Origin of the sequence: Mesorhizobium amorphae CCNWGS0123 (genome assembly GCF_001686985.1) — a bacterium.
Taxonomy (GTDB): Bacteria; Pseudomonadota; Alphaproteobacteria; order Rhizobiales; family Rhizobiaceae; genus Mesorhizobium; species Mesorhizobium amorphae.
Genome location: NZ_CP015318.1, coordinates 3,330,929 through 3,440,905 on the forward strand (window position 1 = coordinate 3,330,929; position 109,977 = coordinate 3,440,905).

Below are 109,977 nucleotides of genomic sequence, written 5' to 3' on the forward strand. Positions count from 1 at the left end.
GGCCTGAAGGATCCCGAGTTGCTCGAAATCGGTCACGGTGTCGTTGCGGAGGCAGACAAGGGCTTCACGGCTATCTTCGATTGCTTCCTTGAGCGCATGCAGCCCCTTGGTTCCACGGTCGGCTTGCACATGCGCCGATCGGGAGAAGATATCCCCCTCGATGCCGGCGCTGTGCACATCTTCGGAGTCGGACATGGTGAGCAACAGGCACGGCGGCACATGCGAGGCGCTGCGTCGCAGGTAGAAATCCGACGCCGGTGGCCCGATCGGATATTCCTCGATCGAAAGCAAATCCGCATAGTCGCCAAGCCTGATCGCGTCGAGGCAGCCTTTGACCGAGCGGACGGAACCATCGAAAAGACTGCCGCTGTTCGAGAGCGAAGACTGGTGGTGACGCCAGTGATACAAGACTTCGGGGATATGTCCCGGTTCATGTCCGGCTCGAACAAATCGAATCAGCAGGTCCCAGTCCTGGGCATATTCGGTCTGTGCGTTTGTGTAGACGTCCAGTTCGAGCGCCGTCGCGCGGTGGAAGAGGATGCAGTGCCAAATGTAGGAATGTGAGAAGAAATGGACCGGGTCGAAGGCCGGCCGATAGAAAGGATGAACTGGCACATCATCGACGAGGATATCTTCGTCGCTATAGAAAGCGAGAGTCTCCGGCGAGACCGCAGCCGCGTCGGAAAGCAGCGCAATGGCATCCGGCGTCAGCAGGTCGTCGGCGTCGAGGCTGAGGACGAATTCACCGGTTGCCTGCTCCAGGCAATATCTCAGTCCGCCCTGGATGCCGAGATTCTCGTCCAGCGTCAGCCATCTGAGAACACCCTCATCCCTTAGCCGCTCCAACGCGGTCGAAAGGTCATCGGAAATCGCGCCGTGGGATAGGACGAGCCATTCGTGCGGCGTAACGGTCTGCGCTTTAATCGACTTCGCCGTCTCCAGGAACAGAGCCACATTCGTTTTAGTATAGACCGTCGTGATCACCGAAATCGGCGTGTTTCGGTCAGTCGGTGCTTTCGCCAATCGACCTTCCAGATGTCGCTCAAAGTAGGACGCGTAGGGAATTGCGCTTTGAGGGGAGTTCGTCATTACTTATTTTCGCTTCTGAAAAGCACCAGATGTTCATCCAATCGAGGCGCCTTGGCAGGATCGCCAAGGATGCGCTTCACCGCGAGTTCTGGATCAAATGAGTCCAGATCGATGCCTGATGAAAGAAGAGCCCGTCGGTCAATAACAACGATGGGGTCCGACAGACCATGCAGTGTCCCTCTGTTGTCATAGGGCTTGCCCGTGACGATGAGTATCTCGGGAAGCCCCGATTGTTCCAGGGCTGCCTCAATGATCCTTGTAGCATCGGGAAGGAGTTCGCAGGCGCTTTGGACCCAGACGACATACTGCTTTCGGCTTCTTTCCAGGGTATCTCGAAGAGCGCTGTCGACATGCTGCACATGGACTATGCCATGTGAAATGTCGCCGAGTGCGCGACTGTCAGCGGTCTTCACGATCCATTCCGGCGCATGTTTGGAATCTTGCGCCAAAAGAGAGCGTTCGAAAGCCTTCAACTCAACACGGCTCTTGCCGGCTCCAAGATAAGCAATCAGGTCGTCATCGGCAGCGTCTCGATAAAAAGCTTTGCGCCGCTCGATGGCCAGCTCGACTTCCCCCGGGAGTATTCGGCGATGAAGCTGTTTGACCGACCGGGGCAAGGGTGGTTCGGTCCGCGGCGTGATCCCATCCTTTTTCAATTCACCCAGCAACTGAGGCAATATCAGCGACAGGCTCGATTTCCAACTTGTCGGGAAAGCCTGGAGATGATCGGTCAGCCCCGGTATCGGGCGGTCCCGCCTGAGAAGCGCGCGCGAGATGCCGTATGCGATCTCATCGATGGTCGGCTCTACACCAACAATATATGGCGAAACCTGCGCCAGACGTTCGCGTGTTTTTACACCATAGCAAGTTGTAATGACCGGCTTCCCGCAAGCTGCCATCTCGAGAGGCGGATAGCTGGGATGGGGAGAAAACATCAGCGACAAAAGCATGTCCGACGTTCTCATCAGTTCCGCATATTTCGGGAAATCAAGCCACGGGGCAGGTTTGAGCATATGTTTGCCGCCCAAGGCTACAGGCTGGATATCCTCGCCCATTGCGATGAATTCCCAGGCGCCTTCGTCGAAAATGCCATTGGATGCGGCGGCTCTTAGGGCTGCCAGACCCAGGCCGAAGAGATTTCGCTCCGCCATGGTCGGACGCGCATAAAACAGCAGGCGATGTGGCGCGTTCGCGGCGCGCTGCTGCGGATAGAAATAACTCCTGTCGACAGCAGGTTCGAACACGATCGCCGAGGCGGCAAAAGCCTGATCGGCATATCGACCGATCCGCTCGGTCGCCAATTGGTCGCGCAGAAATGTGGTGTTGATGACCGGGAGATGGTCGAAGCTATAAGTTTGTTGCGCGACAGAATGGGTGTCGTTGCCGCCATAGAATTTGGACTCGAAATCCTGGATCAGATAGTAGATACGGCGATTCCTGAGCATTGCGGCGGCGGCTTTGGCGGGTTGGGCCGTCCACCACGCCGTTGCGAACAGGATGTCGTTATACCCGAGTTTGAATGGCCGCTGCCGATTGCTGGCGTCGAGAAACTGGACACCGTATTTGTCGCAATCGACGCCGGTCAGTTGGCGGATATGGCTCTTCAGCGGACCGATGTCCGTATCTGGAGGAGCATCGACCGAGACGAAGCTGAGCGGAACGCCGGCCTCCGCGAGAAGCGCGCCGAGGATGTATGCGGTGTTCGGACCGCCGGTTGCGTGTCGCCGATTGAGCCCCGGCAGCAGGATCAGCACCCGAGGATCAGCCGAAAGCGTGGGATCCACTTCGACGTTCAGGGGCCGAAACAGGAAGTTTTGTCGGACGGAAAGCAATTCTGGTTCTTGGAGACCGGAAACGGCGCCGGCTGAGAGCTCGCCAAGTGAAAAGTAGCGACGAGGCACTGTGAGACCGCGATCGCTCGGAAAGGACTGCAGCCCGTTTTGGCGGCCCTGCGTCAGATAATGGACAAGCGCATTCGCCTTTTCGGTGCGCAGCGCCGGGTGTTGGTCCAGATATTTTCGGGTCGAAAACTTCGGCCCTGGATCACGTTCCTCTGCCGCGCCGAATTCGACGAAGTGTGAAAGTGGGTCTTGTCCCAAATCCTCGGCATCGCGATAGGTATCCACGTACCATCCGGCATCGAAATATGCATTTGGATTGCGGAGTTCGGATCCGCCGTAACGGAGGAAGTGATCGCCCGCATTGGCACCGGCCGCGGCGACATCGGGGTAAAGGCTTAGATACCAGGGGCCATCGATTGCCGGAGACGGCATCCGGCCTTCGCGGATGCCAAAAAGAATCCAATGAAGAAGCGGATTGATTCCCGCTTTTTTAACATCGGGATTTTTGCTGAGATACCATTTGGTATCGAAGAGAGGATGAGGATTCAAACCCATGCGCCAGCCCTTTTTAAGATAGTGCTGGACGGCGCCCCCGGGTGATACCCCGCTGCCTTGGCGAACATAGTAGCGGGTCGAAAAATAAGGGCTCGGATCTCTGCCCTCCGCCGCTCCGAAGCGGACGTAATGCGCAAAAGCGCCGCCTCTGAAGCCGATTACATCCGGGTAGCGGGAAGCGTACCAATGGCGATCGAAGAGCGTGAGCAATGGAAAGTATTGTGTCTGCCTAAGCCGCCTTATGATCGGTGTTGCCAGGCTTCGATAGCTGGATCGCGTACTGGCGTGGAAAAATGAGGACATAACGCTCATGTTGTTGGCGGTTGGGCTCTCGACAAGCATCGCCTTTAACCGGGACTCAATGCTCAGGGGGGCATCGAGTTCTTAGAACATCGACAAATCCCTCACAACCTCAAAGCGGTTCTCATTACCGCATCTCTTGCGGCTGATCTCGCGCGGCGATCCCCGTGCGCGTCAAAGGCCATCATCAAACCGCATTGCGGACAACGGACGCCAAGAGGCTCCCACGGCCTCACGCGCTGCTTGCGCTCGTCGTCAAATCCAAAGGCTGGCTCCGAAGCCCCGATCCACCGGAATCCGCTAAGCAAGCTGGGCGCTGCAGGGCCGAACTCCCCGCTGAAATGTGCTTGATGCCGGAAGGATGAACGGGTAACTCCGACGGCCATGGAGCCCCGGCAGACATTCCCGATGACAGACATGCCGCGAGCCTTCGCCGCGGTCTGTCATGCCATCGCGCAGCGTGTGGGCTTGCCGACCGCTGGACAGCTGTCTGGCGTCCGGCGTGGCGATTTCGGCCGCGGACTCTGAGATGCCGGCCGACGCCACAGAGCCGCTGATCCTTTTCTACACGACGCTTTTCGGCAAGCCCGTCGACATCGCCTCCATCCAGTGCGACCTTCCCGGGCGCTGGACACTGGACAAGCGTCGCATTGCCGAGGCGGCGGCGGTGGTTTTCCACATTCCGGACTATCGCGAGATCGGCGATGCCTGGAAATATCCCGGCCAGTACTGGATCGGCTGGACGATGGAGAGCCGGCAGAACTACAAGCGCTTCGCCGACCCGGACTACATGCGCCATTTCGACTTCACCATGACGCATGAGCGCCGATCGGATATCTGGACGCCCTATCTTCCTCGCGCATGCTGGTGGGATGAGGTTTTGGCAAAACCGGTCGCGGCCAAGACCGAAGCGGCTCCGCTCGTGCTTTTCCAATCGGCGCCGCTGAACCATAGCAGGCGCGTCGACCTGGTGAGCGAGCTTGCCCGCCACATCGGCGTCGATTCCTACGGGCGGCATTTCCGCAACCGGACGATCGAAGGCCCCGATCTCGGGCGGACGACGAAGATCGAGACCGTTTCGCGCTACAGGTTCTGCCTGGCGCTGGAGAACTCGAGCGAGACGGACTACGTCACCGAAAAGATCTTCGATGCCTTCGAGGCCGGCACGGTGCCGGTCTATCTGGGTGCGCCGAATGTCGACGAATACGTGCCGCCGAATTCCTACATCAACGCGGCCGACTTCAGCGATGCGGCCGATCTGGCGGCATATCTGCGCCATCTGGTCGAAACGCCGGACGCCTTCGAGGCCTATTTCGCCTGGCGCTCGCTGCCGCTGCCCGAGCGCCTTGTCGCGCGCATGGAAGAAGTGGAAGCATCCGGATTCTGCCGGCTGATGAAGCTCGTGCATCAACAGATGCAGCGCCGCCCCGCCCCACAAGCGGGACGGGCCCGGCTTCCCTTCGGCTTGCGGTCCTATCTCAGGACGCGGCTGCGCAAATGGAGAAAGAAGGTTTCAGCCTGAAGGCGGCGAAAGTATCGGCGCAAGGGTTCCGCCTTGCCGGTGACTTGTCCGCTAGAGCGCGTCGCGGCTGAAGGGATTGAGGCGGCGCGCTTCAAGCGGCTGCCTGCGGGCCGTGTCGCCGGTGCCCGTGCATTCCGAGCAGTGGACAGTCGTACCGGGGCATATGTGGCGATGCGTGCCTGCGGGACAGCAATGTCCGTTCGAGGCGCGCCATCGCGGACACTCGAAAATCCTGCCGGTGCCGCCACAGCCTTGGCACTCGCCCGCTTCGGAAAACAACAAACTCATCTCGCCCAAACCCGGCGCTGTCTCCCAAGCGCCAATCCCCAAGCCGATAGTGCGACGAGCCCCACTCGCCGTTCGTCAAGCTTAGGCAAGGGTAATTAAGGTTTCTCTAAAACACCAATTCTTTTCCGAGGCCCCGGCCGGAAATCCACTGCCTGGCGCGGCGCGGCGTATCGAACAGCGCGTTTGCCGACAATTTTCGGCCACCACTGCGCGACCATTTCTTCCCCCACAACCTCAAGAGGTTTCCATGGACCGCAACTTTGCGCGGGCGCTTGCGCTCGTCTTGAAATCCGAAGGCGGCTGGTCGGACAATCCGGCCGATCCGGGTGGCGCCACCATGAAGGGCGTCACGCTTGCCAATTTCCGCCGCTATGTGAAAGCGGATGCCACCAGGGCCGACCTCAGGAAGATCAGCGATGAACAGGTCGGCACCGTCTATCGACGCTTCTACTGGGATGCCGTTGCCGGTGCCGAGCTTCCGGGTGGCCTCGACTACGCGGTGTTCGACTTTGCCGTGAACAGCGGGCCGGGCAGGGCGGCGAAATACCTGCAGGCGATCGTCGGAGCCAACCAGGACGGCAGAATCGGTCCGGCGACGCTGAGCGCCGTGAAGGCGAGACCCGCCGGCGCTGTCATCGACGCGCTCTGCGATGCCCGGCTGGCCTTCCTGAAGCGGCTGCCGACCTGGCCGACCTTCGGCAGGGGCTGGAGCGAGCGGGTCGGCTCGGTTCGCACGCAGGCGCTGTTGCTTTCGGCGGCCGCGCCGCCTCCAGATGATCCGTCTCTTGCACCCCGGCGGGCCCAGTCATCGGACGCTTCGCCGGCGCCTGCTGCTGCTCCGGCCGTTCCGGGCGCGGCTGTCGGGCGCAATGCGTTCTGGCGCCTGGTTTCGGCGATTTTCAAATTCATCCTTGGAGGCAAGCCAGCATGATTGCCGTCATCATCCGCATTGCGCTGCGCTACGGCGCCGGCATCCTCGTCGCACGCGGCCTGATTGGCGCCGGCGATGCCGCCGTCCTGTCCGCCGATCCCGAGATCCAGATGGCGCTCGAGACCGGCGTCGGCCTGGCGCTCAGCGCCGCCACCGAAGCCTGGTACGTGCTGGCGCGAAAATTCCACTGGTTGAAGTGAGGAGACGCGAAATGGTCGAGATCTTCACCGAGCTCATCCGCCAGGCGTTGCCCTGGGCTATCGGCGCGTTGCTCGTCGCCGGCGCGATCGTCGTGTGGTGGCTGTCATGACGGCATTGCTCTCCTTCTTCCTCGGCAACCCGACGATATCCGCTCTGCTGGCGTCGGTGGTTGCCGCACTTGGCTGGGGTCTCCACCAGCGGCTGGCCGGCGCCAGTGCGGAGCGCGCCAGGCAGGCGGCCAAGGAGGCTGCGGCGCGCGACATCGCCGACCATGTCGACAACGATATCGGCGCGCTAAGCGCCGACACAGTCCGAAAGGAGCTGAAATCATGGGCAAGGGACTGATCCTCGCACTACTGGTGCTTGTCGCGTTTGTCGTCGCCGGCTGCACGTCCGCCTTGGGCGGCTTCTGCGCAGTCTCTTCGCCGCTGCGCCTGTCGGCCAAGGCCGTCGACGCGTTGTCCGGCCAGGAGGCGAGGGCGTTGCTTTCGCACAATCGCAAGGGCCAAAAGCTCTGCGGCTGGAGGCCGTGATGCACGATCTGTTCGATCTCCTCGGCATCAAGGGGCCGGTGGTGGCCGCCGGCCTTGCCGGCGGCGTGCTCAGGGCGCTGTCGCGCCATCGCTACAAGCTGCGCGAGATGGTCGCCTCGCCGATCTGCGGCGCGCTGGCGGCAGCCTATCTCACGCTGCCGGTCGTATCGTATTTCAAGGCAACCGGCCTGCCGATCCCCGATCCGGCCGACGACACCACCACGCTCGCCGCCGCCTTCCTCGTCGGCGTCTCGGCGATGTGGATCTCCGACATCCTCTTCGAGGTCATCGTGCGAAGGTTCAAGGCGGCGGCCAGGGAGGAGTGACACGCGCGTCGATGGCACCCGGACATTCGCGACTGGACGAAAGCCGCGACAATGCCCACCTTAGGGGAAATCCTAAGGAGACATGCTATGGCGACTTCCACCGAACGCGCAGTCCTTGCCGGCGGCTGCTTCTGGGGCATGCAGGACCTGATAAGGCGCTATCCCGGCGTGATCTCGACCCGCGTCGGCTACAGCGGCGGCGACGTGCCCAACGCCACTTACCGCAACCACGGCACCCATGCCGAAGCGATCGAGATCATTTTCGATCCCGCCCGGATCGACTTCCGGACCCTGCTCGAATTCTTCTTCCAGATCCATGATCCGACAACCAGGAACCGCCAAGGCAATGATGTCGGCATGAGCTACCGTTCGGCGATCTTCTACACCAGTCACGAACAGCGGCGCATTGCCGAAGACACCATCGCCGACGTCGATGCCTCGGGGCTGTGGCCGGGCAAGGTCGCCACCGAAGTCGCGCCTGTGGGTGACTTCTGGGAGGCCGAGCCAGAGCATCAGGACTATCTGGAGAAATATCCCAACGGCTATACCTGCCATTTCGTCAGACCGGGCTGGAAGCTTCCGGTTCGCGAAAAGGCTGCTTCATAGGCCCGATCGGCGCGCGGCGAATTTCCCTGCCATCGCCGGAACATTAGACGACGCTAAGAGTTCTTTTTCCGGCAGCGCGCAACGGGTATGCTGCCTGATCGGGACCGGCATCCCGGTCGGCCCGCGTCTTCTGCGAGAGGCGCGGGCTTGCTTGTGTCGACGATCAGATTCCGACCGCCGATACCACCAGGATCCCGCCCGTCGTGCTGAAAGGCACGGCGGGCTTTTTGCGTTTCAGGGGTTCGGCAACGCTCCGCGTCCGCACCGGACTGCTCGCCCGGATACTCGGTCGGCCTCAGCCTTTGGCTCGGCGGCTTTCGGTCTCGTGGCTGCCGATCCAGTGCGCGCGGATGCGGTCGCTGGTTTCAAGGTAAGCCATGTCGATCAGATAGGTCAGCAGCTTCTCGCCATCGGCCTCGGCCTTCTGGCGCAATTCCCGCAATATTCCCTGCGCGAACTGCAGGTTTTCCATTTTGCTAGGCTGGTCCATCGGTGCCCCCAAAGTCTGCAAATGAATTCTGTCTGACTGTGCTTGCATGAAGATTGTAGTGGAACTCACGGCGAAGCTGTACTCGGTTGCAACAGCGGCTGATCAGCGAAGCTGTTGGACATTTTTCGGAAATGTCGATATTTTGCGCGACCAATCGGACCGCGACCATGCACGAAGACGAGGGCAGCACTCCCGACAAGTTGCAGGCCATGCTGGATGTGATCGCCAGAAGCGGTAACTCGACTCAGAGTGCGCGGGCCGATGTCGGCAAGCTGAAGGCGGATGCCGCTACGGCAGCCGCGGTGTTGGTCGAATTTTACGGCGACAGGGCCCTGGAACGTGCCAGGCTGCTGGAGAGCCGCTCGCCCCAGTCCCATTTCGCTCGCATGGTGACCGCCGAAGTCAGCAGGCACGGCAAGGTCCCGCCCAGAAGCTAGCAAGGTTTGCGCTAGGACGATTTGCGCCTCCTTGATCCGCCGCCGCCAAGGCGTTGCTGCACTTCGTCCTGGGCATTGTCCAGAAGATAGCCGAGCAGATCCTGCCCGATAGATTGCGAAATTTCCTTGGCCTGCTCGATAAGGCTGTGGATCTCGCACAGCGAGGCCTCCTCGCTATCGGCTTCCCGCGTGAGGTCGACGAACCAGCCGGGATACAGAGCCGCTTCCCCGAGATTGTCGACATAGCACTGGCCAACGGACAGGATCTTGCGAAGCCCCATCTTTTCCGAGCGCACCATGTAGACCTCGCGGAAGCTCGATCTCCGCTCCACCGCCCTGCGGATCGCCGTATGGACCCTCAGGCGATCCTTGGCCTCGATGCTTTGCATGCATCTTTCGAGCGATGCGCCGTGGGAAAATTCTTCAAGCGTCAGCCCGAAATAGTCGGAAAGATTGGCGTCACCGTAGACCCGGTCACGCTTGATATCCCAGGTCCAGAACCCATCGATCGGTGGATATCGCCGATGAACTCCGCGACCACGTTCAAGTGCCGACTCCATGAAAACCGCCCCGTTCGGTTTCAAGATTCGCAACACTATGTAGCAAAAGCCTAAAGAAACAAAGGTGGCCTTTTGTACAAGCCCAGCAAGACTCTCCACGCCAACTCGACCACGTACTTGAGTAGGATAGTTGACATATCCAGGAGATATGAACCCGGGGGAATTTTCTTTCATTAAAAGAATATATGATCTGGTAGCGCAACCACAACTTGGTAATTCACCAGATAACCAAACCGCTTGAGTCGCAAAATAATACTAAAAGTTGTACGAATCGCCGGTCAAGAATAGGTTTAGGCATTCTTAAAGTTTTGCGAGGCCGACGCGGCAATGCTGGAAGTGTTGCCTGAGCCGCGCCGGCCAAAGCGGGTTCCAAAGGTCCACCGCAAGATGATTCTTAGCTGACCATCACCACCTCGGCAAAGCGACCGCCGGTTGCAAAATGCGGCATCGGCCTGCCGTGCTGGGTTAGAGGGGGCCGCTGCTGCATGCTAGGCCGACTTGAGCAACTGGCGGATGCCGGCTGACAGCGGCTCGCCGGCGTCCGGCCTGCCTGTCGGGCCGTCAACGCCGCTCTCGTCGTCGAAGCGGTCATGCTCGAACTGCGGGGCCTCGGGCAGGGGCTGCAACCAGTGCTCGCGCCGGCTGATCCAGAGTTCGTAGCCCGGCTGCAGTTCGGTCGGCGCCACGTCGAGACTGCCGATCATCACTTCGACCTCGTCCTCGCCGACCGAGGTGACGCGCCCGCCGCAAGTCGGACAAAAGCTCCTGCCGCCGTAGGTGCTGACGATCCCGGCCGTCTCGAACGCTTCGAGCGGCCACACAGCGAAAGCCGAATAGGCCGATCCGCTGGTCTTGCGGCAATCCTTGCAATGGCAAAGCCCGACGCGAAGCGGTTCGCCGATCACCGAGAACTGGACACCGCCGCACAGGCAGCTGCCGCTTCGCCTGAAATCGCTGGACATGGCTGTTCCTCCTGCCGGCGCCCTCCTCAAGCCTGCTGCGACATCGCGCCGGAATGTCTGCCCGAATCAATTCGCACGAGGCGTAACGGTTCCACGCCTACATGCGGGCAGGGGGCGAGCGCGCATCAATTCGGGAAATCGAAAACCGGCTCCTGGCGGCGATAGAGGCGGCACTGCCGTCGCGTGCCGGCACGGCGGCGCCGGGTCGGCACCTTCGGCCAGTCGCATTCGTTGCCGAACTGGCGCGCGTGGTCCGGCACTGGCGCGTCAAAGTTTCAAGGGCGCAAAGCGCGCCCGGCGCTTTCGCTTTGCCGGATGCTTGCTAAAGATGAAGCGAAATGTCTGCCGGGCCGAGTCTGTCGAGGCAGGGACTGACGAGCTTGGACGGAACTTCTGCCAATGACATTGACGGGCGTGGCCGCACTTCTGATCCTGGTCCTGACCTATGCCGGCGTCGCCGTCGGCCGCATCCCCGGACTGCGCCTCGACCGGGCAGGGATCGCGCTGCTCGGCGGCGCGGCGATGATCGCCGTCGGCGCGCTCAGCATGGAGGACGCCTATCGCGCCATCAATTTCGACACCATCACATTGTTGCTCGGCATGATGATCGTAGTGGCGCATCTGAAGGTCTCGGGTGCCTTTCGCGCTCTCGGCGGCTTCGCCATCGAGCACGCGCACGCGCCGTTCATGCTCCTGGTGATCTTGACGCTTCTGACCGGTGTGCTCTCGGCGTTCCTGGTCAATGACGCGATCTGCCTGGTGATGGCGCCGATCGTCGTCCACGTCACCCGCGTCATCAACCGCAATCCGATCCCCTATTTGATCGCCACCGCCACGGCCTCCAACTGCGGCAGCGTCGCCACCATCACCGGCAATCCACAGAACATGGTCATCGGTGCGCTGTCGGGCATTTCCTACCCGGCCTTTTCGGCCGCACTGGCGCCGGTTGCGTTGTTCGGCCTTGTCGTCGTCATCGTCATCGTGCGCATGGTCTACCGGGCCGAATTCGCGCGCACGGCCGAGCTAACACCCGAAGTCTATCGTGGCCGCATGCTGCCGGGGCAGGTGCTGAAGGCCGTGGTCGTCTGCATCGGCCTGGCGATCGCCTTCTTCGCCGGCGTGCCCGTCGCCAAAGCGGCGCTGATCGGCGGCGCCATCCTGCTGCTCACCCGCGCCATCAAGCCTGCCCGCATCTACCGTGAGATCGACGGGCCGCTGCTGTTCATGTTCGCCGGCCTGTTCATCGTCGTTGCCGGTGCCGAAAAGACGCTGCTGACATCAGACATGATCGCCTCGGCAAAGGACCTCGGCCTGGATCACGTCTGGCGGCTCTCCGGCTTCACCGCGGTGTTGTCCAACATCATGAGCAATGTGCCGGCCGTGCTGGCGCTGCGGCCGTTCATCCCGGGCTTGGAAAACCCCGAGCGCGCCTGGCTGGTCGTGGCCATGAGCTCGACGCTGGCCGGCAATTTCACGCTGCTTGGCTCGGTCGCCAATCTGATCGTCGCCGAGCAGGCGCGGCGCGCCGGCACGCCTTTGTCTTTCGGGGCGTTCTTCAAGGTCGGCCTGCCGCTGACGCTGGTCACCCTTCTCGCCGGCACGGCCTGGCTGGCGCTTTAGGCAAGGGGCGTCAAGCGCCCGAGCCTGCGCGATCAGTCCTTGTGCCGGGATCGTGCCCGGACGAGCGTCGCTGCGGCGCGTCCGGCTGCCTCGACATAGTCGGGGTTGCGGTGGATCAGCATGATCGAGAAGGCGCCGTCCATCAGCAGGACGATTTCGCGCGCCAGCACTTGCGGCTCGCCGACGCCATGGCCCGAGAGTTCGCCGGCCAGCCAGGTTTCGAAATTCTTCTTGTGCCGCGATCCAGCCTTGACTGCCGGGTGCCCGGGCATTGCGGCCAGTTCCGCCGCCGTTCGCAGGAAACCGCAGCCTTTCCATTTCGGGTGCCGGGCCACGCGCGCCAGATTGGTGAAGATCGCTTCGACCTTGCGCTCAATGCTACCTTCCGCCGCCTCGAACCAGCCGGCCATCTGCTTGATGTTCGGCTGGTCGCGGCTATCGAGATAGGCGGCGATCAGATCGTCCTTGCTCTTGAAGTGATAGTAGAGCGTGCGTTTGGTAAGGCCGGCTTTTTCAGCCACGGCGTCGACGCTGACGCGGCCGATTCCTTCAGCATAGAAGAGCTTCGTCGCAGCATCGACGATGCGTTTGCGGGTAGGGCTGGCGAGGTCGGTCATGCCGCTATGTATACCGACTAGTGAATATACAGACAATCCGAAAGCTGATCCCCTGCGGCCCTTCCATGCAGGAGGTGAAAGACATGACCGAGCTTGTGCTTTGCGAAACCCGCGACCGCGTCGCGGTGCTGACGCTCAATCGCCCCGAGAAACTCAACGCCTTGAATTATGCTTTGATCGACCGCCTGCTTGAAATCCTCGATGCGATCGAGACCGACGATGCCATCGGCGCCGTCATTCTCACAGGAGCAGGAGAGCGCGCCTTCTCCGCCGGTGGCGACATTTCCGAATTCTCGGCCAGCGTGGCGCTTGGCGCCGATGTCGCCTTGCGCGACTTCGTCATGCGCGGCCAGCGGCTGACGGCGCGGCTGGAAGCCTTCCGCAAGCCCGTCATCGCCGCCGTCAACGGCCTCGCCTTCGGTGGCGGCTGCGAAATCACCGAAGCCGTGCCACTTGCCATTGCCAGCGAGCGAGCCCTGTTCGCCAAGCCCGAGATCAGGCTTGCCATGCCACCGACCTTCGGCGGCACGCAGCGCCTGCCGAGGCTCGCCGGTCGCAAGCGAGCACTCGAACTGCTGTTGACCGGCGAGACGTTTTCGCCGCAGCGCGCGCTCGAACTCGGCCTCGTCAACCAGGTGGTGCCGCACGCGGAACTGATGTCGGCCGCACTTGATCTCGCCCGTCGCATTGTCAGGCACTCGCCAGCGGCGGTGGCGAGCATACTCACCGCGGTGGCCCGCGGCCTCAACCAGAGCATTGCCGAAGGTCTGCTGGTCGAGGCCGAGCAATTCGCCCGCATGGCCGCGACTGCCGACCTGCGCGAAGGGCTGGATGCCTGGATCGGGCGGCGCAAGCCGGGCTTTGGCGGCTCGTGGACGCACGTCACGCGGCCGGACGAGGCGAGGCGAGCCTCATTGGCGCTGGATGAGCCTGGCGCACAGGATCAGGGCGCCGCCGCGACACGACCTTTCATGTCGGTGTGGAAGCGGCAGAAATAGTCCACCTCCGATAGGCGCTGGGCGGGTAGACCTAATTTTCCTAAGCCTAGGCGCTAGAACTACTCGCTTGCGCATTGGCGACCGGCGGCTCCACCTTAGGCTCCATTCGCAGCCGCATTGTCGGCGGTTGGCAAAGGAGGCATCGATGGTCGCTCTCGCTCGCAGGCCCTGGGTTCCATCGCTCTGCGACGAATTTGCCCAGCAGCTGGCGCAGAAGACGAGCGGTCAGAAGACCGACGCCGTCATGGCGGCGATCAACAGCGGGATCGAGCTGAACCGGTCGATCCACGATGCGGACTGCATCAACCTCAACCCGGCGACCAATGTGATGAACCCGAAGGCCGAAGCGGCACTGGCTTCCGGCCTGGGATCGCGCCCGTCGCTGGGCTATCCCGGCGACAAATATGAAATGGGATTGGAGGGTGTCGAGCAGATCGAGGTGATCGCCGCCGAGTTGGCGGCCGAAGTTTTCGGCGCCAGCTATGCCGAGATCAGGGTGCCGTCCGGCGCCATCGCCAACCTCTATGCGTTCATGGTTGCGGCTCGGCCGGGCGACGGGATCATCGTCCCGTCGCCGGCGATCGGCGGCCATGTAACCCACCATATGGCCGGCTGCGCCGGGCTTTACGGGCTCGACATCCACACCGCACCGGTTGATGCCGACGGCTACACTGTCGACGTCGGCAAGCTGCGCGACATGGCCAGATCGGTAAGGCCGAAGATGATAACCATCGGCAGCAGCCTCAATCTTTTGCCGCATCCCATTCGCGAGATCCGGGGGATCGCCGACGAGGTCGGCGCGCTGGTTCTCTTCGATGCGGCGCATCTGTGCGGGATGATTGCCGGACACGCCTGGCAGCAACCCCTCCAGGAAGGCGCCCATCTGATGACGATGAGCACCTACAAGAGCCTTGGCGGACCGCCTTCGGGCCTGATTGTCACCAATGACGCCGCAGTCGCCGAAAAGCTCGACAGGATCGCCTTTCCCGGCATGACCGCCAACTTCGATGCCGCCAAGTCGGCCGCTCTGGCGATCACGCTTCTGGACTGGAAGGACCACGGCAGGGCCTACGCCGCGACGATGGCACGAACCGCAAGGGCGCTGGCGGATGGTCTTGCCGATCGCGGCCTGCCGGTGTTTTCGACCGGCAAGGGCTACACGACATCGCATCAGTTCGCCATCGAGGCGGCCGGGTTCGGCGGCGGCCAGGCGGCAGCGAAGAAGCTGCGGCAGGCCAACATCCTGACTTGCGGCATCGGCCTGCCCATCGACTCTGTCGACGGCGACATGAACGGGTTGCGCCTCGGCACACCCGAGATCGTCCGCTGGGGCATGACCGAAGACGACATGCCGGAACTTGCGGCTCTCATCGCCAGGGCGCTGCGCGGCAATGACGCCAGCGAACAGGTCGCGGCGGATGTCACGGCATTCCGGCGTCGGTTCAACAAGCTTCATTTTGTGAACTGACGCCTGAAGCGGCGGGAAAAAGCCCGCCTTTCTCTAAAAAACAGGGGAATGAAAATGCGCATGATCGTGCAGATGATGACTGCTGCCCTATTGACTGCCGCGACTGTCGGTGCCGCGAGGGCGGATATCGTGTTCGGCGTCGCCGGACCGATGTCGGGACCGAATGCCGCTTATGGAGAACAGTATCGCGTCGGTGTCGAAACGGCTGTCGAGCGCATCAACGCCAATGGCGGCGTCCTCGGCCAGAAGCTCGCTGTCTCTGTTGGCGATGATGTCTCCGACCCGAAGCAGGGCGTTTCGGTCGCCAACAAATTCGTCGCCGACGGCGTACGCTATGTCGTCGGGCACTATAACTCGGGCGTAACCATTCCGGCTTCCGAGGTCTACGCCGAGAATGGGGTTCTGTTCGTCACGCCGACGGCCACCAACCCGATGGTGACCGAGCGCGGCCTGTGGAATGCCTTCCGCGCCTGCGGCCGCGACGACCAGCAAGGCATCATTGCCGCCAAATTCATCCTCACCCGCTTCAAGGACAAGAAGATCGCGATCGTCGACGACAAGTCGACGGCGGGCAAGGGCCTCGCCGACGAGATGGCCAAGGCCTACAATGCAGGCGGCGGCAAGGAAGTGCTGCACGAGGAGATCAACCCCGGCGAGAAGGACTACAGCCCGCTCGTCGCCAAGATCAAGCAGTCGGGCGCCGACCTCGTCTACTACGGCGGCCAGCACACCGAGGCCGGCCTGATCGTGCGGCAGATGCACGACCAGGGCGTCACCACGATCCTGATGGGTGGCGACGGCATCTCCAACAGCGAATTCGGCGCCATCGGCGGTGACGGTGCCGCCGGAACCCTGATGACGTCGTTCCCCGACCCGGCAACATTCACGGAAGCCAAGGATGCCGTCGCCGACCTGAAGGCCAAGAATGTGCCGACCGAGGCGGTGACCCTCTATGCCTACGCAGCAACGCAGATACTTGCCGAGGCCATCGCCAAGGCCAAGGCCGACGATCCCAAGGCGGCGTCCGATTACCTCCATTCCGGTGCCGGCATCTCGACTGTGCTCGGTTCGATTTCCTATGACGACAAGGGGGATATCAAGCAGCCGGGGTTCGTCGTATTTGAGTGGCAGAAGGTCGACGGCAGGCTGACCCCGGTGGCCCTCAAATAGAAACACCACGTCGGCGGCCGCACATCGGCCGCCGACGTTTTCCGGGAACGGACGATGGCCGTCAATCCGCCGCGACCTCGAATGCCGCCGCTCAATGCCTTGCGGGCCTTCGAGGCGGCCGCCCGCCACCAAAGCTTCGCCAAGGCGGCGGACGAGCTTGGCGTGACACCGGCGGCGGTGTCGCATCAGGTCAAGGCGCTGGAGGCATGGCTGGGCTCGTCGTTGTTCGTCCGCCACCCCCAAGGGCTGCATCTGACCGAAGCCGGCCGTGCCGCCCTGCCGGCCTTCTCCACAGCCTTCGACGCCATGGGCCTTGCCGTCCAGGAACTGCGCATCTCGGCGCCGAGGCCCCAGGTCAGCATCGCCGCATTGCCGTCGATCGCCCAGCTTTGGCTGGCGCCGCGCCTGCCGGCGCTACGCGCCGCGCATCCAGCGCTGCGCCCATCCATCCATGCGCTGGAGGAGGCGCCGGATTTCAGGCGCGAGCCCTTCGACCTCGCCATCTTCCTGACCAGGCATGCCCCAGCCGGCAGCCGCGCCTTCAAGCTTTGCGACGATGTCATCTTTCCGGTCTGCGCACCGGCATTGGCCGGGCTGCTGAAAACACCAGTCGATCTCTCATCACAGCTTCTGCTGTGGGACACCACCTGGACCGGCGACTGGAGCCTGTGGTTCGAGGCTGCCGGGCTGAAAAGTCCGTCGATCGAGTCCGGCTCCGAGTTTTCGCTCTACAGCATGGCGCTGCAGGCGGCCATCGACGGTGCCGGCGTGTTGATGGGGCATGAAGCCTTGGTGTCGCGCGCGCTTTCTGCAGGTTCGCTGGTTGCGCCGTTCCCGGAGCGGCGCGTGCCCACCGGCCTCAGCCTCTCGATCCTTGCGCCGGACCGCCCGCCCGCCCAGGCCGCGCAGATGATCGACTGGCTGCTTGCGCAGAGCGCAGCGAGCCAGGGCTGATTTGATGGCAACCGGCGGCAACAAGCGATGGCTTCGCCGCCGGTCTCAAACGCATCACGGCGCCACGTCCAGATGGCCCTTCATGTTGGGGTGGAAGCGGCAGAAATAGTCGACAGCTCCCGCCTTCTCGAGCGTCATCCGCCCTTTCGACTCAGGCGGGATCATCACCTCCCAGTCGCCTTTCACCGTGGCCGTGTGGGCAAACGCATCCTTGTTCACCCATTCGATCGTGTCGCCGACCTTCGCCTCAATGCTTGCCGGCGTGAAGACGAGCTTGTCGATCGTCACCTCGATCGTGGCGGCCAGCGCCGGGCTGGCGACGAGCGCCAGCGCCAGAGCGCCCGCGAGCGAGCATATCGGCATGCCGGCTTTCATTTCAGCATGCCGGCGACATGCTCGGCATGCTGCTGATGGCCCTGGAAAATCTTCAGACCGGTTTCGAGCAGGCTTTTCAGTTCGGCATTCTCCGCCGAGGGGATCAGCAGCGTTTCGAGCGCGCCGTTGACCTGCTTGTGGTAGGCAACCTCGTTGGCGACATAGGCCTTGTCGAAGGCTGCACCCTCGAGCTTGGCGAGCTTGGCGCGTTCCTCTTCCGCCGCCTTGCTCAGCGCCTGGCTGGTGGCGTTGTCTTCGGGGGTGACCTTCAGCTTCTTGACCAGGTCGAGCGCCTGCACGTTCACCGCTTCATGGTCGCGCACCATGTCGTTGGCGAAATCGACGACCTCCTTGGTCTTCGATTTCTCGATCGCCAGCTTGGCCGCCTCGACGTCGATCACGCCTGCCGTGTAGGCGATGTGGGCGATCTGCGGGTCGGTCGGCTTGTCGGCTGCCTGTGCGAAAGGGGTTGCGGAAACCAGAAGCAGCGCGACCAGCGCGGCCAGGGAAGCAGTGTGTTTGATAGACATGGCATCTCCTTTGCCCGGGATGCGCAATCGCACCGGACTTCGTTTTCGGTTGACGATGATTGGATGCGGGCCGACGGCAAACGTTCCCGAGAAACGGCGAAGCTCAGCCTTCCAGGCCGAGCCTTCTCATCACCGCCTCGGTGAGCCGCTCGCAGCGTCGGCCGGCGAAGGGGAAGGCATCGAGCAGCACCGGGCCGATCTCGTCGTCCAGCGCCTTGCGCACCAAAGCACGCGCCCGGTGCAGCCTGGTCTTCACAGTCTCGGGCCGCACGCCGAGCAGGTCGGCGGTTTCCTCGATGCTCAGGCCCTCGATGACGCGGGCGACGAAGACGGTTCGGTAGACGTCTGGCAGGCTGTCGGTCGCCCGTTCGACCAGCCCGAGGATCTGCCGCTGCGCCATCGTCCGCTCCGGATCGTCGCTTGGGTTAAGGGGAAACCGGATGATCTGCGCTTCCGGGTTTTCAGGCATCGCCACGGTACGCCGCCGCTTGCGCAGGCGCCCGAGCGCCTCGTTGATGACGATGCGCGACAGCCAGGTGGTTAAAGAGGCATCGCCACGAAAGGTGCCGAGATTGGCAAAGGCGCTGACATAGGCCTCCTGTACGATGTCCTCCGCCTCGGCGTCGTTGCGCACGACGCCGCGCGCGATGCGGTAGAGCTTCTGGTTATGCGTCTTGATGATGGCGCGGAAGGCATCCGGTTCTCGGGCCAGTGCGCGGCGCACCAGTTGCATGTCGCTGGACAGGACGTCAGGTGCAGAAACTGCGACCGCTGGCATTGCGAGTTTTCCCATAGCGACCCGATCTCCAACGCTTGATCGGGACATTGGATGCGCCTGCAGGCAAAAGGTTCCCGACCTTTTCCACGCGCGGAAGGCTATCCTACAGCCATGGCCAGCGCCTTGTCTGTGGTCTGCACCCGCGCGGCCGCCGCCAGCAGGTCGGTCTGGGTGATCAGGCCGAGAATATGCCGCTCGCCGTCGACGATGACCACGGCATGGCTGCGCCCGTCGGTCAGCACGGGAAGCAGGCTCATCGCCGGCGTATCGGGCGAAGCCGTACCGGCCTTGGACATCACGCCCTTCACCGTATCGGTGGCCCTTGTCAGCTCGCGCAGCCCGACAGCGCCGACCAGCCTTGCCTCGGTGTCGATGACAGGCAAGGTGCGGATGTTGTGGTCGAGGAGCAGCCGGCGCGCCTGATCGGCGGTGTCATCCTCATGCACCGAGACCACGTCGCGCGACATGATGTCCTCGCACAGCAAGGTCCGGTGCGTACGCACCATCGCCTGCAATTCGACCTGCCGCAGCAGCCTTTCGAGGTCGTTGCGGTCGATGTCGAAGGTCTCGTGCAGCGCGCCCAGCGCGGCATCGATGTCTTCGGGCCGAAAGCCGACACGCTCCTGGGGCGGCGGATCGATTGTCCCATGCGGGCTTTTCGGGGCAGGGGCCGGGACATGCGGATAGCTGCGCCGCGATAGCCTGTGGAAGCCGTAGCCGAGCGCGACCAGCACGATCGAGTTCAGCGCCACCGGAACGAAAGGAAACAGGAAACCGGCCGCGGTAACCGCCGGTCCACCGAACACGGCCGTCAGCGCGGCGGCCCCACCCGGCGGATGCAGGCAGCGCGCGAACGACATGGCGGCGATGGCCAGTGCCACCGCAATGCCGGTGGCAAGCGCCGGTTCATGGATGAAATGCGCCACGATCACACCGACCAGTGCCGAAATGGTATTGCCGCCGATGATCGACCACGGCTGCGCCAGCGGGCTTGCCGGCACGGCGAACAACAGCACGGCGGAAGCGCCCATCGGCGCCACCAGCAGTGGCACATGCGGGCCGTTGCCAAGCACCAGGCCGCCGATCGCGCCCGTCAGCGCAATGCCGATCGTCGCGCCGATACAGGCGATGAGGCGTTCGCGCAGCGTCGCGCCGGCGAGAATGGGAACGAAGAGGCGAAAGGCCATGGCAAGCTCTGGAAAGGGTGCGGCACTGCTCGAAGCGCCCGCAATGGTGCCGGACGGGCCAAGTTGGAAGCCAAATCAATCCGAAAAATCGCGGATTACGGAAATAACATTGCGCAAGGTCCGCCAACCCCGGCTTTGCGACATGGGCCGTCTCGCGACGGCCTTCCGGCCGTTCCTTTCAGGATGTTGCACCGGTTTTCCGATTCACCGTGGCAAGTGTCGGAATCAGATGGCGGCGGCCGCCTCCAGCCCGCGCTTAATATCGGCCTTGAGATCCTCGACATCCTCGAGCCCGATCTGCAGGCGGATCAGCGGCCCGTCATAAGGACCCTTGGCAATCTTGCGGTCGCCGAGGAAGACCGGCACTGCAAGGCTCTCATAACCGCCCCAGGAATAGCCGAGGCCGAAGATTTTCAGCGCGTCGAGGAAGGCGTGCTGCTGCCTCTGTCCGCCGCCTTTGAGCACGACGGAGAAGATGCCGCTCGAACCGCAGAAGTCGCGCTTCCACACAGCGTAGTCGGGATGGCTGGGCAGCGCCGGATGCAGCACGCGCGCTACGCCTGGTTGGCCCTCCAGCCAGGCGGCGATGGCAAGCGCGCTTTTCTGGTGATGCTCCAGCCTGACCCCCATGGTGCGCAGGCCGCGCAGCACCTGATAGACGTCGTCCGGTCCGGAACAGCAGCCCAGCGTGCAGAAACCTTCATAGAGCTGTTTCCAGCACGCTTCGTTGGCCGAGACGGTACCGAGCAGCACGTCGGAATGACCGGCCGGATACTTGGTCGCGGCGTGGATCGAGATGTCGACGCCATGGTCGAGCGGCTTGAAATACAGCGGCGTCGCCCAGGTATTGTCCATCATGACAATGGCGCCGGCCGCACGCGCCGCCTTGGCGATGGCCGGTATGTCCTGCACCTCGAACGTGTTGGAGGCAGGCGATTCCGTGAACACCACTTTTGTGTTTGGCTTGACCAGCGCGGCGATGCCGGCGCCGACATGCGGATCGTAATACTCGACCTCGACACCCAGCCGCTTCAGCATCGTGTCGGCGAAATTGCGCGTCGGATGATAGACGGAATCGACGATCAACAGGTGATCGCCCGCCGAAACAAAGGTGAGCAGCGGTATCGTCACGGCCGCCAGTCCCGACGGCACGACGATCGTGCCGGCCGAGCCTTCCAGCGCGTCGACGGCCAGAGCCAGCGCGTCGGTGGTCGGCGTGCCGCGCGTGCCATAGGTGTATTTCTGGCTGCGCGCCGCCATCGAGGCCGCATCGGGATAAAGCACCGTCGAGGCATGCACGACAGGCGGATTGACGAAGCCGAAATAGTCGCGCGGGTTGTTGCCCGAATGGGCAAGCCGCGTGTTGATGCCCATTTCGCTGCCGTCTTTCGCCATTGTTCTTGTCGTCCTTGGTCACGTGGGGAGGGCGCTAGCCATAGTGCGGCGGCACCGGCGGCGCAACCGGCCGAGACCCGCCAGCCGGCAGTCTTCGGATATGCCAATTCACGGCGGCAAAAGCGGTGAGGTCTCGCGTGGGATTCCGGCAGCGTGTCGGTCAGTGCCTCGCCGGCTGCTATCCGGTCTCCGCCGATCGGCCTATTGTCGGTGGCCGCGAAAGGCATATACTTGAATTCTAATATTTATCGCCGGATTGCCCGATCAGAACGGCCGGACGTAGCCGGTTACATTCCTGGTCCCTAATCCGGATATCGCGCTCACAGAGCATGAGCGCGGCAACAGGGGAGCAATGTCATGGCTGACGTCAAATGGATGATCAAGGCGCGCGAATTCGTCAACTGCAACTGCGCCTATGGCTGCCCCTGCCAGTTCAACGCCCTGCCGACGCACGGGTCCTGCCGGGCTGTGGTCGGCGTGGAAATCGAAAGCGGCTATCACGGCGACACCAAGCTGGATGGCTTGCGCTTTGCCGGGGTCTTCCGCTGGCCTGGCGCGATCCACCACGGCAAGGGCGAGGCGGCGGTGGTCATCGACGAGCGGGCGACCGAGGCTCAGCGCACAGCGCTGCTTCGCATTCTCAGCGGTGAGGACACCGAACCCGGTGCGACCATATTCCAGGTCTTTTCGACCACGCTGGAGACGGTCCACGATCCGATCTTCGCGGCCATAGACTTCGAGGTCGACATCGATGCCCGAACGGCTCGTCTGGACGTGCCCGGCGTGACCAAGGGCCATGGCGAACCGATCAAGAATCCCGTCACCGGCAACGAGCATCGGGCGCGCATCGATCTCACGCACGGTTTCGAATATGCGCTCGCCGAGGTCGGGCGCGGCTGGACCAAGACTTCCGGCCCGATCAAATTCGAACTGGCTGATTCGCACAGCCATTTTGCCAATTTGCATCTCTCGCAAAGCGGCATCGTGCATTGATCTGACCCGATGAGCGACACAGCCCTGGAGGCGGTGCTGCGGCGCGACCGTGCGGTCGTGGCGGTCGCGCTCATCCTGATCGCCGGGCTCGCCTGGGCCTATGTCTTGTGGCTTGCTGCCGACATGGCCATGCCTGCCGCGACTGCTCCGGTCGCGGGCGGCGACATGGCCGGCATGGATATGTCCGGTATGGACATGTCGGGCATGGATATGGGCACCACGGCAGCACCGGGTTTCCGCGCCTGGGCGCCGGCCGACTTCGCCTTCATCTTCACCATGTGGGCCGTGATGATGGTCGGCATGATGACGCCGTCGGTTGCTCCGATGCTGCTGCTCTACGCCGGCGTCGGCCGCAAGGCCAAGGCCGGCGGCCGCCCGATCGCCTCGACGGCATGGTTCTTTACCGGCTACCTCCTCGTCTGGATTGCCTTCAGCGTTGCCGCGACCGGCGCGCAGTGGCTGCTTGCTCGCCTCGCATTGCTCAGCCCGATGATGGCCGCCAACAGTGCGGTTTTCGGCGGCGTGATTCTGATCGCTGCCGGCCTCTATCAATGGACCCCGATCAAGGGCGTCTGCCTGCGGCAATGCCAGGCGCCGATCGCGTTTTTGAGCAGCCATGGCGGTTTCCGCTCCTATCCGCTTGGCGCGCTTCGGCTCGGCGTCGAGCACGGCGCCTATTGCCTCGGCTGCTGCTGGGCGCTGATGGCGCTCCTCTTCGTCGGCGGTGTCATGAACGTCCTGTGGATTGCCGGCATCGCAATCCTCGTTCTTCTCGAAAAGACCATGCCCACCGGGCAATTGATTCCGCGCATCTCCGGCGCGCTGATGGCGGTAATCGGTGCGTGGCTGCTCGTACGGGCGCTTTGAACAGGCGTTTCCCGTCCTCCGGTTCATCGCGTGATCAAGCCAGCGACGCAAAGCAAATCCAGATCTCGGATTTCGCCGCTGCGGCGAGGATTTGCGATGATCGGACTTTGCCGGCTTTGTATGCGGTGCTGACCAATTTGCGGGCGGCCTTGTATGCAATTCAGGCATTTGCGGCAATTGGTTTTCAAACGCATTCGAATTCGGTCATTTCCCTTGACCTCACAGGAATAATCGCCTTCGATGCAGTTCGTGAATGGGAGGCAGCGCGTCGGTTGCGATGCGGGGTTCCGGTAGTGGGCCGGAATGGGAGCTGTATTCACGCACGGGAAAAGATCAGGTTTTGCCTGAGAAACAGGGGCACCTGTAAAACAGAAAAGGGTCTGTGGGTTATGAAACACATTGCAATCGGCATTCTCGGCGCCGCCGCGCTTGGATTGACGGCTACGGCCGCTTCGGCCGGCACGCTCGACACCGTCAAACAGAAGGGCTTCATTCAGTGCGGCGTGTCGACCGGCCTGGCCGGCTTCTCGGCGCCCGACGACAAGGGTGACTGGCAAGGCATCGACGCGGACTTCTGCCGCGCAGTCGCCGGGGCTGTCTTCGGTGATGGCACCAAGGTCAAGTTCACGCCGCTCAGCGCCAAGGAACGCTTCACTGCGCTGCAGTCGGGCGAAGTCGACATCCTGTCGCGCAACACCACCTGGACCATCAATCGCGATACCGCGCTCGGCCTGAACTTCATCGGCGTCACCTATTATGACGGCCAGGGTTTCATGATCAACGCCAAGAAGCTGCCGGGCGTGAATTCGGCACTGCAGCTTTCGGGCGCCGCCGTCTGCGTGCAGAGCGGCACCACCACCGAACTCAACCTTGCCGACTATTTCAAGTCGAACAAGATGGAGTACAACCCGGTCGTCTTCGAGAAGCTGGAAGAGGTCAACGCCGCCTATGACGCCGGCCGTTGCGACGTCTACACCACCGACCAGTCGGGCCTCTATGGCATCCGCCTGACGCTCGGCGCACCCGCCGACCATGTCGTGCTGCCCGAGATCATCTCCAAGGAGCCGCTCGGACCGGCCGTGCGCCAGGGAGACGATCAGTGGTACCACATCGTCAAGTGGACCTATTTCGCGCTCCTGCAGGCAGAGGAACTCGGCATCACCAAGGCCAATGTCGAGGAGATGAAGACCTCCGACAATCCCGAGATCAAGCGTGTCCTTGGCCAGGAAGCAGACACCAAGATCGGTACCGATCTCGGCGTCTCCAACGACTGGGTCGTGAACATCGTCAAGGCAGTGGGAAATTACGGCGAAATGTTCGAGCGCAATGTCGGCTCGGGCAGCCCGCTCAAGATCGCGCGCGGCATCAACGCGCTGTGGACCAAGGGCGGCCTGCAATACGCTCCGCCGATCCGCTGATCGAAATGTGATCCGGAAGGCAGATCCTCTGCCTTCCGGTTTCTCTTTCCAGGGGACGGGTCGCATGGCATCGCAGGAAATTCTTCGCGAGGAGCCAAGTCGGGCTTCCTTCATCAATGATCCGAAAGTGCGCAGTCTTGTCTTCCAGGCTGTGGTGGTCGTCGTACTGGGTGCCCTAGTCTGGTGGATCGTCCAGAATACCATCGACAATCTGCAGCGCCTGCACATTGCATCCGGCTTTGGCTTCCTCAGGGGACGCGCCGGCTTCGACATCTCAGACAGCGCCATCGCTTACACATCGGATTCGACCTATGGCCGGGCGATCGTCGTCGGCTTCATAAACACGCTTATCGTGGCCGCAGCAGGCATCGTCACGGCAACCATCATCGGTTTCATCGTCGGTGTCGGCCGGCTGTCGCGCAATTGGCTGATCCGTAAGATCTGCATGGTCTACGTCGAGGTGTTCCGCAACATCCCGCCACTGCTGGTCATCTTCTTCTGGTATTCCGGCGTGCTGTCGGTGCTGCCGGCGCCGCGTGACAGCTACCACCTGCCGTTCGGCTCCTTCCTCAACCAGCGCGGCTTCTATTTTCCGCGCGCCATGTGGGGCGAAGGCTCCTGGCTGATCCTGGTTGCGTTCCTTGTCGGCATCGCCATGGCGTGGTTCGTCGCCCGCAAGGCGCATCAGCGGCAGATGGCGACCGGCCAGCAATTCCCGGTGTTCTGGACATCGCTGGCGCTGGTCGTCGGCCTGCCGGTGCTCGCCTATGCGCTGAGCGGCTTTCCGCTGAGCTTTGATTTTCCCAAGCAATCGACCTTCAACTTGACCGGTGGCTTCCAGGTCAAGCCCGAGTTCCTGTCGCTCTATCTGGCGCTGTCCTGCTACACGGCAGCCTTCATTGCCGAGATCGTGCGCGCCGGCATCATGGGCGTCAGCAAGGGCCAGACAGAGGCGGCCGGCGCGCTGGGCGTAAGGCCAGGGTCGATCCTGCGGCTCGTCGTCGTTCCGCAAGCCATGCGCATCGTCATCCCGCCGCTGACCAGCCAGTATCTCAACCTGACCAAGAACTCCTCGCTGGCCATCGCCATCGGCTATCCCGATTTGACGGCGACAGCCGGCACCGTGCTGAACCAGACCGGCCAGGCGATCGAATGCGTGCTGATCATGATGGTGGTTTACCTCGTGCTCAGCCTGGTGACCTCGGCGGTCATGAACGTGGTCAACGCCAGAATGGCGCTGGTGGAGAGGTAGGGCCATGCAGGAACACGACACATCCTGGGTGCGCACCGAAATGGCGCTGGCGCAACCGGCCCCGGCCGGGGTGCGCGGGCTTGGCGCTTGGGTGCGCACAAACCTGGTCGGTTCGGTTGGCGACACCATCCTGACCGTCATCGGCATTGCGCTTGTCGTGATGATCGTACCGCAGGTCGTCAGCTGGGCCTTCCTCAACGCCCAGTGGACGGGACCGGACCGCACCGTTTGCGCCACTGTGGCGCAGGGCGGCATCCAGCCGGATGGCTGGAGCGGCGCCTGCTGGGCCTTCGTCAACGCCAAGTTCGGCCAATTCATGTTCGGCCGCTATCCGATCGAAGAGCGTTGGCGGCCGATCCTCGTCGCCATCCTGTTCGTGGCGCTGTTGGTGCCGCTGCTCATTCCGCGTGTACCGCGCAAGGGGCTGAACGCCATTCTATTCTTCGGTGCGTTGCCGGTCGTGGCTTTCATCCTGCTCATCGGCGGCATGTTCGGCCTGCCGCATGTCGAGACCTCGCTGTGGGGTGGGCTGCTGGTGACGCTCAGCCTGTCCTTCGTCGGCATCGCCGTCTCGCTGCCGCTCGGCATCGTACTGGCGCTTGGCCGGCGCTCGAAAATGCCGATCATCAAGACGCTGTGCGTGATCTTCATCGAGACGGTGCGCGGTATTCCCCTGATCACCGTCCTGTTCATGGCCAGCGTCATGCTGCCGCTGTTCCTGCCGGAGGGTGTCACCTTCGACAAATTCCTGAGGGCGCTGATCGGCGTGTCGCTGTTTGCCGCAGCCTACATGGCCGAAGTGGTGCGCGGCGGACTGCAGGCAATCCCGAAGGGCCAGTATGAAGGCGCCGATTCACTCGGCCTCGGCTACTGGCAGAAGATGAACCTGATCGTGCTGCCGCAGGCGCTGAAGCTGGTCATTCCGGGCATCGTCAACACCTTCATCGGAATGTTCAAGGACACCAGCCTGGTTTCGATCATCTCGATGTTCGACCTGCTCGGCGTGGTGAAGCAGAATTTCTCGGACGCCAACTGGGCGACACCGCAGACGGCTCGGTCCGGCCTGATCTTCGCCGCCTTCGTCTTCTGGCTGTTCTGCTTCGGCATGTCGCGCTATTCAATGTTCACGGAACGCCGGCTCGACACCGGCCACAAACGCTAAGAACAAAAAAGGGAACCTGCCATGACCACTGAAAACGCCGTCAGTGCGGAAGAGATCAAGGTCAACGCCGCCAAGATGCATATCTCCACCACCGATGTCGCCATCGACATCATCGGCATGCACAAATGGTATGGCGAGTTCCATGTGCTGAAGGACATCAACCTCAAGGTGATGCGCGGCGAGCGCATCGTCATCTGCGGTCCGTCCGGCTCCGGCAAGTCGACCATGATCCGCTGCATCAACCGGCTGGAGGAGCACCAGAAGGGCAAGATCATCGTCGACGGCAAGGAACTCACCAACGATCTCAAGAAGATCGACGAGGTGCGTCGCGAGGTCGGCATGGTGTTCCAGCACTTCAACCTGTTCCCGCACCTGACCATCCTTGAGAACTGCACGCTGGCGCCGATCTGGGTGCGCAAGACGCCGAAGAAGCAGGCCGAGGAAATCGCCATGCACTTCCTCAAGCGCGTCAAGATCCCGGAACAGGCCAACAAATATCCGGGCCAGCTGTCCGGCGGCCAGCAGCAGCGCGTCGCGATCGCGCGTTCGCTGTGCATGAACCCGCGCATCATGCTGTTCGACGAGCCGACCTCGGCGCTCGATCCCGAGATGATCAAGGAAGTGCTGGAGACGATGGTGGGCCTCGCCGAAGAAGGCATGACCATGCTGTGCGTCACCCACGAAATGGGCTTTGCCCGCAAGGTCGCCAACCGGGTGATCTTCATGGACCAGGGCCAGATCGTCGAGCAGAACACGCCGGCCGAGTTCTTCGACCACCCGCGCCATGAGCGCACGAAACTGTTCCTGTCGCAGATACTGCACTGACCGATCCGACACAGATCGAGAAGCCCGGCCGCATCGCGGCCGGGCTTTTTGCGTTTTTGGCGGTCAGGTAATGATCGCCTGCGTTGAAACGCGATGGGACCGCAGAGCCTGATGAGAAAACTCCTGCGCTTTCTGGCCTTGCTGGTCGTCGCGGTTGCGCTTGCCGCAGCACTTGGCACGCTGGTGCCGCGGCCGCTGTGGAGAGCGGCGGCCGCGGCGCCCGCCGGCACGCGTCACATCCTGGTGCTGAACAATCCGATCCACACCGATATCGCCATTCCGGTCGACGACGATGTGCGCCAGCGCTTCCGTTTCCTGGCCGATGCCGGCATTCCGGCCGACGCTCCGGAGGTGCGCTACATCGTCTTCGGCTGGGGCGGCCGCGCCTTCTACCTGGAGACGCCGACCTGGTCTGAACTGAAGGCCATGCCGGTGCTCAAGGCGCTGACGCGTGACGCCTCGGTGATGCATGTCGATATCGCCGGCGCCATCACCGAGCCGCATCCTGACGTCGCCGGCTTCGACGTCGGCGAGGAGCGTTTTGCAGCCTTGCTCGACTTCATCGCCACGAGCTTCCAGCAGGGGCCGAACGGCCCGGTCGTCATCGAGAATGCCGCCTATTCCCGCTTCGATCGATTCTACGAGGCCAACGGACATTTCAACGCGCTGGTCGGCTGCAACACCTGGACGGCGGCAGCCTTGCGCACCGCCGGCTTGCGCACCGGCTGGTGGAACCCGCTGCCGGTGTCGCTGGGATTTTCGATGCGGCTTTATAATTGAAAGGGCCTTGGGCCTTACGCCAGCGCCTCATTCCTTCGCGCCCCCCCGTCGAGCTTTTCATTGCCGTTCGCCAGCCTCCGGCGCTTGCCACCCATAAAGCCAGTCCAAATCCGCCGCGAGCTTCTCCGGCGCCCGCATTTTCAGGAACAGGTTGCGCGCCAACGCCACCGGGCCAGCAGCGTGCCAGGCAAGGCGGTTGACGGCGCCGCGGCGTGCTGCCTTGGCGACACGCGACCGTCGCAGGCCTTCCCAGATTTGAAGACTTCCGGCCAGGTCGGCAGGGGCGGCGGCCATGAAGTCGGCCAGTGTCGCGGCGTCCTCGATCGCCATCGCCGCGCCCTGCGCCGCGAAGGGCGTCATCGCATGCGCGGCGTCGCCGATCAGCGCGATGCCGTCCGGCGCTGTCCAAGGCTGCTTCGGGTCGACCGTATGGATCGGCCAGGCCATCCACGGGCCGGCTTCCTCGGCCAGCCGGGCAAGTGCGGGCGCGGTGCCGCGCATGGCCTCGGTGAGGAGGCCGGGATCGGCAAGGCCCGACCAGGCCTCGGCGATGCGCTCGCCTTTGGTGAAGGCGGCGAGGTTGAAGGCAGTACCCCGGCTGACCGGATAGGCGACTAGGTGGAAACCGGGATGCAGGAAGGTGGTGACCGAGTTCGTTGCGCCCACTGCGGCAAAGGCCCTTCCGGCGACACTGTCGGCCGGCACCGTGGCGCGCCAGGCCAGTTCGCCCGAAAACCGGCTTTTACCGGAAATCGCCTTGTGATCCGGGAACCGCTCCCGAACCTGCGACCAGACGCCGTCGGCGCCGACCAGCAGCGATCCTTCGGCGTCGACGGTCTTGCCGTCGGCTAGAGCCGTCACGGCGATGCCTTGCGGTCCGGTGGCGACGTCGCTGACGCGGGCGCCGGTGACGAGTTCGATCCCCGGCCGTTCCGCCACCTGCGCCATCAGCGCGGCTTGCAGGTCGGCGCGGTGGGCGACGAGATAGGGCGCGCCCCAGCGGCTTTCGGCTGTCTGCCCGAGCGGTACGCGGGCAAGTTCGTGTAGCGTCGCGGCATCCTTCAGCACGACCGCTTCCGGCCGCACCGCGTGCGGCGAGAGCCGGTCAAGCACGCCGAGTTGGCGCAGGATGCGTGTTGCGTTGGGGGAAAGCTGGATGCCGGCGCCGGTCGCTTCGAGCTGTTTGGCCTGTTCGAACAGCTTGACCGGATAGCCGCGTGCGGCAAAGGCAAGGGCTGCGCTCAGCCCGGCGATGCCAGCCCCGGCTATGACGACCTGCCGGGACCGCGGGTCGCTCATGGTGTCGAGGGAATCAGGCGGCCTGGTCGATGTAGAGACAGCCGGCGGGCTGCGTTTCCGTTGCCTTCAGCTTTGGCGAATAGCGATAGAGCGTCGAGCAATAGGGGCAGACCTTTTCATTGTCGTCGCCCATGTCGAGGAACACATGCGGATGGTCGAAGGGCGGGTTGGCGCCGGTGCACATGAATTCCCGGACCCCGATGTCGATCGCCGGATGACCCGCATCGTTCTGGAAATGGGGAATGGAACCGCCTGCCATCGTCGTCTCCTTAACTCGGTCTCGTCTGCATCTGGATCATAACCCGTCTGTTTGCAAGATCGATGAAATGAAACTGTCGTAAAAGCCTGTCAGAGGATAAGTTAAGCCGGTTAACCGGCTTGAGCATTTTGCGACCAGGCGGAACCTGGCACGGAAGAGCAGGAACAATGAACGAACTGAAGCCGGTACAGAGCGAATTCACCACCGTGGAAAAGGCCAGCCCCCAGGGCGGCAACCCGGATCGTTTCGTCAACCGCGAGTTCTCCTGGCTGCAGTTCAACCGGCGCGTCCTTGAGGAATCGCTGAACGCGCATCATCCGCTGCTCGAGCGGGTCCGCTTCCTGTCGATCTCGGCCGCCAATCTCGACGAGTTCTTCATGGTCCGCGTCGCCGGCCTTGCCGGCCAGGTGCGCGAGGGCATTGCGCTGAAGAGCCCTGACGGCCGCACGCCTGAGCAGCAGCTGGAACAACTGCTGCGCGAGGTCGAGCGCCTGCAGGAGGACCAGCAGAAGAGCCTTTCGGCGCTGATGCTCTTGCTCAACAAGGAAGGCATCGAGAGCATCACCCGCGATGGGCTGACCAGGGACGAGAAGACCTGGCTGGAAGAGCATTTCCAGGACCAGGTGTTTCCGGTGCTCACCCCGCTGTCGATCGACCCGGCGCACCCGTTCCCGTTCATCCCCAATCTCGGCTTCTCGATGGCGCTACAATTGCGCCACCGCAAGAATGGTGAGGAGATGAGCGCGCTCTTGCGCCTGCCGGTGGCGCTGAAGCGCTTCATCCGCCTGCCGGACCGCAAGAACCATGTCCGTTTCATCCCGCTGGAAGAGGCGGTCGGCCTCTATATCGGCAAGCTGTTCCCCGGCTACGAGGTCAAGGGCTCAGGCACGTTCCGCATCATCCGAGACAGCGATATCGAGGTCGAGGAGGAGTCCGAGGATCTGGTGCGCCTGTTCGAGACGGCGCTGAAGCGCCGCCGCCGCGGCTCGGTCATCCGCATCGAGTTCGACAAGCTGATGCCGCCGGAGTTGCGCGACTTTGTCGCCGGCGAGCTTGGCGTCTCCTCGAGCCGCATCAGCGTCTTGACCGGTCCGCTGGCGCTCAGCCAGATTTCGGAGATCGTCGCCGTCGCCCGCGATGACCTCAAATTCATGCCCTACAATCCGCGCTTTCCCGAGCGCATCCGCGAACATGGCGGCGACTGTTTCGCCGCCATCCGAGAGAAGGATATCGTCGTCCACCACCCTTACGAATCCTTCGACGTGGTGGTGCAGTTCCTGCGCCAGGCGATGGCCGATCCGGAAGTGGTGGCGATCAAGCAGACGCTCTACCGCACCTCCAACGACAGCCCGATCGTGCGCGCGCTGGTCGATGCCGCCGAGGCCGGCAAGTCGGTGACCGCACTTGTCGAGCTCAAGGCGCGCTTCGACGAGGAAGCCAATATCCGCTGGGCCCGCGATCTCGAGCGCGCCGGCGTCCAGGTGGTGTTCGGCTTCCTCGAGCTGAAAACCCACGCGAAAATGTCGCTGGTGGTGCGGCGCGAGGACGGCAAGCTGCGCAACTACGTGCATCTCGGCACCGGCAACTACCACCCGGTCACCGCGCGCATCTACACCGACCTGTCCTTCTTCACCACCGACCCGACGATCGCCCGCGACGTCGCTCAGCTGTTCAATTTCATCACCGGCTATGCCGAACCCGCCGAGGAGATGCGGCTGGCGATCTCGCCCTTCACTCTGCGCAAGCGCATCCTGAAACACATCTCGGACGAGGTTCAGCATGCGCTGGAGGGCCGTCCGGCCCGCATCTGGATGAAGATGAATTCGCTCGTCGACCCGATCATCATCGACGCGCTCTACGACGCCAGCCGTGCCGGCGTGGAGATCGATCTGGTCGTGCGCGGCATCTGCTGCCTGCGGCCGCAGGTGCCCGGCCTGTCCGAGAACATCAGGGTAAAATCGATCGTCGGCCGCTTCCTCGAACACAGCCGCATCTACTGCTTCGGCAACGGCCATGGCCTGCCCTCGGACGGGGCAATTCTCTACATCTCCTCGGCCGACCTGATGCCGCGTAATCTCGACCGCCGCGTCGAGACCATGGTGCCGATCACCAATCCAACTGTGCATGAACAGGTGCTTGGCCAGATCATGCTGGGCAACATTATGGACAACCAGCAAAGTTTCGACGTATTGGCTGACGGAACCTCCCGGCGCGTCGTGCTAGAGGAGGGCGAGGAACCGTTCAACGCGCAGGAATATTTCATGACCAATCCGAGCCTTTCCGGACGGGGTGACGCGCTGAAGTCGCACGCGCCCAAGCGCATCGCACAGTTCAAGCGCCGCAAGAAGAACGCAGCGACCGGCGGATGATTTCAACATCCCAGGGCCGGCTCCAGGATCGCCGACCGCTGTCCATCATCGACATCGGATCGAACTCGATCCGTCTTGTCGTTTATGAAGGACTGGCGCGCTCGCCGACCTTGCTGTTCAACGAAAAGATGCTGGCTGGCCTCGGCCGCGGCATCGTTTCGACGGGCAAGCTCGACCCCGAAGCGGTCACCCGCTCGATGGAGGAGTTCCGCCGCTTTCGCGCGCTGTCGAACCAGGCCGGCGCCGAGCACATGTATGTGCTGGCGACCGCCGCCGCCCGCGAGGCGGTGAACGGCCCCGACTTCATCCACCGCGCCGAGGACGTGCTGAAGACCGAGATCCGCGTGCTCTCCGGCCGCCAGGAGGCGCATTATTCCGCACTTGGCGTCATCTGCGGCTTCCATCCGGCCAATGGCGTTGCCGGCGACCTTGGCGGCGGCAGCCTGGAGCTGATCGACATCAATGGCGAGGCGATCGGCGACGGCATCACGCTGCCGCTCGGCGGCCTGCGCCTGCAGGACATGGCGAAGAACTCGCTTGCCCAGGCAGCAAGGATCGCGCGCGAGCACCTGGCACGGGCAAAGCTGCTCAAGGGTGGGCAGGGCAGGGCCTTCTATGCCGTCGGCGGCACCTGGCGAAACCTGGCCCGCCTGCACATGGAGATGACCAACTATCCGCTCGGCGTCATGCATCATTACGAGATCAGCGCCGACAGTGCCCAGAACTTCCTCAAGCAGGTGACGAAAGCCGAGATCGAGAAGGTCAGGGGCATCGAGGGCGTCTCCAAGAACCGCCGCTCGCTGCTGCCCTATGGTGCCGTCGTGCTGCAGGAGATCATGGCGGCGATGCAGCCCTCGAAGATCGTCGTCTCGGCGCTCGGCGTGCGCGAGGGGTTTCTTTATTCGCTGCTGGACGAGGCCGAGAAGAAAGCCGATCCGCTGATCTCGGCGGCAGAGGAACTTGCCCGGCTGCGCTCGCGCTCGGTCACCCACGCGCACGAGCTGGTCGAATGGACCGGCAAGGCCTTCGCTGCCTTCGGCATCGACGAAACCGAGGACGAGGCGCGCTATCGCCAGGCCGCCTGCCTGCTGGCCGATATCGGCTGGCGCGCTCACCCCGAATATCGCGGCAAGCAGTCGCTCAACATCATTGCCCACGCCTCCTTCATCGGCGTCGATCATCCCGGTCGCGCCTTTCTGGCGCTGGTCGGCCTGTTCCGCCACGAGGGCGTGTTCAACGAGGCCGTGCCGGAAATCCGCGGGCTGGCGACGCCGCGCTATCTCGAGCGCGCTCGCACCCTGGCGGCGATGCTGCGTGTCGTCTATTTGCTGACGGCGGCGATGCCGGGCGTCATGCCCAGGCTGAAATGGGAGCCCCGCCCCAATGGTGGGCTGGCGCTGGTGTTGCCGGCCGCGCTGGCCGATCTCTACGGCGAGCGGCCGGCCGGACGCCTGGCGCAACTGGCAAGGGTCACCGGACGCCGGCTGGTGCTGGCGGTTGAGGGCGGGCCGAGCGTTTCGGTGAAATAGGTCGTCAGCCAGAATCAGGTGGCGTCAGCGCCGATCCCGAAGCTCCTTCCGTCGATCGCCCAGGCGCCGGCGCCGGCTATCGCCAGCGCCAGGAAGCCGCCGGCAATCGCAATGTCCTTCATCAGCATCTGCTGGTGCAGGAAGGCGAGCGTCGCATCGTCGGCGCCCTGGCCGTAATGACCGATGAAGGCGGCGGCGATGCAGAAGGCGGCGAGCAGCAGCGCCGCGATCCGCGTCTGGAAGCCGACCAGGATCAAAAGCCCGGCGATCAGTTCGAACAGGCCGGTGCCCCAGGCGGCGAGCATCGGCAGCGGCAGGCCGAGACCGGCGAAATAGTCTGTCGTGCCGGAAATGTTGACCAGCGCCTGGAAGCCGGACGGCACGAACAAAGCGGCGAGCAACAGCCGGGACAAGAGAAGCAACGCGTTGCGGGGCATGGAGACCTCCGTCGTCGTCGGCCGACTATCCCGACTTCCCGATCCTAGCAGGAATCGGCAATCCGGGCTCCTGGATCGACAACGAAAAAGCGGCGCGGAAAATTCCGCGCCGCCTTTCTCAAGGTATCCAGAAATGGCTCAGCCGCGCTTGGCGTCGATCGAATAGGCGCCGGCACCGGAGGAAGCCAGCACAAGGAAGCCGCCGGCAATCGCCAGATTCTTAAGGAAGCTGATCATCTGCATCTGATCGGCCCAATTCATGTGTGCAACCAGCCCGGTGGCGACCGTGAAGATCGCCAGCACCCAGGCGACGATCCGGGTCTGGAAGCCGACGAGGATGGCAAGGCCGCCGAGCAGTTCGATGAGGCCGACGACAATGGCGGTCACGGTCGGCAGCGGCAGGCCGAGGCTGCCGAAATAGCCGGCGGTGCCGGCGATCGCGGTCAACTTGCCGAAACCGGACAGGAGGAAGATTACCGCGAGCAGAACGCGGCCAAGGAGGATGGAGGTAGAGGCATTTGAAGCAGCGCCGGAACCGGCGGCGGAAGTGTTGATCGACATGGTGACTCTCCAGGGGCTTGAGATGATGCCCCTCCAGATAGAGCAGCCCGACTGTTCACCAAAGATGTCGATCTGGCGACAGATCGTTCACAAGGTTACATCGGTGATACTAACTTACCCCGGATGCGTCATGTCCTCCGGCCGCACCAGCCGGTCGTAGTCGGCCTCGCTGACCAGCCCGGTGGCCAGGGCTTCCTCGCGCAGCGTGGTGCCCTTCTTGTGCGCGGTCTTGGCGATCTTGGCCGCATTGTCGTAGCCGATGGTGGGGGCGAGCGCCGTCACCAGCATCAGCGAGCGGTCGAGCGCCGCCTTGATGTTGTCCTCGCGCGCCTCGATACCGACGACACAATTGTCGGTGAAGGAGACCGAGGCGTCGGCCAGCAGCTGCACCGATTGCAGGAAGTTGTAGGCCATCAGCGGATTGTAGACGTTGAGCTCGAAATGGCCCTGGCTGCCGGCGAAGGTGAGTGCGACATTGTTGCCGAACACCTGCACGCAGACCTGCGTCAGCGCCTCGCACTGGGTCGGGTTGACCTTGCCAGGCATGATCGAGGAGCCCGGCTCGTTTTCCGGCAGCGACAGTTCGCCGAGGCCCGAACGCGGGCCGGAGCCGAGGAAGCGGATGTCGTTGGCGATCTTGAACAGCGCCGCCGCCGCCGCGTTGATGGCACCGTGCGAGAACACCATGGAATCGTGGGCGGCGAGTGCCTCGAACTTGTTCGGCGCGGTGACGAAGCCGATGCCGGTGATGGCGGCGATGCGCTCCGCCACCTTCTCGGCGAAGCCGACCGGGGCGTTGAGGCCGGTGCCGACGGCGGTGCCGCCTTGCGCCAGTTCCTGCAGGCCAGGCAGCGTCAACTCGATGCGCTTGATCGACGAGGCGACCTGCGCCGCATAGCCCGAGAATTCCTGGCCCAGCGTCAGCGGCGTCGCGTCCTGCGTGTGCGTGCGGCCGATCTTGATGATGTGGGAGAACGCCTTGGTCTTGGCCTCGAGCGCTGCATGCAGGTGCTTCAGCGCCGGCAGCAGATCGTGGACGATGCGCTCGGCGCAGGCGATATGCATGGCCGTCGGATAGGTGTCGTTCGACGACTGGCTCATATTGACGTGGTCGTTGGGATGCACAGGCTTCTTCGAGCCCATGACGCCGCCCAGAAGTTCGATCGCCCGGTTGGAGATCACCTCATTGGCGTTCATGTTGGACTGCGTGCCCGAACCGGTCTGCCACACCACCAGCGGGAAGTGGTCGTTGAGCTTGCCGTCGATAACCTCTTGCGTCGCTTCGATGATCGCCTTGCCGATCGCCGGGTCGAGCCGCTTCAAATCCATGTTGGCTTCGGCCGCCGCCCGCTTGACGATGCCCAAGGCGCGGACGATCGAAGCCGGCTGCTTTTCCCAACCGATCTTGAAATTACCAAGCGAACGCTGCGCCTGCGCGCCCCAGTAACGGTCTGCGGCGACCTCGATGGGACCGAACGTGTCGGTTTCGGTTCTGGTCTTCTCAGCGCTCACTGGAGGTCTCCGGTTTTCGAAATTCGGCAACGGCGTATCGCGTTGCACAAATCGCTTCAAGCGGAGATTGCAGGCAGTGGCGATGCGAATCGGTTGAAGGATGCAGGTAATCTCCCCCTCGAGGGGGAGATGTCGCCGAAGGCGACAGAGGGGGTCGGTACGTCCTGGCGCGACCGCCTACCGCCGCCAAGAGGCTGGAGTTCCACGCGAGACGACCCCCTCTGGCCTGCCGGCCATCTCCCCCCCCCGAGGGGCCCCGAGGGGGGAGATCTCACCCCGCCGTATAACCGCCGTCGATCGCGAAAATCCCGCCGCTGGTCCACGCCGCCTCGTCGCAGGCCAGATAGACGGCGATGCCGGCGAGATCGCTGGTCTGGCCGATGCGGCCGAGCGGATAGCTGCGCTCGACATAGGCTTTCAGCTCCGCCTGCGCTTCCGCCGGCAGGTTGACGATCGATTTACGTCGCATGGCGGTATCGACCGTGCCCGGCGCGATCGCATTGACCCGGATGCCGCGCGGGCCGAGCTCGAAGGCCAGCGACTTGGTCAGTGAGTTCAGCGCGCCCTTGGACAGCGAGTACAGGCTCGACGGCCGCTTCGGGATCATCTTGCTGGCGAAGTAGGACGAGATGTTGATGACGGAGGCGGCAGCAGTGAGATGCGGCAATAGCCGCTGTGTCAGGAAGAACGCCGCCGTCACATTGAGTGCGAAGGATTGCTGGAATTGCTCTTCTGTAACGCTCTCGAAGGGCACCAGGAAGGCGACGCCGGCATTGTTGACGAGGACGTCGAGCGGCCGCCCCTGTTTCACATGCGCGGCCACCGCATCGATGCCGGCCGAGGTCGAAAGGTCGGCCGACAGGGTTTCGACCGTCGAGCCGTCCTTGCTTGATGCAATCAGCGTCCGGCGCGCCGCCTCAAGCTTGCCGGCGTCGCGGCCGACGATCAGCACATCGGCGCCCTCGCGTGCGAAGGCCTCTGATATCGCCAGGCCGATCCCGTCCGAACCGCCGGTGACTAGAGCCCGCTTGCCGTGAAGTCTCATGGGATCCTCGCGCGTTCCCGCCTGTCATCAGTCGGCGAGGGCAACGCCGATCGGCGGGAGCGTCAAGGCGTGCGCCTATCGCGCAGTATGAAACTTGGACGGCAGGCCAGCCGCGCCCGGCTACGCGCCGGCGGTCACAGGCTCCCGCATGGCCAACCGCGCGGTCACATGACCCTTGACCTGGCGGATCGCCTGTTCGCGCGACATACTTCCCGGCCGCAGGGCGAGCCGCAGCCATAGCCCGTCAATCAGCGCGGTGACGCCAAGCGCGATGTCCTCGGCCTCGCTGGGCGAAGCAAGGCCACGCAGGCCGGACAGCAGATTTGAGCGCATGCGCGCGTGGATCACCCTCTGGATACGCGCCAGCTTCTCGTCGCGCGGCACCTCGGCGCAGAGCGAAAGCCAAGCATGGCAGAGTGGAGGCTGGAACAGATGCGGCTCGAAATTACCCTCGACCACCGCATCCAGACGCTCCATCGGCGTCCGTGCCCAGCGAAGCCGCGCGATCACCGCATCGCGCAGGACGGTATTGGCCTCGCGCATCGCGTGCTCGAACAATTCCTGCTTGTTGCGGAAATAGTGCAGCACGATGCCCTTCGAGGCACCAGCATGGGCCGCCACCTTTTCCAGCGTCGCGCCGGCAATGCCCTCGCGTTGCAGCACCGCGAAGGCCGCCTGCCGCAGCTCCTTGCGGCGTATGTCACTGAGACGCTTGAGTTTCACCGGATAGATCCATGTATCGAAAAACCACGTTGACATTTTCGTCCATCTAGATCAACAATTGACCGATGGGACAATAAATAGACCAACCGGTCAATATCATACGGTGAGGAGAACCGAAATGTTGCGCATCTTTGCAAATGGCGTCTGTCTAGCCGTGCTGGCGCTGGCCTCTCACGCTGCCCAGGCGGGCGAGACCGAGCAGTGCAGGACGGTACGCATGGCCGAACCCGGATGGAACGATCTCGCTTTCACGACTGGGGTCGCCAGCGTCCTGCTCGACGCCCTCGGCTATCAGGCGAAAAGCGATGTGCTCGGCCTCAACGTCATCTATGAGGGCATGAAGAACAAGGACCTGGACGCCTACCTCGGCTATTGGGATCCCGCCAGCGTCGTCTATTATGAGCCTTACAAGAAGGACGGCTCGGTCGAGAATGTGCGCGTCAATCTCGAAGGTGCCAAATACACTTTCGCGGTGCCCACCTATGTCTGGGAGGCCGGGGTCAAGGACTTCTCCGACCTGCACAAATTCGCCGACAAGTTCGGCAAGAAGATGTACGGCATCGAGCCCGGATCGAACCAGCTGATGATGGATGCCATTGCCGATCCTTCGCTCGGCCTCGATGGCTGGCAGGTAGTCGAGTCCAGCGAAGCCGGCATGCTGTCGGAGGTCGGCTATCAGATCAAGGAAAAGCATTTCATCGTCTTCCAGGCCTGGGCGCCGCATCCGATGAATGCGATGTACGACTTCAAATATCTGACCGGCGGCGACAAGTTCTACGGCCCGAATTTCGGCGCCGCGACGGTGACGACGCAGGCGCGCAAGGGCTATGTGCAGGAGTGTCCGAACGTCGGGCAGCTCTTGAAGAATCTTGTCTTCGACGTCGACTTCGAGAATGTCGGCATGGGCTATCTGATCAATGACGGCATGAAGCCTGAAGAGGCCGGACTGAAGGCGATCACCCTGAACAAGGGCCGTCTCGACGCCTGGCTCGCCGGCGTCACCACTTTCGACGGCAAGCCGGGCCTTGCTGCGGTGAAGGAAAAGCTCGGCCTGTGAGCTTCGTCGAATTGGAGGTCGAGCAGCAAGACTGGGCAGGCCGCAAGCGAATGGCCGATGTCGACGGCCTCTCCGTGGCCTATGTCGAATTCCCCGGCGCCGAGCCGGCCTTGCTGCTGATCCACGGCTTCACCGACACCAGCCGCAGCTTTTCGCTGCTGGCGCCGCACCTTTCCGGACGCCGGCTGATCATTCCGGACTTGCGTGGCCACGGCGCCTCGCAGGCCGGGTTGCGAGCCTTCCGGCCTGCCAGCTTCGCCGACGACATTGCCAGGCTGATCGAGCAGTTGCGGCTCGATCGGCCGGTCCTCGTCGGCCATTCGCTTGGTGCCATGGTGGCTATCGCGCTGGCCGCGCGGCATAGGGAACTCATCGGCGGGCTGGTGGTCCTGGCCGGCACGTTGAAGCCCGATTTCGCGCCGGATCATCCTTTAGTCGCCGGCGTTCAGGCTCTGCGCGATCCGATCTCGCCGGCCGATCCTTTCTATGACTGGTGGCATGCCTGCCGGACTGGTGTGCCCCAACCCTTTCTCGCCGGCATGGCGAAAGACGCCTCGACAATGCCGGTGGCGAGCTGGCGCGCGGTGCTCGAAGAAATTCGTCGCGCGGATCTGACTGACGCGGCGCGAGCTGTACAGGCGCGAACGCTGATCATCGCCGGTGCAGTCGACCCGCTGTTTGGCGAAGCGCATCAGCAAGCGCTGCGGCGCTGTCTTCCGGGTTCCGACTTCATCCGCATCGAAGGCTGCGGCCACAATCCGCATTGGGAGGATCCGGCGCTTGTTGCCGCGGCCGTCACCGACAAGTTCAGGGCAGGGCTAGCTCAACAGCGATTGCGAGGTCGGTGAAAGCCGCAGGGTCTGCGTCGGTCTGGCGCAGTTCGGTTCCGTTGCCCGGTGGAAGGTCCGCCACATCGGTGAAGCGGCCAGGGTCGCTTCATGATTTGCGTGCGCGTCGGCGCTGGCGAATCCCAAGACGCTGATGAACACGTTTTCGCCTGATCGCACCGGCAGGCGCGGAAAGCTGTTTTCGGCGTGCTCGGTGACGAAGGCGCCGAGCAACCTTGCGCCGAGCGCCTTGAGCAGCGGAACGGCTCCGGTTTCGAAGGTTTCGGCAAAGCCGGCCTCGGTGCCGGGCCACAAATGATGAATCTTGATTACAACAATGGCCTTCAAGTAATTGTTATCGCTCAGTTTTTCCTGCTCAGATCCATCAGATCTTCGCAAACCCGACAGGTCTAAGCCGGCGCCCGGCCATGCCGGTTTCAATAGCAGCACGTCGTCGGAATCGATCATCGTGGCATTGGCGGCGTCGCGCCATGCGGCCCACACCGGCCCGTCATAGAAGGCGGTCAGTGCATCTTTTCGCGCATCCATGCCGTCAAAGCCGCGCATCCAGACGAACATGTCGGGCCGGTCGAGGTCGCGGAACTGGCCGATGATGGTCATGCCGGCCGCTTCCTGGCCCTCGATCAGATGGCTGTCGAAGACATCGATCAGTGCGTCGCGCCGGCCGGGTCTTAGCGTGTACTGCCGCAATTCGACCACGGGCGAGGCGAGCAGGCCGGCTGTCGCGAGGGCTTTCAGGGGCAGGTTCATCGCACACTCTCCAAAACAGGATGATCATCCTGTTTACAAAACAGACCGGTTGTCCTGTTTTGTCAATCTGCTATCGTTTGAAAATGTCAGCAGAGATTTCCGCTCGCCCAAGATCGCGGGCTCAAAAACGCACCAACGACCCCGAAGGCATGCGCAATCGGGTGCTCGATGTCGCGGAAGCGTCGTTTCAGGAGCGTGGTTATCACGCTTCCAGCATCGGCGACCTGATGGCGGCGGCCGGCGTCACCGGCGGCGCGCTGCATCACCACTTCCCGACCAAGAAGGCGCTGGCCCTGGCGGTGATCGAGGAGCGGGTGGCTGCCACCGTCGAAGAAACCTGGATCGCGCCGGTGCGGGCTGCGGGATCGGCCCGCGAGGGCATACGCGCCGTGTTCGAGACGGTGGCGGCGGAACTGGAACAACAGGGCTTCGTGCGCGGCTGCCCGCTCAACAATCTGGCGCATGAGCTTTCACTCGCCGACCCGGATTTCCGCGCCGCCCTTGCCGGCATCTTTGCCGCCTGGCGCCAGGCGATCGCCGGCAAGGTCAGGACCGACCAGCAAGCGGGCAGGGAGCAGGACACCGATCCGGGTCGCTTCGCGGCGCTCGCGGTCGCCGCCTATTCCGGCGCCATGTCGATGGCCAAGACGGCGCAGGACGCCGGCCCACTGCGCGATTGCCTGGCGGAATTGGAACGCCGCACCGATTCAGCTGCGTCGTCCCTGGGCCGAGCGGGAGCGAAGCGACGCCGCAGGGTGCTGCTGCGGCCGGGAAAGCCCTGAAGCCGGAGGAGCAGTAGGGCGCCGCTCTATTTCGCCAGCGGTTTGATCGTCTCGTAACCGTTCACCGATTCCGCGCTGGTGCCCTCGTCGTAGCGCCGGGCGAGAGCCGCCTGCAGATCTGGCGCATAGAGCGCAGTGAACGCGTCCAGCGTCTCGCCGGCCCCATTCTTGAAGGTCTCCTTGACCGCCAGTACCTTGTATTTGCAGTCGCCCAGGCTGAACGTCTCCTTGCCCTTGACGACCAAAGTCAGCGTCTTGGTGCTCTTCGGCTGCTTGTTCGGCGACAGTTCGACGAATTCGATCGTGCTCTTTGCCCCCGTCTTCAGCGGAAACAGTTTTCGCAGATCGGAAAACGGGATCATCGCCACCCGACCGGTATCGCTATCACGAAACACCTCGATCAGGCCGTTGAACAGGAACTGCGTCTGCGGCGATTCGGATTCGTATTTGTTGGCGACGGCAACCATGCCGCCGGCCGTCGGGCGAAACTCGCTGCGGATGCCGGGCTTTTCCAGCACGAAGCCGGCCTTGGCGGATCTCGCGTCGACGCAATCGGCGGCATGGGCAACACCCGCCGGCAGCAATGCGGCCAGCATCATGACGATCGGTGCAACTTTCATGGCGTCCTCCTATGCCCGTGCAAGTTGAAGGCCAAGACATGCCAGACCTGTAGCGACATGTCGATGCGTGAGCGCTGCACTGGACGGCCGGGCGCCGGCTGTGCTGAACTTCAGCGCATGATGAATCGCCTTCCGCCCCGCCTGCTGTCCCGGCGCAACTTTTTGACCCGGGCGCTGGGGGTTGCTGCCGCCAGTGCCTTTGTGCGTCCGGCGCTCGGCCAGACCGGGCAGCGCATCCAGCCCATCGACGCCACCTTCCTGTTCATCGCCGACGTCCATGCCTGCCGCATGGCGAGCGGCCTCAGCCCCAACTGCCAGCAGGAAGGCAAGACCGACGCCGCCCTGCTGCGCAATGTCGCTGCGCTCAACGGCATTGGTGACAAGGATTGGCCGGCCGAGATCAACGGCGTCGCCGCCGGCCTGCGTTCGGCCGGCCGCCGCATCGGCGCGCCGCTCGGCCTCGTCGTCGGAGGCGACATCACCGACGACGGCGGCGGCCAGATCACCCAGCCCAGCGAAGGCACGCAGCTGCTGCAGTTCAGCCAGCGCTATCAGCAAGGGATCGGCCCCGACCGTGTCCACATGCCCGTCTACGTCGGGCTCGGCAATCACGACATCGACCAGAACGGGCCGTCGGATCATGTCGACTGGTACCGCCGCGAGATGCGCGACTATGTCGAGGTCAACCACCGCCCCGGCGTGTTCTTCAAGCCGCCGGTGCCGGCGACCGAATATGACGTCGACACCGACTGCTATTCCTGGGACTGGGGCGGCCTGCATCTTATCCAGACGCATCGTTTCGCCGGCGATACGGGCCACGGCGCCATCTCCAGCCTGCCATGGCTGAAGCAGGATCTGGCGACCTATGCCGGCGACGGCCGCCCGGTCATCCTGTTCCAGCACTATGGCTGGGATACTTTTTCGATCGAGAAATGGGATCCGGCCCAGCGGACCTACGACGATGACGGCACCGGCGCGCCGCACTGGTGGAGCGAGGCCGACCGCCAGGCGCTGCTGTCGGCGCTGAAAGGCTACAATGTCATCGCCATTTTCCACGGCCACCAGCACGAGATACCGATGATCTACAGTCGAGACGGGCTCGATCTGTTCAAGCCGAAGGCCGCCTATATGGGCGGCTTCGCGCTGGTGCGAGTGACCGGTGACGGCATAGATGTGGTGCTGGGCGAGGCGACCGGGGACCATGGCGAGGTGATGTTCACCAACGCCTTCTCGAAGAGCCTGAGCTTCTAAGGCGCGCTGGCGGGACTGCGGCAGTGGTCGTATTTTCGGGATCGGCCCGGCTTCTCCGGGGCTAAACATGCAGGGTTGGCTTCGCAGGCAAGTCGGGAGAAACCATGGCTGAATTCACCCTCTTCATCGGCAACAAATGCTTTTCGTCCTGGTCGCTTCGGCCATGGGTGGCGATGCGGCATCTGGAGATACCGTTCGAGGAAGGCTTCGTGCGCTTGCGCACGCCGGAAACCGCCGCCAACCTAGCCAAGGTGTCGCCGACCGGGCTGGTGCCCGTCTTGAATCACAATGGCAAAATTGTCTGGGAAACCCTTGCCATCCTTGAATATCTCGCCGACCTGTTTCCGGAGAAAAAACTCTGGCCCGATGATATCGGTGCCCGCGCGCTGGCCCGCTCGGTGGCGACCGAGATGCATTCCGGCTTTCGTGAGGTCCGCTATGGCTGGCCGATGAATTTGCGCCGGCCCAAGGCGCATAAACCGCTTGACGCTGAAGGCGAGACACAGCGGGCTCGCATCGAGGCGATCTGGCGGCAATGCCGTACCGAGTACGGCAAGGGCGGCCCGTTCCTGTTCGGCCATTTCACCGCGGCCGATGCCATGTATGCGCCGATCGTCACCCGCTTCGACACCTATGGCGGCGAACTGGCGCCGGATACACGCGCCTATGTCGACGCCGTGCTTTCAACGCCGGCGATGCGGCACTGGTATGCGGAATCCGCCAAGGAGACGTGGCCGGAACCCGGGCCGCACGAACAGGACTGACCAAGAGATCATCGCCGGACGAGGATCGCTGAGTTCATCCCGCTGCGGCGTTGTTGACGAGCAGTCGCGATCGGCATAAATACGTAACCAAATGGATACGCATTATGCCGCAGGCTGATCCCGATCGTTCCGTTTTTCGCGCCATCGCCGATCCGACGCGGCGCGCCATCCTGGATCGTTTGCGGCAGGGCCCGGCGCCGGTCAACGAACTCGCCTCGGCCTTTTCGCAGAGCCGGCCGGCAATCTCCAAGCATCTCAGGATCCTGCGCGAATTGCGCGTCGTCTCCGAGCAGAAGCATGGTCGCGAGCGGCTTTATCGGCTGGAGCCGGCGGAGCTGAAGGATGTCGCCGACTGGATCCTGCCCTATCGCGATTTCTGGCAGGCAAGCCTCGGCAATCTGAAATCCTATCTGGAGAACGAATGATGGCCAGCAACGACAGGCCGCGTGCAGTCGCCGACGTCTCGGTGGGCACCATCCTTGCCACGGTGACGATAGCCGTGCCGCCGGAGCGGGTGTTTCGGGCGCTCACCGCCGAGGACCAGATCCCGCTCTGGTGGGGTTCGGACGCGCTTTACCGGACGACGAAGCACACCGCCGATGTCAGGCCGGGCGGTGCCTGGTATTCGCAAGGCAAGGGCGCCGACGGCCATGAATTCCACGTCCAGGGCGAATATCTCGAGGTCGAGCCGCTGCATCGTCTGGTGATGACCTGGAAGGCGCCATGGGACGGCGACAATGTCACGACCGTCACCTACACGCTGGAAGCGGTCGATGCCGGAACGCGGCTGACGCTGCGCCACGAAGGCTTTGGCGCACGCCATGACTCCTGCCGTGACCACGGCTCCGGCTGGGAGCGAGTGCTCGGCTGGCTGAATGCATTCCTTGCCGCCGAAGCGGGCATCAAGTCGCCAGGCATATTCCACTGCCGGCTGATCCCGCCGCGCGCGGATCTCGCCTTTACCTTGACGGATGAGGAGAGGGCGCTGATGGACCGGCATGCCGACTATCTGCGCGGCAAGCTGGCCGAGGGCACCATGATGCTGGCTGGTCCGGTCGCCGACCCGGCCGGGCCCTGGGGCCTCGCCATCCTGCGCGTCGGCACCGAGGCCGAGGCAAGGGCGTTGACCGATGCCGACCCGGTCGTGCGTTCGGGGCAGGGCTTTCGCTACGAAATCCTGCCGCTGCTGTCAGCGATCATGTGACGTCCCCAAATACAAGAACGCCCCTCGCGCCTTTTATCGCGCGGGAGGCGTCCTTTTTGCCAGCCTTTCCAAGATTGCTCTTATGAACTGCTGACCGTACCAAAATGCGTGAGGGCCAGGATGGTTCCCACCTTGTTGCGATTTTTTTCCGATCTGGCGCCAGGCGGTTTTTGCATCCCGGATGCAACCGGGAAAGGGGCTTCGTCGTGCCTTGCCCGGCAAGCCATGCGGTGCTTCGGCTGCCGTCACCAGAACAAGAAATTTGACATGGCGGCAAAAGAAGTCTACTAGAAGTTCGTCGATATTTGTTTGCCCGACTTTTGTTATCCGCGTGCCGAGCGCGCCTTTGACGAACTTCCTCCCATCAAAAATCGAGACAAACGCCGTTGTGCATTCGCACGACGGTGAACGAATATTTGCCATGGAAAGGGTTCGTTATGAGCACTGGCACAGTAAAATGGTTCAACGCCACCAAGGGCTTTGGTTTTATTCAGCCTGACGACGGTTCGGCCGACGTTTTCGTCCATGTTTCGGCCGTCGAGCGTGCCGGAATGCGCACCATCGTCGAAGGTCAGAAGCTTGGCTACGAGATGGTTCGTGACAACAAGTCGGGCAAGATGTCCGCCGACCAGCTCAAGGCTGCGTAAAAACGGAATTCAGCCTTCCCGGTGACCACGGATGTACTGGCATCGGTAGATGGCGAGAGGAGGGTCAGGCACATGCCTGACCTTTTTCGTTTCTGGCAGTGAATTGTACGCCGCAGATCCCCTCGTATGTGCTAAGCACCGCCAAGGTGGATCCCCCCGAACCAGGAAGAAGAAGATGTCCCTTACTCCGAAGGCATCCGGCGACGAGGCCGAGCAGCTTTTCAGCAAGACCCGGACGCAGTCGATGTCGCTCAATCGCATCATCTCCGAACGTGATGCCGTCAGCGAGGCCCGTGAGGCCAAGACCGCGCGGCTGCGCGAACTGCGCCTGGAGAAGGAGGCCGACGACCGGGCGGCTGCCCTCGTTCAGGCCGCCATGCCGAAACGCGCGGGCAAACGCTGATGGCCACCAAGCGCGTGCCGCCAACGCCGATCGCCGGCGACGCGACCATTGCCGACATGGTCGAACTTCTCGACAAGCCGGTCGAATTTGTCCGGCGCGTGCTGGAAAAGCTGGAGCGTTGCAAGCGCGCCCATGGTGATGCCCAGGTGCGCGTCGGTGTGCGCGGCCGCGCCGAAGCCCCGAACTATCTGATCGAATATGTGCGCGAGGACACCAAGACGCGCGAGCGGGTGACCCATCAGGACGCCGCCTATAGCGGCAGCACGCATCGCGAACTGGCGCCGCATCACATCGAGGACGCCAGGAACTGGTCGCCCGAGGAAATGAACATCACGGCGGTGTCGGCGCTGATCGGCCGCCTGCGCAATCCGCGCGCGCCGTCATCGCGTTTCTCTGACGAGGACTGACATGGCCATAAGATTTTCCGCCAAGGACCAGCCGGCAGCGCCGGCCGCCACCGCCAAGCCGGCTGTCGCGCCGAAGGCTGACGAACCGGTCGCAACCGATCTGTTCAAGTCGTGGCCCGGAAGACGACCAAGAAGAAATAGCGCCTTGCCGCGAAATGCCGATCGCGATCCTGTCGCGCCGGGCCTGCTTGCCCTGGCGGCAGCCGCAGATTTTTCGCCGCTAGAGCAAGGCGCCGGTGCGGCCCTGTTCGACTGCCAGGCCTGCGGCGCCTGCTGCTCCTATTCAGCCGAGTGGCCGCGCTTTTCCACCGAGGACGACGCGCAGCTTGACCGCATTCCGCAGAAATTCGTCGCTGCCGACGAATCCGGTATGCGCTGCGACGGCGTGCGCTGTTCGGCTCTGTCCGGCGAGGTCGGCAAGCATACCGCTTGCGGCATCTATGACGTCCGCCCCGACGTCTGCCGCGCCTGCATGCCCGGCGGCGACGACTGCCTGATGGCGCGCGAGGCGCATGGCCTGCCACCGTAGAGCTGTCGGTCGCTCACCGCGGGATGTGGGGGGCAAAGGTAGCGGTTCTACACGGCAGGCCTTGCCTGCAATGCAAGTCCTTGCCATATAGCGCTCGGGAATGGTGTCTCCCTGAAAACCGCGCTGATGCTGATGACGCCTACTGACGAACGCCCTTCGGGCGCGCAGGAGGCTGTCATGGGATTTTTCGTCGTGTTCATCGGATCGGGTATCGGTGGCGCTCTTCGCTACGGCGTCGGGCTTCTGTCGCTGCGACTGCTCGGTGCCAACTTTCCCTTCGGAACGCTTTCCATCAACATCGTCGGATCGGCCTTGATGGGCCTTGTCGTTAGCCTGTTCGCATTGTTCCAGATCGGCGGGGATGACGTCAGGTTGTTCCTGACGACAGGTATCATCGGCGGCTTTACGACCTTCTCGACCTTCTCGCTCGACGCCGTGACGCTGTGGGAACGCGGCCAGCATCTGGCAGCCATCGGCTACATAGTCGCCAGTGTGACGCTGTCGTTGACGGCTTTGGCGGCTGTTCTCCTGCTGATGCGCCGCTGATCGATTTTCCACGGGCTGGCGACCCGCGACAGCGTGAGCGCACCGGCGTGAGCCCACAGCTTGTGCAGTGCGCCCTTGCCCGGTACCTTGCCGCCGGGCCGGGTGCCGGAGGAGCAAGTCGTGAGCATCGAATTCCTGTTGACGTCGCTGATCGTCGTGGCCTCGCCCGGCACCGGCGTTCTCTACACGCTGAGCGCCGGCCTGTCGCGCGGGGTGCGTGCCTCGATCATCGCCGCCTTCGGCTGCACGCTGGGCATCATCCCGCATATGGCAGCCGCCATCACCGGTCTTGCCGCGCTGCTGCACACCAGCGCCATCGCCTTCGAGACGCTGAAGTATCTCGGCGTCGCCTATCTGCTCTATATGGCCTGGAACACGCTGAAGGAGAGCGGTGGCCTGAGCGTCGACCAGGACGTCGCGCCGCGCTCGGCAGGCAAGGTCATCACCTCCGGCATCCTGATCAACATCCTCAACCCGAAACTGTCGATCTTCTTCTTCGCCTTCCTGCCGCAATTCGTCAGCACCACCGAACCGCACGCGCTGTCGAAGATGCTGGAACTGTCGGGCGTCTTCATGCTTTTGACCTTCGTCGTCTTCGTCGGCTACGGCATCTTCGCCGCCTCGATCCGTAGCCACGTCGTGTCGCGGCCGAAGGTGCTGACCTGGATGCGCCGCACCTTCGCCGGCGCCTTCGTCATGCTCGGCGCCAAGCTGGCGCTGGCGGACCGGTAGCGTCTGTTGACGGGCTTCGTCGCCTGCATGGCCAAGACAATGAGAAGGCGAGCCAAGGCCCGCCTTCATCTGCTCTTCAGCCGGTAAGGCTGCTAATTTGCGCCGCCGAGTGCCTGCGTATCTTAGGAATACGTCACATAGCGGCGGTCGACCTATCCCTTGACGTAGCCCATCGCCTCGACGATCCGCCCGCCGGCAACGCGCATCAAATTGACGCCGCGCAGCGAATTGCCGTCGGCCATGAAATAGCGCCAGCGGATCGTTGCCCGATCGCCGGCGACGAAGGTCTCCTCGATGTCGAAGCGGGTGCCTGGCTGGGTGGCGATCGCCGACCACAGCGCCACGCACGCCGCCTTGCCGGCGTGGCGCGCGCCGTCCGGCGCCGGCACCGTGTTTTCGATCACGCAATCCTCGGCCACCAGCTCCGCAAGCGCCGTCGGATCATGACGTTGGAACACGTCGTTGAAGCGCCGCATGATCTCGGCCGTCTGGCGGGACAGATCATTCGCGGCGATGTCAATGACAAGCTCGTGTGTCATCGTCATTCTCCTGTTTTCATTGGTCTTCGACAGCGTCGACGAGCACGGCCTTGAGACTGATGTCGGCCACGCCGGCAAGCGCGCGCGAGACCAGGCAAGTCGTCTTGGCTGACTGCGCGAACCTCTCGAACTCCTCTGCCCCGAGTTCCGCGATCTCCGCCTGCGTTTCGAGCTCGATGCGGGTGATCGTCGGCCCGGCCGCGGTCGCGCCGAGATGCACTTTCGCCGTGGTGCGGATATTCCAGGGAATGTGACCCTCCCGGCCGAGGATGGCACTCAGCGCCATCGAGAAGCAGCCGGCATGGGCCGCCGCGATCAGTTCTTCCGGATTGGTGCCGGGACCATTTTCGAAACGCGACGGGAAGGAGTAGGCGCCCTCGAAGACGCCGCTGCCCAGTCGAAGCCGACCCGAACCTTCCCTCAGCGCACCTTGCCACTCGGCCGAAGCCTCACGAATTGTCATTGGGTCCTCCAAGAGTTCGATTGAAAAAGCGAATATGTAGACCGATCTACATATTATGTAGACCGATTGTCATATTAGTAACAAGGCCTATAATGGCTCTCTCCTGACAGAGGCTGACATGGCGAACGACACCCGCACCCGCATGATCGAGGCGACGGCGCTGCTGATTGGGCAGCGCGGCTATCACGGCACCTCGCTCAACGACATATTGAGCGCCAGCGGCGCACCGCGCGGTTCTCTCTATTTCCATTTTCCGGGCGGCAAGGACCAATTGGTCATCGAGGTGACGCGCGACAGCATCGCCAAAGTGACCGAAAGGCTGGGCGAGGACCTTGCCGCCGAAACGAGCCCGGCGGTGGCCGTCCATCACATCTACCAGTCGGTTGCCCGCATGCTGGAGGACAATGAATTCACGCTCGGTTGCCCGATCGCGCCCGTGGTGCTGGATTCACCGGCGAATGTGCCGGAACTGGCCGAACTGTGCCGCTCGGCGTTCGAGCAGTGGATCGGCCTGCTGCGTCAGGCCTTCGTCAGGGCAGGGGTGCCCGAACGCCGTGCCCATGCCCTGGCGCTGCTGGTCGAATCCTCGCTGGAAGGGCTGATGGTGATTGCGCGCGCCACCCGTGATCGCGCCCCGCTGCTGGCCGTCGCCGACGAAGTCGCGGCGCTGGTCGAGTCGGCCGTGCTGGCCGGCGAAGCGCGGCAACGCGCGGAGGCCGCCGTCTGAGGCGTGAGCCCAAGCAAAAACAAACGGTTAGAACGGTCTCGTGATTCGAGGCCCTAAGTCCCCTGGTTGGGAAAGCAGGCCTGGGCGCTGAGGGCCGGACCATTGGCCAGCGCAGTCAGGAAATTCGGCAGCACGGTGGGGAACGTGTAGGAGATCTGCACCATCGTGAAGCCGGACAGGCCCGAACAGTTGGTGTTGTTGTTGATGGTGATGTTGGAACCGGTCAGCACGATGCCGTCGGTCGCGGCCATGCCGCTGATGTAGCTGATCGCATTGGCGGCGTTGTAGACGCCGTCTTTCGCGCATCCGCTTTGCAGCACGCCGACGCAACGTGCGCCCGCGTTCGCCATGTCCTGCAGCACGTGCTGGGCCCAGTACATGCGGCCGAATTCAATCGTTCCCAGCAGTACCATCAGCAGCGGCACCGATAGCAGCGCGAACTCGACCGCGTTGGCGCCGGACTTGTCCCTGACGAATGAAGCCAGCCGCCTCATTGCGGCTGCACCATGGCGTGGACGGTGATGTTGCCGCCGGTCACGATGCCAAGGCCGCCGAACAGCGGCGCAAACGGCCTGCTCGCGCTGATCGCCACGAACTTTCCCGAGACGCCGCCATTGGCGCAGACGGTGCTGCAGGTCACCGACGAACCCCAGGTCACGCTGCCGCCCGAGCCGGTCGGACAATAGCAGAGGTCGGCATTGGATGCGGTGCCGCTCTGGGTCGCCTTGGCGGTGCTGGCGTTGTAGCTGATCGTCGCGCCATTGTTGACGACGACCTGGACAGTGCCGCCGGAGGTGCCGAGGCCGCTGGCCACTACGGCCGTGATGTTGGCGGCGAGCCCGCTGCCGCCAGTGGAATTGACCTTGTCGGAGCCGAGCAGGGCATAGTTGGAACCGGCCGAGATCGCCGAACTCAGGTCGAACTTCGCCTTCAGCGAAGCGCCGATATCGACCGTTCCAGCCAGGATGAGGATCAGCACAGGGCTGACCAGCGCGAACTCGACTGCCGAGACGCCCGACGTCTCGCGACGGAGGAAGCGTGCTGGCGCCGAGCTTGTCAGGGCGCGCGCCAGGCGGCGATGGAAACGGGAAATCGTCATCACTGGACCAGGCTCACTTTGCTGCTGGCGCTGGCGCCGGAAGCGGCGATGCATTCTGACGCAGCGGTGGTGCCGCCCGACAGCGTGATGCGCGAACCGATCATCTGCAAGCACTTGGTCGTGTCCGTCGTCGAGCCCAGCACGCTGGAGCCGCCGTTCATGATGATCGGGCCGTAGGGAAAATAGAAGGCGCCGGAGATCTGTGCGTTGGAGCCACCTTCGGCGAAGGTGGCGCCGGCGGTGATCGAGGTCGACGTCGGTCCGATCACGGCGAGCTTTGCGGTGGTGCCGGTCTGCGGCGCGGTGAGCACGATGTTGCTGTAGCCGGCCGCCACGCAGAAGACATAGCCGCTGCAGCTTCCCGAGCTCGACTTGGCCTTGCCCGACAGCACCAGCGTCACGTCGGTGCCGCTGACGCTGATCGTGCTGCCGCCGCAGCTGGCGCTGCCGCCGCCGCTGCCGCCCAGCGCAAAATAGCCGTCCACCGTATAGACGCCGGCGCCGAGCAGGATTGCGCCCGAGGCGATGAAATTTCCCTGGATATCGTGCTGCGCGGTGGCCGGAATGACGAAGCAACTGCCGCCGCCACCGCCATTCACATTACCGACGACCTGGAACACGCCCGAGCTGCTGGCGTCAGCCATGACGGTCTTCGAGCCGCCGCCGAGCGTGATGGCATCGCCATTGCTGCCGGGGCCGACCTTGTAGCTGTTGGATGTTCCGGAACCGAAGGTCAGCGTCGCGCCGCCGGTATTGATGAAGCCGCCCGGCAGTTCGAAGGTGCTCGGCCCGCCGAAGGTCAGTGTGCTGGTGTTGCACAGCGAGACCTTCGCCGTGCTGCTGCAGGTACTGTCGCTGATGCCGATCTTGAAGGTGCCGGCGCCGAAAATCGTGGTCGCGCCGCCGCCGGTCGTCAACCCCTTGGCGAAGTTGAAGGTGCCGGCGCCGAAGGTCGTGGTTCCGGCAGTGGTCACCTGCTTGCCGAAATTGTAGGTGCCGGCGCCGAACGTCGTGGTTCCCGCCGTGGTCAGCGTCTTGGCGAAATTGTAGATCCCGGGGCCGAACTTGGTGGTGGCGCTGGTCGTGACGTCGCCGGAGATGTTGTAGACGGTCGTTGCCGCTCCGCTGGTGGCGAAGTTGAGATTGATGCCGCCGCCGATGGTGATGTTGCCGATGTTGACCGTAGTCTTGTTGCCGCAATTCAGCGTCCATGTGCTGTCGCTGTAGGAGGCCGTGCACCCGAGCGCAATCGCCTGGTTTTGCGTGGAATTCGCATTGTAGGCGAAGGCGATGCTCGTGCCCGTTACGCTGGTCGGTGCAGTCGGCGCCGTCGTCTTCGAAAGCCCGGCCACCGTGGCGATGCGGGCGACGGCGGCCGTGACGGCGGTGTTGCCGGCCAGCGGATCGGCGGTGGATTTCTTGGCGATCACTGCCGCCGTGCCGTTCGGCCCGCTGATGCCGCTGCAGGGCTGGGTTGGAGCCGCTGCGGAATTGTAGTTGACGCCTATGGCCGAGATCGTCGTGCCGCAGGGCACCGTCACCGTGTTGTTCGACGACACCGTGCATTTGGGCGCGGTGATCTTGGTGCCGCCGGAGAGTGTGATGCCGGTCTGGGTGCCGTCCAGCGCCAGCATGCAGCCGGGCGTCTGTGCCTGCGCGCCGACTTCGGCGACGGAGCCGGCATAGATCTGCAATTGCTGGCGATCGTTCAGCACGCGCGCCAGCAGCAACTCCTTCTCGGTGCGGATCGTTACCGAAACGGCCTTCATTCCGCTGGTTTTGGGCGAGGTCACCAGGGCAGCCTGGACGTCGGCCGCGGGGACGCCATTGAGGACAGCCACCTTGACGGCCGTCGCGTCATCTGGTCGGTCGAACTTGTCGCGTTGTAGGCAAGCGCGCCGGCATAGGCCGAAAGATCGGCGATGCGCTGGTTGTTGGCCCGCTCGACCAGGGCCCCGCCATATTCCGTGACCAGCGCCGCCATGCCGATGAGCAACGGCAACACCAGCGCCGAGGTGATGAGGACATTGCCGTCGCGGCTACGCGAAAATCGCCGGAAAATCGTCATCATGGCCAACCTGAGCAACGCTACACTTTCGAGCAACCTGTCGTGCCCTGTCTTTTAGTAGCCTTGAATGTGTTAAAAAATATTGTCCGACAAATTCACCATCAATTGATCGAAACTGATGATTTTGTTGGCGAATTGCCTGGGAAAAGTCAGCCGGAAGCGGCCGCCCCGGCTAAGGCCGGCAGTGACAGGTTTTCCGGCTAAGCGCGCATGGTCGCGCGCTCAGTGTCGGCCCGTGCAGCAGAGCCAATGGGCCATGAAAAAAGGGCGGCATCGCTGCCGCCCTTTCCGTAAGCCTAGCGAGTTTGGCTGGATTAGAAGTCCATGCCGCCCATGCCGCCCATGCCGCCGCCGCCCATGCCGCCAGGCATGCCGCCGCCAGCCGACTCCTTCTTCGGAGCCTCCGCGATCATGGCTTCGGTGGTGACCAGCAGGCCGGCGACCGAGGCCGCATCCTGCAGAGCCGTGCGAACGACCTTGACCGGATCGACGATGCCCATGGCGATCATGTCGCCATATTCGCCGGTCTGGGCGTTGTAGCCGAAGGTCGCGCCCTTGTTGTCGAGGATCTTGCCGGCAACGATCGAAGCTTCCGCACCGGCGTTGGCCGCGATCTGGCGGGCCGGAGCCTGCAGCGCGCGACGCACGATGTTGATGCCGGCAGCCTGGTCGGAGTTGGCGCCGGTGGCCTTGAGGTTGGCCGAGGCGCGCAGTAGGGCCACGCCACCGCCAGCGACAATGCCTTCTTCCACGGCCGCGCGGGTCGCGTTGAGGGCGTCATCGACGCGGTCCTTCTTTTCCTTGACTTCGACTTCCGTCGCACCGCCGACGCGGATCACCGCAACGCCGCCCGCGAGCTTCGCGAGACGTTCCTGCAGCTTCTCCTTGTCGTAGTCCGAGGTGGTCTCCTCGATCTGCTGCTTGATCTGGGCGACGCGGCCCTGGATCTCGGCCTTCTTGCCGGCGCCGTCGACGATGGTGGTGTTCTCCTTGGAGATCGACACCTTCTTGGCGCGGCCGAGCATGTTGAGGCCGACGTTCTCGAGCTTGATGCCGAGGTCTTCCGAGATGACCTGGCCACCGGTGAGGATGGCGATGTCTTCCAGCATGGCCTTGCGGCGATCACCGAAGCCCGGCGCCTTGACGGCGGCGATCTTCAGGCCGCCACGCAGCTTGTTGACGACCAGCGTGGCCAGGGCCTCGCCTTCGACGTCTTCCGAGATGATGAGCAGCGGCTTCGAGGTCTGCACGACGGCCTCGAGGACCGGCAGCATGGCCTGCAGGTTGGAGAGCTTCTTCTCGTGGAGCAGGATGTAGGCGTCCTCGAGATCGGCAACCATCTTGTCGGCGTTGGTGACGAAGTAGGGCGACAGGTAGCCCCGGTCGAACTGCATGCCTTCGACGACTTCGAGTTCGGTCTCGGCGGTCTTGGCTTCCTCGACCGTGATGACGCCCTCGTTGCCGACCTTCTGCATCGCTTCCGCGATCATCGCGCCGACCGACTCGTCGCCATTGGCCGAGATCGTGCCGACCTGGGCGACTTCCTCGGAGGTCTTGATCTTCTTGGCGGCCTTGCCGAGCGCCACGACGACTTCGGTCACGGCGAGGTCGATGCCGCGCTTCAGGTCCATCGGGTTCATGCCGGCGGCAACCGCCTTGTGGCCTTCCTGGACGATCGACTGCGCCAGAACGGTCGCGGTCGTGGTGCCATCGCCGGCGATGTCGTTGGTCTTCGAAGCAACTTCGCGGACCATCTGCGCGCCCATGTTCTCGAACTTGTCCTCAAGCTCGATTTCCTTGGCGACGGTGACGCCGTCCTTGGTGATGCGCGGGGCGCCGAACGACTTGTCGATGACGACGTTGCGGCCCTTCGGGCCGAGCGTGACCTTCACCGCGTCGGCGAGGATGTTGACGCCGCGCAGCATGCGCTCACGGGCATCACGGGAGAATTTTACTTCTTTGGCAGCCATGTTTAGCTCCTGGCAGGGGCTTTGATCGAGCCCGCAGATTTAGATGACGGTGAGGCCGATATTCAGCCGATGATGCCCATGATGTCGGATTCCTTCATGATCAGAAGGTCTTCGCCATTGAGCTTGACTTCGGTGCCCGACCACTTGCCGAACAGGATGCGGTCGCCAGCCTTGACGTCCAGGGGGACGAGCTTGCCGGCTTCGTCGCGGGCGCCGGAACCGACAGCGATGATCTCGCCTTCCTGCGGCTTTTCCTTCGCCGTATCCGGGATGATGATCCCGCCGGCGGTCTTGGATTCGGATTCAACCCGGCGAACGACCACGCGGTCATGAAGCGGGCGGAACTTCGACTTTGCCATTTTTTCTTCCTCGAATGAGAACGGTGAGAACTGTTCCTCCGTCCGGCGGAGCCGGACAAACCAAGCCCGGCAGCGCCGGACCCTTGGTTAGCACTCACCAATGGCGAGTGCTAACGTGCCGGTGAAATAGGCTGCTGGCTGGCGAGAGTCAAGGCGCGCGAGAGGGCGTAATCGCGCGAAATTATGTTTGAGCAATCGCCCAGTTTTGGAATGCGCCGATTGCCGTTGGCTTCGACCACGAAATACGCCCGCTGCGCCGCCAGGATTGGCGGGAACAGCGGGCGTGGGAAGATGAGGCGTTCTGACTAGATATTCATGCCGCCCGACGCCTCGATGCGTTGGGCGTTGACCCAGCGATTGTCCTCCGATAGCAGCGAGGCGATCATCGGACCGATATCGTCGGGCACGCCGGCGCGGCCGAGTGCGGTGACGCCAGCCACCATGCGGTTGATCTCGGCGTCGTCGCGCACATGGCCGCCATTGAAGTCGGTCGCGATCGCGCCGGGGGCCACGGTGTTGGCGGTTATGCGGCGGGCGCCGAGTTCCTTGGCGAGATAGCGCGTGAACACCTCGATGCCGCCCTTCATCATCGCATAGGCGGCCGAGCCTGGAACCGAGAAGCGCGCCAGTCCGCTCGATACATTGATGATGCGCCCGCCATCCGCGACCAGAGGCAGCAGCGCCTGGGTGAGGAAGAAAACGCCCTTGAGGTGGATGTTCACCAGCGCGTCGAATTCATCTTCGGTCGTCTCGGCGATGGTCTTGCGCAGGCCGGTGCCGGCATTGTTGACGAGGAAGTCGAACCGGTCACGCTGCCAGGTTTCGCGCAGCGTCCGCTTCAACGCCTCTACAAAGGCCGGGAAGGTCACGACAGCGCCCGTATCGAGTTGCAGCGCCGCGGCGCGGCCGCCCGCCGCCTCGATCTCCGCAATAGCCGCCTGGGCCTCATCCGCGCGGGAGCGGTAGGTGATCACCATGTCGACGCCCTTGCGGGCAAGGCTGAGCGCGGTGTTGCGTCCCAATCCACGGCTGCCGCCGGTGATCAGGGCTATCGGGCGATTGGTCTTGGTCATGGTCGTCTCCATCGATTTGCGATGGCGTCTATTTATTCTCCCGACTGGTGGATATAATCAGGCAAGAATTGCCTTCTCTATTCACAAAAGACGAACAATCGAAAATGGACAAGCTCGATAGCATGCGCCTCTTCACCCGCGTCGTGGAGCGGCGCAGTTTCACGGCCGCCGCAGCCGATCTCGGCCTGCCGCGCTCCAGCGCGACCTCCGCGATCAAGCAACTCGAGGAACGGCTGGGCGTGCAACTCCTGCGGCGCACCACCCGCCACGTCACCACGACACTCGACGGCGAGGCCTATTATCAGCGCTGCACCGGCATCCTGGCCGACATCGAGGATGCCGAAGGCAGCTTTGCCGCCAACGAGGTTAGCGGACGGCTGCGCATCGACGTCAACGGCCACATGGCGCGTACCTTCATCCTGCCGGAACTGCCGGCGCTGCTCGCCCGCCATCCCGGTCTGACGGTGCACATCGGCGAGGGGGATCGTCTGGTGGATCTGGTGCGCGAAGGCGTCGATTGCGTCATCCGTTCCGGCACGCTTCCCGACAGCGACATGATCGTGCGCCGGCTGGGCACTGCGCGCGAGATCACCGTCGCCAGCCCGGCCTATCTCGAGCGCCACGGCGTGCCGCGCGATCCCGACGATCTTGCCGGGCACGTGATGATCGGCTTCGTCTCCTCGCGCACCGGACAGGTAATGCCGCTGGAGTTCATGGTCGACGGCAAGGTCCGAGAGGTCGTGCTGCCGTCGCTGGTCACGGTGGCCAATTCCGACACCAGCGCCACTCTGGTGCGGCTCGGCTTCGGTCTCTACCAGGCACCGCGGCTTCGTTTCGCCGAGGATCTTGCCGCGGGCAGGCTGGTCGAGGTGCTGAGCGACTATCCGCCGACAGCGACGCCCATCTCGGTTCTCTATCCGCGCAGCCGGCAGCTGTCGCCGCGGGTCAGGGTGTTCGTCGACTGGCTGGTCGAGATCTTGGCGCCGAAGCTGGATCCCTGAGGTCGATCAAAGAAACAACCGCAGCTGCGCGTGAATGATCGACCGGTAGTCGTCGATTGTCCGCCGGCCTTCCTCCTCGTCCTGCGTCAGCGCCAGCCGCACCACCCCGCCGGCAAGCTGGAAGATCAGGAAGACCACGCGCCCGAACTGCTCGCGCTTTTCCGGATCGATGAGCGGGCCGACATGGTCGCAGAACATCCTCGCCTGCTGCCTTGTCTCGGCGATGTCGAGATTCTGCAGCGCCTTGTCGGCCTGGATCGCATTCTGCAGGTCCTGGATGGCGGGGTCTTCGGCAACACGCTCATAATAGTCGTCGAGCAGGCGATCGGCCGCCGCCGTCACGTCGTCCAGCCCACGGATCTCCGCGATGATCGCGCCGAAGCGGGCGCGGCTGACCTCGGAGAAGCGCTCGTAGAGCATCGCCAGGATCGCCGACTTGTTGGGAAAATAGTGATAGACGGTGGCGATCGGCCCCCCGGCCAGCGCGCCCACTTCCTTCATCGTGACGGCGTCGATGCCCTTCTCGCCGATCAGCCGCATGGTCGTCGACAGGATGGCGTCGATGCGCTCGCGGCTGCGCTCCTGCTTGGGCAGGCGCCGGGGCCTGGTCGCCATTCCCCTTGCTTCCACCATGCACCGACCTTTCGCGACAGGTCCGAATTTCAGGTTGACAAGAAACATGATTAACTATCAGTTTCCAGAAATGCTGACAGATTGTCAGTTTTTTCACCGTGCGGCAAGGACGTTGGGGGAGGCACCTTTGGCATCGAATGCCGGACATCAGGGGAATGGCGATTGGCTGGTCGGCAATCCGACCGGCGCCGAGCTTGCCTCGGCCCTGTGGATCGGTTCGGTCGGCCTGCTCATCCTCGGCCTCCAGCCGGTGCTGCTCGGCGCCCTCTACACCGAGGGCCATGTCAGCGGCGATGAACTTGCCCTCGTCGCGACGGCGGAGATGATCGCCATTGCCATTGGCTCGGCAATCGTGGCGATGCTGCTTGCGGCGCGCAACATGCGCTGGAAGAGCGCCGTCCTGCTGATCCTGCTGGCGCTGGCCAATTGGTGGGCGGCCTATGCCGTCAGCCCGAATTCACTGATCGCCGCACGCGCCGCGGCCGGGCTCGCCGAGGGCGGCCTGGTGGCGGTCGCCACCGAGCTTATCGCCCGTTCACGGCGGGCCGAACGCATCGGCGGCTATTTCGTCACCATCCAGACGCTCATGCAATGCGCGCTGGCGCTGGGGCTCGCCCTCTATGTGATCCCGGCTGCCGGGTCGGCCGGCGGCTTCATTGCGCTGGCCCTGGTTTGCCTGGCGTCGCTGGTGATCGCCTGGAAGGTGCCGGGCGACTATGCCGACCTGCCCAAGGAAGAGAACCTGGCCAATGTGCTGACGCTCCCTTCGATGACCGCGCTCCTGTCGGTCTTCTGCTACTTCATGTTCTTCGGTGCGGTCTGGGCTTTCCTGGAGCCGCTTGGCGCGCAGTACGGCATCGATGGGCGCACCGTCGGCCTGATCGTCTCGGCCAGCCTCGCGGTTCAGGTTCTGGGCGCGATGACGGCGACCATGTTCGAGGCGCGCATCGATTATCGCCTTGCGATCGCTGCGATCGGGGCAGCCGCTTTGGTCAGCTCGCTGGTGCTCGCCGGCGGACCGGGCCTGACGACCTTCTGGATCGCGGCACTGGTCATGGGTTTTATCCTGCTGTTCATCGTGCCCTACCAGATCCGCCTGGCGATCACCGCGGACGAGACGCGCACGGCCGTGCTTTTGGTGCCGGCCGCACAGCTCTTCGGCCTGGCCATCGGCCCGATCGCGGCATCGCTGCTCATCGACGGCAAGGATTTTCGCCCGGTGCCGGAATTCGCCGCCGCCAGCGCGCTTGCCAGCGTGGTACTGCTCGGCCTGTTCGTCCTCGTGTCGCGGCGGCGCCGCGTCGCAGCATGATCCCGAAACGTGGAAGCCGGTTTTCGGAAGAGATCATGCTCCAACAAAAAGCCTGAGGAGGAGGAGCCATGTCGAACAGTTGGAGCAACTGGTCCGGCTTCGTCCGCGCCGAGCCGAAACTGATCGCCACCCCGGCCGACACGAATGAGCTCGCCGAACTGGTGCGCACCGCGCCCGGCCCGCTGCGTGTCGTCGGTGCTGGCCATTCCTTCACCCCGCTGGTGAAGTCCGAAGGCACGATCGTCTCGCTGGAGAAGATCGAAGGGCTTGTGTCGCATGATGCGGCAAGACATCAGGCGCGGGTGCGGGCAGGGACCAGGCTCGGCCCGCTGATGCACCTGCTGCAAGGCATCGGCCAGGGCCTGCCCAACATGGGCGACATCGACCGCCAGGCGATCGGCGGCGCGCTCGGCACCGCCACCCATGGCTCGGGACCGAAGCTCGGCGCCTATCACACGCAGCTGGAGACGGTGCAATTCGTCGACGGACTTGGCAAATTGCGCGAATTCACCAAGGCAGCGGATCCGGAGATGATCCACGCCATCGGTGTCGCGCTCGGCGCCTTCGGCATCTTCACCGAAGTGACAGTGAACAACATTGCGACCTATCGGCTGCGCCGCCGCAAATGGGTGCTGCCGATCGCCGCCATGTTGCGCGACTTCGAGACGATGATGCGCGCGCATCGCTCGGCCGAGTTCTACTACATTCCGTTTTCCGGCTATGCGCAGTTCATCGCCAGCGATCTGAGCGATGCAGCGACGACACCGCGGCCGACCGAGGACGACGAGGCAGGGCTGCGGACGCTACGACGGCTGCGCACCGCACTCCGCTGGCTGCCGTCGCTGCGCCGCCGGCTGATCCTGGGCGCCATCGCCAAACTGCCGGCCGAGGACTACGTGCAGGACTGGCTCAACGTCTATGCCAGCGACCGGCAAACCCGGTTCAACGAGATGGAATATCATCTGCCCTTCGAGGAAGGGCCGAAGGCGCTGGCCGAAATCATCGAACTGACCGAGAAGCGCTTTCCGGAAGTCTATTTCCCGATGGAGGTGCGCTCGGTGGCAGCAGACGAATTCTGGCTGTCACCCTTCTACAAAAGGCCCACCTGCTCGATCGCCATCCACCAGGATGCCGCGAACGATCCGTTGCCATTCATGCGCGCGGCCGAGCCGATTTTCCGCAAATATGGCGGCAGGCCGCATTGGGGCAAGATGCACAGCCTGAAGGCGGCGGATTTCAAGAAGCTCTATCCGCGCTGGGACGAGGCGATGGCAGTGCGCCGCGACATCGATCCGCAAAATCGCTTCGTCTCGCCCTATATGGCGGGCCTGTTCGGTATCGAGACATGAGCGCCTATTTCGCCGCGCTGTCGGATGCGCTGAAGGAGGCCGGCATTTTCCAGCCGTGCCTGCTGCTCGACCGCGACAGGCTGGACCGCAACATCGCCCTGGTGAAGGAGCGACTGGACCCCGGCCTTGCCGTGCGGCTGGTCGACAAATCGCTCGCTTGCATGCCGTTGCTGTCGCGCATCGCCAGGGCGCTCGGCACGCATCGCTTCATGACCTTTCATCCGCCGGTCACGCAGGCCGTGCTCGACGCCTTTCCGGATGCCGACATGCTCTATGGCAAGCCGATGCCGGTGGGCGCGGCGAGAGCCATGCTGACGAAAGGTGGCGCTGGCTGGTCGCGCGTCTGCTGGCTGATCGACACGAAGGAGCGGCTGGCCGAGTACGGCGCGCTGGCGGCCGAGCTCGGCATCGAACTGCGCTTCGCCTTCGAGGTCGATGTCGGTCTGCACCGCGGCGGCTTTACCAGTCCTGAGGCGCTGAAGGCGCTCTCGATTCCCGAGCTACTGCGCTGTGAGGGCATCATGGCCTACGAGGCGCATGCGCCCGAGATTCCCGGCCTCTTCGGCGGCCAGGCCGGCGCGTTGGAAAAGGCCTCGGCGCTGGCCGAAGAGTTCGCCGATTGCCTCGGCGAGGACCAGCGCCGCATCCTCAACATCGGCGGCTCGAAGACGGCGCTCCTGCACAATGGCGGGGTGGCAAATGAAGTGTCGATAGGCTCCGCCTTCGTGCTGCCCAGCGATTTCGATAAGCCGGGGCTCGCCGGCTTCGAGCCGGCCGCCTTCATCGCGACGCCGATCCTGAAGGCGGTCGACCCGGTGCTGCCCGGCCCGGCGGCACTGTCCCGGATATTGCAGACGCTCGGCCTGTTCCCGCGCAAGGGCTGCTATCTCTATGGCGGCAAATGGATGGCCGAGCCAGTGTTTCCCGCTGGCATGAAGGTAAACGGTCTGATGGGCCTGTCCTCCAACCAGCAGTTCATGGGTCTGCCCGCCAGTGCCATGGTCAAGCCCGGCGACTATGCTTTCCTGCGGCCGACGCAGAGCGAGGCCGTGCTGCAGCATTTCGGCTCGATCGCGGTGCTTTCCGGCGGCAAGATTGTCGATCGCTGGTCGGCTTTGCCGATGGGGTGAGGGGGCGCCGCCTCTCGGCACTTGCGACCGGCAAAAGCCATCACAACCTTCGTCATCCCAGGGTCTCCGCGACGTCGCTTCGCTCTGCCTGGGATGACCAAGGTTGTGATGGCTTCCTCGTGTTTATTTGACTCAGTCAACTAAATGCGTGATCCTGTCCAGGACAGGAGAAGGCGCAATGACCATCCACGACCACCCCGGCAAGGAACGCATCGGCGCGGTGCGGGCCTTCAATCGCTTCTACACCCGCCAGATCGGGCTGCTCGACGAAGGGCTCTTGAAAAGCGCCTTCTCGCTGACCGAGGCGCGGGTGCTCTACGAACTGGCGCATCGCGACGGCCTGACCGCCACCGACCTTGTCCGCGACCTTGCGCTCGACCCAGGCTATCTCAGCCGGCTGTTGAAGAAATTCGAGGAGCGCGGCCTGGTCGAGCGCGCCGCCACCGAAGCCGATGCGCGGCGTTCTTCGATCGCGCTGACGCCGGCCGGGCGGCAGGCCTTCGCGCCGCTCAACCGGGATTCGCACGACCAGGTTGCGGCCTTGCTCGATCGGCTGCCGGCATCGGACCAGGATAGGCTGGTCAAGGCCATGCAGACGGTGCAGCGCCTGCTGGGCGGCGACGGTGCCGAGCCCAAAATTCCCTATATGCTGCGGCCGATGCAGGTCGGCGATATAGGCTGGATCGTCAGACGCCAGGGCATGATCTATACGCAGGACTATGGCTGGGACGAAACCTATGAGGCATTGGTCGCCGAGATCCTCGCCGCCTTCGTCAAATCCTTCGACCCGAAATGGGAGCGCAGCTGGATCGCCGAGCGGGAAGGCGAGGTGGTCGGCTCGGTCTTTGTCGTGCGCAAGTCGGACGAGGTGGCGAAGCTTCGCCTGCTCTATGTCGAGCCTTCGGCGCGCGGGCTGGGGATTGGCAAGCGACTGGTCGATGAATGCGTGAGCTTTGCCCGCGCCAGGGGCTACAAGACGCTGACGCTTTGGACCAACGACATCCTGGTCTCGGCGCGCCGCATCTACGAGGCGGTGGGCTTCAAGCTCGCCGAGGAAGAGCGCCACCATTCCTTCGGCAAGGATCTGGTCGGCCAGAACTGGAACCTGGAATTGTAGAGTTGGCCCGGCCCTTCGCTATGGCTTCGGGCGTTCGTCGCTTCAATCGACAAATCGTTGTCGATTGATCGGCCTACGGCCGACGCTCCTCACCCCTTCACCGGGATCCAGATCTCCAGCCCGCCATTGCCGCTGCGCGGATCGAATTCGGGGCCGTAGCGCTCGAACTCCGGCGCGTCCGCGATCTCGTGGCCGGAGGCCGGCAGCCACTTGTTCCAGATCGTGTTGACCGTGCGACGGATGGTCGAAATGTGCTCGCGATGCGAGAACACGGCATATTTCTGCGCCGGCACGCGCACGCGAAAGAATTCCTTCGGCAGGTCGGAGAAATCGGAGACCTCGACGCCGGCGATGTAGTCGAAATTGCCGGCATCGTCGCCGTTGATGCAGACGCCATAGGCGACGTCGCCGATCTCGCCCGGAATGTTGCCGATATAGGGACCGAAACGCTGCCACAGCATCGGGATCGCGGCGCTGCTCTCGCAGCTGTAGCGTTCGCCGAGGCCGGCGATGAGGAAGGGCCGGCTGGTCTCGAAGCGCGGCGGCTCGAGGCTGGCAAGCAGGGACTGGTTCATCAGGATCGGCTCCACGAGATCGAGGTTGTCGAGGCTGCCTTGCGCGCGCACCAGTTCCGGCGTGGTGGCGAACTGGTCGCGGAAGGCGCGGGTGAAAGCCTCATGCGAGTTGTAGCCGGCGTCGAGCGCGACCGAGAGGATGTCGGGCGCGCCGGCGGCGAGCTTGCGCGCCGCTTCGCTCAGCCGGCGCGCGCGCATATAGCCCATCACCGAACGGCCGGTCGCGGCGCCGAAGGCGCGCGTCACATGGAAGCGCGACACGCCACTGCTTTGCGCGACATCGTCGAGCGACACCGCTTCCGGCAGATGGCTCTCGACGAACCACAGCGCCTTTTCGGTCGGGTTCATTTTCTCCTCGCATTGGCCGGGATCATGCTGCCGTTTCCTGGCGCGGCCAGTTTGATCGAAATTGCGCAGTGCGCAAAATCGAAACCACGCTGATCGCCATGGCGGTCATTTTTCCCGCGGGACCTTGTTGCGGTTGTTCCTCCGTCACCGCCCGCAAACCCGCCCGGAAGGTCAACTTGACCAATCACAAGGCCGACGACATTGTGGACGTGCAATTCGTAGCCAAGTGGTCGTGTGGCAATGGATTTTCGCGACGCCATCGATAGATCGCTGGCCTGGGCCGGCGGATGGTTCGACTATGCCGCCACGCCGTGGTTCGTCTATCAGACCGCCATCATCGTCTCGCTGTTTCTGGTGGCGAAGCTTGCGGCGCTGCGGGTCGAGCCGCTGGTCGAGAACCAGGCACGCCAGATCAAGGGCCATCCCGGACTGCTGAGGGTCGTCATCGCGCTGCTGCGGCGCACCGACTGGATCCTGTTCACGATCCTGCTGTTTGCCGCGCTCAACCTGTTGCGCGCCATCACCTGGCCGAGCCGCACCCATCTTCTGCTCGTCGCACTGCTGCTGTCGCTGGCGTGGCTGTTCGCGACCGTGCTGTCGCGCATCATCCGCAACCGCCTCGTCGCGCGCATGCTCGGTTGGCTGGCATGGATCTACGCGGCCCTCGTCATACTGGGCGTCGGCGACGAGGCAGCCGCTTTCCTCGACAGCGTCGCAATCCCTCTGGGCGCGGTTCGCCTTTCGGCGCTGATGGTGCTGAAGGCGGCGCTGCTCCTGATCGCCACCGTCGGGCTTGCGGTGGTCACCGGCAATTACATCGATGAGCGCGTCCGCGTCTCCGAGGAGCTGACGCCGTCGATCCGCGTCCTCGTCGGCAAGGTCGCCAAGATCGGCCTCGTTTTGGTGGCCGGCGCCGTCGCACTCTCCGCCGTCGGTCTCGACCTGACGGCGCTGACGGTGTTTTCCGGTGCTGTCGGTGTCGGTCTCGCTTTCGGGCTGCAGAAGGTCGTCTCGAATTTCGTCTCCGGCGTGATCATCCTGCTCGACAAGTCGATCAAGCCGGGCGACACCATTTCGCTCGAAGGCACCTTCGGCTGGATCCGCGAATTGCGGGCGCGCTTTGTCTCGGTGGTGACGCGCGACGGCCGCGAATTCCTGATCCCCAACGAGGACTTCATCACCCAGAGGGTCATCAACTGGTCGTTCAGCGACAACCTCGTGCGCCTCGACGTGAACTTCGGCGTCTCCTACGATGCCGATCCGCACAAGGTCAGCGAACTGGCGATAGAGGCCGCGATTACCGTCGGCCGGGTCGACGCCGACCGGAGGCCGGTCTGCTGGCTGACCGACTTCGGCGACTCCTCGCTGAACTTCGTCCTGCGCTTCTGGATCCGCGACCCCCAGCAAGGCCTGACCAACGTGCGCGGCAAGGTGCTGCTGGCGCTATGGGACACATTCAAGGCAAACGACATAAGCATTCCCTATCCGCATCGTGAGATCATCATGAAGCCGGCGGACGGGCGCTGAGGGTGTGGGTGTTCACGGAAGGGGCGGCAGGGACGTCAGGATCGTCGGGGCCGACGGGCTACTGCCGGCGGGGACGTCGGCGCATCAAATCAAACGGTTGCTTTCCGCAGTTTGACGCGCCCGCCGCACCGTGCCGTCGGTGTCGGCGATCTTTCGTCTTGCGGCTTCGTCGCTTCTGATCGTCAGCCGCTTCGACAGGACTTTGGTGGCCTCGACGATCGGCTCGACCGTTACAATCGGGGCATCCGGGGTTTTCATGAATCTCATGCTTGTTGTCCTTTCTGGCAAAAAATGAAAGCAGGCGCGGAGCGGCTGTCCGCCCCGGCACCTTATGCACGGCGACAAAGTTACTTTCGCACGACCCAGGCCAGCAGCGCCGATTCACAATCGGAGTTGCCGGTATAGTCACGGATCAAAAGCGCGGCGTATCCCTGCCACTGATCCTCGGGGATCCGATTTTCGATGACCGACGTTCTGAAGGCATCGCGCAGGATATTGCAGTCAAAAGTCGAGATCGCATCGGCCGAATGATCATTGTCCATGATGCAGCTCCCATTTAGGGGGCGGGAGTACGGTGGACGCTCTCAAGCGCCGGTGCCCTTTGTTCTGGCCGGCGACGACGGGACTGTACGCCCCCAACCGCCGGTTAGCGAATCATTCCGGCAGATTTGTCCGTTGGTGCATCAGCACAAGTCAGCGGCCGGCCTCTTCCCGCCGCTTGAAGTCTTGATCGTTCAGCCGGCCGACTATCTCGTCCGCTTCGCCGGCATTGATGCCGACCATGACCTTGTGATCGGTTTCGGCGGGCTGGCCGGTGAAGACGTCGAAAACGGTCCAGCTGTCCGGATGGTCCATGCGAATCGCGTAGCGGTTTGCCATAGTCCGCGTCCTTTTCGTTTTCGCCGCCACCGACCGGTTCAGGCCCGCACAATGAAAAACACTGCCGCCAGGACAACGACTGTCCACAGCACCACGCCCAGCTTCAAGGCCAGGCCCCCGTGTGAAGAGAGCTGCTCCCGCATGCTGGCAACCACGGTCTTCATGCTCCTGGATCTGGCCGGCGTCGCCGCAACGGCGACCGGCGGCTTGACCCCAAGCCTGCCGAATACCGGCAGCAGTGTCGGTTCACGCACGGGTTTCTCCTGGCGCCAGGTTCTCAGTATCCCATTCCGCCCATGCCGCCGCCGGGTGAAGGCGCGGCGTCCTTGGCCGGAATGTCGGTGATCATGGCTTCGGCGGTGATCAGGAGCGCGGCGATCGAGCCGGCATCCTGCAGTGCCGTGCGCACCACCTTTGCCGGGTCGACGATGCCGGCCTTGATCATGTCGACGTAGACCTCGTTCTGGGCGTCAAAACCCTGATTGTGATCCTTGCTGTCGGAGAGCTTGCCGACGACGATCGAACCCTCGACGCCGGAATTCTCGGCGATCTGGCGGATCGGCGCCTCGAGCGCCCTGAGCACGATCGAGATACCGGCCGTCACATCGTCATTGGCGCCGGTCAGGCCTTTGAGCGCCGACCTGGCGCGCAGCAGCGCCACGCCGCCGCCCGGAACGATGCCTTCCTCGACAGCCGCGCGCGTGGCGTTCAGCGCATCGTCGATGCGGTCCTTCTTTTCCTTGACTTCCGATTCGGTGGCGCCGCCGACGCGGATAACGGCAACGCCGCCGGCGAGCTTCGCCAGCCGCTCCTGCAGCTTTTCCTTGTCGTAGTCGGAGGTGGTTTCCTCGATCTGGCCCCTGATCTGGGCGATGCGCGCCTGGATGGTCGCCTTGGTGCCGGCGCCGTCGATGATCGTGGTGGTGTCCTTCTCGATCAGCACGCGCTTGGCGCGGCCGAGCATTTCGATGGTGACGTTTTCGAGCTTGATGCCGAGATCCTCGGAAATCATCTGGCCGGCGGTTAGCACGGCGATGTCTTCCAGCATCGCCTTGCGGCGATCGCCGAAGCCCGGCGCCTTGACGGCCGCGACCTTGAGGCCACCGCGCAGCTTGTTGACGACCAGCGTCGCCAGCGCTTCGCCCTCGACGTCCTCCGAGATGATCAGCAGCGGCCTGCCGCTTTGCACGACGGCTTCGAGGATCGGCAGCAGCGCCTGCAGATTGCCGAGTTTCTTTTCGTGGATGAGGACATAAGGGTCCTCCAGTTCGGCGCGCATCTTGTCGGCATTGGTGACGAAATAGGGCGAGAGATAGCCGCGGTCGAACTGCATGCCCTCGACGACGTCGAGTTCGGTGTCGGCGGTCTTGGCTTCCTCGACGGTGATGACGCCGTCATTGCCGACCTTGTCCATCGCCTTGGCGATCATCGCGCCGACGGTGGCGTCGCCATTGGCGGCGATGGTGCCGACCTGCGCGATCTCGGCCGAGGACTTGACCTTCTTGGACCGTGCCTTGACTTCCTTGACCACGGCGGCAACGGCCTGGTCGATGCCGCGCTTGAGGTCCATCGGGTTCATGCCGGCGGCGACCAGCTTGGCGCCTTCGCGCAGGATCGAGGCGGCCAGCACCGTAGCGGTAGTGGTGCCGTCACCGGCAAGGTCGTTGGTCTTCGAGGCCACTTCGCGCACCATCTGCGCGCCCATGTTCTCGAACTTGTCGGTGAGCTCGATTTCCTTGGCCACCGTCACGCCGTCCTTGGTGATGCGCGGCGCGCCATAGGCCTTGTCGATGATGACGTTGCGGCCCTTGGGGCCGAGCGTCACTTTGACGGCGTTGTTGAGGAGCTCGACGCCGCGCAGCATGCGGTCGCGGGCATCGGTGGAGAATTTGATTTCCTTGGCAGACATGATTGTTCATCCCGTTCGAAAATTGGAGTGGGCGGTTTGCCGTGAAGCCAGCCCGGTCAGGCGGCTTTCTTGGAAGCCGCGGTTTTCTCGACGTCCATCCCGCTCTTGTCGATGACGCCCATGATGTCGGCCTCCTTCATGATCAGAAGGTCCTCGCCGTCGATCTTGACCTCGGTTCCCGACCATTTGCCGAACAGGATGAAGTCGCCGGCTTTCACATCGGGCACGATCAGCGCGCCGCTTTCGTCGCGCGCGCCAGAGCCGACGGCGATCACTTCGCCTTCCTGCGGCTTTTCTTGTGCCGTGTCGGGAATGATGATGCCGCCCTTGGATTTGGTGTCGCCTTCGGCGCGGCGAATGACGACGCGGTCGTGGAGTGGCCGGAATTTCATGGGAAACTTCTTTCTGGGGCCGGCATAGGCGGCCGCTACCCCTGATATAGGCGCGTTGGCACTCGATAGATAGGAGTGCCAGAATTAATTCTCGCGAATATCCAAGAAATCGAATGAAATAATTCGAGACGCGCAGAAAATCATTCGCATTGGAGGAAAACTTTCTGCCGCCGTGATTTTCGCGGACGCTGATTTGTTATTTCAAAGGAGAAATAAAAGGCCGCCGCGACCTTGTTTGCAACTCAATTGAGGCGCATATGTAAAGCTCGTTGATTTGGTCGAGTTGGCTTTGTGTCAGAGCCCCGCCATTCACCACCGAATTCTCGAAAACGAGTGCATGCGCCGGTCCGGCGCACATTTCGTTCCGTTCGGACCCTGGAATGAAACCGACGCTGACCACGGATGTACTGGCAGCGTCGGGCATCGTCCCGGCGGTTCGAGTGGGAATGATACGGAAAGGCGCTGGCGCGCGTTTCCGCGGAAAGCCGCAATTCATGACCAGCCGCACCACACCATCAGTCGTTCGCTTCAGGTCGGCGTTTTCGCTGCCTGGCTTTGATGCGCCGCAACCACCCGGAGAGTATCGCGTCGATCATGACGAGGAAGCCCTCGAAGGGGCTTCGCTGATCGCATGGCGCCGCGTCGCCACTTTCATTCACCTGCCGGCGATCTCCGCCGGCGGAGCCACGCGGCAGATGGTGCCGATCGAACCGGCATCGCTTGAAGCCGCACTGGAGCAGGACCAGAGACAATGATGAGAACGACCACCCTGATGCAACGCAACGCACGCCCGGTCCGCCGCGAAGCCGCAACGCATCTCTTTGCCGTCGGACAGGCTGTCCGGCTGAAGGGCGGCTTCGGCACATTTCCAAAGACCGCGGAAATCTACCGCATCACAGCCACGCTGCCGCCGAGAGGAGACTCGCTGCAATACCGCATCCGCAGCGACGGCGAACTTCATGAACGGGTGGCAACGCAGGACAGTCTCGAACCGGTCGACACGTCGCCCGGTGACACCATAACGCTCATCGAAAGGACGTTCGACCATGTCAAAGGGACAAAAACGCTCGAGCCGGGAGATCAGGAAGCCGAAGCAGGAAAAGGTCCTGCCCAAAGCTGAAAGCGTGTTCGGCACCCAGACCAGGCTTGCCGCCAACATCAGTGCCCCGCGCGGCAAGGGCAAGAACTGACGCGGCGAGACGGACGATGAAGATCCTGATCGAATTCTATCGCACAAGGGAAGCGGACGATGCGCATGCCCTGATCGGCCGCGAGACCGTGGAAGCGGTCGACCTCGACGATGCGATCGAAATCGCCAGGCTTCTGGCCAGGACCCTGAACATGCCGCAGCGGCCGGACGCCATGACGATCGCCGACGCGAATGGCGCGGAACTCTATTCGGGCGCTTTCGCCGCGCAAGCGGTCAATGAGGAAAGGCCAGCATCATGAATGCCCGCAACACCGAAACCGATCGGCAGCGCAATGCCGCTGCGCTTCGGATTTGGGAAAACGAGGGTGGCGCGCCGGGACGCGACTTCACGAATCGCCAATATGGCCGCCGCGTCGAAGCGGATCGTTCCTGGACCGTCTATCACGTCTTCACCGGTATTCCGGCGCATGAGGACGGCGTTGCGATGACCGGACTCAACCGGTCGGATGCGACACGCAGCATGTTGTCCCTCAACCAGCGCAATGCCGAGCGCCGCAGGGTGCGGGTTGCCGCGCCGCCAATTGTCCCGCACGAGACAGCAGCGGGCCAGTCATGACGCTCTCCTTTCCCAACCCCAGCCGCAGCTTTGACGAAACCCGCAACGCCGTCCGCTTCACTGGCCATGACGGCATGTTCGAAGTGCGCTTCTTCGTCGAGATCGAGGCACTGGCAAAATCCGACAGCGCCCTGGCCGGGACAGCGGCGTCGGAAACAAAATACCTGTCAGCCTTCGACACCTTGCGATCATCCATCCACAAGGTTGCCGGTAAAGCCTATTCCCGCGACCGCCGCAGTTCCTACACCTTGACTGCCGCCGATTTCCGGTAGGCATGGCACCGTATCAACAACGTTCTGGTCGTCCAGCGACAACCTCGTGCGCAAGGCCCCTCGGAGGGGCCTTGTTTGTTTTTGGGGGAAGGCTGGCCCTGCCGAAGAATGGCAGCTTCGACGCTGTGCACTGACGGTCTCACCGGTATCGGCGGAGCCACGAATCTGTGCTAAGCCGCCGCCCAACCAACCAAAGGACGACACCTATGAGCGAATTGACCGTGGCCGAGGCGACCGAAAGCATCTATGCCTCGCTCCGGGCCGACAATGCCGACATCGACGCACATATCGCGACGCTCAAGGCGGCGCTGGCACGAGAAGGGCTAAAACAGGCGGTGTTCGATCCGGCCAAATTGGTGCAGAACAACCGCGCGGGCCGCAAGTTGATGCAGGCCTATTTTCGCCAGCGCGGCGTGAGCGTGAGCTTTTCGGAATAGTAGAGCCGCGCCCGTCACGGGCTCGCGCGGCCGGCTGCCTTGCTCGTCAAAGTCAATGACACGTAGCCGCGGTCTTCAACGCCTGGGCGCGCGATGGTTCGGGCAAATTCGCGATCCGTCGAACAGACGCATAGAACCTGGGATAGTCGCCAGAGCACAAGTCGAACAGGCGAAGAAACGCCGGGACCTGTTCGCCGTAGACGGCAGTCGCGGCGAGCTTTGCGTTGTTGATCGGGGCATCGAACCAGGCGTCGTAGCCCCGGTATCCGGCCCAGCGCTTGTCGCGCATCTGCCGGTAGCGCGTCCGCAGCCTGTCGATCGTGGCTGCCTTGGCAGCGGCCATCTGTTCCGCGGCACGGGGACTTCCATAGACCTGCCTCAACTCATCCCGGGTTTTCGATATCAATCCGAGAAAATCCGCCTTGCGCTTGCGATCGATTTCGTAGCTGCGCAAGCCGGCGCGATTGCCGGTGGCGCGGAGCCATTTCCTGACGCCGGTGGTTTCGACGGCAACCGCGAAAGCCTCGTTGAATGCGGAGTCGTCACTCACATAGATTTTCTGATGCGCCAGTTCATGAAAGATGAGGCTTGCCAGATACGTGTCGTCCTGACGGAGCATGGTGCTTAGCAGCGGGTCACTGGACCAGCCCAGTGTGGAATATGCGGTGATGCCTGTGACGTAAACGTCCAGCCCCTGCCTATGAAGTTCGACAGCGCTTTCAGTCGCGGATTTCCGGGAAAAGTAACCCCGGTACGGAACGCAGCCAAAAACCGGGAAGCACCATGTTCGTGGCGTGAGCGAAAATTGCGGCGCGGCAAAAACGGCAAAGGTCACAGCGTCCCGACCGACGTCGACATAGCTGCGGTAGCTGTTGTTGTCGGGCAGTGCCAGTTCATCTGTGGCAAAGCGACGTATGGCGCTCGCCGACGTCAACTTGGCGCGCAATGCCTTTGGCGTCGAAGGATCATGGACGAGTTTTCCGACATCTTTCCGCGCGGCCATGATCTGCACATGGCCCTCCAGCGACTGCGCGTAATAGGAAACGCTTGTACAACCGGTCACGCCGGACGCCACGATGACAGCGGCAAGCAATCGAAAAACGCGCTTCACTATTTGCCCACCGCTTCCCCCACGGAGCAAATGCCCCATTTGCCCCGTGTCTCAAACAGGCGGGCTGATTTTCGTCAAGGGCTGGAGGGGGTAGGTTGCTAAACAGATCATCCCTGCTCGGAAAGCGAGACCGACGTTCTTCGTAGGTACGATTGCATGGCGGCTGGCGACCAAACAACAATCTACAGTGCAATTACGGACGCTTCGGTGCCATCGAACCATCCGCGGGAAACAACGGTGCTCACCAGCCCCTGCGGGTTGGAGGTGTAGCACACGATGGCAAGGCTCTCCTCGGCGCGGCTGCAGGTGACGTAGAAGAGCCGTCGGGTCCGATCGATACTCGTTTCCTCGCCGCTTGCTTCACGCTTCAGGTCGGTGGCGCTTTTGGGCTCGACGCCGAAAAGCTTGTCGTACTTGAACAGGAACCCCCGTGCTTCATCGTCACTGATGACGACCATAACCCGGGGAAACTCCAGCCCCTTGACCCCCTGGTGCGTGCCAAATGGCGATCGCCCGCTCACGTACTGGTCGTAAGCCTCTATCTGGTCGAACGGCGTGGCCAGCATGGTCCGCCACGCTGTTGTCTCGGACGTATCGAAGGTATCGGACGGCGCACCATCGGTCGGCTCTTGATCCACGACGTCGGGATCGTCGGGCTGCGCAAACGGAAGCAAAGCATCCGGTACGGTGAACAGACCGGTTCGAGCGACGTCTTGGAGTACGTCGCGGAACGTTGGGTTCTGGGCGCTGTCAACGATGGACTTCAGGCTACGGGCCGCCTCGCTGGCGCGCGCCAACTGCTCCATCTGCTTTTCCGGGATTGCCTTGAGCGCGACGGGATCGAGCAGTGGCGAAAACTTCCGCACCACCGCGGCCACGGTGAAGTCGTCTTCGCCCCGAAGCGCCTTGACGAGCGGCAGGACCTCCTTGCTGAAGAAGCGAAGGGGCGCCGACGTTCCCTCGAGCAGCGACGTCTGCAGCCTGTCCTCGGAATAGATCGGCTCGAACATCCGGGCAAAGCCGAAGCGGACGGCCGCCATGCGATGCTCGAGTGTGAGCGTCTTGAAGTCACGGCCCGTAGAGGCCCAGGCCGGGTCGCCAGTCACCTCCGACATCTTCCGGGCGATGAGCCGCTCCGCCGCCATCTTGTCCGGAACGGATACGGAAAGAGCGAACAGCCGGACAAACCCTTCGGGCTTGTCGCGCCGCCCTTCCTGGACGAGACCATCCGCATCGGCGCGAATTCGATTGATGAGCCTGATGACGCGGTGTGGGCAGCGATGGTTCATTACCTTCTGCGGAAATGCCCAGCCCTTAAGGTTCTTGCCCAGATCGACCTTACCGTCCGCATAGATGCGCTGCATGGTGTCACCAAGCAGGCCAAGTGCGAACGTCCGGTATGTGCGGCCTGCACCGTCAGCAGGGCGTCCATGAGGTGCCGATTGGTGTCTTGGCTCTCATCGACCAAGAGAAACGGATACCTCGAGGTGAGCAGCAACTGGAGGACCGGCTTGTTCGTCAGGAACTCCGAGGTGATCGAGATGACCTCGGCGTGATTGAGCGCGTCGCGCGTCCGGTTGTCGCCGGTAGGGCTGTAGATAAACTTCTTCACTCCCGGCATGGCAGCCAGCCTTCGGCGCTTGCTCGCGAGCGAGCGGACCCGGTCCTGGTAAGTCTTCGTGGTTTGATTTTTTGTGCCAGCGATCTCTTCTTCCAGCTCAGCAATCCAAGTCTCCAGGTTGGCCTTGACCCATACCCTGATGTCGTCGTTGTACCCGCTGATCATGGACCACGCGAAGGCGTGGATGGTCGAGACGTCCACCCGCGCGTCATACTTGAGACGGCTGGCTATCTCGTCGCAGGCAGCGTTCGTATAGGTAATCACGCCAACCTTTTGTCTCGCCAAGGCGAGGCGCCTGCCGGTAGGGGTCGACAGGACATGGTTGATCGCATCGACGAGCGACCGCGTCTTGCCCGAACCTGCGCCGGCGTAAAGGAAGAAGCTTTGCGGCGTGTCGAGGTTCAGGCATCCTTGAATAAGCTCATCCGCCTTCTTGTCTCGCTGACCGTCGTCGAGCTGATCAGCAATCATTTGTCGCTCACTAGGTTCGTAGACAGCACCTCAATTTGCTTTTTCTTGAGCTGCTCGTTCAGCCAGGCCAGTCCGTCGGCGATGTATGCAGGCACAGCAAGCTTTTCGAAGCCCTCTGCCCCCAGGACGTTAAGTGCGAACTCGGCCTTTACGCCCTTGCGAAGCGCTTGGAAGAACTTCGCTCCGGTCTCGCCCACATTTGCCGAACCGGATATGGCCTCCCTGAACTTGGCGACAAGGCCGATCCCCTCGAGCTCGGAGAAGAACTTCATGTTGGTGAACGCAAGCGCGTCCTCGAACGTGTAGGGCATCGCGATCTGGGCTGAAGTGCCTTCGGGCCAGACGACCTCGATAGGCATTGGTAGGCCACGCGCACTTCATGCAGGGCGGTCTGCTTGAGGACTTTGTCGATACCAGGCTCAAGAAGCTCGTCGATCTTAGTCTTCTGTGGCCACCACGACTTGAGCGTATCGTTGTTGGTGACTTGGTTTTCTCCGACCTTTGGCTGCACGGCTTCTCCCGACTGAGCGTCGAGGTCGGTGATGATGAGGGTGGTGATGCCGAGAAGATCGATCAGCGGCTTCAACCGGTGCGCGTGGCTGCCGCCCACCTCGAGCATGCTGACATAGCCCTGGTTCACCCGAGCATAGTCCCGCGCGATGAAGTTGGGCAGGAACATTCTCTCGGCGGAGCCTTCGACAAGAATCACAGCATCGGCAAAGAACACATCGGCGTGCTGCGCCCTGAGGTAGCGCGTGACGAAGCGCTTTGTTTCGCTCTCCTCGCCGAACGCATTAGTCAGGTTAATGACCACCGAGGTCGGGATCTGCACTTTGTTTATGCCGGCTGGAAGGCGGCGGAAATATCGGAGGCAGCTATAGGATGTCTCATGGGCAACATGGCTCGAGTGCGTACTGACGACGAGTTGCGTGCGCAGCGCTGGGTTCTCTCCGAGGTCTTCATGAGCCCGCAGCACTTCGTAGGCCTTCTTGATGAAGACCTGCTGCACCTGGGCGTGTAGGTGTGCCTCGGGCTCTTCGACGAGAACGAGGTGCAGGGGCTCCAACTGGCCCGCATCAGGCGCTTTGGCGGCTTTGCCCACCCGCATCCAGGCCGCCCGGAAGCTCATCAGCCGGAAGATCATCGAGATGAGGTTCTGGTAGCCAAGGCCGTTGTTTCCCTCCGGTAGCCGGAGTACCGGCACGATCCCACCATCCCCCTTCACAACGTCCACCTGAAAAGAAATAGCCGCCTGGTGGTTTAGACCGTCGACAGGTTTCAGTCGGGTGGAGACGTGCGGCTTGGGATCGGTGACCCCCGGATAACCCATCGTCTCGACCTCGGTGAAAGCTTCCTTGAAGCTCTCGGTGAGCTTAAGGTCGAAGGCGTCCTGGGCTTCTTCGATCGCTTGTAGCGCCCCGATATCGGTCGGATCAGGATGCTCCGACGGATCGAGGTGCCGCTTGTAGTATTCACGAACCTGATCGGAAAGCTTGAGGCCGCCGGGCGACGACGCTCCTGCGTCGTCGTCTTCGCCGCGGTGGGCATCGCCGAACCCACGCTGGGCGCTGATCTCGTTGACTCGGATGAGTCCGGCTAGGGGGTCGCCATCAAGTGGCAGGACACCGGCAATAAGCTGCTGCGGGTGAGCCGTCGCGTCCTTTGGTTCGGCAAGTTTATCAGGATCAAGCGTGCAGGCTCGTACTTCGAAATGTGCGTTGAGGCGTCGTTCCAAGAAATCCATCAGCGACGAGGGCCACAGAGTTAGCTTCGGAGCAGGCGCGGGAGCCGCGTCTGACACGGCGCTTGCGGTTGGCATCGCGGCCTTTATCTTCTGGGTGTTCGCGAACGCATCCATGAATTCCTTATGGAGCGCTTGAATATCCTTGGGCTCGAGCCGCAATCGCACGCCGAGTTTGCCGCCGGCCCAATCGAGCTTGGGCACCAGCTTGCTCACGAAGTGCAGTTCGTTGGGGGCAACGTTGAACCAGATATCGAGGGCAGGCAGGAACGGTACCCAGGCGTCCAGTTCGAGGACCGGAGGCGCGGTTCCCTCGGCGTCGATCCAGGCCTGTCCAAGGGCGTTGATGCCGGCCCAGTGGCAAAGTGTCAGGTCATACTTTTCGAAAGTCCTGCCGCGTTTGGTGAGGAAGCGCCGGAGCGCCAGCATGGCCGATGTCTTACCACTGTTGTTTGCACCGACAAAAAGCGTGGTGTTGTCGGCAAAGTCTATCCTTACCGAAAGTAATTTGCGAAAATTGGCGATTTCCAGATGAACAATATGCATTTCAGACCCTCAAATAGAGCTTAGCGCAGAATTGGTTTGATTCAAACTAAAACACCAGACCCCCTCTTCGTTCGGCTTCTGTGTTTGCAGTTGATGCGTCTCGAGACGCGGTTGCCGTGCGTGTACACAGGTCAGCTGCCCATCACCGGGTAGAGCAAACACAACTTCTTACAAGATATTTTCGTAGCCACAGATCTCGAGACGAAACACCAAAGTCGCAGGGGCGAGTCGGCGAGATACGGACTGCGGCGCGCCGCCGCCAGCCGCTTACGTTGCGTTTAGCTCCGCCCTGTAAGGATTTCGCAATCCTGGGGGCGCACGCCAATGCTAGACAACTACGAAGTGGACCGGTTTGGCGTGATCCACCAGATCGACGCCACGCCGATCACATACGACAAGCAGTACATTTCCTATTACGAGGATCTGAGCGACCGGACCATCAAGCTCGGCTACCAGCGGCTTGGCTGGGTGCTGGGGATCACCGGCGAGATACCGCGATCCGTGCTGGAGATTGGCTATGGCACCGGCACATTCGTCGAAGCCGCCAAAATTACCGGAGTTGCCGACTGCGCCGGTTGCGACATCACCCGCTTTCCGCTGCCCGAGGGCGTCCGCTTTGTCGATTGGGAGGAGGCGCTTGCCGGCTCGTGGGATCTCGTGGCCATGTTCGATGTGCTCGAGCACATTCCTGACTTGAGTTTCCTCGCCCGCCTTCAGGCCCGCCATTTGGCCATCGCCGTTCCCTATTGCCGCTGGCGCGAGCTCGGCGCCGATGGCGACGCGTGGTTCCGGACGTGGCGCATGCGTCTGCCCAACGAGCATTTGCACCATTTCGACCGTCAATCGCTGGTGGCGCTGCTCGCGCATTACGGCTTTGAGCGCGTGACGCTGAACAGCTTCGAGGACGGAATCCGGCTGCGGCCGGGCGAGGCGGGGCCGAACATTCTGTCCGGCTTTTTCCGAAAGCTATAGGCCGGGTTCCTCTGCCGGTGCGGTGAGCGGGCAAAGCCCAGACCGCCTTTGCCGCCATGCTGCAGGCGCCCAGCCGGGCCTGCCAGAACGCCCTCGGATTTATTGCGCCGGCGCCGGCGCGGGTGCCATTGGCGCGGGTGCGGGTGCCGCTGCCGCGGGTGCCGCCGCCGTCGTGAACCCGCACTGCTTCTGTTCCATCTCGATCTGCTTCGTGATGCGGATGGCGTTCTGTGCGTAGGCTTCCGTCACGGTACCGCTGTTCACGGTCTTGTCCTTCAGCGGACTGACGGCCGCGCAGAGGTGGAAAACATGCTCCGTCTCGGACTTCGCGGCTCCGTTTTCCGGCGCGATCCAGTACACGACATCCTGACCGGCGGGGTGTGCCGGGTCCTTCGTCGCCGCCGCCACCGCGGCGGAGTCGGTGGCGATCGCCTGCGCCTGGGCGGCGACCTCGGGCGAACAGGCTGTGGTCGGCTGCCCCGCCTTGATCTGCTCCGCGCACGTGTTCATGTCCTGGGTGTACTGCTCGACCGATGGGGGTTGGTAGCTGACCCCGATCAGCGTCGCCAGCACGGCGAGCACAGCGCCGACGCCGCCGGCAATTTTCTTGCTCTTCGGATCCATGTTCTTGTCGTTGAGGATCAGGAGAACCAGCGGCAGGAAGGCAATCAGCGTGATGATCGCGCCGAGCTGGTTCTGGACGAAGAACCGGAATGTCTCGGATTCGCGGGCCGGATCCTTCCTGTTGGCCGCCTTCCAGAGCAAGCTGCCGGCGATGGCGAAAATCGCGATCCCGACCAGAATGCCGATCAGCAGCGGCAGGTTTCCCTGGTCGAACTTGTGCCGGTAGAGCAAAACAACCCCGGCGATCTCGCCGCCAATGGCAACGACCCACGAGAGCGCGGCGAACAGGCGCAGGCGCGTGGCGCCGGACTTCTGGCCCTGCGTTGCTTGCCAATCCTTGGTAACGTCAGTGGTCGGCTTGTTGTCGGTCATGACCAGGTCCCCCGGTGTCGACACTTTTGCAGGGCGGCGTCACATCGAAAGGCGCCCGGCGCGGCGTCGTTGAACAAACGTTTTCGTCGCCTGCCTTGGCGACGAAAGCGCCAGAGCAGACCATATCCCCATCCTTATTGCGCATGATTGGATTCGTCCATACCCACGGCGGCAGGCGCCGATGGCGATACGTGGTTCTGGACGTGGCGCATGCGTCTTTTGGAAAACCATAGGCCGGTTCCGCGGTCAGATCGTTCGGAAGAGGGGGTCACCCCTTGGCCTTCGTCAGCCTTTCCAGCGCATCCACAACCAGATCGCAAAACTTCGCATGGTCGAGCTTCATCGCCACGGTGTGGCGGAAGTCGGTCTGCTCGCTCGCCGTGCCGCCGAAATGGCGCATGCCGCCCATCTTCTCGAAATTGCAGACCGTCATGCCCTTGGTCCAGCGGCCCGCAATTTCGACGCGGATATCGGCCTTCTCGGTGATGAAGACGCTTCCGTCGATCATGGCCGCGACGCAGCATGCGTCATGGACGGCGGGATACGCGATCTGCAGCAGGCCGCCATGCGTGGTCGCTATGAACGCCCAGATGTCGAGGATGAACCTGGCGATCGGGCCGCCGACGGCGCGCACCCTGTCCTGCAGGTCCGGGGTGGCCTGCGCCTGGTGGGTGAGGTCGAGCCCCACCATGGTGACGTCCCAAGCGGCGCGGAACACCACGTCGGCCGCCTCCGGGTCGGCATAGATGTTGAACTCCGCCGCGGGCGTGATGTTGCCGCGCGTAAAGCTCCCACCCATCGCCACGACCCGCTTCACTTGGCTGACGATGCGCGGCTCCTTGCGGACGGCCAAAGCGATGTTGGTGTAGGGACCGACCGGCACCAGTGTGATCGTCTTCGGCTCGTGCGCCATGACCGTGTCGATGATGAAGTCGACGGCATGCCGCTTGTCGAGCTCGAACGACGCCGGCGGCAGCACGGGGCCGTCGAGCCCGGTATCGCCGTGGATCTCGACGGCCAGCACCTGATCGATGATTAAAGGACCTGGAGAGCCCTTCGCCACCGGCACCTTGATGCCATAGGCGGTGCAGACGGAGAGCGCATTGCGCGTGGTGTTCTCGACATTGTGGTTGCCCGAAACCGTGGTGATGCCGAGAAGATCGATCTTCGGATTGCCGGCCGCGAGCAGAATGGCGATCGCATCATCATGCCCAGGGTCGCAGTCCAGGATGATCTTTTCCACGGTGGCACCTCGTTTTGTCGGCCGAGCCTGTCGGGACAAGAAACTGGCATGCCTGCGCCGTCAAGGTTCTGGTGCTCAGCCGATGTAGTGCCACGCCGCTCAGCGACTCCTCGCTGAACGTCGTCCTGCGCTTCTGGATCCGCGATCCCCAGCAAGGCCTGACCAACGTGCGCCGCAAGGTGCTGCTGGCGCTATGGGACTCAAGGCAAACGGCATAAGCATCCCCTATCCGCACCGCGAGATCATCATGAGAGAGGCAGGCGGGCGCTGAGGGGGAGGGCGCGCTGGGAGACGGCAAGGACGTCAAAATCATCTGCGCCGACGGCCTGCTGCCGGCGGCATCGAGGCGGTGGCCAAGGGTGACTGGGCAGTGGCCAACCCGAATGACTGCTTCGCGCCGCATGTCGGACATGAGATCAGCATTGCCACTTCCTGAAAGCCGACATACAAGAACCTCGCTGAGGGTCGTGGTTGCGCCAGGAGCCGCCATTTGGCCGAAGTAGGTTCAGCGTCAGCTAACGCCTCAAAGGCCGACATTTGCACGCGCCATAGTTCTGCTTCGCGAACACGGCCGACGCCAGTCGACCGACTGGCGATGAGCCAGTTCGGCGGGGGTTAGCCGCACAAGCTTGTAGGGGTCGATCGATGCAGTCGCCAGGCCAGCAAGGTGGAGGGTCGCACCGCTGACCATCACCAGCGCGTCGACGCCTGTGCCATTCTCCCTCTTGCCAGCCTGCTCGACGTGGCGGGCGAAATTTACCTCCGAGCCGACCAGAAAAGAGAAATCCCACTGGCGATCGTTGACGAACATCACCTCGCCGGAGTGTAAGCCGATCCTGATGCGGCGCGACAGGGAGCCCATTGAGCGCTTCCAAGCGTTGCCGAGCGAGATTTCCGGTACCAGTTCCGCGACGGCGGCCAGCGCCTTTAGCGCCGTTTCGCTGGGCGTCATTTCGCTCCCCAGCCAGAGAGCTAGCACGCCGTCGCCTGTAAAGTTTTGGACGATCCCCCCTTGGGCCACCACGACCTGGCGGGTCAACGTGAAGTGCTCGATCATGAACCGCGTGGTTTCGACCAGGCCAAGCGCGCTCGCCAAGCCGGTCGAGTCCTCCACGTCGGTAAACATGATCGTGGCGATGGCGCGCTGGAATTTCGTTTCACCCATGCCGAATGACGGGAGCACGCAGTCAGTCTGTGAATTCGTATAGGCAGTGATCTGATGCATTGGAGTCCGGTCCCCGAGCGGTTTCAATCGTCGCTCGAATATGACTGGACGGCGTAGGCGGATCGTAAGCCCGCCGGGGCGGGCACGTCAGAATTACGTCAGAAATCCATTCGGTCCCGGCTTTAGCGGCTTGCAGCCGACCTTTTTAGTCAAATTCGGCGGGATCCTCAGCTCAGCAACTTACGGAGGTCAAGCAGCCCCGCTCCAAACTGCTGATCGAACGATGGGACCCTTCTCTCGCAATTAGGGCTGTCCGGTAGAATCGGAACGTCAGCTTTTTCAAGCCAAGCCCATGAAACCTCCTTTGCGCCCGACTGGGTCATCTTCGCCTTGACCTCTAAGCCGTTGAGCGGCCTACCGGTGGAGCGATGTTTCGACTGCAACAAAGCGGCTGCTCCCGCGACGATGGCCGAGGCTGCAGATGTCCCGCCAAATACCGTGTAGAGCCCGGCGCGGTCTCTGCTTTCGACGTGCGGTGGCTGGATCCCTTCCAACTGTCCGCCGGAATAGCCGTGGTGGCCCGGGATGTCGGTGGTGAGCACGCCCTGCGGCGCGTATTCAACCTGGGGGAGCTTCTCGTAGATCTCGAAATTGTGGTCACGTGAACGCGGCGACTCCCTGTCCAGCCGTATTTGGCAGCGCGTACACACCTCCTGGTCGTCGGACGGCGCGGAAATGGTGACGGAATTGTCGGTCGGATCGCCGCTGTAGTTGGAATATGCTGAACGTCTCGCCAGATAGGTGGCGGCCGCCACCGCAACCACGCCGTTGCTTTCGCCCGCCTTGCTCGCCGGGTAGATCAGATGGTCGTAGCCATTGTTGCCGGCTGCGCAGATGATGGGGATTTCCTCGCTGATCGCCTCGAAAACCTTCTCGAAATAATCCCAAATTGGCTTTGCCTGTTCGACCGAAGTATATCTGCTGTCGCCATATCCAGAATAGGAACGGTGCGCTCGCCATGGATCGGGTACTTCCCGGGGAAAGTGTATGACTGAAACCTTCTGGTCGCGGGCATAGAGGAACGCCAGAATGAGCTGCGCTGCGTCGGGCCGTGCTGAAATCTCGATCGGCAGGAGTTCAGCGCCTGGGGCGACCCCCCAATAAGGTATTGCGCCTTCACCGTTGCTAAATTGCCTCAACTTCGCGGGCGAGGCCGCAGGGGCGCCGACCATCAGCCCAGCGCAGGCGGTCCCGTGCGCTGAGTAGCGCATACGCGAGGTCTCAGCAGTCTCCTGAATTACGCCGCGCCCATCTTTCAGTGCTCGAAGCAACGATTTCTGAACCTCGACTTCCTGCGCATTGTTTCTCGATTTGATCAGGCCTGCCGCCCATGCCCAGGTGTCGTCGCCCACAAAGCTCTTGCTCTGCTTTTTTTCCGGCCCTCGCAAGACGGGCAGTTGCTGCTTGGGTGTGACGTAGCTCAACCCGAAAGGGTGAGCGGCGAAGCTGACCGCATCACGGATACGAGGCTCGAGATTGGGATGGCTTGAGTTCACCCCCGTATCGATCTGGGCAATGACCTCGCCGTAGCCGGGCTTGTCAGTACCCAACAAATCCCAGGCGTCGGCCTCCAGCAGGTATGCGGCCTCGTGCGGCAACCGCGCTTCAGGGATGCGCGGACGATCACGTAAGGCGCCGATTGCGATCAGGTGCCACAGGTAGTGATACCAGTCATAACAAAGATGGCCTTCGCCCTTCTTGATGTCGTCCGTCATGGCAGCCACCTACCATTCGCTCTGGGCGCGTCGGATCGTTTCATCCATCGCGTCCACCAAGTACGGAGAAATGCGCGCAGCCAGTTCCTCGCCGGCATCGGTGTCGCTGGCGTAGTGCAGCCCGGCCCATTCCCTGTTCTCGGCCACCCGGCGGGCGCGCTCATAAAGCGCGGTTACGCCGGCGTGCTCGGGCAACATCCGTTGCAGAACGTTCGCCACCGCAAATGACTGAAATGAATGGTTGGACGGGTAGGAAGCGTGCGAAGGAACCGGAAGCGCCGGCCGCAGCCTCGGCTCAATAATGTTGGGCCGTGGCCGATTGAATCGATCTTTGTAGTTGAGCCCGATCTCCTCCGTGAGTTCAAGGATCGCAACAATCAATGCGCATGTCCCCTCGAAGCCCGCGAGAGTGTCTATTCCGAGCGGTGCCGTGTAGTCCAAAATCCCGAACGATGCCTGGCGGACGATCTCCTCGCGCCGCAGCGGGTCACCTTCCCTCCTCTTCTGCAGATCGATAAGCGCTTCTGTCTCCCTGAGGCTCTCTGAAGGTCCGGGCGGGGGATCGATAAGAATGTCCTCCCAGATCGCGCCGAAATATTTGTTGGCGACGCTTAGTCCGATCCTGTGCAAGGCACGCTTGTCGTGCCACGCCGGCAAAGCCTCCTCGCCAGTTTCGAAAGCCGTTTGCCCCCTGCCGCGTCCCCGTCCTCGTCCGCGCCCTCTGCCCCTGCCTCGACCTCGACCTGCGCTCGGCCCCGCCCGGAAGGCTGGCGAAAGGCGCATGACACCATCCACAGGGTCATCAGAAATCGTTATCACGATCTGCTCTTCTTGAATCGACAGAACGCTGCTCTTGGTCATCATAGACACGAAAGGATGCAGTTTTTCGCCGCCTTTATTTTTGATGTATTCCTCAAGAGATTTTTCAGGTTTTGCGTCACCCAATATCAGCGGATATTGCCTTATGTCCGATCCATTGACTAAGAAGCGGGCGTTAAACAGCTTGTTATTAAGATCAATTATCGACATCATGTCCACCCTCAACTAAATCTTCTAATTCGATCCGCGCCAACTGGTGGTCGGAGCCTCGACGTAACGCCTGCGGTGCGCAACGCTAGGGTGCGTACCTTGGCAGCGTTATCCGCGACAGCCCGCTCTTGATAACCGAAACTCCGAGTACGCCTGCAATTGGATAATTCTCCTCTGAAAGCAGCTCGAGCGAGAAATCCGGCTCCCAGGCGCGCAAGCGTTCGACAGTTCGAACTGCTTCCACAGTCTGCCCCAGATGCCCGTGGCAGGCAGCCGAGTATCTCAAAGCGGGTAGGTATGTGGGTTGCTGCGCAAGGACACGCTCGCCGTGACGTATCCCCTCCTCGAAGCGCCCGTTCAGAGTTGCCAAGATGCAGCACGTGGTATCGATGCAGTAACGATACAGGGGAGGCCCGCCCAGTGCACGTGCGCGCATCGCATCCTCATAGCCCCGCTTCACCTCGCCGAGATAGCCGAGCGTCAAGGCACGCATGTCCCAGCAAATGGCTTGTAGCGGGTTAGCGGCTATCGCTCGATCGGCGAGTTCCAGTGCCTGTGCGTATTCACGAAAGACGAACGAATGGGCATGAGCGGCCAACGCCAGGGTGATAGGATTGAAGGGGGCCACTTCGACGGCGCGATTGGCGCATTCCCGAACCTGATCGTGAAAGGTGCCCGAGCGGCCGACCCGTCTCTCGCCAAAGCGGGTAACAAACACAAACAGCTGCCACCCCAGATACGTGCTACGCGGGTCGAGCTCATATGCTTCGGCGAGCATGCGCTCCGCCGAATCTAGGTCCTTATCGCGCATGCGGAATACGTGTCGCAGCGCTGTCAATGCAAGCCGAGACGCCCGGTGTCGGGGCTCGTCGCGGATGGACTTAGGATCGAGAACGAACTCGAGGATCGAAAACACGATCTGATTGACCAACGACATCAGCTTCAGGCTCGCCGGGCCAGTCAGGTCGGCCAGCTCGAGAAAATCCGTATGCGACCACAAGAGCCGGCTGTCACCGGGCGCAATTAATGCAAATGTCAGGCCCACTACGTCGCCCACCACCGTTGCCCTGGTTTGCAACAGCCAGTCTGGTAGCGCAGTGTCAGGCGCTTGGGTCAGCGGTCCCTGCGCTTGAAAATCCACGACGTCGACCACTTCGAAATTCAGGATCGATCGAACCACCAGATCCAGGACAAGGTCGCTGACGGCCCTGTTAGCGGAGCCCTCCGTCCACCTGGCATCGCGAAGCAGGCCCAAGCATAGCCGCGACGAATTCAGAAGTGAGGCGCTTCGCTGTCCGGACAACTGATCTGCCGCGGCAACAGGAGAGACCTTTGCTGGCACTGTGCGAGGCCGGGGCCATTGGCTTCTTTGCTCACGAAGCCAATCCTCGAACTCTGGATCGCGAATATCGAGGCCCTCAAGCAGATCACGCGTGGCAGAGCCTTCGGGCGGATCGTTCAAATCGATGCCGATCGAAGCGACGTCGAGTCGAACCACATCACGATCGGTCGAGATTAGATCAAGGCCGGCGCTGCGGAGCGACTTCCGAACCTCGGACAGTTCCTGCCGCAAGCTTGCTGCACCCTGCTCCTCGCCGCGAGTGCTCCAGAGCTTGCTTTGCAGCCATTTTCGGCTCCGCGTACCGTTGGGTGCCAGGGCGAGCATGGCCAAGAGCGCTTTAGACCGTCTGCCATGCGGCGTGACGTCCGCGCCGTCCGCGTTCTCAATCGCGAATGGCCCAATCAATCTAAGGAAAGGGTGGCCATCCGAGTACACTAGCGGGCCCTCGCGTCCCCGTACCCTAATATATCATCCGCTAATATAAGTCTATCTGTAATTCTCGGCTTCCGTCAGGTCAAACCTACACGTGGCAAAGGATTCGAGACGGGATTTCTGCTGTCACGGAAGGACTCGGTAGCGACATCAAGCGGTCGTTCGATGTAAGCGGTCCCATTGTCTGAGTTGGGTCAGGTCACGACGATGCCCACACCAACCTGAATGTCCGATCTTGAATATTCGCAGCCCAAAGCTGCCGGTCTGCTCTCGGCCCAGTCCGGCCGTTCTAAAGCAGCCGCTCGAATTTCCCGCCTATGATGATAGGCGCTCTCGCGGCTCTCACACCGCCCCTTGACGTCCCCTCCATCCCGCATGTCCAATACGCCCCATCAGGGAGGTTCCGGTGGAGATCGCGACGCTCGACCAGGTCTTTCACTTCGGCGGCTACACGCTCGACCTCGGCAAGGGCACGCTGCGCCATGCCGACGGGCCGGCGTTCCTGCGGCCGAAAGCCTATGCGGTGCTGACGCTGCTGGCCCGGCATATGGGCCGGGTCGTGCCCAAATCGGAGATCATGGATGCGGTCTGGCCGGGCGTCTTCGTCACCGAGGACTCGCTGACGCAGTCGGTCCGCGAGATACGCAAGGTGCTGGGCGACGACCTCGTGCGCACCGTGTCGAAGCGCGGTTACATGCTGGCGGCCGAGGTCGAGCCGGCGCCCGAGATCGGTTCGCAGCCGATCGTGGCGGTGCTGCGCTTTCGCAACGAGGGTGGCAACCCGGCCGACGATCCGATCGTCGACGGCTTTGCCGAGGATATCATCAACGGCCTGGCGCGCTTCGGCACTGTCACGGTGCTGGCCCGCAATTCCAGCTTCTCCTTTGCTTCCTTCGCGCGCTCGGAGTGGCCGCAGATCCGCTCGCGCATCGGCGCCGACTATCTGGTCGAAGGCTCGGTGCGCCGGCACGGCGACCAGATCCTGGCCGCCGTCAATCTCGTCGACGCAGCCAATGCCAGCCAGCTCTGGGGCGACCGCTACCAAGCCGCCGACAGCGGCTTCTCCGCCATCCAGCAGGACATCGTCGAGGAGATCGTCGGGCGCCTGGCGAGGCGGGTCACCAATGCCGGCCTGCAGCAGGCGTCGCGCAAACCGGTCACCAGCCTTGCCGCCTATGAGCTGGTGCTGCGCGGCGTGGCCCTGGTTCGCGACCCCGCCCAGACCGACATCGAGGGCGCCAGGGCCTTCTTCGAGGCGGCCGTCGCCAAGGACCCGGCCTATGGGCTGGCCCATATCTATGTCGGTCTGACCTGCGCGCTGAAAGGCGAATTCGAAGAGTCCAGCCATGCCGATCTGGTCAAGGCGCGCGAGCACGTCGCCAGGGGCCTGGCGCTGTCGCCCGACCAGGCGACCGGCCATCGCATCCAGTCGCTGGTGCGCCTCTACATGCGTGAGCACGATGCGGCCGAGCATCATTTGCGGACCGCGCTCGAACTCAATCCCTGCGATGCCGACTGCATCGAGCAGATGGGCCTTGTGCTGACCATGCGCGGGCGCCCGTTCGAGGCGCTGGGCTGGCTGGCGCGCTCCATCCGCATCGATCCGATGATCCCGCACTGGTATCAGTTCGACCGCTCGATGGCGCTCTACATGATGGGCGACTACAAGCCGGCGGCCGAGGCGCTGGAACTTGCGACACGGCCGACGCCGTGGATCAGGACGCGGCTAGCCGCCTGCTACGCCCAGCTCGGCGCAATGGACGAAGCGCGCCGGCAGGCCGCCCTCATCAACGAGGGCGACCCCGATTTCTCTCCGATCGACTATGCGACCAAGGCCATGCCGTTCGAGAGCCCGGCCGACGCGGCACATCTGGCCGACGGCATCCGGCTGGCGCTTGGCGAGCAGGCGGGTCAATCGACGACCACGACGATATAGCGCCCCTGATAGGCCCGGTAGTAGGTGCCGCCGCAACGCCAGACGGCAAAGCCATTGACCTTGGTGCGGATGCAGCCGGTGGGTAACGTGGCGACCCAGGCGGTGGTGTGCCTCAGCACGCGCCATGCGGTGTTGCGCCGCGCGACGCCGGCAGCACTTCGCGGCGTCCAGGGCTGGCCAACCCGGGCCTCGGCGGCGCCGACCAGCGACAGGACCGGCACCGTGCTGCCGATGATCTCGACGGCCGCGAGGCCGATTGCGGCCGCGGCGGCGATCGAGCGGAATTTCTTGATGGATTTCGTAGGCATTTCTCTCTCCTGTTGGTTTCGACGTCTAGCGGGATGGCGCGGCGAGCCGGGCAGCGCCCGCCAATGCCGCGAGGTGGGCAACCACGAACAGGAAATGTGCCGCGGTCGTCACGTAGCCGACGGCAAGCACGTCGGCGGCGATGAAGAACTGCCAGAACAAAAGGTTTGCGGTTCCGAGCAGCAAATGGACGGCTGTCAGCAAGGCATGCCAGTTGCGCGAATAGGCGACCCGCCACATCGTCACCCCGATGATCAGGGCCAGGCCGTGCGCCTCGATGAAGCCGATGCCGGTGCCGGGTGCATTGGCGAGCAGCGTGGCCTCGGCGCCGACGCCGAAGAAGGAGCCGGCGATGTCGGTGGCCAGGCCGCCCGCCGATGCAAGCATCAGGAAGCCGGCGTTGACGCGGATGAGAAGATTTCCGAAAGCAGGCGACATTTTCTAATTCCTTTCGAGTTGAGTTGCGGGCAGGGGCGTAGCGGTCATCCGCCTAGCGTTTGCCGGGATGCCGGCCGCCTCAGGCGGCCAGCTGTTGCGGTTCGGCGATTGCCTCGACCGGCTCGGCGGCGGCGGTTTCCGCCGGCGCCTTGATGCGGAACCAGGTGACGTAGAGCGTCGGCAGGAAGACCAGCGTCAGCGCCGTCGCCACCACCAGCCCGCCCATCACCGCATAGGCCATCGGCCCCCAGAACACGGTCGGCGCGATCGGGATCATGCCGAGTATGGCGGCCGCCGCCGTCAGCAGGATCGGCCGCAGCCGGTGCTCGGTGGCGCTGATCACTGCCGCCCACGGCTCCTCGCCGCCGGCGATATGCTCGTCGATCTGCGAGATCAGGATGACCGAGTTGCGGATCACCATGCCGATCAGCGACATCACGCCGAGGATGGCGACGAAGCCCATCGGTGCGCCCGAGATCAGCAGGGCGCCGGCCACGCCGATCAGCGCCAGCGGTGCCGTCAGCAACACCAGGAACAGGCGCTGGATGCTCATCAGCTGCACCATCAGCACGGTCATCATGATGAACAGCATCAGCGGAAACACCACGAAGATCGAGGCCTGCGCCTTGGCGCTGTCCTCCATGACGCCGCCAAGGGCGACATCGTAGCCGGCCGGCAGGCTGGCCTCGAAGGCGGCGATCGGGCCCTCGAGCTGCTTCACAATCGCCGTGGCATCCGCGCCGGGCACCACGTCGGCCTGGACGGTGACCGTCGGCAGGCGGCCGCGGCGCCAGATCAGCGGCGGCTCGGTCTGGTAGGACAGCTTCGCCACCTGTTCGATCGGCACACGCTGTCCGCCGACGGCGCTGATCGTCAGCGTGCGCAGCGTGTCGATGCTGGCCCGCTCCTCAGGTATCGCCCGCGCCACGACATCGATCAGCCAGGTCCGGTCGCGCATCTGCGTGATCCTGGAGCCGGACAGCACCGAGTTGATCGTGTCGGACAAGTGCTGCGAGGAGATGCCAAGCGCACGCGCCCGGTCCTGGTCGACCTCGACCTTGATGACCTTGGCCGGCTCGTTCCAGTCGTAGTTGATGTTGCGTACGCTGGCGTTCTCGCCGATCACCTGCGCGAAGCGCTGCGCGATGTCGCGGGTCTGCTCGGCGTCGGGTCCGCTGACACGGAACTTCAGCGGCCAGCCGACCGGCGGTCCGAGCTCGAGCGGGGTGACGCGGCTCATGACGTCGTCGAAGCCGGTCGACAGCGCCTTCTCCAGCCGCTCGATGACCGCCTGCCTGACGGCATGGCCCTTGGTGACGACCACCGCCTGGGCGAAGAAGTCGTTGGCAAGCTGCGCGTCGAGCGGCAGGTAGAAGCGCACCGCGCCCTGGCCGACATAGAAGCTCCAATGGTCGATGTCGGGATCGGCCTTGAGCAGCGTCTCGACGCGCTCGACGGTCGCCTGCGTCGCCTGCAGCGAAGCGGTGCGTGGCAGCGTCAGGTCGACCATCACTTCCGGCCGGTCCGACTTCGGGAAGAACTCCTGCGGCACCAGGCCCATGGCCAGCACCGACAGCGCGAACAATCCCGCCGTGCCGCCCAGCACCACCCACTTCATGCGCATTGCGAGGTCGAGCACGGCGCGAAAGCCGCGCGAGAAGCGCGAACTGCCATGGCCGCCATGGCCCTTCAGGCGCTCGGGCAGGATCGCCACGCCGGTGAGCGGCGTGAACAGCACGGCGACCACCCACGACACGACCAGTGCGATGCCGACCACCGCAAACAGCGAGAAGCAATATTCGCCGGCGCCGCTCTGGGCAAAGCCGACCGGCACGAAGCCGGCGATGGTGACCAGCGTTCCGGTCAGCATCGGGAAGGCGGTCGAGGTGTAGGCATAGGTGGCGGCGCTTATCTTGTCGTGCCCTTCCTCCATCTTCGAGATCATCATCTCGACGGCGATCATGGCGTCGTCGACCAGAAGGCCAAGCGCGATGATCAGCGCGCCGAGCGAGATGCGCTGCAGCGAAATGCCGAAATATTGCATCGCCACGAAGGTGATGGCGAGCACCAGCGGGATGGCGACGGCCACAACGATGCCGGGCCGCCAGCCGAGTGCCAGGAAGGAGACGGCAAGAACGATGGCGATCGCCTCGCCGAGGCTCTTGGTGAATTCGCCGACGGATTCCTCGACCACATGCGACTGGTCGGCGACCAGCCGCAGATCGACGCCGGCCGGCAATTCGCGCTGCATCTCGGCGACCTTGTCCTTGACGTGCTCGCCTAGCGCCAGCGCATCGCCGCCCGATGTCATCGCGATCGCGATGCCGATCGCCGGCTCGCCGTTGAAGCGGAACTGCTGCTGCGCCGGGTCGGAATAGCTGCGCTTGACCTCGGCAACATCGCCCAGGCGGAAGTAATGGCCATTGGCGTAGAAGTTGATCGCCTTCAGGCTCTCTTCGGAGGTGAACTCGCCGGTGACGCGGATGGCGATGCGCTCAGGGCCGGCATCGACCGTGCCGCTCGGCGTCAGCGCGTTCTGCGCCTGCAGCGCCTGCGACAGCGAGCCGACATCGAGGCCGAGGGCTGCGACCTTCTGCGTCGAGAATTCCAGATAGATCTTCTCGTCCTGCTGGCCGACCAGATCGACCTTGGCGACATCCGGCACGCGCAGGAAATCGGCGCGCAGGCCGCTCGCCAGATCCTTCAACTGGCGGTGGCTCAAGCCGTCCGAACTCAGCGCGTAGATCAGCGAATAGGTGTCGCCGAACTCGTCATTGTAGAATGGGCCCTGGACGCCGGACGGCATGGTCGACTTGATGTCGTCCATCTTCTTGCGGACCTGGTACCAGAGCGGCAGCACCTCGGTGGCGCCGACCGTGTCCTTCAGATTGACGAACACCACGGATTCGCCGGGCTTGGTGTAGCTCTTGACGTAGTCGAGGTTGGGAAGCTCCTCGAGCTTCTTCTCGATGCGGTCGGTGACCTGCTCGACCGTGTCGTTGGTGTCGGCGCCTGGCCACATCGTCTTGATCACCATGGTCTTGATGGTGAAGGGCGGATCCTCCTCCCGCCCCAGCGAGGTGTAGGCCCAAAGCCCGGCAAGCGCTGCCACGACCATCAGATAGAGCACGAAGCTGCGGTGCCGGATGGCCCAGTCGGAGAGGTTGAAAGAGGTCATGGCTTTGCTCCCTCAGCCGCAGCGCCTCCGCGCCGCCGGCTGTCAAAAAGACGATTGGTTGACGAGATGCCGGCCTTCAGGCGGCCGGCAGCATTCTCTGGTTTTTCGGCCAACTGGCGGCCTGTCGCCGCGGCTTGATTGCCAGGGCGGCGATGTAGCGTTCAAAGGCCTGCGGGTCCTGCGTGCCGGCGGCCAGTGCGACGTGGCCGTCGGGTCTGACGAGATAGGCGCCGTCGCGCTGCAGGCCCGCGGACTTAGCCCTATCCGACCAGGCGAAGACGTGGACGGAAATGCCGTTCCCGGCGAGCATCTCCAGGAACGCGGCATTCGCCTCGCCATAGACATGGACCTGCCAGTCGAGCGATCGTAGCGGCTCGAAATTGTCGCTGCTGCCGGACGCGACATAGGGCAGGCGGTCGCCGCCCTGTATCGCGCCGGCCTTGCCGCTGCTGATCGCGCTGGCACGATACTGGATCCGGGTCTGCGAGATCATGCCGAAAAAGGCACGCGATCCGGCAGCCGTCCCAAGAACCACGCGCAGGATCTTCGGCATCAGATAGCGGCGGAACAGGCCGACCAGCCGCGAGCGGCTGGTGGCGACGCGGAACACCTTGTCCGTGCTATCGATCAACAGCCTGGCAAAGGCGATGCGCTCCGGCTCGTAGCTGTCCAGCAGGCGCTTGTCGGCGCGGCCTTGCAACACTGCCGCCAGCTTCCAGGCGATGTTGACCGCATCGCCCATGCCGGTGTTCATGCCCTGGCCGCCGGCCGGACTGTGGATATGGCCGGCGTCGCCGGCAAGGAACACGCGGCCGACGCGGAAGCGCTCGGCAACCCGGTGATGCACACGGTAGGTCGAGAACCAGTTGACCCTGGCCACCGTGATGCCGGTGTCGCGCTCGACATCGGCGCGGATCGCCTCGAAGGTGATCGTCTCGTCCGCCTCATGCGCCTTCGGCACCACGCCGATCAGTCGCAGCGAACCGGATTGCCTGACTGGCATGACGATGGCGAAGCCATAGGTGCTGACCGTGGTGTCCATGCCATTGCGGGTCACCGCGCCGCTGCCATCGACGTCGGCGACGTAGAAGGACTGCTCATAGGTGCCGCCGGGAAAGCCGATGGCGAGCCCATGGCGCACGGCGCTGCGGGCGCCATCGCAGCCGACCAGATAGGCGGCACTGATGGTCTCGGTCGCGCCTTGCTTGTTCAAGGTGGCGACAACCGTGCCGCCCGTGTCCTCGAAGGCGACCAGTTCGGTGTTGCGCTCGACCCTGACACCGGCCCGCTCGAGATGCGTGATCAGGATGCGTTCGTGAATGTCCTGCGGCAGCGCGAACGCAAAGGAGTATGGGCTGACGCCCTGGCCGAAGTCGCTGAGCGGAAGCCTGGCGGCGATGCCAGCCGGTGTACGCACCGTCAGTCGCTCGACCCTGACGCCGGCGGCGAGCACGTCGTCGACGATGCCGATCTGGCTGTGGAACTCCAACGTGCGGGCCTGGACAGCCAACGCGCGCGAGGTTTCGCCCGGGCCTGCATCCTTGTCGAAAATACGCACCTGGACGCCGAGGCTGGTGAGCCACAGCGCAAGCGTCAGTCCGGTTGGGCCGGCGCCGGCAATCAGCACTTGAGTCTGCGAGGCACTCATCTGGTTACTCCTTCGGGGAGGCGAACCTTTTCGTGTTCGCGAAGCCGGTTGACGCCGGCGGTGACGACAATGTCGCCTTCGGCAAGGCCGTCGCTGACGACGACGCGGTCTGTTTCGTAGCGGGCAATGGCGACAGGCTTGAGTTCCACGGTCGAGGACGCGGCAACCACCCAGACGGCCGGCTTGCCGTCCTTGTCGAACAGCGCGCTTCCCGGCAGCACCACGACAGGGGCGCTCATCGTGTTGACGCGGCCGGCGACGCTGCTGCCGAAGCGCATTTCGTTCGGCGCGTCGCGCAGCGCGACCTTGACCTGGAAGGTGCGGGTCGCGGCGTCGGCCATCGGCGAGATTTCACGAATGATGCCGATCGTCGCGATCGCCGGATTGCTCAGCAGCGAGACCTTGATTTCAAGGGGACGCCTTGCATCCTCGCCGGTCGAGAAGGCTGCTTCGGCGATCGAGAAGACCGCGTCGCGGGCAGCAGGGTCGGCGACGCGCGCCACCATCTGGCCGGCATTGACGACCTGGCCCGCTTCGGCGCCGGTCGCGGTCACCACACCATCGAAATCGGCATGCAGCTCGGTGTAGGCAAGCTGGTCCCTGGCCATCTCGAAGCCGATCCTTGCCGATTCAAGCTTTGCCTCGGCCGAACGCAGGCCTTTCATCGTTGCATCGTAATTGGCCCGTGTCGCAAAGCCCTTGGCAAGAAGCGCTCCGATGCGGGCCTCGGCGGCACTGGCTTCGACCAGCACGGCCTCGGCGGCCGCGACGTCGGCCTTGGCGCTGGCGAGGCGGTTGCGATAGTCCTGGTCTTCGATGCGGGCGAGCACGTCGCCCTTGTTTACCATCTGGCCGACCTCTGCCGTGCGTTGCACGAGCTTGCCGGACAGCCGGAAGCCGAGATCGCTTTCGCGCTGCGGCCGGATCTCGCCGATGGCGATGCGTTCGTCGGCCTGCCGGGCTGGCTTCACCGCCATGGCCCTGACAAGCTTGGCTTCGGGCACGTTCGGTTCGACCGCCGCGGCCTCGCCCTTTGCGCCATACCAGACCACCGCGGCGGCGCAGGCAAGTGCAGCCACGGATGCAGCGACGAGACGATGCTTGCCGCGCCTGTTGTGGAAGAGTGTCATGTTGCCTCCATACCCGATGTTGCGGCCTGCGCCGGGCAAGGGCGCGTTAGCCGAAGATCCCATTGGCTGGAGAAGAACCGGGAACGCTTGATGCACGATTGCAAGGAGCTCGAAGACCAGCCCGTCCTGACCAGCACGAGCTTTTTCGCCTTTTCGGCCCCTGAAATCCCGATCGGGTTCTGAAAATTTTCCGATGTTTTGGCGACCGGCGGCCAACGCGTAGGCCGGTCGATTCGCCTAGGCGTCGAGGGAAAGCGGAAAGCATTGCTCCGCCGGTGTTGACAGCATATGGCAGCGCTTGTTACGTAATGTTATTACATATGCAGCCTACGGTAGGCGAACCGATGCCTGCAATCAAAAAACCATTGCGGCGCGATCGGGGGAAACCTACGGTAGAAAATGATGGTCCCCGAGTCGAAAGGCGAGGGGTGAAAAGGGAACACGGTGAGACCGTTCTTTGGTCGAGGCCGTGGCTGCCCCCGCAACTGTAAGCGGCGAGCAACATCCGCAAATGCCACTGGCCGGCAAGGCTGGGAAGGCAGGATGAAGCCGAGACCCGCGAGCCAGGAGACCTGCCATCAGCATGAGTTGACCGGACGGGGTGTGCCGGGAGGAGACGCCATCGGTCTGTCGTCCGATCGGCCCAGCTTCCTTCCGTCGCCAGTTTTGGAAAGTGACGGAACTTTGGAAGCCACCATCCATCGCATCATCGTGTGCTCGCTGTGCCGCGATTCAACCGGGCTGGCTCGCATCCCCGCTTCGAGGCCGGGGCTGAGCCGATGATGCTGCTCGAAGCCCGCGACGTGAGCGCGACGGCGAATGGCCGCCGCCTGGTGAATGGGGTAAGCCTGTCGGTCGCAGCAGGCGATCGCCTGGCCATCATCGGTCCCAACGGCGCCGGCAAGACCACGCTTTTGCGCATGCTGTGCGGCGCGCTGCAGCCAAGCACCGGCGAGGTGCTCCTGTCGGGACGCCGTCTCGACCGGATCACGCCGGCCGAGCGGGCGCTCAACATGGCCGTCGTCGGCCAGACCGACCAGCCGGATCCGCGGCTCGCCCTGATCGACTATGTCGAGCTTGGTCGCGTCCCGCATGCCGGCATGAGGCGCCTGCGCGAAGATCGAGACATCGTCGTCGTGGCGCTGCGTCGGACCGGCCTGCTGCCGCTGCTCGGCCGCAGCATCGGCTCGCTCTCCGGCGGCGAGCGCCAGCGCGCGCAACTGGCTAGAGCCATCGCCCAGGAGCCAAAGATACTGTTCCTCGACGAGCCCACCAACCATCTCGACCCGCGCGCCCGTGGCGAGCTGCTCGAACTGGTCGCCGGCTTCGGCATGAGCGTGGTCGCGGTGCTGCACGATCTGGCGCTGGTGGCGCCCTTCGCCACCCGGGTCGCGGTGATGAACGAGGCCCGGCTGCATGCGCTGGCGCCGCCGCGCGAGGCGCTGACGGAAAAGCTGATCCGCGACGTGTTCGGCATCGACGTGTTTCGCCTGCGCCACCCGACCGAGGATCGCGAGCTCACCGTGTTCGACGTTCCCGCGCCTCCTCGCCATCCTGAACCGACTTTCCATGCACCCAAGGAGCCATGCCTCGTGAAACGCCTCGCCCTCTCTTTTGTCCTGTCGCTGTTTACCTCGGCGACGTTCGCCTTTCCGGTCACCGTCGACAGCTGCGGCAAGAAGCTGACCTTCGCTGCACCGCCGAAGCGCGCCGTCATTCATGATCTCAACATGGCCGAAATGGCCTTCGCGCTGAAGCTGCAGCCGTCGATCGTCGGCCTGACCGGCATCACCGGCTGGTACAAGGTCGGCCCCGAATTCAAGGCCGAGCAAGGCTCGATCCCGGAACTGGCGCCAAAGTACCCGACGCTGGAAAACCTGGTCGCCGTCGAGCCCGATTTCTTCTTCGCCGGCTGGTACTACGGCATGAAGCCGGGCGGCGAGGTGACGCCCGACACGCTCGCTCCGCACGGCATCAAGACGCTGGTGCTGACGGAAAGCTGCGTCCATCTCGATAAGAACCGTCCCGCCGCCTCGATGGACCTGCTCTATGGCGACGTCGAAAAGTTGGGCAAGATCTTCGGTAAGGAAGCCGAGGCCGACAAGCTTGTTTCGGGCTGGAAGGCGCAACTGGCTGCGATCACGGCCAAGGTCGGCAGCGCCAAGGGCACGCGGGTGTTCCTCTACGATTCCGGCGAGGACAAGCCGTTCACCGCCGGCAAGTTCGCCATACCCAGCGCCATGATCACCGCCGCCGGCGGGGACAACGTCATGGCCGACATGGAGACGAGCTGGGGCACGACGGATTGGGAGACGGTGGCGGCGCGCAACCCGCAATTCCTGATCCTGCTCGATTACCAGGATGGCGGCGGCTACAGGAAGCTGCTCGAATTCCTGAAGGCACACCCGGCCATGAAGGAAACGGACGCAGTCAAGAACGAGCGTTTCGTGGCGCTGCGTTATGCCGAGCTGACGCCCGGACCCGCCAACATCGAGGCGATCGGCAAGATCGCCAAAGCGATGCATCCGGAAGCGTTTTAAGGATTGGGTGGGTCGGGATTTTTCCATGACGGATCGCCTGCCTTGGAGATTGGCCGAAACGCTCGTGACGTCGTCATCCACGGGCGGAGCAAGGAGCGAAGCGACGCAGCGCAGACCCGAGGATCCATGCCGTTACGGGCAGGCGCCGCTGCGGTGCAGAATTCTGCTCCGGGGCACCCCGCGCGCGCAAGGTCACGGCATGGATCCCAGGGTCTCCGCGACGGAGCTTCGCTCCTGCTTCGCCCTGGGATGACGAAGTTGCGGAGACCTCGGCCAATCTCAAACGCCGGCGTGGCGATGACGTGTCCAAGAACGTGAATCGGCGCCACAAGGCGTTCACACCGGCCATGATGGCAGGCGCGGCGCTGGTTGCCGCGCTCGCCTTGCTGTCGATCGCCTATGGTTCGACGGTGATCGCGTTGCCGGATGTCGTCGCAGCACTGGCGCATGCGGTCGGGTTCGATACGCATTCGGTCTCCGGCCCGGTCGGCAAGATCGTCGTCGACCTCCGGCTGCCGCGCACGCTGCTGGCAATCGCGGTCGGCGCCGGGCTGGGTGTTGTCGGCGTATTGCTGCAGACAGTGACCCGCAACGATCTCGCCGATCCGTTCCTGTTTGGTCTCTCCTCGGGTGCCGCCGCCGGCGCTGTATCCGTCATCACCGTCTTCGGTGACAGTTTCGGCATCTGGACCTTGCCGGTCGCCGCTTTCACCGGCGGCATGCTGGCCGCGGCCGTGGTGCTGTTGCTTGTCTCGCGCGTGACGGGGCAGGGCCCCGAGCGCCTGATCCTTGCCGGGCTTGCCGTCTCCTTCATGTTCACCGCGCTCACCAACTATCTGGTCTTTGCCGGCGACCAGCGCGCCGCCCATTCGGTGCTGTTCTTGACCATGGGTGGGCTCGGCCTGGCGCGCTGGGATAATATTGGTTTGGCAGGGCTGGGCGCGGGCATCATCCTTGCCTATGGGCTGTGGAACCATCGCCGGTTCGATGCCTTCCTCGCCGGCGAGAACGCCGCCGAAAGCCTCGGCGTGCCCGTGGCGCGCATGCGCCGCACCACCTTTCTCGTCGCCGCCCTGTCGACCGCGATCCTCGTCTCGGTCGCCGGCGTCATCGGCTTCGTCGGCCTGATGATTCCGCATCTCTGCCGGCCATTGGCCGGTCCGTTGCATCTGCGCCTCATCGCAAGCTCGGCGCTGTTCGGCGCGGTGCTGCTTTTGGCCAGTGATCTTCTGGCCCGCACGCTGCTGCCGCCGCAGGAACTGCCGATCGGCATCATCACCAGCTCGCTCGGCGCCTTCTTCGTCGTCACCATGCTGATCCGCAACCGCCTGTGACGGGACAACAGAGCCACAGGCGATGGTCTCCGCTCGCGATCACGGCGTCGTGACCGTATTTGCATGGCTGCCTACGTTGAATAGTAAGCACGCTTATTATATATGCCGCTCATGGTTTCCGACGGCATCGACAGATTGGGATTTTTGATCCACGACGTGCAGCGCCTGATGCGCAAGCGCTTCGAGGCGCGCGCCAGCGGTTTCGGCCTGTCCTCGGCGCAATGGCGGCTTCTGGTCCGCGTCGCCAAGGAAGAGGGCGTCGCGCAGGCACGACTCGCCGAGCTTCTCGAAATCGAGCCGATCAGCGTCTCGCGCCTGGTCGATCGCATGGAGGAGGGCGGCTGGATCGAGCGCCGTTCCGACGCGACCGACCGCCGCGTGCGCATGATCTTCCCGACCACCAAGGCAAGCGAGGCCTATAACCACGTCAAGAGCCTGGCCGGTGAGGTCTACGAGGAATCGCTTGTCGGCGTTTCGCCGGAAGATCGCCGTGTCCTGATCAGGGCGCTGGACACCATCGTGCGGAATCTTGCGGACGGCGAGGCGTCGTCCCTGGAAAAAGTCAGGAATACGGAAGGCGCAGCAGCATGAACGCGGTAGCCAAGATAGACGAAAAGGTCACCGAACTGGAAATGGAGGCGCCGGCTCAGCCGGCGACGGCGCCCGTGGCGGTCGCGCCCCCGCAGCAGCCGGCGCCTGTCGCGCCGAAGAAGAAGCGGCGCCTCGGCCGCTCCCTGTTGATGATCGCGCTGCCCGCGGCGCTGATCGCTGGCGGCAGCTATGTCTGGGTTACCGGCGGCCGCTACCAGGAGACCGAGAACGCCAATCTGGAGCAGGCCAAGGTGTCGATCGCCTCCGACACGGCAGGCCGTATCGTGACGGTCGACATAGCCGATAACCAGCTCGTCAAGCAGGGCGATGTGCTGTTTGCCATCGATCCCGAGCCCTATCGGATCGCGCTCGCCCAGGCTGACGCGGCGGTGGCCGGCGCGCGCCTCAATGTCGAGCAGCTGCGCGCCGCCTACAGCCAGTCGATGGCGCAGGAGAAGTCCGACACCAGCGAGGTCGATTTCGCGCAGTCGCAATATGACCGCGCCGCCGATCTCGCCCAGAAGGGCATCAACGCCAAGTCGTCGCTCGATCAGGCCAAGAACGATCTCGACAAGGCCAAGCAGCAGCTGGCGGTCGCCGAACAGGGCATCATCAGCGCCAAGGCCGCGCTTGGCGGCAATCCGGACATCGAGACCGACAAGCACCCGACCGTGATGGCCGCGCTCGCCGCGCGCGACAAGGCCGCCTATGATCTGGCGCAGACCACGGTCAAGGCACCAGCCGATGGCGTCATCAGCCAGGCATCCTCGTTCAAGGTCGGCCAGTATGTCGGCTCCGGCACGCCGCTGTTCTCGCTGGTCGAGACCGGCGACACCTGGATCGACGCCAACTTCAAGGAAACCCAGCTTACCAACATGAAGCCGGGACAGAAGGCCGAGATCGTCGTCGACACCTATCCGGGCAAGACCTTCGCGGCGACCGTCAAGGCGATCGGCGCCGGCACCGGCGCGGAGTTCTCGCTGCTGCCCGCCCAGAACGCCACCGGCAACTGGGTCAAGGTCACCCAGCGCATCCCGGTGCGCCTGGAACTGACGGATCCCGACGCCAGGATGGCGCTGCGCACCGGCATGAGCGTGACCGCCACCGTCGACACTGGTGTGGCGCGTGGGCTGCCGAAGATCTTCGGCCATGCCACGGCTGGCGAGGCGCAGTAAACGGATTTCGTGCGAGGCGGCGGAAGCTGCGTCTGACAAAACCAAGGACAGGAGACAGGCCGGCGGGGCGAAGGGCGAGGATTGCGACGGTACTGCCGGCCAGCCTCGACATTCGACTTCGGACCCGACGGTCCACAGGGTTCCGGGCGGCTGGCGCCCGCGAAATTCGAGACGCTCTGGTCGATGTAACCCCCACATCGATGGTCGCGTCCCACCGCGATGAGGGTCTCTCCACACGGGACGGCCTCGCCGCCCGGAAACCCTTGTCTACACGTTTTTGATACCGACTGGAAGTTCCGCATCATGAGCACCCCAGAAGCCTTCAAGGAAGTGCCGCACCGCGGCCTGATCACGGTTGCGCTGATGCTGGCGACGGTCATGCAGGCGCTCGACACCACGATCGCCAACGTTGCGCTGCCGACCATGACCGGCGATCTCGGTGCCTCGCCAGACAACATCAACTGGGTGCTGACGTCCTACATCGTGGCCGCTGCGATCATGACACCGGTCACCGGCTGGCTGGCCGACCGGCTCGGCCGCAAGGAACTGTTCCTGACGGCGGTGGTCGGCTTCACCATCTTCTCCATGCTGTGCGGTCTGGCGTGGAGCCTGGAGACGATGGTGTTCTTCCGGCTGATGCAAGGCGTGTTCGGCGCCGCGATCGTGCCGCTGTCGCAGACCTTCCTGCTCGACATCAATCCGAAGGAGCGCCACGGCCAGGCGATGGCCATCTGGGGCGCCGGCATCATGCTGGGGCCGATCCTCGGCCCGACGCTCGGTGGCTGGCTGACCGAGAATTTCAACTGGCGCTGGGTGTTCTTCATCAACCTGCCGGTCGGCATCGCCGCTTTCCTCGGCATGGCCGCCTATTTGCCTTCCGTTGCCCGGCGGATACGCAGCTTCGATTTCTTCGGTTTCGCCATGATCTCGCTTGGCGTCGGCGCGCTGCAGCTGATGCTCGATCGCGGCGGCGAGGTCGACTGGTTTTCCTCGGTCGAGATTTGGATCGAGCTCGGTCTTTCGCTGACCGGCTTCTGGGTGTTCATCATTCACACGGTGACGGCGGAGCACCCGTTCATCGACCCCAAGATCTTCCTCGACCGCAATTTCGTGACCGGGCTGGCGTTCATCTTCGTCATGGGCGTGCTCATCCTGGCCAGCATGTCGCTGCTGCCGCCAATGCTGGCAACCATCTTCGGCTATCCGACCATGACCATCGGTGTCGTCATAGGTCCCCGCGGTATCGGCACGATGATTTCGATGCTTTTGGTCGGCCGCATCATGCACAAGGTCGATGCCCGCGTCCTCGTTGTCATCGGCTTCCTTTTGACCGCGCAGTCGCTCCACACCATGGCGAGTTTCACGCCGCAGATGGACAATTGGCTGATCCTCAGCTCCGGCATCATCCAGGGCCTGGGAATGGGAATGGTGTTCGTGCCGCTGTCGACCGTGGCTTTCGCGACGCTCGACCCACGCTACCGCACCGATGCCACGGCGCTGTTCAGCCTGGTGCGCAATCTCGGTTCGTCGATCGGCGTGTCGGTCGTGACGGTTCTCCTGGTGCGCAATATCCAGGTCAACCACAGCGAGCTCTCGGCCTTCATCAACCCGTTCAATCCCAATCTGTGGGCGGTCTCGCCTGCCGCGGCGGGCGGCGACCCAACGGCACTTTCGGAGGTCGACGGGCTGGTCAATATCCAGGCGATGATGATCTCCTACGTCAACGACTTCAAACTGCTGATGATGATGACGCTGCTTGCCGTCCCGTTCGTCTTCCTGCTGCGCAAGCCAAAGGCCGGTCCGGCCGCAGGCGGCGCACCCGCCGCGCATATGGACTGACGTTTGCGGATTGGCGCGACGTAGCGGCCGCGCCTGCATCCGGACTCAAAATCGTGACCCGGGAACAGCACCAGGATTTTCAGATATCCACCGCCGTCAGCTCCTGACTTCGAGCTGGTTCACCTACCATTAGTATATCTCGATCACGATGCAGTCGCTTTTGGGTTGAAAAGCGAGGCGTGTTGCTTTGCGCCGGCACCAAACCGGAGGAACTCTGTTTGGGCACGAAACCATCCAGGAAAGCCGCCGAAGCACCGGAGTCGGCCAATCTGGCCGCGCTGGCAAAGCTGACGATCGCTTCATACGAAACGCTCGAGCGCGATCTTCGAGCCCGGATCGCAACGCTCGAAGGGCAGGCGCTGCGATTTGAGACGGCGATCGATAACGTTTCGCAGGGCATCTGTTTTTTCGACGCCGATGAACGGCTGATCCTGTGCAACCGCCGCTATGCGGAAATTTATCACATTGCGCCGGAGCAGTTGCAGCCGGGGCTGACGCTCCGCGAAATCGTCGAACGCCGCGTCGCTGCGGGGACATCCACGACCGACGCCGACGCCTATCTCGCATTGGCCCGATCGGTCAATTCGGGCATGGCTCCAAAAGCCTGGACCGCCAACCTCACCGACGGCCGGACTATTCAGGTCTGCCATCAGCCGATGCCCGACGGCAGTTGGGTGGCCACGCACGAAGACATTACGGCGCTCGCTGCCAATCGACAGATCGTCGACGAGCGCATCTCGCTGCAAACGCTGATCGACTGGGTGCCCGATTATCTTTGGGTCAAGGACACCGAAAGCCGTTTCGTCGTGGCGAACAGGGCACTTTCTGTCGACTGTGGTCGGGAGAAGACCGGTGACATGATCGGTCTGACCGATTTTGATCTTCATGCCCCGGAACTTGCGCAGAAATTTCGCGCGGTGGAGCAGAACGTGCTCAGCAGCGGGCAACCAATGATCGACAAGGAAGAGTTTGTGGTCGATGCGTCGGGCGCCGTCCGATGGTTCTCATCGACAAAGGTGCCGCTGCGCAATGCCCGCAATGACATCATCGGCCTGGTCGGCATCGCTCACGATATCACCGCCCGCAAGCAAGCGGACATCCTTCGGGACGGGCAGGCGCATATCCTGGAAATGATCGCGATGAGCGCCCTGCTCGAAGACGTGCTCGACCGCCTGATGCGCCTTGTCGAGTCGCAGTTGACGGGGATATTCGGTTCCGTCTTGCTTCTCGACAAGGACGGCAGCCATTTGCGGCACGGCGGTGCGCCGAGCCTGGCGAAAGACTATACCACAGCCATCGACGGGATCGCCGTCGGCCCCAAGGTTGGATCATGTGGCACTGCCGTCTATCGGCGCGAGCCGGTCATCGTCGCAGACGTCATGCAGGATCCGCTTTGGGAAGATTACCGTGAGGTGGTGGCACCCTTCGGCTATCGTTCGTGCTGGTCGACCCCGATCCTGTCGCACCAAGGCGCCGTGCTAGGCGTCTTCGCGATGTATTCAATGACAGTGCGTGAACCGACCGGGGCCGAAACACGGCTGATCGACTTCACGACACGCATTGCAGGGATCGCCATCGAGCGCAAATTGGCTGAAGACCAGATTCACTTCATGGCCAACCATGATGTGCTGACCGGGCTTCCAAATCGCGCTCTGCTCGAGGATCGGCTCTCTCAGGCTCTGCTGTATGCGCAGCGATACGATCGCTGGGTTACGGTAGTGTTCATCGACCTCGACAATTTCAAACTCGTCAATGATACGCTTGGCCACAACGCCGGTGACGTGCTGCTGAAGACCGTCGCCAACCGTATGGTCGAATGCGTAAGGTCAACCGACACCGTCGTGCGGCTTGGCGGCGACGAGTTTGTCATAGTCCTGTTCGACCAGCCGACGAACGTCGATCTCATCTCAGAGACGCTGCAAAAGATCCGGGCGGCGATAGCGGAGCCGGTTCATCTGGGAAGGCATCGGCTGAGGGCGACGGCCAGCATTGGCATCGCCAACTACCCCAAGGACGGGACGAGCCCGGATACGCTGCTGGCCAATGCCGATGCGGCCATGTACCGTGCGAAGGAATTCGGCCGCGACAATTTCCAGTTCTATGCTCCCGAATTCAACACCAGAGCGCATGAGAAATTCGTGCTTCAGGAAGAGTTGCGAAACGCGCTCGCTCATTCGGAATTCATTTTGCTCTATCAGCCGCAAGTCGATCTTCGTTCAGGGGACGTCTTTGCGGTCGAAGCGTTGCTGCGCTGGAAGCATCCGACACGAGGCATCGTGGCGCCGAACACATTCATTCCCACCGCCGAGGAGACCGGCCTGATCGTGCCGATCGGCGACTGGGTCCTGCACGAGGCCTGTCGGCAGAACAAGGCCTGGCAGGACGCCGGCCTGCCGCCGCTGACCGTCTGCGTGAACGTCTCGGCGCGGCAATTCAGGGAACCGAACCTGATCGGCCGTGTCGTGAATGCCCTGAAGGACAGCGGTCTGGAGGCCAGGTATCTCGAGCTTGAGGTGACCGAAAGCCTTATCATGCAGGACGTTGAGCTGGCGGTCGCAACGATGAACGCATTGCAGAACCTGGGCGTCCAGATATCGATCGACGATTTCGGAACAGGCTATTCCAGCCTCAGTGCACTCAAGACCTTTCCCGTGGCACGGCTGAAGATCGACAAGTCATTCATCAAGGATCTCGCCGTCGACGAGAACGATCAGGCAGTCGCCAGTGCCGTGATTTCATTGGGTCAAAATCTGCATCTGAGGGTCATTGCCGAGGGCGTCGAGACAGACGATCAGGTGGCCTTCCTGCGCAAGAACAATTGCGATGAAATGCAGGGCTATCATTTCAGCAAACCGGTCTCGGCCCAGGGCATCGAGAAATTGCTCGACGGCAAGCGTGATGGATGACGGCCAGCAATCTCTGCAGATTGGTCGCGGCTATTTCCCAAGCACCAGGCTCCAGTAGCGCAGGCCGGAGTCGCGGCCGTCGCGCACATAGGCAAGACCGAAGCGGGTGAAGCGCGGGTCGAGCATGTTGCGGCGATGGCCGGGCGAATGCACCCAGATGTCGAACAGTTTCGCCTGGTCGAAGCGGCCTTCGGCGATGTTTTCGGCGGCCGCACCGGCAATGCCGTTGCCCCTGACGCGCGAGGAAAAGCTCTTGCCCCAGCCGGTTGTATGGCTCATGCGCCGCGCCCCGGCCATATAGCCAGCCTGCTGCAGGGCCGCCTGTTCGAGCTGTCCATCGGGAACCAGCGGGCCGAGCCCGGCCGAAGCCCGGATGCCGGCCAGCGTGCCGGTGGCGGATGAGGAGACGCCGGCGCCTTCGCCGGTCGGCTGCGAAACGGTGCTGCAGGACGCGAGGCCGGCCAGCGCGGCGAGGCTGGCTCCCTTGAGCAGCAGGCGCCGGTTCAGATTCGGGATTTGGTCGTTTTCGATGTTCGCAATGGTCATGCCCGCCTGAGATAAGCGCGATCATGGCTTTTGCCGGGCAGGGCGGCGAAAATCTTGGTCCTAGGCAGCCGTATCGAGATTTGTTTCCGAGATTGGAGAACGGCCGGTCCGGTCGTCTTCCGTATGCACCCACCACGAGCCGAGCGCATCGATCAGCGGCACGAGCCTGCGGCCAGGCCCGGTAAGGTCGTAGTCGACGCGCAACGGATAGCCCGGATGCGCTGTCCGCCGCACGATGCCGGCGTCCTCCAGCTTGCGCAACTCCAGCGCCAGGATGCGGTGCGACACGGTCGGATTGTCGCGCCTCAAGTCGCTGAAGCGTTTGGTCCCGTCCTTCAGATAGTAGAGCAGCAAGGTCGGCCAGCGGCCGCTGAGCACGCGCATGGTCTCTTCGATCGGGCAGCGCGAGACGACGTCTTTCATGGGGGGCCTGTGGCGGGCTGGTTACAGAATTGTGCGTAATTTACATGGGGCGGCCAGCGTTTAGGGTCAAGTTTCGCTGCGCGGCGTGATCCCTGAACATGGAAGAGACAACAGATGGAACCTATCCTCCTTTACGGCTTCCCGGCGGGAAGCTCGATGGGCCTGGTCGCCGCCTTCGAGCGCGTCGGGCAACCCTACCGGCTGTGTCGCGTCGACATGCTGGCCGAGATGAAAAACGATGCCTATGCCCGCATCAACGGCCGGCAGGAAACGCCGGTCCTGATCACCGACGAAGGCAAGGTGCTCACCGAAACAATGGCCATTGCCGCATGGCTTGAAGCCCGCGACAGTGAGCGCCGCGTCAGCTTCGAGCAGCACACGCCGGAAGCCGACCGCATGCATCAGCTCATGGCTTTCGTGAACACCGGCTTCACCGCCGCATTCAGCCCGCTCTGGGTGGCGCTGGAAATGGCGTCGCCCGATCCGGCGCTGCAGGCGACCTTGCGCGATTTCGGCCGCAAGGCGGTGACCGAGCGCCACGACCGGCTAGAGGCCATGATCACCGATACCGACTTCCTGGCCGGCGACCGGTTGACGCTGGCCGACACCACGCTGATCGGCGTGGCGCGCTGGGCCGAGTACCACGAGGCGATCGACGGTGCCGCCTATCCGAAGCTCGCCGCTTTGCGCCGCCGCATCGAGGCCGATCCGGCCGTGCGATACGCGCTAGGTGTCGAGGATGGCGAGAGGCCTGTCGGCTCCGGCGCCTGCCTGGGGCACGTTCCCCTGGCCGAGGTCATCGAGCGCTACGCCGCCTAGAACCGTAGGCGGGGCGGTGCCAGCACCTGGCGCCGCCCCTTCCGACAACCGCCTGTATGTAACGCGGCGTCCGGGCAGCATGTTGAAAATCGCTACCCGTGCGGCGCGAAATACTCGCTCATTTCGCGAGCGTGATGAGGCGGCCGGCATACATCTCGCGATCTCCGAGCAGGGCCGCACAGTCCGTTCTGACGGAGGAGTTTCCCGTCATCTGCACGGTCTTGCCGACAAGCCTCAGACAGTCGCCCTGGCCGCTCATGTCGGAGTTCCCGGCATAGGAAATGGGCGCGTCGGGCGCATAGACGAATCCGCTGATTTTGGAATTTGCGGCGCCATTCAGCGTCAGGGCGGAGGTGTTCTCGTGGTCCTGGAAAATGGTGATGCCGGCATAGGGGCCGCTGGTCGGCGGGGAAAGGTTCACCTGCTCATTGGCGTTTATGTAGAGCTGCGCCCCCTCCATGAGGAACAGGGTCACGCCCTGGCCGGTCAGGCTGCCGTTGCCCCCCGGCTTTATCGTGGTGCCGCGCAGAATGTAGACGCCTGGGTCCAGCGTGATGTTTCCCGACAATGTCTTGTCGCAATAGGTGCCGGGCGACAGCGTGTAGGTTTTGCCGTTCGGGACGGGCAGGCACAATGTGTAGGGGGGAGGGACGACGTCGGCCAGAGGATCGATGGACGCATATTGATCTTCGAGCGGCGTTCCGCAGGTGAGACTGGCGTTGGGCAGCGAAAGCCCGGAAGTGCCGCCGACGGTCGAGACGCAGCCCGCAGAAACCAGCGCGGAACCGCCTCTGCTGACGGAATCGGACGCATCCGAGTTTGACGCGATCACGCAGCTGCTCATCGAGACATTGGTCGAGCCCTGCAGGTTCACGGCGGCGGATGCATGCGGATCGAGCGCCAGCACGCAGGCCTGCGCGCCGGGGTCTATCTTGACCGAGGCCGAGCGGTGCGCCTGCCAGGCGGCCGAGCCGCTGATGAAGCCTGGGTGGCTGATGCTGGACGAAAGCGAAATGTAGTATGCGCCCGAGCCCCCGCTGGCGGTAGCTGAAAAAGCCGAGACGCTGCCCGAATATTTCTCCTGGTCGACGTCGCGCAGGTTGGCCGCGAAGAATGTCAGCCCTAGCTCCTGGACTTCGCCAGCCGTCATGTCGGGAGAGTACTTCGTACCGACGGCAAGCCCAGCCGCGTCCAGCGAGTTCTGCAATTGCGCGGCGTCGTCGCTCGTCCCCACGAGATCGATGGCGCCGGCCACGCCAATCATGACCGGCAGCATCGCTATCGCGGTCGCTATGGCAAAGTTGCCGCGCTCCGATAACCAGAAGTCTCTGAACGTGAACATTGCCCCTTGCCCAAGCTTGCCTGCCTTATGTGGTACGCTAGGGGAATCTACGGGCCATTTAAGAAAACACTAAAATTCTAAATGCTAAAATCCCGCTCAATAGTTGACCAAAAAGGGCCCTGCCAGCACGGTCATATGAGCGACGGAATGAACATATCCGAATTGTTCGGAAGCCAGTGGCGACATGGCGGTCCGACCCTGATTCTGGCTGGCGAGCTTGACGATTTCAGCCCCTCAAAAAAATGCCTGGAGATGATGACCCTTGGGCGGCTAGCCAAGAGTGACAAGACCCGAACAGCGCGCTGCCGCCCTTTGAGCAGCGGAGCCATCCGTTCATCGCTTGGCGGTTTCCGATCTCAGCGTTGTGCGTCGGTCGCCATCCTGAGCGCCAGCGCTGCCAGCACGGTGCCCATCATCCACCGTTGGACGACCAGCCATAGCGGCCGTCCGGCGAGGAAGGTGGCGATAGAGCCGGCCGTCACCGCGATGATGGCGTTGACGGTGAGGCTGATCGAAATCTGCGTGACGCCGAGCACCAGCAGCTGCGACAGCACATGGCCCTTGCCGGGGCTGATGAACTGCGGCAGCAGCGACAGATAGAGCACCGCCACCTTCGGGTTGAGGAGATTGGTCATCAGGCCCATGGCGAACAGCTTGCGCGGCCTGTCCTTGGGCAGTTCGCGCACCTGGAACGGCGAGCGCCCGCCGGGCCTCACCGCCTGCCAGGCAAGCCACAGCAGATAGAGCGCGCCGGCAAGGCGCAGCGCGTCATAGGCGAAGGGTACGGCAAGCAACAGCGCGCTGATGCCGAAGACCGCTGAAACCACATAGAACAGGAAGCCGCAAGCGACGCCGCCAAGCGAGATCAGCCCGGCCTTCGGTCCTTGCGAGAGCGAGCGCGAGATCAGATAGATCATGTTCGGCCCGGGCGTCAGCACCATGCCGAGGCAGACCAGCGCAAAGGCGAGATGATTGGCGGCGTCGGGCATCTGGGGAGTCTCCGGATGGTGGCGGGAACACTCACCATGTGCCTTCAACAACCGCAAGGGCATGATGAGAGGGAGCGGTTGCGCCAGCGCTGACAAATGGCGAAAGCATCGAAGCTGCCTCTAACTGACCACGCGCAGGTTCGA

116 protein-coding genes, 2 pseudogenes and 2 riboswitches (2 of these 120 only partly in view) are annotated in these 109,977 nt (G+C 63.1%); of the genes and pseudogenes, 59 read left to right on the forward strand and 59 right to left on the reverse strand.

The features are described 5' to 3' along the window. Both A6B35_RS15610 and A6B35_RS15615 read right to left on the reverse strand, forming a co-directional pair. Positions 1-1,023, reverse strand: partial view of a glycosyltransferase gene (locus tag A6B35_RS15610; protein WP_006200523.1) — the 5' portion only. Its footprint begins 492 nt before the window's first position; 1,023 of the gene's 1,515 nt are visible here — the first part of the coding sequence; its start codon is at positions 1,021-1,023; the stop codon falls past the left edge of the window. A 65-nt stretch (positions 1,024-1,088) separates the two neighbouring features. Continuing rightward, positions 1,089-3,695: a glycosyltransferase family 4 protein gene (locus A6B35_RS15615; protein ID WP_139032180.1), complete on the reverse strand. Its 2,607-nt coding sequence runs from the start codon at positions 3,693-3,695 to the stop codon at positions 1,089-1,091. Positions 3,696-4,314: 619 nt separating this feature from the next. On the opposite strand from A6B35_RS15615, the gene A6B35_RS15620 reads away from it, so the two are divergent. The 7 genes from A6B35_RS15620 to msrA all read left to right on the forward strand — a co-directional run bounded on the left by A6B35_RS15620 (position 4,315) and on the right by msrA (position 8,192). After that, positions 4,315-5,307 (forward strand): glycosyltransferase family 10 domain-containing protein, encoded by a 993-nt coding sequence (locus tag A6B35_RS15620; RefSeq protein WP_006200521.1) that lies wholly within the window; start codon positions 4,315-4,317, stop codon positions 5,305-5,307. A gap of 535 nt (positions 5,308-5,842) precedes the next feature. Next, complete coding sequence (locus A6B35_RS15625) at positions 5,843-6,526, forward strand: glycoside hydrolase family 108 protein (protein ID WP_006200520.1); 684 nt, start codon at positions 5,843-5,845, stop codon at positions 6,524-6,526. Then, positions 6,523-6,726 (forward strand): hypothetical protein, encoded by a 204-nt coding sequence (locus A6B35_RS15630; protein ID WP_006200519.1) that lies wholly within the window; start codon positions 6,523-6,525, stop codon positions 6,724-6,726. Before A6B35_RS15625 ends, A6B35_RS15630 begins: the two co-directional genes overlap by 4 nt. A gap of 106 nt (positions 6,727-6,832) precedes the next feature. Next, complete coding sequence (locus A6B35_RS15635) at positions 6,833-7,072, forward strand: hypothetical protein (protein ID WP_006200517.1); 240 nt, start codon at positions 6,833-6,835, stop codon at positions 7,070-7,072. Then, entirely contained in the window at positions 7,057-7,260 is a 204-nt protein-coding gene (locus A6B35_RS15640; RefSeq protein WP_006200516.1) for a hypothetical protein, read from the forward strand. The genes A6B35_RS15635 and A6B35_RS15640 overlap by 16 nt, the downstream gene beginning before the upstream one ends. Beyond that, positions 7,260-7,586 carry a hypothetical protein gene (locus A6B35_RS15645; RefSeq protein ID WP_006200515.1) on the forward strand — a complete coding sequence of 109 codons (327 nt, stop codon included), beginning with the start codon at positions 7,260-7,262 and terminating at the stop codon, positions 7,584-7,586. Before A6B35_RS15640 ends, A6B35_RS15645 begins: the two co-directional genes overlap by 1 nt. 87 nt (positions 7,587-7,673) lie before the next feature. Then, positions 7,674-8,192, forward strand: a complete 519-nt coding sequence (gene msrA, locus A6B35_RS15650) for a peptide-methionine (S)-S-oxide reductase MsrA (RefSeq protein WP_006200514.1) — start codon at positions 7,674-7,676, stop codon at positions 8,190-8,192. A 295-nt stretch (positions 8,193-8,487) separates the two neighbouring features. On the opposite strand, the gene A6B35_RS35590 is transcribed toward msrA, so the two are convergent. After that, positions 8,488-8,682 carry a hypothetical protein gene (locus A6B35_RS35590; protein WP_100084745.1) on the reverse strand — a complete coding sequence of 65 codons (195 nt, stop codon included), beginning with the start codon at positions 8,680-8,682 and terminating at the stop codon, positions 8,488-8,490. Between the two features lie 167 nt (positions 8,683-8,849). Between A6B35_RS35590 and A6B35_RS15655 the strand changes: the two genes are divergently transcribed. Beyond that, a complete protein-coding gene (locus A6B35_RS15655) occupies positions 8,850-9,119 on the forward strand; it encodes a hypothetical protein (RefSeq protein ID WP_139032179.1) in 270 nt (89 codons plus the stop codon). 11 nt (positions 9,120-9,130) lie between these two features. On the opposite strand, the gene A6B35_RS15660 is transcribed toward A6B35_RS15655, so the two are convergent. Continuing rightward, entirely contained in the window at positions 9,131-9,778 is a 648-nt protein-coding gene (locus tag A6B35_RS15660) for a hypothetical protein (RefSeq protein WP_139032178.1), read from the reverse strand. 389 nt (positions 9,779-10,167) lie between these two features. Continuing rightward, positions 10,168-10,641: a GFA family protein gene (locus tag A6B35_RS15665; RefSeq protein ID WP_006200510.1), complete on the reverse strand. Its 474-nt coding sequence runs from the start codon at positions 10,639-10,641 to the stop codon at positions 10,168-10,170. Between the two features lie 399 nt (positions 10,642-11,040). Here A6B35_RS15665 and A6B35_RS15670 point away from each other — a divergent pair, with 399 nt between their 5' ends. Beyond that, positions 11,041-12,261, forward strand: coding sequence for an anion transporter (locus tag A6B35_RS15670; protein ID WP_006200508.1), 1,221 nt, complete (start codon positions 11,041-11,043; stop codon positions 12,259-12,261). Positions 12,262-12,293: 32 nt separating this feature from the next. On the opposite strand, the gene A6B35_RS15675 is transcribed toward A6B35_RS15670, so the two are convergent. Further along, positions 12,294-12,878, reverse strand: coding sequence for a TetR/AcrR family transcriptional regulator (locus tag A6B35_RS15675; RefSeq protein ID WP_006200507.1), 585 nt, complete (start codon positions 12,876-12,878; stop codon positions 12,294-12,296). An 83-nt stretch (positions 12,879-12,961) separates the two neighbouring features. Between A6B35_RS15675 and A6B35_RS15680 the strand changes: the two genes are divergently transcribed. From A6B35_RS15680 to A6B35_RS15695, 4 genes are all read left to right on the forward strand, one after another. Then, a complete protein-coding gene (locus tag A6B35_RS15680; protein ID WP_040582155.1) occupies positions 12,962-13,876 on the forward strand; it encodes a crotonase/enoyl-CoA hydratase family protein in 915 nt (304 codons plus the stop codon). 145 nt (positions 13,877-14,021) lie between these two features. Next, positions 14,022-15,344: a serine hydroxymethyltransferase gene (locus tag A6B35_RS15685; protein ID WP_006200505.1), complete on the forward strand. Its 1,323-nt coding sequence runs from the start codon at positions 14,022-14,024 to the stop codon at positions 15,342-15,344. Positions 15,345-15,392: 48 nt separating this feature from the next. Next, positions 15,393-16,514 (forward strand): branched-chain amino acid ABC transporter substrate-binding protein, encoded by a 1,122-nt coding sequence (locus A6B35_RS15690; protein WP_006200504.1) that lies wholly within the window; start codon positions 15,393-15,395, stop codon positions 16,512-16,514. Positions 16,515-16,568: 54 nt separating this feature from the next. Then, entirely contained in the window at positions 16,569-17,468 is a 900-nt protein-coding gene (locus A6B35_RS15695) for a LysR substrate-binding domain-containing protein (RefSeq protein WP_040582147.1), read from the forward strand. Between the two features lie 54 nt (positions 17,469-17,522). On the opposite strand, the gene A6B35_RS15700 is transcribed toward A6B35_RS15695, so the two are convergent. The 5 genes from A6B35_RS15700 to A6B35_RS15720 form a co-directional block, all read right to left on the reverse strand. Continuing rightward, positions 17,523-17,843: a cupredoxin domain-containing protein gene (locus A6B35_RS15700; protein WP_006200502.1), complete on the reverse strand. Its 321-nt coding sequence runs from the start codon at positions 17,841-17,843 to the stop codon at positions 17,523-17,525. Continuing rightward, positions 17,840-18,373, reverse strand: a complete 534-nt coding sequence (locus A6B35_RS15705; RefSeq protein WP_006200501.1) for a DUF4142 domain-containing protein — start codon at positions 18,371-18,373, stop codon at positions 17,840-17,842. Before A6B35_RS15705 ends, A6B35_RS15700 begins: the two co-directional genes overlap by 4 nt. A 103-nt stretch (positions 18,374-18,476) precedes the next feature. Further along, complete coding sequence (locus A6B35_RS15710) at positions 18,477-19,151, reverse strand: RNA polymerase sigma factor (RefSeq protein ID WP_006200500.1); 675 nt, start codon at positions 19,149-19,151, stop codon at positions 18,477-18,479. Positions 19,152-19,249: 98 nt separating this feature from the next. Beyond that, complete coding sequence (locus A6B35_RS15715) at positions 19,250-20,338, reverse strand: HPP family protein (protein ID WP_006200499.1); 1,089 nt, start codon at positions 20,336-20,338, stop codon at positions 19,250-19,252. A gap of 225 nt (positions 20,339-20,563) precedes the next feature. Continuing rightward, positions 20,564-21,733 (reverse strand): cystathionine beta-lyase, encoded by a 1,170-nt coding sequence (locus A6B35_RS15720; protein WP_006200498.1) that lies wholly within the window; start codon positions 21,731-21,733, stop codon positions 20,564-20,566. A gap of 357 nt (positions 21,734-22,090) precedes the next feature. On the opposite strand from A6B35_RS15720, the gene A6B35_RS15725 reads away from it, so the two are divergent. The 7 genes from A6B35_RS15725 to A6B35_RS15755 all read left to right on the forward strand — a co-directional run bounded on the left by A6B35_RS15725 (position 22,091) and on the right by A6B35_RS15755 (position 29,030). Continuing rightward, entirely contained in the window at positions 22,091-22,726 is a 636-nt protein-coding gene (locus tag A6B35_RS15725; protein ID WP_006200497.1) for a DUF1326 domain-containing protein, read from the forward strand. 9 nt (positions 22,727-22,735) lie between these two features. Further along, positions 22,736-23,593 carry a DUF2182 domain-containing protein gene (locus A6B35_RS15730; RefSeq protein WP_006200496.1) on the forward strand — a complete coding sequence of 286 codons (858 nt, stop codon included), beginning with the start codon at positions 22,736-22,738 and terminating at the stop codon, positions 23,591-23,593. A 389-nt stretch (positions 23,594-23,982) separates the two neighbouring features. Then, entirely contained in the window at positions 23,983-25,011 is a 1,029-nt protein-coding gene (locus A6B35_RS15735; RefSeq protein ID WP_006200495.1) for an amino acid ABC transporter substrate-binding protein, read from the forward strand. 64 nt (positions 25,012-25,075) lie between these two features. Continuing rightward, positions 25,076-26,263, forward strand: a complete 1,188-nt coding sequence (locus A6B35_RS15740; protein ID WP_006200494.1) for an amino acid ABC transporter permease — start codon at positions 25,076-25,078, stop codon at positions 26,261-26,263. 4 nt (positions 26,264-26,267) lie between these two features. Then, on the forward strand, positions 26,268-27,425 hold the full coding sequence (locus tag A6B35_RS15745; protein ID WP_006200493.1) for an amino acid ABC transporter permease: 1,158 nt from the start codon (positions 26,268-26,270) through the stop codon (positions 27,423-27,425). Between the two features lie 75 nt (positions 27,426-27,500). Further along, positions 27,501-28,250 carry an amino acid ABC transporter ATP-binding protein gene (locus A6B35_RS15750; protein WP_006200492.1) on the forward strand — a complete coding sequence of 250 codons (750 nt, stop codon included), beginning with the start codon at positions 27,501-27,503 and terminating at the stop codon, positions 28,248-28,250. 111 nt (positions 28,251-28,361) lie between these two features. Further along, positions 28,362-29,030 (forward strand): TIGR02117 family protein, encoded by a 669-nt coding sequence (locus tag A6B35_RS15755; protein ID WP_040582151.1) that lies wholly within the window; start codon positions 28,362-28,364, stop codon positions 29,028-29,030. 57 nt (positions 29,031-29,087) lie between these two features. On the opposite strand, the gene A6B35_RS15760 is transcribed toward A6B35_RS15755, so the two are convergent. Both A6B35_RS15760 and A6B35_RS15765 read right to left on the reverse strand, forming a co-directional pair. Beyond that, positions 29,088-30,329, reverse strand: a complete 1,242-nt coding sequence (locus A6B35_RS15760) for an FAD-dependent monooxygenase (protein ID WP_006200490.1) — start codon at positions 30,327-30,329, stop codon at positions 29,088-29,090. A gap of 13 nt (positions 30,330-30,342) precedes the next feature. Beyond that, positions 30,343-30,588: a zinc-finger domain-containing protein gene (locus A6B35_RS15765; protein ID WP_006200489.1), complete on the reverse strand. Its 246-nt coding sequence runs from the start codon at positions 30,586-30,588 to the stop codon at positions 30,343-30,345. Positions 30,589-30,755: 167 nt separating this feature from the next. Between A6B35_RS15765 and A6B35_RS15770 the strand changes: the two genes are divergently transcribed. Both A6B35_RS15770 and ppx read left to right on the forward strand, forming a co-directional pair. Further along, entirely contained in the window at positions 30,756-32,957 is a 2,202-nt protein-coding gene (locus tag A6B35_RS15770) for an RNA degradosome polyphosphate kinase (RefSeq protein WP_006200488.1), read from the forward strand. Continuing rightward, a complete protein-coding gene (gene ppx / locus A6B35_RS15775) occupies positions 32,954-34,486 on the forward strand; it encodes an exopolyphosphatase (protein ID WP_006200487.1) in 1,533 nt (510 codons plus the stop codon). Before A6B35_RS15770 ends, ppx begins: the two co-directional genes overlap by 4 nt. 14 nt (positions 34,487-34,500) lie before the next feature. Here ppx and A6B35_RS15780 read toward each other — a convergent pair whose 3' ends face one another. The 5 genes from A6B35_RS15780 to betI form a co-directional block, all read right to left on the reverse strand. Then, on the reverse strand, positions 34,501-34,923 hold the full coding sequence (locus A6B35_RS15780) for a DoxX family protein (RefSeq protein ID WP_006200486.1): 423 nt from the start codon (positions 34,921-34,923) through the stop codon (positions 34,501-34,503). A gap of 138 nt (positions 34,924-35,061) precedes the next feature. Then, positions 35,062-35,484, reverse strand: coding sequence for a DoxX family protein (locus A6B35_RS15785; RefSeq protein WP_006200485.1), 423 nt, complete (start codon positions 35,482-35,484; stop codon positions 35,062-35,064). A 114-nt stretch (positions 35,485-35,598) separates the two neighbouring features. After that, positions 35,599-36,996: a class II fumarate hydratase gene (fumC, locus tag A6B35_RS15790; protein ID WP_006200484.1), complete on the reverse strand. Its 1,398-nt coding sequence runs from the start codon at positions 36,994-36,996 to the stop codon at positions 35,599-35,601. A 271-nt stretch (positions 36,997-37,267) separates the two neighbouring features. Then, the gene (locus A6B35_RS15795) at positions 37,268-38,041 is read right to left on the reverse strand and encodes an SDR family NAD(P)-dependent oxidoreductase (protein ID WP_006203011.1); all 774 of its coding nucleotides are present in this window, start codon (positions 38,039-38,041) and stop codon (positions 37,268-37,270) included. A gap of 120 nt (positions 38,042-38,161) precedes the next feature. Beyond that, positions 38,162-38,800 carry a choline-binding transcriptional repressor BetI gene (gene betI / locus A6B35_RS15800; RefSeq protein ID WP_006203014.1) on the reverse strand — a complete coding sequence of 213 codons (639 nt, stop codon included), beginning with the start codon at positions 38,798-38,800 and terminating at the stop codon, positions 38,162-38,164. Positions 38,801-38,882: 82 nt separating this feature from the next. Here betI and choX point away from each other — a divergent pair, with 82 nt between their 5' ends. Both choX and A6B35_RS15810 read left to right on the forward strand, forming a co-directional pair. Beyond that, positions 38,883-39,821 (forward strand): choline ABC transporter substrate-binding protein, encoded by a 939-nt coding sequence (gene choX, locus A6B35_RS15805; RefSeq protein WP_006203015.1) that lies wholly within the window; start codon positions 38,883-38,885, stop codon positions 39,819-39,821. Then, positions 39,818-40,669 (forward strand): alpha/beta fold hydrolase, encoded by an 852-nt coding sequence (locus tag A6B35_RS15810; RefSeq protein WP_006203019.1) that lies wholly within the window; start codon positions 39,818-39,820, stop codon positions 40,667-40,669. The genes choX and A6B35_RS15810 overlap by 4 nt, the downstream gene beginning before the upstream one ends. On the opposite strand, the gene A6B35_RS15815 is transcribed toward A6B35_RS15810, so the two are convergent. Continuing rightward, on the reverse strand, positions 40,640-41,419 hold the full coding sequence (locus tag A6B35_RS15815; RefSeq protein WP_006203020.1) for an NIPSNAP family protein: 780 nt from the start codon (positions 41,417-41,419) through the stop codon (positions 40,640-40,642). The genes A6B35_RS15810 and A6B35_RS15815 overlap by 30 nt on opposite strands. Positions 41,420-41,568: 149 nt before the next feature. Between A6B35_RS15815 and A6B35_RS15820 the strand changes: the two genes are divergently transcribed. Continuing rightward, positions 41,569-42,201, forward strand: coding sequence for a TetR/AcrR family transcriptional regulator (locus tag A6B35_RS15820; RefSeq protein WP_006203021.1), 633 nt, complete (start codon positions 41,569-41,571; stop codon positions 42,199-42,201). Positions 42,202-42,227: 26 nt separating this feature from the next. Here the strand turns inward: A6B35_RS15820 and A6B35_RS15825 are convergent, their stop codons facing one another. Continuing rightward, positions 42,228-42,821, reverse strand: coding sequence for a hypothetical protein (locus tag A6B35_RS15825; protein WP_006203023.1), 594 nt, complete (start codon positions 42,819-42,821; stop codon positions 42,228-42,230). A 117-nt stretch (positions 42,822-42,938) separates the two neighbouring features. On the opposite strand from A6B35_RS15825, the gene A6B35_RS15830 reads away from it, so the two are divergent. The 4 genes from A6B35_RS15830 (at position 42,939) to A6B35_RS15845 (ending at position 46,040) form a co-directional block, all read left to right on the forward strand. Further along, a complete protein-coding gene (locus A6B35_RS15830; protein ID WP_006203025.1) occupies positions 42,939-44,072 on the forward strand; it encodes a metallophosphoesterase in 1,134 nt (377 codons plus the stop codon). A 104-nt stretch (positions 44,073-44,176) separates the two neighbouring features. Then, positions 44,177-44,836, forward strand: coding sequence for a glutathione S-transferase family protein (locus A6B35_RS15835; RefSeq protein WP_006203026.1), 660 nt, complete (start codon positions 44,177-44,179; stop codon positions 44,834-44,836). A gap of 104 nt (positions 44,837-44,940) precedes the next feature. Further along, positions 44,941-45,261 (forward strand): ArsR/SmtB family transcription factor, encoded by a 321-nt coding sequence (locus tag A6B35_RS15840; RefSeq protein WP_006203028.1) that lies wholly within the window; start codon positions 44,941-44,943, stop codon positions 45,259-45,261. Then, positions 45,258-46,040 carry an SRPBCC domain-containing protein gene (locus A6B35_RS15845; protein ID WP_244425948.1) on the forward strand — a complete coding sequence of 261 codons (783 nt, stop codon included), beginning with the start codon at positions 45,258-45,260 and terminating at the stop codon, positions 46,038-46,040. The genes A6B35_RS15840 and A6B35_RS15845 overlap by 4 nt, the downstream gene beginning before the upstream one ends. A 33-nt stretch (positions 46,041-46,073) precedes the next feature. On the opposite strand, the gene A6B35_RS35595 is transcribed toward A6B35_RS15845, so the two are convergent. Next, the gene (locus A6B35_RS35595; protein WP_139032218.1) at positions 46,074-46,463 is read right to left on the reverse strand and encodes a hypothetical protein; all 390 of its coding nucleotides are present in this window, start codon (positions 46,461-46,463) and stop codon (positions 46,074-46,076) included. Between the two features lie 14 nt (positions 46,464-46,477). Between A6B35_RS35595 and A6B35_RS15850 the strand changes: the two genes are divergently transcribed. The 6 genes from A6B35_RS15850 (at position 46,478) to A6B35_RS15875 (ending at position 49,304) form a co-directional block, all read left to right on the forward strand. Then, on the forward strand, positions 46,478-46,687 hold the full coding sequence (locus tag A6B35_RS15850) for a cold-shock protein (protein ID WP_006203031.1): 210 nt from the start codon (positions 46,478-46,480) through the stop codon (positions 46,685-46,687). A 175-nt stretch (positions 46,688-46,862) separates the two neighbouring features. Beyond that, positions 46,863-47,090, forward strand: coding sequence for a hypothetical protein (locus A6B35_RS15855; protein ID WP_006203032.1), 228 nt, complete (start codon positions 46,863-46,865; stop codon positions 47,088-47,090). Beyond that, entirely contained in the window at positions 47,090-47,497 is a 408-nt protein-coding gene (locus tag A6B35_RS15860; RefSeq protein ID WP_006203034.1) for a hypothetical protein, read from the forward strand. Before A6B35_RS15855 ends, A6B35_RS15860 begins: the two co-directional genes overlap by 1 nt. A 193-nt stretch (positions 47,498-47,690) precedes the next feature. Then, positions 47,691-48,026: a YkgJ family cysteine cluster protein gene (locus A6B35_RS15865; protein ID WP_050900744.1), complete on the forward strand. Its 336-nt coding sequence runs from the start codon at positions 47,691-47,693 to the stop codon at positions 48,024-48,026. Between the two features lie 87 nt (positions 48,027-48,113). Continuing rightward, positions 48,114-48,175, forward strand: a riboswitch (Fluoride riboswitch). Positions 48,176-48,203: 28 nt separating this feature from the next. Continuing rightward, positions 48,204-48,572, forward strand: coding sequence for a fluoride efflux transporter CrcB (crcB, locus tag A6B35_RS15870; protein ID WP_040583010.1), 369 nt, complete (start codon positions 48,204-48,206; stop codon positions 48,570-48,572). A gap of 120 nt (positions 48,573-48,692) precedes the next feature. Beyond that, entirely contained in the window at positions 48,693-49,304 is a 612-nt protein-coding gene (locus tag A6B35_RS15875) for a LysE family translocator (protein ID WP_006203039.1), read from the forward strand. Positions 49,305-49,456: 152 nt separating this feature from the next. Here the strand turns inward: A6B35_RS15875 and A6B35_RS15880 are convergent, their stop codons facing one another. Beyond that, a complete protein-coding gene (locus A6B35_RS15880) occupies positions 49,457-49,843 on the reverse strand; it encodes a nuclear transport factor 2 family protein (protein ID WP_006203040.1) in 387 nt (128 codons plus the stop codon). Between the two features lie 16 nt (positions 49,844-49,859). After that, positions 49,860-50,306: an OsmC family protein gene (locus A6B35_RS15885; protein WP_006203041.1), complete on the reverse strand. Its 447-nt coding sequence runs from the start codon at positions 50,304-50,306 to the stop codon at positions 49,860-49,862. 118 nt (positions 50,307-50,424) lie between these two features. Here A6B35_RS15885 and A6B35_RS15890 point away from each other — a divergent pair, with 118 nt between their 5' ends. Continuing rightward, the gene (locus tag A6B35_RS15890) at positions 50,425-51,033 is read left to right on the forward strand and encodes a TetR/AcrR family transcriptional regulator (RefSeq protein ID WP_006203042.1); all 609 of its coding nucleotides are present in this window, start codon (positions 50,425-50,427) and stop codon (positions 51,031-51,033) included. A gap of 53 nt (positions 51,034-51,086) precedes the next feature. Here the strand turns inward: A6B35_RS15890 and A6B35_RS15895 are convergent, their stop codons facing one another. From A6B35_RS15895 to A6B35_RS15920, 7 genes are all read right to left on the reverse strand, one after another. Then, positions 51,087-51,527: a TadE/TadG family type IV pilus assembly protein gene (locus tag A6B35_RS15895; protein WP_006203043.1), complete on the reverse strand. Its 441-nt coding sequence runs from the start codon at positions 51,525-51,527 to the stop codon at positions 51,087-51,089. Next, positions 51,524-52,132: a TadE/TadG family type IV pilus assembly protein gene (locus A6B35_RS15900; protein WP_006203044.1), complete on the reverse strand. Its 609-nt coding sequence runs from the start codon at positions 52,130-52,132 to the stop codon at positions 51,524-51,526. The genes A6B35_RS15895 and A6B35_RS15900 overlap by 4 nt, the downstream gene beginning before the upstream one ends. Next, positions 52,132-53,925: a hypothetical protein gene (locus tag A6B35_RS15905; protein ID WP_244425949.1), complete on the reverse strand. Its 1,794-nt coding sequence runs from the start codon at positions 53,923-53,925 to the stop codon at positions 52,132-52,134. The genes A6B35_RS15900 and A6B35_RS15905 overlap by 1 nt, the downstream gene beginning before the upstream one ends. Further along, positions 53,922-54,203, reverse strand: a complete 282-nt coding sequence (locus A6B35_RS36615; protein ID WP_006203046.1) for a pilus assembly protein TadG-related protein — start codon at positions 54,201-54,203, stop codon at positions 53,922-53,924. Before A6B35_RS36615 ends, A6B35_RS15905 begins: the two co-directional genes overlap by 4 nt. 311 nt (positions 54,204-54,514) lie before the next feature. Then, the gene (gene groL / locus A6B35_RS15910; protein WP_006203047.1) at positions 54,515-56,170 is read right to left on the reverse strand and encodes a chaperonin GroEL; all 1,656 of its coding nucleotides are present in this window, start codon (positions 56,168-56,170) and stop codon (positions 54,515-54,517) included. Positions 56,171-56,232: 62 nt separating this feature from the next. Next, complete coding sequence (gene groES / locus A6B35_RS15915) at positions 56,233-56,529, reverse strand: co-chaperone GroES (protein WP_006203049.1); 297 nt, start codon at positions 56,527-56,529, stop codon at positions 56,233-56,235. Between the two features lie 305 nt (positions 56,530-56,834). Continuing rightward, the gene (locus A6B35_RS15920) at positions 56,835-57,614 is read right to left on the reverse strand and encodes an SDR family NAD(P)-dependent oxidoreductase (RefSeq protein WP_006203050.1); all 780 of its coding nucleotides are present in this window, start codon (positions 57,612-57,614) and stop codon (positions 56,835-56,837) included. 92 nt (positions 57,615-57,706) lie between these two features. Here A6B35_RS15920 and A6B35_RS15925 point away from each other — a divergent pair, with 92 nt between their 5' ends. Continuing rightward, entirely contained in the window at positions 57,707-58,603 is an 897-nt protein-coding gene (locus A6B35_RS15925) for a LysR family transcriptional regulator (protein ID WP_006203051.1), read from the forward strand. 6 nt (positions 58,604-58,609) lie between these two features. Here the strand turns inward: A6B35_RS15925 and A6B35_RS15930 are convergent, their stop codons facing one another. Next, positions 58,610-59,218 (reverse strand): TetR/AcrR family transcriptional regulator, encoded by a 609-nt coding sequence (locus A6B35_RS15930; RefSeq protein WP_006203052.1) that lies wholly within the window; start codon positions 59,216-59,218, stop codon positions 58,610-58,612. 145 nt (positions 59,219-59,363) lie between these two features. Between A6B35_RS15930 and A6B35_RS15935 the strand changes: the two genes are divergently transcribed. The 4 genes from A6B35_RS15935 (at position 59,364) to A6B35_RS15950 (ending at position 64,144) form a co-directional block, all read left to right on the forward strand. After that, positions 59,364-60,548 (forward strand): MFS transporter, encoded by a 1,185-nt coding sequence (locus A6B35_RS15935; RefSeq protein WP_006203053.1) that lies wholly within the window; start codon positions 59,364-59,366, stop codon positions 60,546-60,548. A 68-nt stretch (positions 60,549-60,616) separates the two neighbouring features. After that, positions 60,617-61,897, forward strand: a complete 1,281-nt coding sequence (locus tag A6B35_RS15940) for a D-arabinono-1,4-lactone oxidase (RefSeq protein ID WP_006203054.1) — start codon at positions 60,617-60,619, stop codon at positions 61,895-61,897. Further along, positions 61,894-63,027 (forward strand): alanine racemase, encoded by a 1,134-nt coding sequence (locus tag A6B35_RS15945; RefSeq protein WP_006203055.1) that lies wholly within the window; start codon positions 61,894-61,896, stop codon positions 63,025-63,027. Before A6B35_RS15940 ends, A6B35_RS15945 begins: the two co-directional genes overlap by 4 nt. A 178-nt stretch (positions 63,028-63,205) precedes the next feature. Next, entirely contained in the window at positions 63,206-64,144 is a 939-nt protein-coding gene (locus A6B35_RS15950; RefSeq protein ID WP_006203056.1) for a bifunctional helix-turn-helix transcriptional regulator/GNAT family N-acetyltransferase, read from the forward strand. An 89-nt stretch (positions 64,145-64,233) separates the two neighbouring features. On the opposite strand, the gene A6B35_RS15955 is transcribed toward A6B35_RS15950, so the two are convergent. Continuing rightward, positions 64,234-65,067: an AraC family transcriptional regulator gene (locus A6B35_RS15955; RefSeq protein ID WP_006203057.1), complete on the reverse strand. Its 834-nt coding sequence runs from the start codon at positions 65,065-65,067 to the stop codon at positions 64,234-64,236. Positions 65,068-65,307: 240 nt separating this feature from the next. Between A6B35_RS15955 and A6B35_RS15960 the strand changes: the two genes are divergently transcribed. Next, positions 65,308-66,594, forward strand: coding sequence for a mechanosensitive ion channel family protein (locus A6B35_RS15960; RefSeq protein WP_006203059.1), 1,287 nt, complete (start codon positions 65,308-65,310; stop codon positions 66,592-66,594). An 84-nt stretch (positions 66,595-66,678) separates the two neighbouring features. On the opposite strand, the gene A6B35_RS15965 is transcribed toward A6B35_RS15960, so the two are convergent. From A6B35_RS15965 to A6B35_RS15990, 6 genes are all read right to left on the reverse strand, one after another. Next, positions 66,679-66,852 carry a hypothetical protein gene (locus A6B35_RS15965; RefSeq protein ID WP_244425950.1) on the reverse strand — a complete coding sequence of 58 codons (174 nt, stop codon included), beginning with the start codon at positions 66,850-66,852 and terminating at the stop codon, positions 66,679-66,681. Between the two features lie 89 nt (positions 66,853-66,941). Continuing rightward, positions 66,942-67,136, reverse strand: a complete 195-nt coding sequence (locus tag A6B35_RS15970) for a hypothetical protein (protein ID WP_006203061.1) — start codon at positions 67,134-67,136, stop codon at positions 66,942-66,944. Positions 67,137-67,287: 151 nt separating this feature from the next. Continuing rightward, positions 67,288-67,473 carry a hypothetical protein gene (locus A6B35_RS15975; RefSeq protein WP_006203062.1) on the reverse strand — a complete coding sequence of 62 codons (186 nt, stop codon included), beginning with the start codon at positions 67,471-67,473 and terminating at the stop codon, positions 67,288-67,290. Between the two features lie 38 nt (positions 67,474-67,511). Next, on the reverse strand, positions 67,512-67,727 hold the full coding sequence (locus A6B35_RS15980; protein ID WP_006203064.1) for a hypothetical protein: 216 nt from the start codon (positions 67,725-67,727) through the stop codon (positions 67,512-67,514). 23 nt (positions 67,728-67,750) lie between these two features. Continuing rightward, positions 67,751-69,382 (reverse strand): chaperonin GroEL, encoded by a 1,632-nt coding sequence (groL, locus tag A6B35_RS15985; RefSeq protein ID WP_006203065.1) that lies wholly within the window; start codon positions 69,380-69,382, stop codon positions 67,751-67,753. Between the two features lie 56 nt (positions 69,383-69,438). Continuing rightward, positions 69,439-69,774, reverse strand: coding sequence for a co-chaperone GroES (locus tag A6B35_RS15990; RefSeq protein WP_006203067.1), 336 nt, complete (start codon positions 69,772-69,774; stop codon positions 69,439-69,441). 494 nt (positions 69,775-70,268) lie between these two features. On the opposite strand from A6B35_RS15990, the gene A6B35_RS15995 reads away from it, so the two are divergent. The 6 genes from A6B35_RS15995 (at position 70,269) to A6B35_RS16020 (ending at position 72,249) form a co-directional block, all read left to right on the forward strand. After that, on the forward strand, positions 70,269-70,529 hold the full coding sequence (locus tag A6B35_RS15995) for a hypothetical protein (protein WP_040583015.1): 261 nt from the start codon (positions 70,269-70,271) through the stop codon (positions 70,527-70,529). Then, positions 70,529-70,894 (forward strand): hypothetical protein, encoded by a 366-nt coding sequence (locus A6B35_RS16000; RefSeq protein WP_040583016.1) that lies wholly within the window; start codon positions 70,529-70,531, stop codon positions 70,892-70,894. The genes A6B35_RS15995 and A6B35_RS16000 overlap by 1 nt, the downstream gene beginning before the upstream one ends. Before the next feature lie 86 nt (positions 70,895-70,980). Further along, positions 70,981-71,223 carry a hypothetical protein gene (locus A6B35_RS16005; protein WP_006203071.1) on the forward strand — a complete coding sequence of 81 codons (243 nt, stop codon included), beginning with the start codon at positions 70,981-70,983 and terminating at the stop codon, positions 71,221-71,223. Next, positions 71,220-71,540, forward strand: a complete 321-nt coding sequence (locus tag A6B35_RS16010) for a hypothetical protein (RefSeq protein WP_006203072.1) — start codon at positions 71,220-71,222, stop codon at positions 71,538-71,540. Before A6B35_RS16005 ends, A6B35_RS16010 begins: the two co-directional genes overlap by 4 nt. Then, positions 71,537-71,812: a DUF1488 family protein gene (locus A6B35_RS16015; protein WP_006203073.1), complete on the forward strand. Its 276-nt coding sequence runs from the start codon at positions 71,537-71,539 to the stop codon at positions 71,810-71,812. The genes A6B35_RS16010 and A6B35_RS16015 overlap by 4 nt, the downstream gene beginning before the upstream one ends. A gap of 206 nt (positions 71,813-72,018) precedes the next feature. Next, a complete protein-coding gene (locus A6B35_RS16020; protein ID WP_006203074.1) occupies positions 72,019-72,249 on the forward strand; it encodes a hypothetical protein in 231 nt (76 codons plus the stop codon). Positions 72,250-72,301: 52 nt separating this feature from the next. On the opposite strand, the gene A6B35_RS16025 is transcribed toward A6B35_RS16020, so the two are convergent. The 5 genes from A6B35_RS16025 to A6B35_RS16035 all read right to left on the reverse strand — a co-directional run bounded on the left by A6B35_RS16025 (position 72,302) and on the right by A6B35_RS16035 (position 77,739). Next, positions 72,302-73,360: an aminopeptidase gene (locus A6B35_RS16025; protein WP_050900743.1), complete on the reverse strand. Its 1,059-nt coding sequence runs from the start codon at positions 73,358-73,360 to the stop codon at positions 72,302-72,304. Positions 73,361-73,542: 182 nt separating this feature from the next. Then, complete coding sequence (locus tag A6B35_RS36620) at positions 73,543-74,724, reverse strand: P-loop NTPase family protein (RefSeq protein WP_244425951.1); 1,182 nt, start codon at positions 74,722-74,724, stop codon at positions 73,543-73,545. Further along, positions 74,649-75,452 (reverse strand): UvrD-helicase domain-containing protein, encoded by an 804-nt coding sequence (locus A6B35_RS36625; protein ID WP_244425952.1) that lies wholly within the window; start codon positions 75,450-75,452, stop codon positions 74,649-74,651. Before A6B35_RS36625 ends, A6B35_RS36620 begins: the two co-directional genes overlap by 76 nt. After that, a complete protein-coding gene (locus A6B35_RS36630) occupies positions 75,449-75,763 on the reverse strand; it encodes a hypothetical protein (protein WP_244425953.1) in 315 nt (104 codons plus the stop codon). The genes A6B35_RS36625 and A6B35_RS36630 overlap by 4 nt, the downstream gene beginning before the upstream one ends. Continuing rightward, entirely contained in the window at positions 75,721-77,739 is a 2,019-nt protein-coding gene (locus A6B35_RS16035; RefSeq protein ID WP_244425954.1) for an AAA family ATPase, read from the reverse strand. The genes A6B35_RS36630 and A6B35_RS16035 overlap by 43 nt, the downstream gene beginning before the upstream one ends. Before the next feature lie 324 nt (positions 77,740-78,063). Here A6B35_RS16035 and A6B35_RS16040 point away from each other — a divergent pair, with 324 nt between their 5' ends. Further along, positions 78,064-78,711 (forward strand): class I SAM-dependent methyltransferase, encoded by a 648-nt coding sequence (locus A6B35_RS16040; RefSeq protein WP_006203078.1) that lies wholly within the window; start codon positions 78,064-78,066, stop codon positions 78,709-78,711. A gap of 99 nt (positions 78,712-78,810) precedes the next feature. On the opposite strand, the gene A6B35_RS16045 is transcribed toward A6B35_RS16040, so the two are convergent. Then, the gene (locus tag A6B35_RS16045; protein ID WP_006203079.1) at positions 78,811-79,707 is read right to left on the reverse strand and encodes an SLC5/6 family protein; all 897 of its coding nucleotides are present in this window, start codon (positions 79,705-79,707) and stop codon (positions 78,811-78,813) included. Positions 79,708-79,975: 268 nt separating this feature from the next. After that, positions 79,976-80,950 carry a nucleoside hydrolase gene (locus A6B35_RS16050; protein WP_006203080.1) on the reverse strand — a complete coding sequence of 325 codons (975 nt, stop codon included), beginning with the start codon at positions 80,948-80,950 and terminating at the stop codon, positions 79,976-79,978. 101 nt (positions 80,951-81,051) lie between these two features. Between A6B35_RS16050 and A6B35_RS35600 the strand changes: the two are divergent. Beyond that, positions 81,052-81,221: pseudogene (locus tag A6B35_RS35600) on the forward strand (mechanosensitive ion channel family protein); the annotation flags it as partial. A gap of 252 nt (positions 81,222-81,473) precedes the next feature. Here A6B35_RS35600 and A6B35_RS16060 read toward each other — a convergent pair. The 4 genes from A6B35_RS16060 to A6B35_RS16075 form a co-directional block, all read right to left on the reverse strand. Continuing rightward, complete coding sequence (locus tag A6B35_RS16060) at positions 81,474-82,202, reverse strand: adenylate/guanylate cyclase domain-containing protein (protein WP_139032219.1); 729 nt, start codon at positions 82,200-82,202, stop codon at positions 81,474-81,476. Positions 82,203-82,342: 140 nt separating this feature from the next. Next, the gene (locus A6B35_RS16065) at positions 82,343-83,890 is read right to left on the reverse strand and encodes a S8 family serine peptidase (protein ID WP_065518214.1); all 1,548 of its coding nucleotides are present in this window, start codon (positions 83,888-83,890) and stop codon (positions 82,343-82,345) included. 9 nt (positions 83,891-83,899) lie between these two features. Continuing rightward, positions 83,900-84,922, reverse strand: coding sequence for a phosphatase PAP2 family protein (locus tag A6B35_RS16070; protein WP_006203084.1), 1,023 nt, complete (start codon positions 84,920-84,922; stop codon positions 83,900-83,902). 82 nt (positions 84,923-85,004) lie between these two features. Then, positions 85,005-86,591 (reverse strand): AfsR/SARP family transcriptional regulator, encoded by a 1,587-nt coding sequence (locus A6B35_RS16075; RefSeq protein WP_139032220.1) that lies wholly within the window; start codon positions 86,589-86,591, stop codon positions 85,005-85,007. A 508-nt stretch (positions 86,592-87,099) separates the two neighbouring features. On the opposite strand from A6B35_RS16075, the gene A6B35_RS16080 reads away from it, so the two are divergent. Further along, on the forward strand, positions 87,100-88,629 hold the full coding sequence (locus A6B35_RS16080; protein WP_006203086.1) for a winged helix-turn-helix domain-containing tetratricopeptide repeat protein: 1,530 nt from the start codon (positions 87,100-87,102) through the stop codon (positions 88,627-88,629). Here A6B35_RS16080 and A6B35_RS16085 read toward each other — a convergent pair. The 5 genes from A6B35_RS16085 to A6B35_RS16105 all read right to left on the reverse strand — a co-directional run bounded on the left by A6B35_RS16085 (position 88,605) and on the right by A6B35_RS16105 (position 95,329). Beyond that, positions 88,605-88,937: a hypothetical protein gene (locus A6B35_RS16085; protein ID WP_006203087.1), complete on the reverse strand. Its 333-nt coding sequence runs from the start codon at positions 88,935-88,937 to the stop codon at positions 88,605-88,607. The genes A6B35_RS16080 and A6B35_RS16085 overlap by 25 nt on opposite strands. A 25-nt stretch (positions 88,938-88,962) precedes the next feature. After that, positions 88,963-89,373 carry a hypothetical protein gene (locus tag A6B35_RS16090; RefSeq protein ID WP_006203088.1) on the reverse strand — a complete coding sequence of 137 codons (411 nt, stop codon included), beginning with the start codon at positions 89,371-89,373 and terminating at the stop codon, positions 88,963-88,965. Between the two features lie 79 nt (positions 89,374-89,452). Beyond that, positions 89,453-92,551 (reverse strand): efflux RND transporter permease subunit, encoded by a 3,099-nt coding sequence (locus A6B35_RS16095; RefSeq protein WP_006203089.1) that lies wholly within the window; start codon positions 92,549-92,551, stop codon positions 89,453-89,455. A 76-nt stretch (positions 92,552-92,627) separates the two neighbouring features. Continuing rightward, the gene (locus tag A6B35_RS16100) at positions 92,628-94,199 is read right to left on the reverse strand and encodes an FAD-dependent monooxygenase (RefSeq protein ID WP_006203090.1); all 1,572 of its coding nucleotides are present in this window, start codon (positions 94,197-94,199) and stop codon (positions 92,628-92,630) included. Beyond that, the gene (locus tag A6B35_RS16105; RefSeq protein ID WP_006203091.1) at positions 94,196-95,329 is read right to left on the reverse strand and encodes an efflux RND transporter periplasmic adaptor subunit; all 1,134 of its coding nucleotides are present in this window, start codon (positions 95,327-95,329) and stop codon (positions 94,196-94,198) included. The genes A6B35_RS16100 and A6B35_RS16105 overlap by 4 nt, the downstream gene beginning before the upstream one ends. 386 nt (positions 95,330-95,715) lie before the next feature. Further along, a riboswitch (cobalamin riboswitch) is annotated at positions 95,716-95,923 on the forward strand. Positions 95,924-96,108: 185 nt separating this feature from the next. Between A6B35_RS16105 and A6B35_RS37355 the strand changes: the two are divergent. From A6B35_RS37355 to A6B35_RS16140, 7 genes and pseudogenes are all read left to right on the forward strand, one after another. Continuing rightward, a pseudogene (locus tag A6B35_RS37355) lies at positions 96,109-96,876 on the forward strand (ABC transporter ATP-binding protein); the annotation flags it as partial. Positions 96,877-96,921: 45 nt separating this feature from the next. Then, positions 96,922-97,869, forward strand: a complete 948-nt coding sequence (locus A6B35_RS16115; RefSeq protein WP_006203094.1) for an ABC transporter substrate-binding protein — start codon at positions 96,922-96,924, stop codon at positions 97,867-97,869. Positions 97,870-98,216: 347 nt separating this feature from the next. Continuing rightward, the gene (locus tag A6B35_RS16120; RefSeq protein ID WP_081482172.1) at positions 98,217-99,203 is read left to right on the forward strand and encodes a FecCD family ABC transporter permease; all 987 of its coding nucleotides are present in this window, start codon (positions 98,217-98,219) and stop codon (positions 99,201-99,203) included. Between the two features lie 111 nt (positions 99,204-99,314). Then, positions 99,315-99,794: a MarR family winged helix-turn-helix transcriptional regulator gene (locus A6B35_RS16125; RefSeq protein ID WP_040583026.1), complete on the forward strand. Its 480-nt coding sequence runs from the start codon at positions 99,315-99,317 to the stop codon at positions 99,792-99,794. After that, positions 99,791-100,969 carry an HlyD family secretion protein gene (locus A6B35_RS16130; protein WP_006203097.1) on the forward strand — a complete coding sequence of 393 codons (1,179 nt, stop codon included), beginning with the start codon at positions 99,791-99,793 and terminating at the stop codon, positions 100,967-100,969. Before A6B35_RS16125 ends, A6B35_RS16130 begins: the two co-directional genes overlap by 4 nt. Before the next feature lie 303 nt (positions 100,970-101,272). Continuing rightward, positions 101,273-102,808, forward strand: coding sequence for a DHA2 family efflux MFS transporter permease subunit (locus A6B35_RS16135; protein WP_065518216.1), 1,536 nt, complete (start codon positions 101,273-101,275; stop codon positions 102,806-102,808). A gap of 218 nt (positions 102,809-103,026) precedes the next feature. Beyond that, positions 103,027-105,714 carry an EAL domain-containing protein gene (locus A6B35_RS16140; RefSeq protein ID WP_006203104.1) on the forward strand — a complete coding sequence of 896 codons (2,688 nt, stop codon included), beginning with the start codon at positions 103,027-103,029 and terminating at the stop codon, positions 105,712-105,714. Positions 105,715-105,744: 30 nt separating this feature from the next. On the opposite strand, the gene A6B35_RS16145 is transcribed toward A6B35_RS16140, so the two are convergent. Beyond that, on the reverse strand, positions 105,745-106,260 hold the full coding sequence (locus A6B35_RS16145; protein WP_006203105.1) for a CAP domain-containing protein: 516 nt from the start codon (positions 106,258-106,260) through the stop codon (positions 105,745-105,747). Positions 106,261-106,320: 60 nt separating this feature from the next. Further along, complete coding sequence (locus A6B35_RS16150; RefSeq protein ID WP_006203107.1) at positions 106,321-106,683, reverse strand: winged helix-turn-helix transcriptional regulator; 363 nt, start codon at positions 106,681-106,683, stop codon at positions 106,321-106,323. Between the two features lie 114 nt (positions 106,684-106,797). Here A6B35_RS16150 and A6B35_RS16155 point away from each other — a divergent pair, with 114 nt between their 5' ends. After that, positions 106,798-107,502: a glutathione S-transferase family protein gene (locus tag A6B35_RS16155; protein ID WP_006203108.1), complete on the forward strand. Its 705-nt coding sequence runs from the start codon at positions 106,798-106,800 to the stop codon at positions 107,500-107,502. Between the two features lie 118 nt (positions 107,503-107,620). Here the strand turns inward: A6B35_RS16155 and A6B35_RS16160 are convergent, their stop codons facing one another. From A6B35_RS16160 to A6B35_RS16170, 3 genes are all read right to left on the reverse strand, one after another. Then, on the reverse strand, positions 107,621-108,844 hold the full coding sequence (locus tag A6B35_RS16160; RefSeq protein WP_006203110.1) for a TadE/TadG family type IV pilus assembly protein: 1,224 nt from the start codon (positions 108,842-108,844) through the stop codon (positions 107,621-107,623). A gap of 356 nt (positions 108,845-109,200) precedes the next feature. Further along, the gene (locus A6B35_RS16165) at positions 109,201-109,833 is read right to left on the reverse strand and encodes a LysE family translocator (protein ID WP_006203111.1); all 633 of its coding nucleotides are present in this window, start codon (positions 109,831-109,833) and stop codon (positions 109,201-109,203) included. A 120-nt stretch (positions 109,834-109,953) separates the two neighbouring features. After that, positions 109,954-109,977, reverse strand: the end of a protein-coding gene (locus tag A6B35_RS16170) for a TadE/TadG family type IV pilus assembly protein (protein WP_006203112.1). 1,938 nt of this gene lie beyond the right edge of the window; only the last 24 of its 1,962 coding nucleotides appear in the window; the start codon falls outside the window, past its right edge — the gene reads right to left on this strand; its stop codon occupies positions 109,954-109,956.

What these genes read in the sequence shown, in the direction of transcription:
- A6B35_RS16100 (WP_006203090.1), bottom strand. Translation starts at nt 94,199, where the DNA reads ATGAGTGCCTCGCAGACTCAAGTGCTGATTGCCGGCGCCGGCCCAACC.
- A6B35_RS15730 (WP_006200496.1), top strand. Translation starts at nt 22,736, where the DNA reads ATGAGCGACACAGCCCTGGAGGCGGTGCTGCGGCGCGACCGTGCGGTC.
- A6B35_RS15920 (WP_006203050.1), bottom strand. Translation starts at nt 57,614, where the DNA reads ATGGAGACGACCATGACCAAGACCAATCGCCCGATAGCCCTGATCACC.
- A6B35_RS16035 (WP_244425954.1), bottom strand. Translation starts at nt 77,739, where the DNA reads ATGCATATTGTTCATCTGGAAATCGCCAATTTTCGCAAATTACTTTCG.
- A6B35_RS16065 (WP_065518214.1), bottom strand. Translation starts at nt 83,890, where the DNA reads ATGACGGACGACATCAAGAAGGGCGAAGGCCATCTTTGTTATGACTGG.
- A6B35_RS16070 (WP_006203084.1), bottom strand. Translation starts at nt 84,922, where the DNA reads ATGATGTCGATAATTGATCTTAATAACAAGCTGTTTAACGCCCGCTTC.
- A6B35_RS15685 (WP_006200505.1), top strand. Translation starts at nt 14,022, where the DNA reads ATGGTCGCTCTCGCTCGCAGGCCCTGGGTTCCATCGCTCTGCGACGAA.
- A6B35_RS16135 (WP_065518216.1), top strand. Translation starts at nt 101,273, where the DNA reads ATGAGCACCCCAGAAGCCTTCAAGGAAGTGCCGCACCGCGGCCTGATC.
- A6B35_RS15940 (WP_006203054.1), top strand. Translation starts at nt 60,617, where the DNA reads ATGTCGAACAGTTGGAGCAACTGGTCCGGCTTCGTCCGCGCCGAGCCG.
- A6B35_RS15975 (WP_006203062.1), bottom strand. Translation starts at nt 67,473, where the DNA reads ATGGCAAACCGCTACGCGATTCGCATGGACCATCCGGACAGCTGGACC.
- A6B35_RS16095 (WP_006203089.1), bottom strand. Translation starts at nt 92,551, where the DNA reads ATGACCTCTTTCAACCTCTCCGACTGGGCCATCCGGCACCGCAGCTTC.
- A6B35_RS15895 (WP_006203043.1), bottom strand. Translation starts at nt 51,527, where the DNA reads ATGAGGCGGCTGGCTTCATTCGTCAGGGACAAGTCCGGCGCCAACGCG.
- A6B35_RS15990 (WP_006203067.1), bottom strand. Translation starts at nt 69,774, where the DNA reads ATGAAATTCCGGCCACTCCACGACCGCGTCGTCATTCGCCGCGCCGAA.
- ppx (WP_006200487.1), top strand. Translation starts at nt 32,954, where the DNA reads ATGATTTCAACATCCCAGGGCCGGCTCCAGGATCGCCGACCGCTGTCC.
- A6B35_RS15900 (WP_006203044.1), bottom strand. Translation starts at nt 52,132, where the DNA reads ATGACGATTTCCCGTTTCCATCGCCGCCTGGCGCGCGCCCTGACAAGC.
- A6B35_RS15970 (WP_006203061.1), bottom strand. Translation starts at nt 67,136, where the DNA reads ATGGACAATGATCATTCGGCCGATGCGATCTCGACTTTTGACTGCAAT.
- A6B35_RS15770 (WP_006200488.1), top strand. Translation starts at nt 30,756, where the DNA reads ATGAACGAACTGAAGCCGGTACAGAGCGAATTCACCACCGTGGAAAAG.
- A6B35_RS15735 (WP_006200495.1), top strand. Translation starts at nt 23,983, where the DNA reads ATGAAACACATTGCAATCGGCATTCTCGGCGCCGCCGCGCTTGGATTG.
- A6B35_RS15835 (WP_006203026.1), top strand. Translation starts at nt 44,177, where the DNA reads ATGGCTGAATTCACCCTCTTCATCGGCAACAAATGCTTTTCGTCCTGG.
- A6B35_RS36630 (WP_244425953.1), bottom strand. Translation starts at nt 75,763, where the DNA reads ATGCCCTACACGTTCGAGGACGCGCTTGCGTTCACCAACATGAAGTTC.
- A6B35_RS15765 (WP_006200489.1), bottom strand. Translation starts at nt 30,588, where the DNA reads ATGGCAGGCGGTTCCATTCCCCATTTCCAGAACGATGCGGGTCATCCG.
- A6B35_RS16010 (WP_006203072.1), top strand. Translation starts at nt 71,220, where the DNA reads ATGAATGCCCGCAACACCGAAACCGATCGGCAGCGCAATGCCGCTGCG.
- A6B35_RS15820 (WP_006203021.1), top strand. Translation starts at nt 41,569, where the DNA reads ATGCGCAATCGGGTGCTCGATGTCGCGGAAGCGTCGTTTCAGGAGCGT.
- A6B35_RS36620 (WP_244425951.1), bottom strand. Translation starts at nt 74,724, where the DNA reads ATGCAGCGCATCTATGCGGACGGTAAGGTCGATCTGGGCAAGAACCTT.
- A6B35_RS16125 (WP_040583026.1), top strand. Translation starts at nt 99,315, where the DNA reads ATGGTTTCCGACGGCATCGACAGATTGGGATTTTTGATCCACGACGTG.
- A6B35_RS36625 (WP_244425952.1), bottom strand. Translation starts at nt 75,452, where the DNA reads ATGATTGCTGATCAGCTCGACGACGGTCAGCGAGACAAGAAGGCGGAT.
- A6B35_RS15755 (WP_040582151.1), top strand. Translation starts at nt 28,362, where the DNA reads ATGAGAAAACTCCTGCGCTTTCTGGCCTTGCTGGTCGTCGCGGTTGCG.
- A6B35_RS15635 (WP_006200517.1), top strand. Translation starts at nt 6,833, where the DNA reads ATGACGGCATTGCTCTCCTTCTTCCTCGGCAACCCGACGATATCCGCT.
- groL (WP_006203065.1), bottom strand. Translation starts at nt 69,382, where the DNA reads ATGTCTGCCAAGGAAATCAAATTCTCCACCGATGCCCGCGACCGCATG.
- A6B35_RS16020 (WP_006203074.1), top strand. Translation starts at nt 72,019, where the DNA reads ATGAGCGAATTGACCGTGGCCGAGGCGACCGAAAGCATCTATGCCTCG.
- A6B35_RS15840 (WP_006203028.1), top strand. Translation starts at nt 44,941, where the DNA reads ATGCCGCAGGCTGATCCCGATCGTTCCGTTTTTCGCGCCATCGCCGAT.
- groL (WP_006203047.1), bottom strand. Translation starts at nt 56,170, where the DNA reads ATGGCTGCCAAAGAAGTAAAATTCTCCCGTGATGCCCGTGAGCGCATG.
- A6B35_RS15710 (WP_006200500.1), bottom strand. Translation starts at nt 19,151, where the DNA reads ATGCCAGCGGTCGCAGTTTCTGCACCTGACGTCCTGTCCAGCGACATG.
- A6B35_RS15890 (WP_006203042.1), top strand. Translation starts at nt 50,425, where the DNA reads ATGGCGAACGACACCCGCACCCGCATGATCGAGGCGACGGCGCTGCTG.
- A6B35_RS15640 (WP_006200516.1), top strand. Translation starts at nt 7,057, where the DNA reads ATGGGCAAGGGACTGATCCTCGCACTACTGGTGCTTGTCGCGTTTGTC.
- A6B35_RS16160 (WP_006203110.1), bottom strand. Translation starts at nt 108,844, where the DNA reads ATGTTCACGTTCAGAGACTTCTGGTTATCGGAGCGCGGCAACTTTGCC.
- A6B35_RS16145 (WP_006203105.1), bottom strand. Translation starts at nt 106,260, where the DNA reads ATGACCATTGCGAACATCGAAAACGACCAAATCCCGAATCTGAACCGG.
- A6B35_RS15690 (WP_006200504.1), top strand. Translation starts at nt 15,393, where the DNA reads ATGAAAATGCGCATGATCGTGCAGATGATGACTGCTGCCCTATTGACT.
- A6B35_RS16155 (WP_006203108.1), top strand. Translation starts at nt 106,798, where the DNA reads ATGGAACCTATCCTCCTTTACGGCTTCCCGGCGGGAAGCTCGATGGGC.
- choX (WP_006203015.1), top strand. Translation starts at nt 38,883, where the DNA reads ATGTTGCGCATCTTTGCAAATGGCGTCTGTCTAGCCGTGCTGGCGCTG.
- A6B35_RS15700 (WP_006200502.1), bottom strand. Translation starts at nt 17,843, where the DNA reads ATGAAAGCCGGCATGCCGATATGCTCGCTCGCGGGCGCTCTGGCGCTG.
- A6B35_RS15930 (WP_006203052.1), bottom strand. Translation starts at nt 59,218, where the DNA reads ATGGCGACCAGGCCCCGGCGCCTGCCCAAGCAGGAGCGCAGCCGCGAG.
- A6B35_RS15725 (WP_006200497.1), top strand. Translation starts at nt 22,091, where the DNA reads ATGGCTGACGTCAAATGGATGATCAAGGCGCGCGAATTCGTCAACTGC.
- A6B35_RS15815 (WP_006203020.1), bottom strand. Translation starts at nt 41,419, where the DNA reads ATGAACCTGCCCCTGAAAGCCCTCGCGACAGCCGGCCTGCTCGCCTCG.
- A6B35_RS15860 (WP_006203034.1), top strand. Translation starts at nt 47,090, where the DNA reads ATGGCCACCAAGCGCGTGCCGCCAACGCCGATCGCCGGCGACGCGACC.
- A6B35_RS15795 (WP_006203011.1), bottom strand. Translation starts at nt 38,041, where the DNA reads ATGAGACTTCACGGCAAGCGGGCTCTAGTCACCGGCGGTTCGGACGGG.
- A6B35_RS36615 (WP_006203046.1), bottom strand. Translation starts at nt 54,203, where the DNA reads ATGATGACGATTTTCCGGCGATTTTCGCGTAGCCGCGACGGCAATGTC.
- A6B35_RS15825 (WP_006203023.1), bottom strand. Translation starts at nt 42,821, where the DNA reads ATGAAAGTTGCACCGATCGTCATGATGCTGGCCGCATTGCTGCCGGCG.
- A6B35_RS15955 (WP_006203057.1), bottom strand. Translation starts at nt 65,067, where the DNA reads ATGAACCCGACCGAAAAGGCGCTGTGGTTCGTCGAGAGCCATCTGCCG.
- A6B35_RS15715 (WP_006200499.1), bottom strand. Translation starts at nt 20,338, where the DNA reads ATGGCCTTTCGCCTCTTCGTTCCCATTCTCGCCGGCGCGACGCTGCGC.
- A6B35_RS16015 (WP_006203073.1), top strand. Translation starts at nt 71,537, where the DNA reads ATGACGCTCTCCTTTCCCAACCCCAGCCGCAGCTTTGACGAAACCCGC.
- A6B35_RS16120 (WP_081482172.1), top strand. Translation starts at nt 98,217, where the DNA reads ATGATGGCAGGCGCGGCGCTGGTTGCCGCGCTCGCCTTGCTGTCGATC.
- A6B35_RS15705 (WP_006200501.1), bottom strand. Translation starts at nt 18,373, where the DNA reads ATGTCTATCAAACACACTGCTTCCCTGGCCGCGCTGGTCGCGCTGCTT.
- A6B35_RS15965 (WP_244425950.1), bottom strand. Translation starts at nt 66,852, where the DNA reads ATGAAAACCCCGGATGCCCCGATTGTAACGGTCGAGCCGATCGTCGAG.
- A6B35_RS35595 (WP_139032218.1), bottom strand. Translation starts at nt 46,463, where the DNA reads ATGGCAAATATTCGTTCACCGTCGTGCGAATGCACAACGGCGTTTGTC.
- A6B35_RS15785 (WP_006200485.1), bottom strand. Translation starts at nt 35,484, where the DNA reads ATGTCGATCAACACTTCCGCCGCCGGTTCCGGCGCTGCTTCAAATGCC.
- A6B35_RS15655 (WP_139032179.1), top strand. Translation starts at nt 8,850, where the DNA reads ATGCACGAAGACGAGGGCAGCACTCCCGACAAGTTGCAGGCCATGCTG.
- A6B35_RS15760 (WP_006200490.1), bottom strand. Translation starts at nt 30,329, where the DNA reads ATGAGCGACCCGCGGTCCCGGCAGGTCGTCATAGCCGGGGCTGGCATC.
- groES (WP_006203049.1), bottom strand. Translation starts at nt 56,529, where the DNA reads ATGGCAAAGTCGAAGTTCCGCCCGCTTCATGACCGCGTGGTCGTTCGC.
- A6B35_RS15670 (WP_006200508.1), top strand. Translation starts at nt 11,041, where the DNA reads ATGACATTGACGGGCGTGGCCGCACTTCTGATCCTGGTCCTGACCTAT.
- A6B35_RS15680 (WP_040582155.1), top strand. Translation starts at nt 12,962, where the DNA reads ATGACCGAGCTTGTGCTTTGCGAAACCCGCGACCGCGTCGCGGTGCTG.
- msrA (WP_006200514.1), top strand. Translation starts at nt 7,674, where the DNA reads ATGGCGACTTCCACCGAACGCGCAGTCCTTGCCGGCGGCTGCTTCTGG.
- A6B35_RS35590 (WP_100084745.1), bottom strand. Translation starts at nt 8,682, where the DNA reads ATGGACCAGCCTAGCAAAATGGAAAACCTGCAGTTCGCGCAGGGAATA.
- A6B35_RS15925 (WP_006203051.1), top strand. Translation starts at nt 57,707, where the DNA reads ATGGACAAGCTCGATAGCATGCGCCTCTTCACCCGCGTCGTGGAGCGG.
- A6B35_RS15720 (WP_006200498.1), bottom strand. Translation starts at nt 21,733, where the DNA reads ATGGCGAAAGACGGCAGCGAAATGGGCATCAACACGCGGCTTGCCCAT.
- A6B35_RS15960 (WP_006203059.1), top strand. Translation starts at nt 65,308, where the DNA reads ATGGATTTTCGCGACGCCATCGATAGATCGCTGGCCTGGGCCGGCGGA.
- A6B35_RS15845 (WP_244425948.1), top strand. Translation starts at nt 45,258, where the DNA reads ATGATGGCCAGCAACGACAGGCCGCGTGCAGTCGCCGACGTCTCGGTG.
- A6B35_RS15695 (WP_040582147.1), top strand. Translation starts at nt 16,569, where the DNA reads ATGGCCGTCAATCCGCCGCGACCTCGAATGCCGCCGCTCAATGCCTTG.
- A6B35_RS16045 (WP_006203079.1), bottom strand. Translation starts at nt 79,707, where the DNA reads ATGACCGACAACAAGCCGACCACTGACGTTACCAAGGATTGGCAAGCA.
- A6B35_RS15995 (WP_040583015.1), top strand. Translation starts at nt 70,269, where the DNA reads ATGACCAGCCGCACCACACCATCAGTCGTTCGCTTCAGGTCGGCGTTT.
- A6B35_RS15780 (WP_006200486.1), bottom strand. Translation starts at nt 34,923, where the DNA reads ATGCCCCGCAACGCGTTGCTTCTCTTGTCCCGGCTGTTGCTCGCCGCT.
- betI (WP_006203014.1), bottom strand. Translation starts at nt 38,800, where the DNA reads ATGTCAACGTGGTTTTTCGATACATGGATCTATCCGGTGAAACTCAAG.
- A6B35_RS15625 (WP_006200520.1), top strand. Translation starts at nt 5,843, where the DNA reads ATGGACCGCAACTTTGCGCGGGCGCTTGCGCTCGTCTTGAAATCCGAA.
- A6B35_RS15630 (WP_006200519.1), top strand. Translation starts at nt 6,523, where the DNA reads ATGATTGCCGTCATCATCCGCATTGCGCTGCGCTACGGCGCCGGCATC.
- A6B35_RS16040 (WP_006203078.1), top strand. Translation starts at nt 78,064, where the DNA reads ATGCTAGACAACTACGAAGTGGACCGGTTTGGCGTGATCCACCAGATC.
- A6B35_RS15830 (WP_006203025.1), top strand. Translation starts at nt 42,939, where the DNA reads ATGATGAATCGCCTTCCGCCCCGCCTGCTGTCCCGGCGCAACTTTTTG.
- A6B35_RS15750 (WP_006200492.1), top strand. Translation starts at nt 27,501, where the DNA reads ATGCATATCTCCACCACCGATGTCGCCATCGACATCATCGGCATGCAC.
- A6B35_RS16105 (WP_006203091.1), bottom strand. Translation starts at nt 95,329, where the DNA reads ATGACACTCTTCCACAACAGGCGCGGCAAGCATCGTCTCGTCGCTGCA.
- A6B35_RS16090 (WP_006203088.1), bottom strand. Translation starts at nt 89,373, where the DNA reads ATGTCGCCTGCTTTCGGAAATCTTCTCATCCGCGTCAACGCCGGCTTC.
- A6B35_RS15740 (WP_006200494.1), top strand. Translation starts at nt 25,076, where the DNA reads ATGGCATCGCAGGAAATTCTTCGCGAGGAGCCAAGTCGGGCTTCCTTC.
- A6B35_RS15950 (WP_006203056.1), top strand. Translation starts at nt 63,206, where the DNA reads ATGACCATCCACGACCACCCCGGCAAGGAACGCATCGGCGCGGTGCGG.
- A6B35_RS16000 (WP_040583016.1), top strand. Translation starts at nt 70,529, where the DNA reads ATGAGAACGACCACCCTGATGCAACGCAACGCACGCCCGGTCCGCCGC.
- A6B35_RS15850 (WP_006203031.1), top strand. Translation starts at nt 46,478, where the DNA reads ATGAGCACTGGCACAGTAAAATGGTTCAACGCCACCAAGGGCTTTGGT.
- A6B35_RS15855 (WP_006203032.1), top strand. Translation starts at nt 46,863, where the DNA reads ATGTCCCTTACTCCGAAGGCATCCGGCGACGAGGCCGAGCAGCTTTTC.
- A6B35_RS15745 (WP_006200493.1), top strand. Translation starts at nt 26,268, where the DNA reads ATGCAGGAACACGACACATCCTGGGTGCGCACCGAAATGGCGCTGGCG.
- A6B35_RS15665 (WP_006200510.1), bottom strand. Translation starts at nt 10,641, where the DNA reads ATGTCCAGCGATTTCAGGCGAAGCGGCAGCTGCCTGTGCGGCGGTGTC.
- A6B35_RS16165 (WP_006203111.1), bottom strand. Translation starts at nt 109,833, where the DNA reads ATGCCCGACGCCGCCAATCATCTCGCCTTTGCGCTGGTCTGCCTCGGC.
- A6B35_RS15945 (WP_006203055.1), top strand. Translation starts at nt 61,894, where the DNA reads ATGAGCGCCTATTTCGCCGCGCTGTCGGATGCGCTGAAGGAGGCCGGC.
- crcB (WP_040583010.1), top strand. Translation starts at nt 48,204, where the DNA reads ATGGGATTTTTCGTCGTGTTCATCGGATCGGGTATCGGTGGCGCTCTT.
- A6B35_RS16130 (WP_006203097.1), top strand. Translation starts at nt 99,791, where the DNA reads ATGAACGCGGTAGCCAAGATAGACGAAAAGGTCACCGAACTGGAAATG.
- A6B35_RS15645 (WP_006200515.1), top strand. Translation starts at nt 7,260, where the DNA reads ATGCACGATCTGTTCGATCTCCTCGGCATCAAGGGGCCGGTGGTGGCC.
- A6B35_RS15620 (WP_006200521.1), top strand. Translation starts at nt 4,315, where the DNA reads ATGCCGGCCGACGCCACAGAGCCGCTGATCCTTTTCTACACGACGCTT.
- A6B35_RS16150 (WP_006203107.1), bottom strand. Translation starts at nt 106,683, where the DNA reads ATGAAAGACGTCGTCTCGCGCTGCCCGATCGAAGAGACCATGCGCGTG.
- A6B35_RS15675 (WP_006200507.1), bottom strand. Translation starts at nt 12,878, where the DNA reads ATGACCGACCTCGCCAGCCCTACCCGCAAACGCATCGTCGATGCTGCG.
- A6B35_RS15885 (WP_006203041.1), bottom strand. Translation starts at nt 50,306, where the DNA reads ATGACAATTCGTGAGGCTTCGGCCGAGTGGCAAGGTGCGCTGAGGGAA.
- A6B35_RS15880 (WP_006203040.1), bottom strand. Translation starts at nt 49,843, where the DNA reads ATGACACACGAGCTTGTCATTGACATCGCCGCGAATGATCTGTCCCGC.
- A6B35_RS16085 (WP_006203087.1), bottom strand. Translation starts at nt 88,937, where the DNA reads ATGCCTACGAAATCCATCAAGAAATTCCGCTCGATCGCCGCCGCGGCC.
- A6B35_RS16005 (WP_006203071.1), top strand. Translation starts at nt 70,981, where the DNA reads ATGAAGATCCTGATCGAATTCTATCGCACAAGGGAAGCGGACGATGCG.